Genomic DNA, 115,343 nt, shown 5'->3' on the forward strand with positions numbered 1-115,343 from the left:
AGGAATTAATCTACAGCAACGAACAGCAACAAATGGCAGATACCTATATACCGGTCTTACAAGATGATGAAAGCAAACCATATTTCGAGTCGGCTGAAAAGTATACAACCTATACTGTCGAACAAGAGGAAGAAATCGAGGGGAATGAACCGGATAGTCGAATCCCTCCCATGTACCCAATTGGACAAATGCATGGAACATATATTTTCGCCCAAAACGAAAAAGGTTTGTACATCATAGACCAACATGCTGCCCAGGAACGGATCAAATACGAATATTTTAAAGAAAAAGTCGGACGGGTCGAAAACGAACTACAAGATATGCTAGTCCCCATCACCCTTGAATTTTCGACCGACCAATGTATCCGGATAAATGAATATCGGCATGAGTTGGAAAAAGTCGGAGTCTATTTAGAAGAGTTTGGCTATAACGCCTATATTGTCCGATCGCATCCACAATGGTTCCCTAAAGGAATTGAACAGGAAATCCTTGAAGAAATGATAGAACAATTGCTATCGATGAAAAAGGTCGACATCAAAAAATTGCGCGAAGAAGCAGCTATCATGATGAGCTGTAAAGCCTCCATTAAGGCAAACCGCCATCTGCGCAATGATGAAATTCAAGCACTATTGGATGAACTAAGACGGACAACCGATCCCTTCACATGCCCTCATGGAAGACCGATCATCATCTCTTACTCCATTTATGAAATGGAGAAAATGTTTAAGAGAATCATGTAATTAAAAGCAATGGAGAACCCTTATGTAATGGGGTTCTCCATTGCTTTTTTAGTTCTAATAATTACAAACGGTGGGGGAATCTAAGTTGGGTATTTATTTTATTTACTTACGTCTCTTATCTTTCATTCGGTCATAAACTTTTTTTAGGTACCGAGTTTACTGTAACTCAGTATTAGGAGTTAGTCATTTGGAAAGTTTGGAACCTGAATAAGTTTCACTTGAAACAATTATGAGGAGGAAACAAATGAGTAAGATTATCGGTGCGGAAACAACCGAGAAAGTAGAAACCCAGCCCCGAGGAAAAATGATTGCTTATTGGTCAGTCACATTACTACTCGCAGCAGCTGTTATGTTAAGTGGTATAGGGCAACTTATGCAATATGGGGGAAACATCGAGTTAGTGACGAATCTTGGTTACCCATTATACGTCTTGACCATTCTCGGGATTTGGAAAGTGCTTGGAGCCATTGCTCTGGTTGTGCCAGGTGTTCCTCGGCTTAAAGAATGGGTTCACGCTGGTATCTTCTTTTTAATGACTGGTGCCGCTTTATCTCATGCGTTTGCTAACGATTATGGTGATTACGGGTTTTCTATTATCCTACCGCTGTCATATGCTGCATTAAATATCGCCTCGTGGGCGCTACGTCCGAATAGCCGCAAACTTTAGGAAGTGGTGAAATTAACGGGAGTCCCTTCGTACCATCAATTTTCCCGTTTATCTGTAAGCTAGATGACAAGAAAGAAGTCGGAGATATAAGCAAGCGGGAAAAAGCAAACCCGATGTTTTGTGAGCCCAGAAGCGAATATGCGGAAGGGCTTTTTTATATTGTTCATGAAGAATACGATTTTACCAACGATCCTTCTAACCGTGAAGAGTTCATGACCAAGCGGATGAATCTACCTGAAGTAGATTTAAATAGAGCTGTTGCTTCCTGGGAAGAAATACTTGAAACTCGGTGGAATATATAAATTGTTTAAGATAAATCCTAGTATTGAATAACCTTATCCAAGTGTGTGCTGGATTTTTAACCCATTAACCATATTGGGTGACCACCATAATATGAATGACCACCAAAATGACAACAAATTTTCTATTCGGAAATGAAATGTCATGAATTCAAGGGATGGATAAATTCAAATAAATAAGTAAACGCAACTAATGTGAGATGTTACGAGGTTAAATGAAATCGACTTTTTTAACCGATCATGTAATTAAAAGCAATGGAGAACCCTTATGTAATGGGGTTCTCCATTGCCTTTTTCGATTCCGATTTATTAGACGTCATCCATGAAGGGGGTATAGGAATTGAATAGGGTTAATCAAGTTCCCGACACTTATCTTCAATAATAATAATAATACTGGGGATTAGGTTGGAATTGATAGTTGGGTGCAGGGGCAGCATACATCTGGTTATCATAGTGATTAATATATTGCGGATATTGCTGAATGTCTTCTTCGGGCGCTCGATGGCAGTTTGCTGGCGGACCGATGAATGTTGATGGTTGGACCGGTGCAATTGCTTTTTTCCATTGGTTTTCATCCATGCAATACGTATGTGCCATAATATTTGCAGGTGTCAATTTCAAGATATCCGAACCGAGGATCACCTCAGGTGTTGATGCGTTAAAAATGGCCAGCAGATGAGTGTTATCGGTATTAGCCACTTCATAATGCCACCAACCTTGTGGAACATTAGCTACTTGACCGGGTTTAATGGGGTAATTTTGTATTTGCTTAGTAAATGGATTCAGTAATGAAACGGTTGCAGCTCCAGTAATGCAATACACTAGCTCTGCAGCATTTTGGTGATAATGCGGTTCTACGACATTGTTCTTACTAAGGTAAATATCTAATAGTGAAACATTTTCGAGTGTGTTCAATTGTTTGATACCTAATACATTTATATAGTTTTGATTGTCTTTTTTCATTAAATTGCTTTGATTAACATCGAAAAAATATTGTGTGGATGGTGAGGTATAGTCCATATAGGAGACCATGAATGTATCATTCCTTTTCTAATGAGTTCATTTTTCAGGATATGTTAGATTTCATTGTAATGTGCAAAAACCCAGGGTTATTTGCCTATGGTCCTAATGATCGTATATGATCCCTGTCTATCTTTTAGGAAAGGACACAGATTAAATTATTATATAATAGCCTGTTGAATTTAATGCAAATGAATCAAATTGACCATAAAACACAATTAGATGAAAAGGGTTTAGGAGTCCCTTGTGATCCCGTCATAGTATGAAAGAGATGCATTGATTTGGTGTAATATTAGATAAATATTATTTTTATATACTATAAAACCGAAACTACTAAACTGAATTTTTGATATAATCAAACTTTTAACAAGCAGTATTTTTCCATTGCGTGTCTTTAAATTACAGTGATATAATGTTCTCTGTGATTTTAAAGTTAAACATAGGAAGTGGCTAAAATTGTCGAACAATTCAAAAGAGAGTAAATTCGTTCCGTACGTCTCTGCATCTAAATCTCTACCGGAATTAACTGCAACTGCAATAATTCTAGGGATCATTCTTGCAATCGTATTTGGGGCGGCAAATGCATACTTAGGCCTACTTATTGGGTTGACTGTCTCTGCTTCAATACCCGCAGCGGTAATTTCAATGGCTATCTTAAGAGGGGTTTTTCGCAGGGATTCAATATTAGAAAACAATATTGTGCAAACGATGACCACGGCAGGTGAGGCTATTGGTGCCGGTGCTGTATTTACCATTCCAGCATTATTCATGTGGGACATGGACGTGAGTCAAGCATTCATCATTTTCGTTGTATTAACTGGGGGATTTTTAGGGGTCTTCATGATGGTTCCCCTTCGCCAGCTTTTGATTGTAAGGGAACATGAAACATTACCTTATCCTGAAGGTACGGCATGTGCCGAGGTCCTGAAGTCAGGAGAAAAGGGTGGTACAAGCGCGAAATTAATCGGAGCCGGTTTGGTTATCGGCGGTGTGGTTAAAGGGCTTGGTGATGGGTTCAAGCTCTTCAAGACAGAGGTTGAAACAGGAATCACGAATTTTAAAAATGCAGTGGTTGGTCTTGATGCCTTTCCTTCCCTTTTGGGTGTAGGTTATATTATTGGACCGCGTGTTGCAGGACAAATGCTAGGTGGGGGGTTATTAGCCTGGGTCGTTCTAATACCGGCCATCAGCTTTTTTGGCGGCAGCAATGGAACAGCCATTTTCCCTTCTGATGTACCGATCGGTGAATTGGATGCATGGGGAATTTGGGATAATTATATACGCTATATTGGTGCTGGTGCCGTTGCAACTGGCGGATTGATCACATTGATCAAAACATTACCTATACTTTTCAGTTCAGTTATTGATACTCTTAAAGGCGTAAAAGCCAATAAAGGGCAACTTAAATCAGGTTCAATCCGTACTGAAAAAGACATACCGGCTAAATATGTTTGGCTGGGAACGATCATTGTTATTTTAATCATTGCTTTCACACCAATAACTGATGTTGGTATCATTGGTGCGATTGCAATTGCGATTTTTGGATTTTTATTCGTGACGGTGGCTTCAAGGGTTGTTGGAATCGTCGGAAGTTCTTCTTCCCCGGTTTCTGGAATGACGATAGCCACACTATTGATTGTAGCAATTGTCTATAAAGCTACTGGTTTTACTGGTACGACAGGAATGGTAGCCGCTTTAACCGTTGCTGCGATCATTTGTACAGCACTTGCGGTTTCAGGTGATGTTTCTCAAGATTTAAAAACAGGATATATCGTGGGCGGTACACCATGGAAACAACAAGTTGCCATGATGATTGGTGTCGTTGCGTCTGCTTCTGTCATTGGTTTTATCCTGGTTCTAATGGATAACGCTTATACGATGGGATCTGCAGAACTACCTGCACCTAAAGCGGCACTAATGAAAATACTTGCTGAAGGTGTTCTTGGGGGAGATTTACCTTGGACCCTTATCTTTATCGGTGCGGCTATTGCCATAACATTAGAGTTTTTCGGTCTGAATTCACTTGTTGTTGCAGTCGGCATATACTTGCCGGTTCATACTAGTGCCCCAATCATGATCGGTGGATTTATCCGTTTCTTCGTTGAATTCTTCTCGAAAACAAAAGAAGCGCTTAAAGCACGTGTTGATAGAGGTGTATTATTTGCATCTGGTTTAATAGCAGGTGAATCATTGATTGGTGTACTTATTGCCATATTGATTGCAGCAGGTGTCCAAGTACCGGCTGCGGCTAAATTAGCCAGCAATTTGATACCTTTCTTACTATTCCTTGCTCTAGCTGGATTGCTTTGGTTCGTATCTAGCAAAGGGAAAAAAGAAGATGCTTCGTAAACGCCAATCAAAAAAGAGGAACCTGTTAACTATGGTTCCTCTTTTGGAAAGACGCGTCACTATGGAACAAGAATCCCCGGAAGCAACTTTTTTAGTCATTCAACGGACCAATTTCGTGGAACGAATTACGATTCGTTTCTTTAAACAACCATCAGTCCGGAAAATCAAGCTTGATAAGTTTGGGGCATTTGCCATTAAACAAATGGAGTTCCAAAGCAATGTCAATCAGATTTCTAAAGCGATGAGTGAACACTTTGGTGAGGAAGCGGAACCAGCCTTGCCGCGATTGATGAAATTTCTGGAAATCCTTGAGGTTCATGACTGGATCATATGGGATGAAGAAGAAAAATGAAAAAAAGCTGAAGCTCTTTTTGCTGCTTCAGCTTTTTTTAGTTTAATGATTATGTAACTAAAGCAAAATCCAATTAATTGTCTGGACATTCATATAACAAAACTTTACCCTGGATAAGATCACCTTTAATGAAAAAACATGAAGCAGGTGGACATAACAATGGAAGACACGAATTATGATGAAATGCTGAACATCAAAACGGAAGGTGAACAAAAAAAATTCAATGATTCTTTGCATTATCACCGATACGAGCCTACGCCATATAACGCATTAGAACATTTATTCAAAAAATATCCACTGAAACGAAATGATCGCATTGTGGATTTTGGATGCGGTAAAGGACGGTTGAATTTTTTTATCCATCACTTATATCAATCATCTGTGGTTGGCGTGGAGATGAATGAAAATTTCTACAAAGAAGCGATCGAGAATCTGAATGGCTACATGAAAAAAAGGAAAAACAACTATGGCAATATAGAATTCCAATGTTGTTTGGCTGAAGAATATCATATTGATACGAAAGATAATCGTTTTTATTTCTTTAATCCGTTCTCTGTACAGATTTTCATGAAAATCATCAATAACATATTGCTTTCCTTTGAAAAAGAACCGCGCCAAATCGAGCTGATTTTATTTTATCCTTCACAGGATTATATTTTTTTCCTCGAAAATCAAACCGCCTTCGAGATGAAAGACGAAGTGATGTTACCAGGCTTGACTGAATCTAATCCTTTTGAGAAATTCGTCATATACCAATTGTTAAATTGAATGGATTTTAGTTTCTTAATGATAATCAAGTAAATATAAAAAACACCCAAGCAATGTTTCATGGATGCTTGGGTGAAATGAATGAAAAAGCATAAGGGATGTTTAATGTACAGCATATTGTAAAATCTTTTGAGGCTGTGGCTCATATTGTTTTTCTATATAAATTTGATGCCAAATCATAAAGGTTAAAATGGTCCAGAGCTTCCGGCTGTTATCCGTTTTATTATTTACATGGTTTTCAAGTAATTTCATAATTTGCGGTTTGTTAAAAAGGTGGTCAGTTGGGCTTCCCTGGATTAATCTTACTGCCCAATCGTATAATTCATCCTTTAACCAATGGCGTATAGGAACTGGAAAGCCTAACTTCTTTCTGCTCCATACATGTTCCGGCACTATCCCGCGGGCAGCTTTTCGGAGCATGTATTTGGTCGTTCCATTTCTTACCTTTTGATCCATGCTAAGTTTTGAAGCCGTATCGAAAACGCACTTATCCAAAAATGGAACTCTTACCTCTAAAGAATTCGCCATGGACATTTTATCTGCCTTCAATAAAATATCCCCTTTTAGCCAAGTTTGAATATCAATGTTTTGCATTTGGGTAATAGGATCATATTCTAAAGCACTTTGATAGATGGGATTTGTCACTTTTTCATTTTCTAATCCGTTGCGATAATTCACTAATAAAAGTTTTTTCTCTTTCTCGCCGAATATGTTTGCGTTTCCAATATATCGTTCGTCTAAAGGTGTAACTCCGCGCTCTATAAAACTCTTTCCTTTAACCCCTTCTGGCAAAACAGAGGAAAGTGCCTTCAACATGCTGTTCAACTGAGCTGGTATATAGGAAAACATGCGCAGTGAATGGGGCTCCCGGTATATATTATATCCGCCGAATAACTCGTCTGCACCCTCCCCGGACAAGGCGACCTTGACATGCTTTTTAGCTTCCCGTGCGACAAAATATAGCGGAACGGCAGCTGGGTCAGCTAAAGGGTCATCCATATGCCAGATAATCTTTGGAAGTTCTGCCAAGAATTCTTCAGGACTTATGATATAACTTATATTTTCTACATTTAGAGCGGCTGCCGTTTCCTTTGCAACGTTTATTTCACTATATCCATCTCTTTCGAATCCTACAGAGAAAGTTTTGATCTTAGGGTTAATCTGTTTTGCGATGGAGCAGATAAATGATGAATCAATCCCTCCTGATAGAAAAGATCCAACCGGAACATCACTTCTCATATGTACGTTCACGGAGTCCATTAAAGTTTCTTGTATTTCTTTTATGACCTTTGAATCTTCTATATTGGAAGGGCGAAAAATAGGTTTCCAGAACTTTTTTATCTCCATTTTCTTTCCGGGCACTTTAGTGAAATAATGTCCAGGAGATAACTTGTTAATGTTTTTGGAAAGGGTGGAAGGTTCGGGAACATATTGAAAACTGAGAAAATGCTGTAATGAATTCACGTCCAACTCTTCATTCATTGCTGTCAAGATACTCTTTTTTTCTGATGCGAAATATGTGACATCATCTTGTTCACAGTAGAAAAAAGGCTTGATTCCAAAATGGTCCCTTGCACCAAATAGTTTTTGCTCGAGTTTATCCCAAATGATAAAAGCGAACATGCCGCGCAGTTTCTGGACGGTTTGCTCTTTTTGGCTACTATAGAGAGCCAATATTACCTCCGTATCAGAATCCGTAGTAAACTCGTATCCTTCATCAGTGAGTTCTTTCCTTAGTTCAATATAATTATAGATTTCGCCATTAAAAATGATCCAATATCTTTCATTTTCATATGAAAGAGGTTGGTTACCATTATCTATATCGATTATGCTTAATCTCCTAAATCCAAAATTCACAAATTCATCAAAAAAATATCCTTCATCATCCGGGCCCCTATGGGTGATGATCGTGTTCATTTTCTTGATCGTGTCTTTCATATTTGAATTTATGGCTTCCGGATATTTTTGAATACATCCAACAAAACCGCACATAAAATCCACCTGCCTAATTATTTAATAGTAAGAGATTCCCCAGTAACTTTTATCAAGAAATATAGGTATAAAGTTTGGATGTCAATCTAAGTAGTAAAATATCTCTAGTCTACTAGGTTAGATTATAATGCTATATTTGTCAATTTTACTCATTTGATGAATTAATTTGTAAGTCTGTTTTTATGTGGTCACAATGAATCCAAGCAAAAAAAGAGGCAATCGATATGATTGCCTCTAAACGCATATAAAAAAACACTTAACTTTAACTTGAGCATAAGGGACAATCCAACTGCAATAGATCGAAAATGCCGAAAAAAATGGGCTGCCTCACTGAAATAAGCATCTGACTCCTTGTATTTATTAATCAATAGTTCCGTTCGATGACAAAGTGTGCACGATCGCCTCTAAAGAGAGTTTTAGAGAATTCAATGACCGATCCATCATTCTCATATGTGTAAGTTTCTAATGAAAAACAAGGTGAACCGTTGGGTACATCCAATTTGTCAGAAATGGAATCGTCGGCTAGTGAAAACTCCAAGTGTTCGACCGTTTTTTTTACTTTTAAATTGAATTGTGTTTCAAGTACTTTAAAGAGTGAGTGTTCACAGGCTTCGATATTTAGCCCGGGAGTTTTATACCATGGGAGATAGGCAATTTCATATTGAAGGGGGACGTCGTTTACGTAACGTATCCGTTCCAGTTTGTTTACTGGGTCTCCAATATTTTGTTTAAAAAGCTTGGCAAGGGTAGCGTTTGCTTCAATCACCTTTAAGCTAATGACCTTTGTGGAAGGATTTTTTCCTTGCAACGTGACTTGCTCAGAGAACTTTTCAACCGTGCTTGAAAGGAATTGCTTCACTTTATTTTCCGAAACGAAAGTCCCTTTGCCTTGAACACGGTAGATATAGCCTTCGACGGTTAATTGCTGTAAGGCCGTGCGAACTGTTGTCCTGCTTACTCCGTATATTTTACAAAACTCAGCCTCAGTCGGTAATTTTGTATTTGTTTGATATTCGCCATTTTTTATGAGATCGATGATCGATTCCTTAACTATGGAATGCAATGCCGCTTCTTTATTCATGGTTTCCACAGATGATTCCTCCTATACTCATTCCAATATATACATATAGATTATCTCGGATAAGTTCAATAATCAACTTTAAATCATAAATTTGTAGTAACAAATTAAAAATTGTGTTGATATTTTTTTGATTTGTAACTACAATGTATGTATGGAGGTAATAATACCCATATTATAAATGCCTTTCAAGGGAAGTGATAAAGCAAGGGAACATCGTTCATTATAAAATTACGGTTTAATTTTGCTTGAAAATACTGAATAATCAATCATAAAAAAGGGGGGTACTTTCAATGAATATCTTATTATGTTGTTCGGCAGGGATGTCTACTAGTTTATTAGTTACCAAGATGGAGGAAAGCGCTAAAAAACAAGGGGTAGAGTGCAATATATGGGCTGTTGGTTCTACAGAAGTGAACAATGAAATGGATAAGGCTGATGTAATTTTATTAGGTCCGCAGGTTCGATATCTTCTTTCCAAGTTACAGGAAGCGGGAAAAGAAAAGGGAATTCCGGTCGCAACCATCCATCCAATGTTCTATGGACTATGTAATGGTGAAGAAGTACTTAAACAAGCCACTACTTTAATAAAAGGAGAATAAGGATATGATGACTTTTATTGATAAGTATATTATGCCCGGCGCTGTAAAAGTAGGAAATAACCGGCATCTGCTCGCGATTCGTGACGCATTGATTGGAATGATAGCGATTACAATGATTGGGTCATTCGCCGTCCTGTTCAATAATCTTGGGCAAGTCATCAAGCCTTACGGAAGAATGATGGAGGCCATTTTCGGTCCTGCATGGAATACGCTAGGCGGTGATATTTGGTTTGGAACTTTTGCATTCATGACGGTATTCGCTGTATTCGGCATTTCTTATAAACTAGCAAGGTCATACGGTGACGATGGTTTTGAAGCGATGCTGGTTTCCGCGGCCTGTTTCTTCCTATTATTGCCTCAAATCGGAAATGTCACTTTAACCATCGATGATAAGGATGTTACAGGAGGGGCATGGGGTTTCGTAAGCGTGAACTATTTTAATGCCACGGCCCTATTTACAGGAATAGTCGTAGCCTTAATAGCAACCGAAATATTTGTGAGACTTTCCCGAGTTAAATATTTAGTCATTAAATTGCCTGATGGAGTACCTCCAGCGGTAGCCCGTTCATTTGCAAAGTTAGTGCCGGGTATGGCAACGATCTTTGTCGCTGGTGTGTTCGGACTGCTATTCCGTAAAGCTACGGATGGTCAGGTACTGAATGACTGGCTTAGTAAAGTGATTGTATCCCCCTTACAAAGTGCTGTAGATTCATTGCCATTCGCTATTTTACTAGTCTTTCTTGTTCATTTATTATGGATGATCGGTTTGCACGGTCCAAATATCCTTGGAGGGATAACGACACCGCTTTTTGAAAGTTCGGGAGTGAAAAATATTGATTTATATGCACAAGGTGTCAAAGACATGGACCAATACGGGGTATTGGCAGGTTCTTTCCTGGATGCATTTGTTTATTTAGGCGGATCTGGTGCAACATTGGGCCTTATCATCGCAATGATCATTGCCGGTCGGAAACGTTATAAACAGATGATTGCACTCGGTGGGGCTCCAGGGGTGTTCCAGATTAATGAACCTATTTTATTCGGTTTGCCTATCGTGCTGAATCCAATGTGGTTCATCCCATTTGTTCTCGGTCCGGTAATTACAACGGTGATCTCTTATATAGCGGTAAGCAGCGGAATGGTTTTCCCGATCGTCGCTAAGATCCCATGGGTTACCCCACCGATTGTGGGTGGATTCCTGGCCACAGGCGGACATGTATCTGGAGCGGTCTTGGCTGCAATCAATCTAGTCATTTCAACAGCTATTTATTTACCATTCGTTTATGCTCAAGTGAAGATAGACACCAAAAATGAAACAAAGCTTACAAAAGATTCAGAAACGCTAAGCGTTTAAGAAAGTAGTGATGAAAAATGGAAAAAGAAGAATTATACCAGCTATCCTTTCAATTGATTTTATATAGTGGGAATGCGAGAAGCTTTGCAATGGAAGCGTTGCAGGAAGCAAAGAAAAAGAATTTTGATTCTGCCCGTTTGAAAATCGCCGAGGCCGAAACGGAATTACTGCAGGCCCATAGATACCAAACTCAATTAATCCATGCCGAGGCGGGCGGGGACCATTTTGATCTTCCCATCATCCTAGTGCATGCACAGGATCATTTAATGACGGCGATGACAGTAAAGGATCTTGCAATGGAAATGATCGATCTACGCGAAGAATTCTTACATGCAAATGTTGTGAAGGAGAGGACTGCCGAATGAGTAAGGGGCTGAAGATTGTCACGATTGGCGGAGGATCGAGCTATACGCCAGAACTGATCGAAGGTTTCATTAAATATCATGAAGAACTTCCCGTGAGTGAAATTTGGCTCGTGGACATCGAAGTGGGGAAGGAAAAGCTTGAAATTGTCGGGGATTTGGCAAGAAGGATGATTGAAAAGGCCGGTGTGAATATTGATGTCCATCTCACTCTAGATAGAAAGAAAGCGCTTAAAGGGGCGGATTATGTAACAACCCAACTGCGGGTTGGTCAGCTCGCAGCAAGGGCTCTTGATGAAAAGATACCATTGAAACACGGAGTGATTGGACAGGAGACGAATGGACCAGGCGGGCTTTTCAAGGCTTTTAGAACGATTCCCGTCATTCTGGATATTGCTCGTGAAATGGAGGAGTTATGTCCGGATGCATGGCTGATTAACTTCACGAACCCTGCTGGAATGGTAACGGAAGCAGTTCTGCGTCACAGTAATATTTCCAAGATCATCGGCCTTTGCAATGTTCCGATTGGCATGGAACGAGGTGTTGCGGATTTGATGGATGTCGAGCCATCAAGAGTCCGGATCGACTTTGCTGGTTTGAACCATATGGTTTACGGCTTGGATGTATTCGTTGATGGGGAGAGTGTCAAAGATCAAATCATCAATCTGATTACAGATCCAGCTAAAGCGGTCACGATGAAGAATATCCATGCAATGGGCTGGGAGCCGGAATTCCTTAGAGCGTTGGACCTGTTTCCGTGTCCATACCACAACTACTATTATAAAACGGGTGATGTACTAGCCCAAGAATTGAAGGATGCTGAAAAAGGGGAAACACGTGCTGAGGTCGTTCAAAGACTTGAAGCAGGATTATTCGAGCTTTACAAAGACGAGGATCTGGCTATCAAGCCGCCGCAGCTTGAAGAGCGCGGAGGTGCGTACTACAGTGATGCGGCTGTACGGTTGATTTGCTCGATGCATACGGATAAGCGAGATATTCAAGCGGTAAATACCATCAACCATGGTGCGATTGAAGGCATCCCGTATGGATCGGCTATTGAAACCAGTTGCGTGATAACTAAGGATGGTCCCAAGCCAATCAATGTAGGAGAGCTTCCTGTCGCCGTTCGCGGATTAATTCAACAAATCAAGTCCTTTGAAAGGGTAGCCATCGAAGCTGCGGTATCAGGTGACTATGATACTGCATTGCTAGCCATGACGATTAATCCACTCGTTCCAAGTGATAGGGTAGCGAAACTTATCTTAGACGAAATGCTTGAGGCACATAAAGATTATCTGCCTCAGTTTTTTGAAAAAAAGGAGTTGCAGGATAATTTATCATGATTGAGGTCCTTGTAAATGCAGATGATTTCGGGTTAACTAAAGCGGTGAATTATGGGATTTTGGATAGCCACAAATATGGAATTGTCAATTCGGCAACGATCATGATGAATGCGAAAGCAACGGAGCATGCGATTGAAATCGCAAAGAAGACACCGTCGTTGAAAGTAGGTATTCACTTAGTGCTGACATGGGGAAAACCTTTGCTGAGCGACGTGCCGAGCTTAGTTGACGAATCTGGTTTCTTTAAGAAGCAAGGTTTGGTATATGGTGACACTAACGGTATTTCCTTGAGCGAATTGGAGAGGGAGTGGTCAGCACAGATCGAAAGATTCTTGGAATTCGGTCTGTTACCGACTCATTTCGACAGCCATCATCATGTACACGGGATAACAGAGTTTCTGCCAGTTATTCAAAAGCTATCCGATAAATACGGATTGCCAGTGCGTAATGCCGGAAAGCACCTTGCTGGGATTCAAACCGTTACAGATGTGTTCCTGGATGACTTTTATGGAGAAATGGTGGTTGAAGACTACTTTCAAAACCTGAAGGGACGGGTAATGGATGGGGCAAGCGTAGAGATAATGACTCATCCTGCTTATATGGATGAAGAATTGATGAAAGTTTCCTCTTATAATGATAAACGCATAAAAGAACTCCGGATTTTGACAAATGCAAAATTACCAGAGGGATTTTTCCTTAGATTCAGCATCAACCAAGTTAAGATTTGATTTTAAATTGTAGCCCTTTAATTACAAAGAGGACCATTCATCAAATGATGAATGGTCCTTTATAATTCATGATTGCTTTATCTAAAATTAATAAGCCAAACTGAATAGGGCTTTGATGTGTGATAGATAGCGAACATTACTTGCTTCTTTCATCAATGTAGCCGGCAGACCTTTAAGGGAAGTGTTATTGGCCCCAACGGTTGCCACCGCATCCTTACGGCCAAGGCTCGCAAGTGTACCTGAGTTTACAGGTGAAAATTCTTCAAGTTTCTTGCCTTCAAAGGCTGCATATAGGTTGTATCCAACAAGCTCACCCATTTGCCAAGCATTTTGTGCAGTAGGAGCGTATGGACGGCCGCCTTCTGGAGGGAATGCAACGGCACTGTCCCCGACGACGAATACATCATTATGGGATTTGGATTGCAAATACTCATTAACGGTTGCTTTTCCGCGATCCACTTCAAGGCCTGATTCGCCAACGATAGGAAGGGCTGCGACTCCGCCTGTCCAAACAAGCGTATTGGCAGTTATGGTTTGTCCATCTTTCAATTCGATTTGGTTTCCTTTAACACCCGTAACAGGCAGACCTGTCAAGAATTCAACGCCGCGTGCTTCCAAGCTTGTCATGGCACGTTCGATTAAGTGATCAGGCAGGACCGGAAGGATTTTTGGACCAGCTTCCACAAGCTTGATTTTCAAGTCCTTGAAGTCCACTCCGAACTTTTTGGCGATTTTAGGGAAATGATCCACGATTTCACCGATTAACTCGACGCCCGTCAAGCCGCCGCCGCCGATCACGATTGTTGCGTCGGCTTCATTATTCGTTTGTGCATATTCGCGGATGCGATCTTCGATATGTTTGTAAATCTTGTTTGCATCATTTACGGATTTCAAGACCATGCTGTTTTCCTCAAGACCCGGAATGCCGAAGAATCCTGTTTGGCTTCCCAAAGCAACAACCAGGGCATCATAAGATAAAGTGGAGCCATTGGAAAGCTTCACTTCTTTTTTATCGACTGTGAAAGACTCCACTTTGGAAATGGCAAGGTCGATATCTTTTCCTTTGAAAAGTTTTTCCAAAGGAATGGAAACAGCTTGTTCAGAAATGGATCCGCCTGCAAGACGGTGCAATTCGGTGATGATTTGGTGTGTTGGAAATTGATTCACCACTGTAACCTGCACTTCATCCTTTTTGTAATATTCACGTACGGATAAGGCAGATAGTAAACCAGCGTAACCTGCACCTAAGATGACGATTTGTTTTGACATAGTTAATCCCCCGTTCTTACTGAAAGTTTATCAAATTATTTTTGGTTTTTACGTTCTGAAGAGACTTCAAGAAAAGCTTGGGCGAAACGGAAAAGCTTTTGTGCTTGCGGATCTTTCATCATTCTTAACAGACCAAAAAGACCAATCACATCAGTATTCACTTCAGCACGATCCTTAGCTTCGATGGCATTAGCCGCAAGCCCTTTCACTGAACCGACTACAGGTCCTGCGATCTCCGAAATGGCGCTGACCGTATCATTTTTCAAAACATCATCAGTCGCTACTGATTGAGCGAAATCATAAGACTTTGTTAAAATATTCACTAACTCAGTCAGCTTTGGTAACTGCTCAACTAAAGTGTTCAAGGATTCCTGAACCTCAGGCTTTAAAAGCTGATCTAGGATATCCAATTGTTCTTGGTTTGCAGAAATATTAAATGTTTCATGTTCAGGTTTTGAGACTACATCTACCATATCTAATTCCCCTTTAAACTTAATTATTTTGTTTTATGTGTTTTCCGCCGATACTACTAATCATACGACTCTAATCCCTTAATTTCAAATATATTTTTTGTGATAGGAATATAATTTAATAGTTATAATTAAGAGCTAGTAGGTGGATTTTGTGATTTATCTTAATATTCCAAAAAAATATTAAGGTTATTCTGGTTTTAATACCTTAAATATAGCTTTTTATTAGGGACATTTAACTTTTTTTATATAAGATAACGATTGTGATTCACTTTATTATTATGGTGTGGCTTGTTCTATAGCTTGTCCAAGTAATAAATGATGGCTACATTTAGCTCTTACACCGTGATTCCTAAATAGACATCTTTAGTTTCACATGGATGTTTGTTGTACTATAATGTCCATAATCTTTGAAGATGCCATGCAAGTATGGACCCCAAGAATATTTTATCTGATTTAGGGTAAATAATATTATCGGAATTGGAGATGATGCCCTTGGTAGAACGCAGGATGTTAAAGATACGTGGAGAAGTTATCGAAATATCCTCCAGGTATTGTGAGAAATATAGAAAATGGAACTGTACTGCTAAACTTCCCAATAGTTCCTTAATAGCTTATTGCCGTGATAAGAATAAGCTTCGTGCTGAGACAGTTTCTATGAGCAGGTTATTAATTACTTATGATGACTATAAAATTGTATGAGATGTAATGGAATTAATAAATAGATAGGGACAAGGCGCACAACCTCGAAGATGATGGTTGGGCGCCTTTTTTATTGAATAATATTTAATGCTATGTTTCATTTATCTGCGAAATCGGGAATATATCTTCGGAAATGGAGATATATCATCGAAAACTCCTAATTAATCTACAAATTATACAATTTATCGATTTTTCGACAAAAACTCTTTTTTAAAAAAAGCTATTTTATTAATAAAAAGCAACGAAATTGTCAAAAAAATATCAGAAAATACTGAAAAGGATAGTAAAATTATGTTAATATATTTAAAAAAGTGTTATTTTCTAACAAATAATGAATAATTTATTGTTAAGGATATCCAATAAGAAAAAGGAAAGTTTAGATACCAGAGTGCAATGCCATTTGGCTGTGTAGGGCCCGGTCCATTTTATAAGCAGGTGAAATGGCCTTAAAGTTTTTGCGACAATAAACTGAATAGGAGTTGGTAGAATGGTTAGTATTAAGGGATATGGAAAAGCGACACAAGAATCAGTGAATAATTTTCAGAAATATGTGGGATTTGAAATCCCTGGAGATTATAAACAGTTTCTCCTTACCCATAATGGCGGCACAACTGCAGTGCAAAACAGTAAGTTTTATGTAGATGCATTAGACACACTCGTTTGCTTAAATGTACTTTATGGGTTAGAGCTTCCGGATAAAGAACTGGATTTACAGAAATGGCATGAAGAAAACAGAGAAGACTTACATAAGAATTGCATTATTATAGGTAATGATACGTGTACAGGTAAAATCTTGCTGATAGATAACGAAGAGGAAAAGGGAGTTTACTTCTGGGATCAGGGGTGGTATTCCGATCCATCAAGCCAGGATGAAAATATTTATAAAGTTGCAGAGAGTTTTAATTCCTTCATCGAGGGATTGAAAATCCCGGAGGAAATCTAATTTTATTTGAATCCCCTTGATTGGCTCAGACCATTCAAGGTTTTTTATTGTAAATTCAATAACAAGATTGATGATATGTAAGAGTGATAGTAAGGATTGTTATGTTAAAGAGGTGAAGAAAATGTATAAAATCTTATTGATTGAAGATGATGTCAAAATAGCTGGAATCTTGGTCAATTATATAAAAAGGTATGGATATGAGGTTTTTGAAGTTAAGCAATTGGACAAAGTATTTGCGGAGTTCCAGGAGATAAGGCCAGATTTGGTTTTATTGGATATCAATCTGCCATATTATGATGGTTTCCATTGGTGCCGACTAATAAGGACGGTTTCAAAGGTTCCCATCATATTTATCTCTGCAAGGACAGATGAAATGAACCAAGTCATGGCCATTGAATATGGGGGAGATGATTATTTAACAAAACCGTTTCATTTGGAAGTGGTACTAGCGAAAATAAAGAGCGTCCTACGCAGGGTTTATGGTGAATATGCTGAAATATCTTCATTCCAACAACAAGTAAAGGAAATGGATGGATTAACGCTTTATACGGAAAAAGCGATGATCGAATATCAACACAATCAGGTAACGTTAACTCAAAATGAGTTGAAATTATTGAGTTGTTTACTACGACAGTATGACACCATTGTCTCGCGTGAAGATTTACTTGAAGCACTTTGGAATGATGATTCATTTGTTGATGACAATACTTTGACTGTCAATGTCACTAGAGTGAGGAGAAAACTTGAGGATATTGGCGTCACGCATGCCATAACAACCAGCAGGGGAAAAGGATATCGACTAAAAATAGTGCAAGGTGAAGAAAAGTGAAGCTAAAATCCTACATTAAAGACCGTCTTTATTTTATATTTTATACTGTTCTATTGGGAAGCCTGCTTATTATTGCTTATGCATTAGCCGTTTTAGAAGCGGGAAATCAGATATCGATTTCCAATATCATCTATTTATTTATTCTCGCGTTGTTTTTGATGTTACTATTTTTAGCGATAGATTACATAAGGCATTACCGTTTTCTTAATCAGTTAGTAAGGATGAAGCAAGAACCGAGCTTGACGTTTGAATATGTCGAAGCCTTTAGGGATCCCCTGTCAAATGAACAAAAATTGTGGATTGAGCTTTTTCAACAAATGAACCAGGCTACGATAGAACAATTACAAGAACAGATCAATCAGAAGGAGCAATATGAACTGTTGATTCACCAATGGGTACATCAAATGAAGACACCTGTTTCCGTCATTTCTTTACTGGTTCAAGAAGGGAAAAGGACATTTTCGAATGAGTCGATGAAGGATTATCTTAAAGAGATTGAAGAAGAAAATGATCGTTTTCGTAGAGGGCTGGAAATTATCTTGCATGGAGCAAGGCTGCAGCGTTTTTCAGAGGATGTAAAATCGGAGCGGGTTGACTTGATTAATCTAGTCAAGCAAGTGATTAACGAGGAAAAGAAACAGTTCATCAAACGGTTCATTTATCCTAGACTTGACACGGAGCATGAGAATTTATATGTGCATTCGGATCGTAAGTGGCTTCACTTTGCCATTAGTCAGGTGGTCTTTAATGCACTGAAGTATTCAAGGCAGGGAGAGCATGACAGCATAACATTCAACATTGTTGAAAAAAAGTCAGAGGTTTTACTTAGGATAACGGATCAGGGCATTGGAATTGTCCCACATGATGTAAAACGAGTGTTTGATCCATTTTTTACAGGAGAGAACGGGCGGGCCCAACAAGAGTCAACTGGAATGGGACTATATCTAGTGAAGGAAATCGTTAACAGACTTGGGCATGGGATTACCATACAATCGACTGTATCCGAAGGGACTACAGTGGAGTTTCTCTTTAATACAAATACCTTACATGAAAGGTGACAAAATTGTAAGGCTGTTAAGCGGTTATGTAATAAACTTCGATGGGAGCCTCCCACTATATTCATTATACTTGTGGTAAGAAAGGGAGGCATGTAGGATGTCGATTTTAAAAGCGGAGCAATTATCCAAAACTTATTTTCAAAAGCAGGGGAATTTATTTCATAAAGCGTTAGATAATTTCACCATGAATGTACAGAAAGGGGAATTTGTCGGAGTGATGGGTCCATCGGGCAGCGGGAAAACCACTCTGCTTAATTTAATGGCCACGATTGATAAGCCCACCACCGGGAAAGTCATTCTAAATGATCAAAATCCTAATGAATTAAAAAATCAGGACCTGGCTTTGTTTCGAAGGAGGGAGATTGGATTTGTTTTTCAAGACTTTAATCTTCTTGATACACTTACCGTTCGCGAAAATATCCTCCTTCCTTTAGCGTTAGATCATTATAAACTCGATGAAATGGAAAATAGGGTAAATCAGTTGGCACACCTTCTGGGGATTGAAGGGATTTTAGAAAAACGGACTTTTGAAATATCCGGAGGTCAGCAGCAACGAACGTCGTGTGCAAGAGCGATGATTCATGAACCATCCATTATTTTAGCAGATGAACCTACAGGTAATTTGGATTCCAAGTCTGCCAAGCAGGTAATGGATACCCTCACGACACTCCAGGAGAAAAAGGGAGCAACAATCCTCATGGTCACTCATGACCCGACTGCCGCCAGTTTCTGTGACCGGGTTTTATTCATAAAGGATGGCAAGTTCTTTTCGGAGGTTCATAATGGAGGGGAAATACAGAGCTTCTATCATAGGATTTTAGATACGTTAAGTGTTTTGGGAGGAGTCTATCATGAACATTCGACTTCTCGCTAAGAGAAACATCCAAGGAAATGCCCAACGTTATCTTGCTTATTTTTTCAGTATCGTACTTTCCGTCTCAATCTTTTTTATTTATGCATCATTTATCTTTCATCCTGATGTGGTCCATACTAATATCCCTGGGGGAAAGCTTATTAGTAAGGGGCTCATTGCTGCTGAAATTGTGATCATCATATTTTCGGTTTTCTTTATAGCTTATTCGAATGCCGCATTTTTACAGCCGCGAAAAAAAGAGTTTGGTTTGCTCACACTACTTGGAATGTCCAAATCCCAACTTAGAAAACTGATTTACCTGGAGCAAACGATCGTTTCCCTCATATCAATCATGATTGGGGTAGGATTGGGGTTTTTGTTCTCAAAGTTATTCTTAATGACAGTTTCTTGGTTATTGGCTGTAGAACAACCATTATCGTTTGTCTTTGTCCCTAAGGCCTTCATATATACGATTGTTGGTTTCATTTTATTATTTCAGCTATTATCGCTACTTTCATTGTTTTACATTGGAAATGCAGAAGTGGTCGATTTACTAAAAGATAAACAAAAACCAAAAAAGACGCCCATTGTTTCAAAGTGGTTAATTGCACTATCAGTTGTTTGCTTAAGCATTTCTTATTATTTGGCAGTCACGATGTCAATGAACAATTCGTATATTCGGGTATTGCCCATTTTAATATTCATACTGATCGGAACCTATTTTTTATTCAGTCAAAGTATTGTCGCTCTATGCAGAAGGCTTTATCAGAAGAAGAAAAGCTTGTACAATGGAACGAATTTAATTAACCAAACAAACCTGATATTTAATATTAAGGATTATTCCAGGTTATTCTTTTTAACCTCGATCATTACGGCCGTCATTTTGACAGCTGCAGGAACACTTTTCATGTTCAGTGCAGATTTAAAGAAGCAAGGGGTGGATAACATTCCACAATCAATTGGCTGGGTTGAAAATGACGCTTCCATCTATTCCGTCATTGAACCATCCGAAGTAGAGAAAACTTTAAAGGAAGATGGATTCAAGATCCTTTACAAAGTAAATATGACAGGTGTGCCCATCACTCACATGCTTCCCCATATGAGAACGGGAGAACCCAGTGAAAATAGGTCATTATTAATCTCGGAAAGTGATTATAACAAAGCGGCAACTTTGCGAAAATTAGATTCCGCAAAGTTATCTGGAAAAGAAGCGTTATACGTTTTTCCTTATGGAGGGGGACTGGATTATCAATTCGTCCAAAATGGCGAACAAAAGGAGCTTCACTATGGTAAACAAATCATACGGGTTACAATGGCGGGTCAGCGCAATCATTCCATAATCGCTCCCATCAAATCAGCAACCACCCTGATGGTGGTCGATGATCAGCTGTATAATGAAATAACTGCTGATATGCCTTTAAAAGAGATGGTAAGAGTACGCGGGTACGAAGTGAAAGATTGGGAAGAATCGATGGAAACCTCTGGGAAAATCGAAAAAATGTCTAACAATCCTGACCATCAATTGCAAACAAGAGCACCTATTTATCATAAAATGAAACAAGGTAGCATATTGATCTTATTTATCGGTTTGTTTGTCAGTTTATTATTCTTTATCGTCCAAGGAAGCATGATGTACCTGCGAGTTTTTACGAATTTAGAAGATAAGAAGATCCAAATTCATGCCCTTCATCGATTGGGTCTAACAAAAAAAGAAATACAGCAAATTTTAAGTGCGGAAATACGCATCCTCTTTTTCGCTCCTTTTGTGATAGGGATGATGCATGCCATAGTTGCCTACGTGGCATTAAGCAATTTATTGGGCTCCAATTTGTTTGGTTATTCGGCCATGGTCATCGCTACGTATTTTCTTCTTCAACTGCTATATTATCAAGTAACTAAAAAAATGTATGAGCGGGCAGTCATCAATGCGATAAAATAAAGCTATCAAAATGGAATCAGGGGATAATCTTCTGATTCCATTTTTCATTAAAAGGAAAACTTCTCTTTTGAATTGGCGTTTCCCTTAATGATAAATCAGTTAATATGTACTATTGAAAGAGAGTAATCCGTTTTTTTCTTGCACCTGAATATGAAAAATGTAAATTTTGGTGTGATTTTACTGATGGCACCTCTAGATTCTTGTAATATTTTCATATAAAGGGTAAAATTATTTATTTCATGAGGAAATATCGAGTTCGACGACTTTTGATTTTCCATATTCTCATATGAAATTATATTAATATAATAAACTATATAGGTAAAAAAATGTTTTATTAGAAATATTTAGTATTGGATTTAATGTAGATTAAAATTTAAAAAGTTATAGGATCAAAAAAGTGGCGAAACTATCAAAAAAGAAGTGGGTAATCTGTTAATTACTTGATTAATTATAGTATGATATGCCTGCAGTTATGGAGAATATTAGATTTTTCTCTATTTCTTTGTCCCTTTATATAGTAAACTCAAAATAGGTTCGTTAACTTTTAGCTGCTAGAGATGAGGTAAGTTTAATCCTATGAAAAATAAAAAGTTAAGGGCATTTCTTTATTTGAGTATTCTTTTATTAATTGTTTTCATTCTTCTAAATATGCTTTCTACATATTTAAGCATTAAAAATTCTGTGCAAAAATCCGTTGCTAATCAAAACTTGGTAGCTGCTAGATCTATTGCCGACTCAATGGATGTAGAGGCCTATCAGCGATTTCTTAATAACCAAGTAAAGAGCCGGGAATATAGGGATATAAAAGCTTACTTAGAGGATGCCCGTGAAAAAATAGGTGCATTATATGTTTATACAATCATGGTTGATAACCCGAAAGTATCCAAAGCCATGATTACTGGATTTTCTAAAGATCATAAAGGCGATTTTCCTATCGGCGGCGTATGTACTGTTCCTTCGGAGCAGGTCAAACAGGCGTATGAAGGCAAAAGCTTTATTACCGGGATTCTGGAAGATCCCGAATATGGGGAGTATTTGACTGTGGGTGTGCCAATGAAAAATCAAGATGGCACCATTATTGGTTTTTTGGGCATTGATGTGAGCGCAGAAGATATTAATGCCATTAACGGAAAGGTATTGAAAAGCAGCATTGCCATCCTTGTATATAATGGGGGATTTGTTATCATGTTGCTGGTTACCTTTTTTGTCCTTCAAAAATGGTATCAAAAAGAACTGACACGTGAAGTCGGGGATACGGAAGATACGTATCATTCGGAATTTCAATCGCTCATTGCTTCAGTCCGCTCATTAAGGCATGATTTTTCCAATCATATTCAGGTGATACATGGACTGCTTAAATTAGAGGAGAACTCAAAAGCGCTCGATTATTTAACTGGCCTTTCAAAAGAAGTGCATTCGATTGAATCGATGAAATTGGATGTGATACATCCGGGCTTATCTGTCCTGTTAGAGACGAAAAGGCTCTCGGCCCAGAATTATAACATCGATATTGAGATTGATGTTTCACACAAATCCTTCAATCGGGTCAAAACAATCGACTTGATTAAACTATTATCGAATGTCATCGATAATGCTATCGAGGCAACGATTGAATTGCCAGAGCATGAACGCCGAATGAATATTGCCTGCAAAGCTGATGATGAAAAGTATACGTTTATGGTCACTAATACCGGACCGATGATTTCCGAATTAGATCAGGAGAACATATTCGCCAGCGGATTTTCTACCAAAAAGGCACAAAAGGGAAAAATACGCGGACAAGGATTGTTCATCGTTAAAGACTTGGTTAACAGATATGATGGAGAGATTCATGTAAAATCCACTGAAAAAGAAACGACCGTTACGATGATGATACCTGTAAATGGAAGAATGGGCTGAACGGATAATCAAAGGGAAGCAGAATATTGATAAAAAAGGTATGATTCCTCAAAAAAAGAAGGAATCATACTTTTTTTGTAAACTTTTTTCCGTTCTCGGGATTATATTATGTATTTCATTTTTTCCTTAAGAGGTATCCATACAGAATTTATATTCTCAGCCGGTGTCCTATATCTTGCTAAATGCGTAAATGCAGCTGGGAACTTCATCTGTATTTTCGGTATGTCTATACTCTGGAAATCTAAGACAATAAAGCTGTACTATATGAAAAAAGAAGGCATTACAACCTTTTTAATGGATCAGTATTGAATGTGAATTAAGTGATTTCAAGATGAAGATTAATCCGATAAAAAGGTGAATAAAAGAACCTGAACTGGACATAATGGGTAGATGTTTAGCTGCTTCCATCGGGATTATGATAAGATAGGGAAAAAATCATATAAGGCAGTGAGAATGTGAAACAACAAAAAGGAAAACTTCTCGTTATCATTGGACCGACTGCTGTTGGCAAGACAAAGATGAGCATTGAGATGGCAAAGTTATTTAATGGTGAAATTATCAGCGGGGACTCCATGCAGGTTTATAAAGGGATGGATATTGGGACTGCAAAAATCAAGAGGGAAGAAACAGAAGGAATTCCTCATTATTTACTTGATATCAAGGACCCTGATGAACCATTTAGTGCGGCAGAGTTCCAGGAGCGTGCTAATGCTTGTATCGAGGATATCCAAAGTAGAGGTAAACTCCCTATTATCGTCGGTGGAACAGGATTATACATACAATCGGTCATTCATGATTATCAATTTTCGGAAGCACCATCCGACCCTGTTTATAGGGAAGGACTCGAAAAACAGGTAAGGGAGATAGGGATCGATCCTGTTTTTGAACAATTACGTAAGGTTGACCCAGAAAGCGCGAATCGGATTCATCCTAATAATGTAAGAAGGGTGATTAGGGCACTTGAGATTTTTCATTGTACAGGTAAAACCATGAGTGAGCAGCTGAATGAACAGCCTACAGAATTGAAATATGATACGTGCATCATTGGATTGACAATGGAACGAGAAAAGCTGTACAAACGCATCGATCAACGTGTTGATGGGATGGTAGAAGAAGGCCTGATTCAAGAGGTGGAGTCATTTCATGAAAAAGGTTTAAGGGATTGCCAATCAATTCAGGCTATAGGATATAAAGAAATCTATGATTTTTTTGATGGAAGAGCTTCATTGGATGAAGCGATTGAAACATTAAAGCAGAATTCCCGTCGATATGCCAAAAGGCAATTAACTTGGTTTCGAAATAAAATGGATGTCATTTGGTTTAATATGACCGATTTAGAGGATTTTTCAAAAAAAATACATGAAATATCTGGATTTATAGCAGGAAAGCTTTTCAGTGAAGGCGAATACATAAATTTAGAGAGAAAAGAGGAGGACTAATACATGAAACAGTCAGTAAATATTCAAGATCAGTTTCTTAATCAATTACGGAAAGATGGTACGTATGTGACGGTATTTTTATTAAACGGGTTCCAGATTAGGGGACAAGTTAAGGGGTTCGATAATTTTACCGTTTTATTTGAATCGGAGGGCAAACAGCAGTTAGTCTTTAAACATGCGATCTCTACATTTGCTCCACAACGTAATGTTCAGATTGATTACGAAGTGAAGGAATAATCATATATATGAATGTGAAAAACAGGTTTCGCTTATAGCGACCTGTTTTTTTTTGCTTGCATTTCTCGGTTCTTTTTCAAAGAATCGATAATTTTACGCACCTGTTTTGAATATATATTAAGGGACGGATTATTTTCCGGGAAACCGCAGGAAATGACATTCTTCCATATAAATTGATGATCGGGAATGAAACTTGTCGTAAAAAATCCTCCAAGGAAAGAATCCTGTCAGAATAAGTCGCCGTTTGGAAGGGAATATGGCTAATTATACTGAAATCTTGGGTATTTACGAAAAGATATAATGAAATTCTCCGATGGGATAGTTTTGGCTATGCTACATATGCCTATTACCATCATAAATTGAATGAAAATTGTGGAGTCAGGGGCCAAGAAGGAGAGGTGAATGCATTGGAACAACCGATCCGTATGAAAAATAACGGGCAAATCAATATTGTGTTTAATGCTGAAAACAGAAAAGCGCTACAAAAGGATCTGCCGATAAAAGAAATTTTGGTGCAAGAAATCCCCCACCAGCATGTGGCGTTGAAAGAGATTGAAGATGAACTGAAATCGCTGGTCGGAATGGAAGAAATGAAACGGATGATTAAAGAAATATATGCCTGGATTTACATCAATAAACAACGTGAGGCAAAGGGGCTGAAGACTGGCCGACAAGCACTGCATATGATGTTTAAAGGAAATCCCGGAACAGGGAAAACGACGGTTGCACGTTTAATCGGAAAGTTGTTTCAAAAAATGAATGTATTATCGAAAGGTCATTTAATTGAAGCGGAGAGAGCAGATTTGGTCGGGGAATACATTGGTCATACTGCCCAAAAAACAAGGGATTTAATTAAAAAGGCCATTGGAGGGATCTTATTTATTGATGAAGCCTATTCCTTGGGAAGAGGCGGCGAAAAGGATTTTGGTAAAGAAGCCATAGATACCCTTGTCAAGCATATGGAGGATCGTCAGCATGAATTCATATTGATCCTTGCTGGATATTCGAGGGAAATGGATTATTTCCTCAGTCTTAACCCTGGCCTTCATTCTAGATTCCCGCTTGTTGTTGATTTTCCGGATTATACGATCGATCAGTTAATGGAAATAGCCGATCGGATGTTGCAGGAAAGGGAATATCTAATGAATCAGGATGCCGAAAGGAAATTAAAAGAACATTTAATCATATTACGATCATTCCGGGGGCCTATTTCATTTTCTAACGGACGTTATATCCGCAATGTACTTGAAAAGACGATTAGGGCGCAGGCGATGCGGCTTTTACTGGAGGATTCGTTTGAAAAAACCGATTTACTGACGCTTACCAGCCAAGATTTGATTTTTGAGGATGATGAGAAAGAATGACATAGAAAAGCCCACCAAGATGGCGGGCTTTTCAATTTATGTTTTCGGCACCCATTTTTTATTAGGAAGATGCCAATTATTAGTGTAAGAAAGGATTCGCAATATCGTAATGACGGCAAAGAGCGAATAAAGCTGCCAAGACTGGGATAATACACCACTACCTAAAGCTAAGCCTGCAATGATGGCCCATACTACGTAGATTTCTTTCCTGAAGACCAGTGGCTTTCTTCCGGCAAGCACGTCACGGATTATCCCTCCGCCGCAACCGGTTAATGCAGCAGATACAATGACGGCACTTATTGGATGATTAAGTTCCACGGCATACATCGCGCCTTGGATGGCAAAGGCTGAAAGGCCAATGGCATCACTGAGGTTTCCCCATCTGTCCCAGTGCCTTGAAAGGTTTGTGGGAAAAACAAAAACGATGGTGATGGATACTAAAGCGATGGCAAAATAGAAACTCTGATCCCATAACGCTGAAACGGGGACACCTATAAGCAGATTACGGATTGCCCCTCCGCCAAAGGCGGTTATGATTCCTAAAATATATACTCCTAAAATATCATACTCTTCTTCCATGGCTATGATGGTCCCGCTAATAGCGAATGCAATCGTACCTATGAAGCTTAATACTTCCCATGTCATATGAATGTCCCTCGATGTCTTTTCGATTTTGATGGTAAAGCCAATATGATTTTAGCATGTTATCGGAATTTTTAAAACGGGTAAAAGCTTTGTTTTCAGGAAATTTTTATATATTCACTTTTTTTGTTATGATTAACAAAAATCTTCGAGAAGGTGGTGCATGTGATTTGGAACAAACAATGAAGGAAAAGGCCGTGTTGATTGGATGTCAAACAACAGAGGCTAACGAACGTTTTGAATATTCACTCGATGAGCTGGCTTCATTGGCGAAGACGGCCAATGGTGAGGTGTTAATGACCATTACCCAGAAAAGGGAAAGCGTCGATCCGGCTACATATATAGGAAAGGGAAAAGTGGAGGAGCTTCGGAATCTGGAAGAGGAGCTTGAGCCGGATTTATTTATCTTTAATGATGAACTTTCCCCGAGCCAGATTCGGAACCTCTCGAAACAATTGGAGGCAAGGATCATTGACCGGACACAGCTTATTTTGGATATATTTGCTCAGCGGGCGCGTTCCAGAGAAGGGAAGCTGCAGGTTGAACTTGCTCAGCTCCAATATTTATTACCGCGTTTGGTCGGACAGGGGACGGAGATGTCCAGGCTTGGAGGCGGAATCGGCACCAGGGGACCAGGAGAAACGAAGCTGGAAAGCGACCGTCGACACATTCGTGGGAAAATAGATGAAATCAAGCAACAATTAAGCGGCATAGTGAAGCATCGAGAACGCTATCGTGATAGAAGGAAACGTAATAAGACCTTTCAAATTGCCCTTGTGGGATACACGAATGCAGGTAAATCAACGCTGTTCAACCGTTTGACGGAGGCGGATTCATTCGAAGAGAACCAGTTATTCGCTACACTGGATCCCATGACGCGAAAAGCCATTCTTCCTAGCGGATTTACCGTGCTGCTGACGGATACGGTTGGATTCATTCAAGACTTGCCGACATCATTAATCGCCGCATTCCGCTCGACCCTGGAAGAAGTGAAAGAAGCGGATCTATTGCTCCATGTGGTGGATTCATCAAGCACGGATTACTTTAATCATCAGAAAACGGTGCATGATTTGCTAAATGACTTAGAAGTCCCTTCCATTCCACAGCTAACATTGTATAATAAGAAAGATAGGATTCACGCTGATTTCGTAAGGTCAGGCAGTCGTGCTTCATTAATGATCAGTGCCTATGAACAATCGGACCTGAATCAAATCATGGAAGAAATTGAAAAGTACGTGATTGAAGAAATGGTCCCGTATTATGTTTTCCTGCCGTCGAGTGAGGGTAAACTATTATCACAGCTGAAAAATGAAACCATATTGCGCACTCTCTCCTTTAATGAAGAATCGGAAAGATATGAATGCAAAGGTTTTTGTCTAGCTGATCATCCATTAACCGGACAGCTGGAGAAATATTCATTATAAAGGGGAATTTTGATGTATCAGCAGTTAACAAATGGAGAAGTGTTGAAAAACATTGCCCAGGAAGTGGAAGCAATGATTTCTCCGTTACATAAGCAAGTGGACGAACGTATTGAAGAAAATCAATTTCGTGTATTACAAAGTTATCAAGCACATAGAGTGAGTGATTCCCATTTCATCCCGACTACAGGGTATGGATACGATGATATGGGCCGCGATACGCTTGAATTGATATATGCAGATGTTTTTGGTGCAGAAGCTGGATTGGTGCGCCCGCAAATTATTTCAGGCACACACGCCATCTCCACTGCCCTGTTCGGGATATTGCGCCCAGGTGATGAATTGTTATACATAACAGGAAAGCCGTATGATACTTTGGAAGAGATTGTCGGTATAAGGGGATCGGGTATCGGATCTTTGCGCGATTTTCAAATCAGCTATCAGGCCGTTCCGTTAGCGGAAACTGGATCAGTTGATTTCGAAGCCGTCAAACAAGCCATTCAGCCAAATACGAAGATGATCGGCATACAACGTTCAAAAGGGTATGCTACACGTCCTTCCTTTACGATTGATGAAATTAAGGAAATGATTTCTTTTGTTAAAAACATTAACCCGGAAATCGTCGTGTTCGTGGACAATTGTTATGGAGAGTTTGTTGAGACGCAAGAACCATGTCATGTCGGAGCGGATTTGATGGCTGGTTCACTCATTAAAAACCCAGGTGGCGGGATAGTGAAAACAGGTGGATACATTGTTGGTAAAAAGGACCTGGTTGAAGCTTGCTCTTATCGATTAACATCACCCGGAATAGGTGCGGAAGCGGGTGCGTCGCTTTATAGCCTGCAGGAAATGTACCAAGGATTCTTCCTTGCACCACATGTCGTGGGCCAAGCTGTTAAAGGAGCCATGTTCACAGCAGCCTTTTTAGAAAAAATCGGTATGAATACCTATCCTAAATGGGATGCTAAGCGCACTGATTTGATTCAATCCGTCCAATTTGATGACCGGGATAAAATGGTTGCCTTCTGTCAGGCCATCCAATATGCATCACCGATCAATTCCCATGTGACACCATATCCAGCCTATATGCCAGGATATGAAGACGATGTAATCATGGCTGCGGGCACTTTTATACAGGGAGCCAGCATTGAACTGACGGCAGATGGTCCGACAAGGGCTCCATATGTAGCCTACGTTCAGGGTGGCTTGACTTACGCCCATGTTAAAATTGCTGTATTGACTGCCGTGAATGCGCTAATGGATAAAAAACTGATTCAATTATAAATGTTGCATAATGGGAATCCAAATCAATTGGGTTCCTGCAAAAAAACAATAGTCATAATATTTGAGTAGTTACAAATCGTTTAACTTTTCCGAAAAAAACACGTTATAAAATGTAACATCATATTGACAAGTTTAATAACATGATATATGATTATTTTAAGATAAACAAAAGGAGGATGCTAAGAATGAGCGGCAACAACATTCGGCGTTCGATGCCTCTTTTTTCCATCGGAATCGTCATGCAGCTAACTGAGTTGTCTGCACGCCAAATTCGGTATTACGAAGAGCATCAACTTATTACTCCTATGAGAACAGATGGAAATCGTCGGGTTTTTTCTTTAAACGATATCGATCGACTGCTTGAGATTAAAGATTTAATCGAACAAGGAGTCAATCTGGCCGGCATAAAAAAGATTTTCACTGTAAAGGAACAGAATTTACCTAAAACTCAAGATTTAGAACAAGCGGAAAAAATAAGACAGGACCTTAGTGACGAGGAGCTTCGCAAGCTTCTGCGTGCCGAGCTTTTACAAGGAAGCAAGCATCGAACATCTCTTCGACAAGGGGATATGTCTCGTTTTTTCCAATAAAAAATATGATTTATGAATGATTATTAGGGGGAATAGAAATTGGCAAAGTTCACACGTGAAGACATCACTCGTTTAGCGAAAGAAGAAAATGTTAAGTACATCCGTTTACAGTTTACTGACATTTTAGGGACGATAAAAAACGTTGAAATCCCAGTCAGTCAATTAGAAAAAGCACTTGATAATAAAATGATGTTTGACGGATCTTCCATTGAAGGATTCGTCCGTATCGAAGAGTCTGATATGTACCTATATCCTGATTTAAATACATGGGTTATCTTCCCTTGGACTTCGGAAAAAGGTAAAGTTGCACGTTTGATCTGTGATATCTACAATACGGATGGAACACCATTTGATGGGGATCCCCGTGCTAACCTAAAACGCGTTCTTGCAGAAGCAAGAGAAATGGGCTTCACAGATTTCAATCTTGGACCTGAGCCTGAATTCTTCTTATTCAAACTGGACGCAGCAGGCGAACCTACTCTAGAATTGAACGATAAAGGCGGATACTTTGACCTTGCACCTACTGACCTAGGAGAAAACTGCCGTCGTGATATCGTGCTTGAGCTTGAAGAAATGGGATTTGAAATCGAAGCTTCCCACCATGAAGTAGCTCCAGGACAACATGAAATTGACTTTAAATACGCAGATGCAATCTCAGCTTGTGATAACATCCAAACATTTAAATTGGTTGTTAAGACGATTGCCCGTAAACATGGTTTACACGCAACATTCATGCCAAAACCATTGTTCGGTGTTAATGGATCTGGTATGCACTGTAACGTTTCTCTATTCAAAGGAAACCAAAATGCATTTTATGATAAAGAAGGAAAATTGGAATTGAGTAAAACAGCTGAGCAATTCATCGCTGGTATCATTAAGCATGCTCCAAGCTTCACAGCGGTAACAAACCCAACTGTTAACTCATACAAACGTCTAGTTCCTGGTTACGAAGCTCCTTGTTATGTTGCATGGTCCGCTAAAAACCGCAGCCCATTAATTCGTATCCCAGCTTCACGTGGAGTGAGTACTCGCGTAGAGGTACGTAGTGTCGATCCAGCAGCAAACCCATACTTGGCTCTTGCTGTTCTGCTAAAAGCTGGTCTTGACGGAATCAAAAACGACTTGACTCCTCCAGCTCCAGTAGACCGCAACATCTATGTTATGAATAAAGAAGAACGTGAAGAAGTAGGCATCGTCGATCTACCAGCTACTTTATATGCTGCATTGGAAACATTAAAATCTGATGAAGTAATCAAAGAAGCGTTAGGCGAACACTTACTTGAACACTTCATCGAAGCAAAAGAAATCGAGTGGGATATGTTCCGTACACAAGTTCACCCATGGGAACGCGAACAATATATGTCAATGTATTAATATCTCAAACCCTTGGCACCTCTGGTGTCAGGGGTTTTTTATTTGTGAGGTAATAATTAATATGAATTAGAGATAGGAGGTTCACCCCTTTTTTACCCATCTGACTCAATTTAAATAATCCTCAAACTTACTTATGGTACTTTCTCGATTTTTTTAGAGATATGAGCATATACATCAGCTGTAATTTGAGCGCTTCCGTGGCCTAAACGTTCCTGAATATACTTCATTGTGGCTCCAGATTCAAGTAGTAAGACAGCGTGGGTATGACGTAAACAATGTATTGAATTTCCGGAATAACGGCGCGTTTTAGTATCCGAGAAAAGGCTTTGGCATTTGCCTAACTTAGAGTGAATAAACAAATAGGAATCCTTGCCTTTTAGTTGAATATAAATAGTGTGAAACTAAGGGGGAGAAAAGGTGGATATATTTGATGAACATGCGAAAGTGCTAAAAAAGATGTTTGATAATAAAAAAGCCCAAAAAGAAATTATAGAGAAAATGGGAAACGGCATAAATTCAGAGTTGGAGAATCAGTTGCAAACATTAAAAAAGGAATACTACGTTTTGAGCAAATTAGAAAGAACATTTGATAATCGCTATGAATTTAATTAAATTTGGGCACCCATACATTTGGGTGCTTTTTATATGCAGGAAAACGCCTCCTTTTGTCGTATTGGTTAAACGAAGGGGATGACAAAATGAATGATGATTATGAGAAAATCGGTATTTTATTGTCCAATATGACAAACGAATTAGTGTCGAGTAGAGTGAGGGTTAAAGCTATAGTAGAACTACTAACTGAAAAAGGTCAAATAACCTACGAAGAGTATGAAAAAAGGTTTGAAAAAGTTTTTGAAAGAGATGCAAAGTCATTTAGAGATGATTTAATAAAAGACTTCAAGAGTAGTGAATAAAAGGAGAAGGCATCCATTAATCCGGGTGCTTTTTATTTGCAGAAAAGTCCTTTTTGTCGAATTAGGTAGGCAAAGGGAGATGATATTATCAGTTGGAATCAAGAGGACTTTGCAAATTATCACAACGCACCTTCTGCTTTTTACAAAGTGGAAATGAATGGAAGAGTGGATATTAGCATAGAACAAGGCCGAGATAAAAAGATAAGTTTACAACCTCACGGAATGTTTAAATTAGTTAAGGAATGGTTAGAAAGTGGGCATTAACTTTCGGCAGAGAACAAACAAGAACTAATTGATTTATTAAACCAATAGGCTATGTTAAAGGTAAAGGTTGAAATGGGAATTTATGTTAGATTAAATAGGAAATATGAGGATTTCTACTACAACTAACTGTTCAGGATTGTTAAATAAGTTGTGTATAGCAAAAAAATACGGGGGGATGAAATGAAAGGCTTTTTTAGATTATTTATAGGAATGTTCTTAATATTTATATTAACAGGATGCATAGGAGAAGATTATGATGTTGGTGTTCCAACTGCTCATTTATATTCAGAAGACCTTGCTACAACTTTGCAATTAACTGAAGGAAATATCAGTTGGAGTTCATCAAGTGGAGATGTAGATCAAAAAATAGATGATATTCAAGAATTAGGATTATCACAAGAAAAAATGAAGGTTACTGCCAACGAAAAAGTTTCCTTGGATTTTCAAGAGAACGTAAGAAATGGTGGAGACATTTGGACTGACCAAAAAATAACAGTTGCCCTACTGAAAGATGAACAACGAATTGAACTCGAATTGCATGAAGATAGGGAATTTCAAATCCCCAATAACAAAGGGAGTTATGTTTTAGAAGTTGTATTCACAAGTTCAAGAGGTACTGCCCAATATGTAGGAAATATCTTAATTCAGTGATGTAGCCCTAAGGGGCAAAGAGAATTATAGGCGTAAAATCAACCAAGAACTTTAACATAGCCAACAAATAAAACGGCAAGTTCTTGTAGATAAAGAGAAGTAAAAAGAGATAGTTGGTCCTGAAGGATTGAAATTTGAAAAGGATAAGCTGCTAAATTCAAGTTCATTCGATCCATTAGCAAAAGTTAAAGAAACATTGAAAAAAAATCAACAAATTTTACAAGATAACATTAATAAGAGTAAAAAGTAGGCATACATTAATTTGGGTGCTTTTTTTTATTGGGGTGAGAATGATGAGCCGTGATGAGAAGAAGAAACCTGTTAAGAAGCCAGAGAAATTAACAAACTTAGTTGGAACAAACTGTAGGTAGGTTAGAACTTCTTCTTTTATTTAAATTTATTTTTCCTAATTTGATATTAGGATATAATAGAAATAAATGAATAAAAGGTGTGATTTTTCTGACGGAAGCACTAAAAAAGCAGCATAGAAAGTTATCTAGTTTGATAATTATCCAACGGACCATTCTTATTACAATTGGTGCTTTGCTAATGGCCACTGGATTGGAAATCTTTTTAATTCCCAATCATGTAATTGATGGAGGCATTACAGGTATTTCAATTATGCTTTCTCACATTACTGGGATAAAATTAGGAATCTTTCTTTTTCTATTGAATCTACCATTTGTATATCTGGGATATAAACAGTTTGGAAAAACCTTTGCTATATCTACTATATATGGGATTATAATGCTTTCCATTTTTGCAACATATTTTCATCCTATTCCACCCTTCACTGAAGATATCCTTCTTGCTACAATTTTTGGCGGCATTTTTTTAGGTGTAGGTGTAGGACTAGTAATTCGTAACGGTGGTGCACTTGATGGTACAGAAATACTTTCGATTGTAATAAGTAAAAAAGTGCCTTTTTCTGTTGGCGAAATTGTTATGTTCATCAATCTATTTATACTTGGTTCTGCCGGATTCGTTTACACTTGGGATAGAGCTATGTATTCAATTTTAGCTTATGTAATAGCTGCTAAAGCCATTGACATTGTTATTACTGGAATGGAAGAAACAAAGTCAGTATGGATAATTAGCGATGAAGCAAGAGAGATAGGTGATGCAATCAATAGTCGCTTAGGACGGGGTGTGACATACTTACATGGTGAAGGTGCCTTTTCTGGAGAGGACAAGAAGGTTATTTTCTGTATAATTACCAGACTTGAAGAATCTAAGTTAACTACTATTGTTGAAGATATTGACCCTTCATCTTTCTTAGCAATAGCAAATATTGCGGAAGTACGTGGAGGACGGTTCAAAAAGAGAGATATTCATTAATTTATAAAATAATACTTATTAACAGAGCCAACATTTTGATGTTGGCTTTTTGTTTATGTTTTTTAATCTGTAGTAAGACTATTCACATGGGGATCCTCTGTAGTTCCTAAACATATATTCACAGAACTTGGTCAAATGCATAATGTAAATTGATTTATTTTTAATGAGGAGAATGTTCCCAATGTATGATAATTACTACAATAATCAAACGCCTTTATAAGACAAATATTATCCATCCAACAGGCACAAGAAATCGCGCTTCAGAGAGTGCATGGCCAAGTACTACATGTCGATATGGAGCATGGTGTTCTAGTATGCGAATTCTTTATTTTGACCAACCAAAACAGAATTTATAAGGTTGAGATAAATGCAAAGACAGGAAGGATTATGAAAGTAGAAGAAGAAGATCTGGATTAAGGAAGTAATGCATTGAAAATTTGCTTATAAAATTTGCGATAAATTAACAAAATACAAGCCGCCTCTTAATGAGGAATGGCTTTTTATTATGTATAAATAACCTAGGCATACAGAGATAGAGAGAGAATCTTATGGTAAAGGGGGAGGTTAGTTGAAAAAGTATACTTGATGATAAGAGAATAAAACTAATGCCCTTATGTCAATAATAAAAATTGACATGACACCAATTGGTGTCTTATAATAAGGACACCAATTGGTGTCTGATTTATAAAGGGGGGGTGGTTTTGAGCGAGAAAAATCAAGAGCGTGATGTTTATGTAGCCATTGCTGATCCAACAAGACGTAAATTGCTACGTTTGTTGGCAGATGCAGGAGAGTTACCTCTTCACGAATTAACCGCACAATTTCAAATGGGGCGTACCGCTGTTTCTAAACATTTGGCTATCCTTAAAGAAGCTGGTCTAGTTGCTGACCGGAAAGTTGGTAGAGAAACAAGGTATCGGCTAATTGCAGCTCCCCTACAGGAAATTAAAGATTGGGTATCCTTTTACGAGGAATTTTGGATGGGAAAAGTGGCATTTTTAAAAAAAATATTATCGGAGGAATGAATAATGGCAGATTTATCATTAGATTTTCAGTTTACAAGTTCAATCAATACAGTGTGGAACGCATTAACAGATTCGGATACTCTTGCAAAATGGATAATGGAAAATAACTTTAAACCAATCGTAGGACATAAATGTCAATTCCGAAATGAGCAGTGGAATTTAATTGTAGATTGTGAAGTATTGGTAGTGGATGAGCCTCATAATTTATCTTACACTTGGGTAGGTGGTCCGATAAACACTACAGTCACATGGACATTGAAGCAAGAGGATGGAATAACCTCCTTACACCTTGAACAAACTGGATTCGAAAAAGAAGATCAAGCATTCAATGGTGCAAAATATGGTTGGGCGAATATGACTGAAGAACTTAAAAAAGTATTAGGGGAAATGTAAGAACCTCGGAACCTGTTTTTTTTAGTTTAGCTTAGCTACAAATAGGCAAAAGCAAACGGATCAGTATAGGACTGAGCCGTATTCTCAGGGCTGTCGACAAAGTCGGCAGCTATTTTATGTTTAATTAATTACACCATTCATCCTCAACAAAGTCTAACCAATTGGTTTCTCCTAGTATAAGTGCTAATTGTCCGAACCTAGTGTCTATTATCGGTTTATTCCTTCTATTAACTTTCTGTAATGATTATTTATTTTTTGTTACATACTTCAACCATAGCCCACCATCATCCAGTTTCTCGATTTCTTTCAAAAAGAAATTGACTGGAGGGTGTTTTTTTAGATGAGGACTTGTTTCAAACAATGTCAAAGAATTAGTAGAGCCATCTGCAATTGGGGCTATAATCAAGCTCAATTCATCAATTAAACCTTCATTCAAAAAGGTGCCATTTAAAACTCCGCCGCCTTCTAAGAGTAGTCGATCAATTGAGAATAAATGTTTAAGCTTTTCCACTACTACAGTAAAATCCAGTTGATCTTTTCCACCGAAAATGTAAGAGATACCTAGATTTTTCAGATAAGCAAGATAGCCATCTGATACTTGCTCTGTAAGTACTTCTACTATATGGTTCCCCAACCTATCATTATTCTCATCTAAAATGAAGTTTTTGGTCCATCCTAATTTTCAGAAGGATCTACTGCAACAGCAAAACTTTTAGCATCTTTATTTGCTACGTAATCCGTTCTAGGGATAGTTGGATTGTTTTCTTGATCTAAATCTAATTCATTTCTTAGTGTAAAGTGTTCCTCCATGGTAATCCTGCCACAAATCCACGCTTTGCAACCATATCGTTCATGAATTTTCTCGTACTTGTCAATAAGATAGGCTATTCGTTCATATTCAAAATAATCTCCAATGATTTTTCCATCTAATGATGTTAGCATGTGACAAATAATATAAGGTCTTTCCAATGTTATTACTCCTTTCCAATAATTTTGTTGAACACGTCATAATGCTTAGTTTTAATTAAAGGACAATTCTCTGAAAATAGTTCCGACCCAAGTGGTCAATATACGCATTTTTGTAACCTGATATTAGAGGATTAAATATAAAAAAGCCCTGTTTAACAGGGCAATTCTTAACCACAATCATCATTATGTTTGCTTTTTTATGCAACCTAATAATACGAAAAATAGCTGAATGACAAGTCACTATGCGATTCATTCAACTTTTTTCTCTGAAATTATTATAACTTGTTATATTCCTCATCTGTTACTGGTTCCATCCATTCAGCAGGACCTGCTGATACATCCCCTTCAATTGCAAGATGAACAAACCAACTGTCGGCTGCAGCACCATGCCAGTGTTTTACGTTTGGAGAAACTTCTACTACATCTCCTGGATGTAATTCTTGTGCAGGTTTTCCTTCTTCTTGATACCATCCTCTTCCGCCAGTAACCAAAAGAATTTGCCCTCCTGGATGTGAATGCCAGTTATTGCGGCATCCTGGTTCGAACGTTACATTTCCAATCAGTTGTTTTAGATTGTCGGACGGTACAACAAGCAAATTGAGATAACTAGTACCAATAAAATACTTTGCAAAAGCCTCTGGAGCTTTCTCACCTATTGGGAAAATAACACTTTTACTTAAATCTTTTTCGTTTGCCATAATTCCGCTCTCCTTTTCGGTATGAACTGACAAGGTAATATTAGCCCCTTGTTATGTCATTTGATGATTTAATTGTTTCTTTCTTTTTTAACCTACTTGAACAGTTGGACGAATAATCATCTCATTTATACCTACATCCGAAGGTTGCTCAATTGCAAATGAAATTGCACTAGCAATTCTTTCAGCATCAATTGCCACTTTGTAAAATTCATCTAAGCCGGCTTTCATCTCAGAATCTGAAGTAGTTTCTATTAATTCGCTGCTGACAGCCCCTGGAGAAACATTGGTTACACGAATATTAGTACCACTCATTGCTTCTTCTTGACGCAAACCTTCAGAGATTGCTCTTACCGCATGTTTTGTACCACAATATACTGTTCCGCCTGGATAAATGTTATGTCCGGCTACTGAAGAAATATTAATAATATGACCTGATTTACGTTCTCTCATGGATGGAAGAACAGCCGCGATTGCATACAATACACCTTTGATGTTTACATCAATCATCTGATCCCATTCATCAACTTTTTTCTTAAACATAAAAGCTTGAGGCATAATACCAGCATTATTGACTAAAACATCAATTTTTCCAAACTGTTCAAGAGCATACGCAGCTAAATCTTCCATTTGTTCACGTGAAGTAACATCAGCTACTCTATAAATAACTTGACCACCATTATTTTGAATTTCTTCCTGTAATTCTTTTAAACGGTCTTCACGACGAGCAGCTAAAACCAACTTTGCACCTTTAGAGGCTAGATCTTTCGCGGTAGCTCCTCCAATCCCACTAGAGGCACCTGTAATAATGACAACTTTATTTTGAATATTAGACATATAATACATCCTTTCGTTCTTTTTATTTTTCTTTTAAAAACAATTGTTTAGCCACCAAAATGGCTGACATCGCTTTTGGCCAACCAGCATAGAAAGCAAGGTGTGTAATAACTTCGACCAATTCTTCTTCAGTAAGGCCGTTTTCTTTGGATTTGTTTAAATGAAAACCTAGTTGTTCTGTATTTCCACCAGTGATTAATGAAGATACAGTGATTAAACTTCGTTCACGAGGAGATAACTCTTTACGCTCCCACACATCTGCAAATAGTACATCATCGTTTAATTGCACTAGTTTGGGTGCAAAATCTCCAATTAACTTCTGTGCAGGAGTAAGTTCTTTTTGATTTGACATATTTTATCCCTTCATTTTTTACTCTTCTATTTTGCCGAAGGTAGCTAAAATTGATGTGTTAGGAAAATACATATGGATGCGGTATTGCACATCTGTGTATAATTTATAATGAAAGTAGGTTGTCTGCAATAACCAATTTACTTCGGTTCGTGCGGTATTGCACAAATTGATTGAAAGTGTGCCTTATTGATCAAGAAAGATTGGTGACTCTAAAAATGTCTGTAGTGGATAGAAGAATACTCAAAACCCAAGAAGCAATAAAAAACGCTTTTATTGAGCTAATGTCTGAAAAAGGTTTCGATCAAATTACGATACAGGATATTTCCGACAGGGCCAATGTTGGTCGAAGAACCATTTATCATCATTACATGGATAAATTTGATTTACTGGATAAGCTCATTGAAGAACATATTGATGAACTTAGAAAACTCTGCGAATCATCAGCAGATTTGGACTTTGTTACCGCAAATCTAATCTGGTTCGAATACTTTGATAGCAATCATTCATTCTTTTCTACGATGTTAACAAGTAAGGGAGCACCACATTTTCGTAGTCGTTTCTTGGAGTTTGTTATCGAAGAGTTAAAGGGCGAAGTAAATATCATTGAAGGGAAAAACAAAGGATTAACCGAAGATGTTATTCTTAAATTCTTTGGGGCTGCAATTGTAGGGATAACGGAATCTTATTTTAGAAATGAGATTCGTGTCTCACCTCAAGCAGTGGCAGAACAAGTGGGGATTTTGCTAGAGAGAAACTTATAGTTGGGAAATAGAATGAGATTGTTAAGGATTGTACTTAAACTAAGAAGTGCTTTACTTCAATAAGGGAGTTGCTGGGCAGCGGTTTAGTGGAAATGATTGAGGAACTTGAGTTTAATTAAATAAAGTGTTCTTAAACTAACGGGTGCGTAAGCTTAAGATCGGAGCTGTCTTTTAAGGCAGCTTTTTCTTTATGCAACTATCCGGGCAGGATAGTTGAATAAGAAAATATTCACAAGTTGTAATGGTGTTATAAAATAGAGTGAATAAACGGTGAAAAATGTTTAAGTTATGGAGGCAATAAAATGCTTGGATTACCAAAAGGTGAGGTGTTTTTAGTTCCATGGACAAATAATTGGGAAAAGGAATTTTTATTAGAGAAAGAAAGGATTCAAGAGGTAATTGGTCAGAATATTTTAGCTGTTCACCATATTGGGAGTACAGCAATAAAACATTTAAGTGCAAAGCCAATTATTGATATTGCAATTGAAGTTAAGGAATTTCAAGATGGTGAAAAGTGTGTTAGGGCATTAGAAACACTTGGATACTCATATAAAGGGACAAATGTATTGCCAGATAGATACTACTTTAAAAAAGGTGAACCAAGAACACACCAAATCCATATGTATCAAAGTGGAAATAAATATTTACTTGAACAGTTGGATTTTAGAGATTATTTGAGAAATAACGAAACAGCAAGAATACAATATAAAAAGCTTAAACAGATATTATCAACGGTTAATAAAAATAATAAACATAAATATGCAGATGATAAAACCAATTTTGTTAAGTCCATCTTAGAAAGTATAAAAAAATAATAGTATTTTGGTAACTCAACTAACGGGTACGTTAGCTGAAGATTAGAGCTGTCTTTTAGGCAGCTCTTTTTCTTTATGCAACTATCGGGGCAGGTTAGTTTATGTTCATTTTCCAAACTATATTTTAAGCCCTGAATACCTCTGAGTAAAATACAAATGTTGATCCCTCTTATTGACTCTTTTTGGTTATTTAAAAGAAATTTTAACTGATCCGCTTTTTTTGTTCTTACATAAAAAGGAAATTTCGATTCCGATTTAGTTAGAAACATAAGAGGATTAGGCACTGATTTAAGAGAAATAGGACAGCGGTCGCTTTGTCATCTGTAGCATAATGAGGATACCTCTACATTTATACATTACTTTTTATTCGGTATGAATAATACAACTCCGTTTTTTCCCTCGTTAACAAAATAGTGTTTATGTGGCTAATGCCATATTTAATTCAAATTACAAGTTCACTGTAAGCTGGAGTTTTGGTAATTATTCTGATTCTGGCTATTCTCCCTCGAAGAAACAAGCATATATACAACAAAGTACTGGGGATTGAACTTGATAGGGATAGTCAGGGAGGACGATTCCGAGTTTTGTATAGTAATAATTTGGAACGAATCTAGGAGGAAAAAGATGAAAAAACGATTATTAATATCCCTGGCTTTGGTCATGACCATCACTCTTTCAGCTTGCAACGGCAATAATGACAGAAATGGTATTTCCCAACAGGAACAACAATCAGAATCCAATCGTGAACTGGTTGAATTCCCTGAGAACTACGATAAGGGTGTAAACTATACGACTGTGCATCGTGGAAATGTCAGAGAGGAACTCTACACGAGCCGGGAAGCGATAGAAGCGGTGCAGAATGGGCAGCCAATCCCTGACGGCACCATAATCACTCTCGAAATCTATAGGGATGAAGAGCTTGGTGAAATTTTCGTGATGGAAAAGCGAGCTGGCTGGGCTGATGTGAACCCAGCTGAGATGCGTAATGGAGATTGGCTGTACCAGGAATTCAATGGAGACAAGTCGGTGGATTACAAGGAAGAAATCGGTCGATGCTTTACTTGTCACGCGAACCAGGAACGGGATGACTTCGTGAACACGATGGATGAAATGAAAAGTTTTGACCTTGGGGAATTTACAGGATCAAAGGATGGCAGTACAGCATCACGGACTGCAGGTATTCCCACCGAATACTGGGAGGTAAAAGCGGTAGACGATAAATTGGAGGACTTTCAGGATATATTGCATGGAAACAGCTTAATGGAAGAAGAAAAAGCGGGAATCATCCAGAAGGTTCTTTTGATGGTTCATTTTAAATAATAACACATAGGGATTTAGCATCGACGGAAAACCGACCCAGGTATAAATAAATTAGAAAGAGGAGAACTTCTTGAATCCAAATATGTTAATCAGGCTGGTCATTGATCTTTCTATGACAGTTCTGATGTTAGTTGCAATGGCTTACCAGATTACCGGAAATACAATACATGAACTGGTAGGAGCATTATTGTGTTTATTGTTTATTACTCACAATATTTTAAATCGACGATGGTATAAGACGATTTTTAAGGGAAAGCACAATGTACGACGCATTTTAAGCATAGTGGTCAATCTACTTTTTCTTGTATCTATGGCTGTAGTAATGATAAGTGCTGTGCCCATATCTCCTGACATAATGCCTTTTATTCCTATAAACAATGACATGATTCTATTGCAGATACATGTTATGACTTCTTATTGGGGATTTATCTTCATGGCTGTGCATATTGGAATGTCCTGGGCAACAATTATCAATTCAGTACGTAAGATGACGGGAATTAAAAGCACCAGCCGTATCCGCGCCACTGCATTTCGTGTCATAGCGGTGTTGATTGTCGTTTATGGGGTTCAGGCTTCTTTCGAGAGAGATATGCTTTACAAGTTAACCATATATAATCCATTTGGTTGGAACCTTGATGATTCCTCCATGGGATTTTTAGTAGATCATCTAGCTATCATGGGAATATATATCAGCGGGACTCATTATGTTCTGAAATTTGTTCAGAAGCAGGATACAGGTTTAAAAGAGAGGAATATCAAATAGAATATTGGAAAAAGTTTAATAAAGGCAAATCTTCATAATAAAAAAGTGCAATAATCCATAAGCGGATTAATGCACTTTTTTATGCATATTTTCCCTTCAGGCGGTTAATATCTTCTTTTGGTGGTAATCCGAACAAGCGGGAATATTCACGGCTGAATTGGGATGGGCTTTCGTAGCCTACGCGGAATGCTGCTTCAGTGGCATCTGTTGACTCGGATAATAATAGGCGACGGGCTTCCTGTAGCCTCAGTTGTTTTTGGAACTGAATGGGACTCATCGCTGTTACCTCTTTAAAGTGTCTATGAAGCGATGAAACGCTCATATTTGCAATTTCCGCAAGGTCTTCAATCCGAAAAGACTGGTCATAGTTATTCATGATATGGTCGACAACGCCGCCGATTTGATAGGTGGAACTTCCTTCTAACGCAATTTGCCCCAGAGTAAAACCATGCTGCCCTTGTAAAACCCTATAGATGATTTCCTTCGTGATAAGAGGTGCGAGTACGGGTATATCATTAGGATTGTTTAGCAAATGAGATAATCTGGTTACCGCGTCCAACAGAGCTATTTCTATTTGACTTACATACATGCCTCTTTTAGCATGTTCTTTCTGGTACAGCAAGTTGAGAATCCTGTAAAACCTCCAAGATTTGATTTGGTGTGAATTCGAGTTTCAGTGCCAAATATGGATTTTCTGAAGAGGCTTCTGTGACTATTCCGGTAATTGGCAAGTTAACAGAGGCAACAAGGTAATCGGCTGGACCGTATACATAGCGCTCCTGTGCCAGTAATACCTCCTTCTTACCTTGAACGATAATGCATAAGGAAGGCTTGTAAACTCCGTAATTTGGACCGGTAACATTAGAGAAACGAGAGAAAAATAAAGAAGGAATAGCAGTCGGATGAGACCCGTCCTTGCCTGTGTGACTCTCAATGAGTTGGGTGAGATCAGCCCGCTGTTTATAGATTTGTTCAGACATATAAACCTCCTTGTTTCCTTATTCTTTCTAGCTCCATTCTAATACATATTCCTCTGGAGTGTAAGTGAAGTGAGAGGATTAGGCAATGATTTGGTAGGAATGCTATAAGGCTTTCTTATTTATTTATTGCATAATAAGGGAGTCAAAGTTCTTTTTAATATTTATATTTCCGCAATATAGATAAAGGAGTTGAAGCGCACCCTGAATACCTGAAAATATATATGTTAACTCTTTTCAGTTTTTAAGTTGGTACATCTCAATTTGCCATTTCAGGTATTTTAGACAAAGTAGCTGCTTCTGTGGGCGGCTCGTCAATACTACAAATCTGTTGGTGCTGCTGCGGTCGCAGCATGATTGATCTTTTCTAGCTTTATGGATAACCCAATGAGATTTTCTTAATGCCACCAATGTGAACTTAACTCCGCATCGGTTGCGGATAAAATATAACAGCAAAGTGACAATTATAAAAGAGGGGGAATATAAGTAATGCAAAAACGTAAATTAGGAAAAAGTGACTTAGAAGTTTCTACTATAGGACTTGGATGCATGGGCATGAGCCATGGTTACGGTCCTGCTTCGGACAAGAAAGATATGATTTACCTGATTCATGAGGCAGTTGACCGAGGTGTTACTTTTTTCGATACTGCCGAAGTATATGGTCCATATGTAAATGAGGAGTTGGTAGGAGAAGCGCTTGCTCCTTTCAAGGGAAGAGTGAATATCGCGACTAAATTTGGTATCCAAATGGTAAATGGCAAGCAGGTGCTTGACAGTAAGCCGGAGCGTATTAGGAAATCAATCGAAGGCTCGCTTAAACGGCTTAAGGTTGACACTATTGATCTTTACTATCAGCATCGGGTGGACCCAAGTGTTCCGATTGAGGAGGTAGCCGGAGTAATGCAAGACCTAATCAAGGAAGGTAAGATAAAGCATTGGGGGCTTTCTGAAGCAGGGGTTGAAACGATTCGTCGTGCACACTCGGTTTATCCACTCACTGCCATTCAAAGTGAATACTCAATGATGTGGAGAAGTCCTGAAGATGAACTACTGCCTACCCTTGAAGAGCTTGGAATCGGCTTTGTTCCTTTCAGTCCGTTGGGTAAGGGATTCCTTACTGGGAAAATTAATAAGGATGCAACGTTCGGTAGTTCCGATTTCCGCAGCATTGTTCCTCGCTTCAAACCTGAGAATATTGAAGCAAATCAGGTATTGGTCGAACTGATAAAGAAGATTGCTGTAGGAAAAGATGCAATGCCCGCTCAAATCGCATTAGCATGGGTACTTGCTCAGAAGCAATGGATTGTTCCGATTCCCGGTACGCGGAAATTGGAGCGTCTCGAAGAAAATCTTGGGGCAGCTGATGTTGAGCTGACCCATGAGGAATTGAATGATTTGAACAATGCGCTATCGAAGATCGAGATTTCGGGAGACCGCTATCCGGCAGAATACGCAAACAGAGTAGGTAAATAAAGATATTCAATATGAAAACAGGAGGATTTAATATGCAAAACGTAATTTTGAACAATGGTGTTGAGATGCCTATACTAGGTTTTGGGGTTTTTCAAATACAAGATGAAAAAGAATGTGAACAAAGCGTTTATGACGCTATTATGGCAGGCTATCGTCTTATCGATACTGCTGCCTCTTATCTGAATGAAGAAGCAGTCGGCAGAGCAATCAAGCGGAGTGGTGTGCCGCGAGAGGAATTGTTTATTACTACAAAACTATGGGTTCAGGATGCAGGTTATGAGAGTACAAAGAACGCATTCACAAAATCACTGAAAAGACTACAATTGGATTATTTGGATTTGTATTTAATCCATCAGCCATTTGGGGACGTTTTTGGTTCTTGGCGTGCAATGGAGGAATTGTACAGTGAAGGAAAAATTAGGGCAATTGGAGTTAGTAACTTCCAAATGGACCGTCTAGTGGATTTGATTGTCCACAATGAAGTAATTCCTGCCGTAAACCAGGTTGAAACTCATGTTTTTAATCAACAAATAGAAAGTGCGAAACATATGAAAGAGAACAATGTTCAGATAGAGTCGTGGGGTCCATTTGCTGAAGGGAAAAATAACATGTTCCAGAACGAAATATTAGTGTCCATAGCCGAAAAATATAATAAAACTGTTGCACAGGTGATTTTACGTTGGTTGACACAAAGAGGAGTCGTTGCGATTCCAAAGTCTGTTCGTAAGGAAAGAATCATCGAAAACTTCAAAATCTTTGACTTCGAATTAGGCCAAGAAGATGTGGAGAAGATTGCTAGGTTAGATACGAAAAAGAGCTTGTTCTTTTCTCATAACGATCCTGAAATCGTGAAATGGATTGGTACTCGTAAACTTGATATTTAACGCTCTCTTCCAAAGTGAAGTGAAGAAATAGTCGATTCCTTTTAGGAACTTCGGCATTTCTTCGTTAAAACATTAGGATAGGGGTTGTAGTTTGTAAATGACTGTACTTAAACTATCAGGTGCTTGGTTTATAGGGCATAAAGGAAGACCACAATAAGTGGTCTCTTTTGTTGGTTTAAAGTCAATAATGATTAACAAAACCTTGTTTTAAAAAATAATCTTAACCTTCTTAACTACTCTGTAATATCAATATCTTCGTTATAAATCAGATGATCAATACGAAAATCCTTACTAGCATAGTTACTTTTAATCTGCTTATTCCATTCGTAAGCTGCAACTGTCACATTTGGGTCTTTCTTAAAATCTGAACTTCCACTTTGCAAAAATTAGTTTCTTTGGCATGCAAGTACACCTTTATATTAATGTTCATTTTTTTTCCTCTTTTCCGTTTTCATTTAAATCAAAGTTATAATTTGTTCATTCGCACACCAGTAGTCCAATCGCGGCATTTACCCCATGATACTTTTTTTAATTATGCCGGATACCCCAATAACCCCATATTCATTAAGTGCAAATTACATTGAATGAGGGTAATAAAAGAAGATTCATACATATGTAACGAATGGAACTTTTCTTGGTAAAATTACTAGTGTGCCACTTTGTTAACGGCGAACTTGTAATATATTGTATATAATGGTAGATTAATGTAGTTGCTTCATAGGAAGGGAGCAAGTTAAAAAGATTTTACGTTTATTGTATGTTGTTTTACTTATATCTGTATTTGGTTTTGGTTCAGAAACGGAATAGCAGAGGAAGTAAACGTAAAACAGATGATGAAGGGTCTTCATTAAAAAGAATCCTTTCTATATAAAGGATCGTTTCAATCGTAGCATCAAGTAGAAAAATACTTACACCATCTATTAGTTTTTCAGGCGAGGGGAAAACAACTAAACTTTCAAAAGGTTCTGGAGGACAGGTTAAAACCAAATATAAGAAGTCCACTATCGTGGAACCATTTTTCTAAAAAAACTTTTGTAAAAAATGAGATGATAAGATGAAGAAACACATATTATTATTTATTGTTTTATTAATCGTTTCCTATTTCTTTTTAGACTTCACTATTAATAAATCTATTTTGTATTCAATTATTATGGTGATTATTGTTAGTTTGATTTATTTTTTTGATAAGCGTAAAAATAAGGAGTAGCTTTTAAAAAAATACTCTAAAAAGTTTAAATAAAGAAGTAGCTATTGGCTACTCTTTTCAGACTGTAGACAAACTCGATGAAATCGAGTTTGCCTACATTTTTTTTATGGGTGTACAATTTAGACGTTGATTTCCGCTCCAGGCACTAGCTTTCCACGGGCGGTCCGCCCTCGGGTGCCTTTTTGCGCCTGCGGTGTCTCCCCTGGACGCGCTTTTCCCGCAGGAGTCTCGCACACCCGCTCCAATCAACTTTGTTTTAACTTTTAGATAGAACCCTTTTGCCTAAAGTCTTTATTGTTTTAAAATAGAATTAAAACTTGAGGTGATGAGGATGCTTTCTAAACATGATTCTATTCAACGAGATCAACTTGAAATGATTACTTTAGATCAACTGGTGCCAGCGAACCATTTGGTTCGTAAAATTGAGGCTGCCATTGACTTCTCTTTCATTTATGATTTGGTGAAAGATATGAAATTATTATGACCATTATCAAAATAAAGAAGTAGATACTCAAGAGTTTGTAAGATTTTTAAAATACTATTTGAACTTAAAAGATGACGTCTATTTTAAAGATTGGATTTTATTAGATGAATAATAACGAGAAATTACATTAAAGTCATTTAATATATCTCATTTATTTCCTTATTCAACTAACAGGTCGTTAGCTGAGTAAGGATTATTTAAATAATCAAACTTTATTCCAAAGCTATAATAACAAAAAAACAGCATGACGATGCTTTTGAGAATACAAGGGCTAATTTCTTTAATTTTTGTTTAACTGAATACGATTATATGGACCTTTATTGACTGTTCCAAGAGTCCTTTTCCATAAGGACTCTTTCTGTATAATTTCAGAATCCGTTCCTTCTAAAAACTCAATCACGGAAAAGAGAATAGAATCATATCCATTTTCTAAAACATATAAATTAAGATGGTGAGCATTGCCAAGAAACTCCAAATGAGCCATCCATCTACCAATAATGCCACCTGTTCCATAAGCACTTCCAATGTATCGGCTTTTGCCATCTCCAGATCTTTGAATATAAACTCCATTTTGACCCAAAACTTGTTTTAATTTGTTTTCTTCTGAATTATCTTCCCAAATGGCTATGACCTCTTTCCAAGTGTAGGTTTGTCCTAGTACCTCTTCCAAGGCTGTATCTACATCCGGTAAATCTAATCCTTCAAACTTTGATGTACGAGCATGTCTACTGGTTGCTTTACTTTCTTTTATTATTTCTTCGGAGGCCAAAATTTCCGCAATTTTTGTTGTTAATTGAAGGTAATCATCTGTTATGTAATCAACAAATAAGGTTGTATTTTTCTTAAATCCCGGTAGTGATTTAAGCATTGTTTTTAGGCTTTCATTTATATCAGGTGCATGGTATATTCTAAAAAAATTATTGGCAGCGGTGTTCCATAACTCAAATGATCTAATTTTGTAGATGTTTGTCTTTACGCGGTATGCTACCCAGGGAGTAGGTTCAGAAGTATGGTCATCCCTTAGTTTTAATTCAAACATGCCTGCAAGCCCGCTCGTAACAAGAATTGGTTCTAATACGTCAAACATAACCTTCCACCTTTAATTTATGTAATGTCTTTCCGTTGATAAGTATAACAAACAATTAGAATGAACTTAAAATACCCCAACAAATTTGTTGGAGCTTAGTCATCTTCTTCAATGGAGAAAGAATGCATTATCTTTTTTTATAGGACCTTTCAGGATAGAGGTTTTTATTTCGAATTACTGTATAGCTACTTTAATTTTTCCTGATTGGCACACTACATTACATACCTAAGAGAATATTTAATATTAGTGCGCTAAAAGATTATATTGAGTTGATAACTTTGTTTATTTCTCCTTTGCAATTGCACAAAACAGAGCAACCCTTCGGGGATATTGATTTTATACCTGAGTTGAAGGTATCTCCATAATCGTTCATGTACATTATTTAAAAGTACATCCATATGCTTGTATACCTTGTGTTTTTGTCTACTTGATTGCGCGTACATAATTTTCTCTCTGTACATTAATAGCAGATGTTGACGGGATTTATTGTACAAATATTTCTCAATGATAATAAATATGGAATTAATGGACCCATGCGGCTAGGGACAAACGCCACCAAACTGCGAATAATAAAAATCCATTTAGGGAATATATGGTATATTAATTGCAAATTGTGAAGAATTGTACTTACACTAACGTGGCAGTTTTATGGAAGAAGGAGTTTGTGTATTATTTGTAGAAGTTTAAAAAGGGAATTTCTCTGAACGACATAATTTTTATTTTAGGAGGGAACACCATGGAAGTTTTTGCGGAATTTTTAGCGCATATTGATAACAAGCAACATCGGGACCGAACGGAAGAAGTTTTGGCTTGGGTATCTAAGAAATTTCCAAATTTAAAGCCGAAAATTGCGTGGAATCAGCCTATGTTTACCGATCATGACACATATATTATTGGCTTTAGCGTAGCCAAACATCATTTGGCTGTTGCCCCTGAAAAGACAGGGATTGATCATTTTTCTGATGAAATTGTGCAGGCTGGCTATGATCACACCAAACAGTTGGTACGTATCAAGTGAGATAGTCCGGTTGATTACTCATTACTTGAAAAAATGATTGAGTTTAATATTTTCGATAAGGCAGACTGTTCAACTTTTTGGCGGAAATAAATTATGAGCTTAAAAGCAACCACTTTTTTGATTGCTTTAATTTTAGGATTTGATTTTAAAACCGTTCCCAAAGCAAATGAAATGTATCGGGAGTCGGGTTATTAAGGGTGGGCGATCGCTACCCTATTTTATTTTCGTTCGGCAAAAGTCAAATGTGCTGCAGCAGAAAGAAAAACGTGGAATTTGTCAACGGTAAATGGCTGAACGAAGGGAATTTAAGGAGTGGATGAATTCGCTCATCCCGAACCCTAATACAAATTAGTTCCGAGGGATGGTAGTTATACAAACCGGATTGAACACCATTTATATGTGTGTGATAAGATAGTGACGAATTAGCTAAACATATAGCATTTCGAAATTATTGCGGGGCGATCTATTTTCTTATTCAACTATCGGGCAGATTAGCGACATTAGCTCTCTGTAACTTTCCAAGGCTGGTCCGCTTGATATGACATCAATTAATCTCCCGTTATAAAGGCATTGGAGAAATTGAGAATGATCATTCTTGTCTGACAACCGATCGAAAAATTGAAGTGGGGTGTTCCTTGATGACAAATAGTAGAATGAATCCTAAGGTTGATGAATATTTAAGTAAAGCTAAAAAGTGGCAGGAAGAATTTGAGAAATTGAGAAAGATCATTCTTGACTGTGAGCTGACCGAAGAATTTAAGTGGATGCATCCTTGTTACACGTTTGAGAAAAAAAACATTGTATTAATACATGGATTTAAAGAATATTGTGCGCTTCTGTTTCCCAAAGGATCTTTGTTACAGGATGCCCATGGGATTCTAATACAACAAACGGAGAATGTACAGGCGGCGCGCCAGATTCGGTTCACCAATGTTCAAGAAATAGTTGAAATGGAAACCATCTTGAAAGCGTATATTTATGAAGCCATTGAAGTTGAAAAATCTGGTTTGGAAGTTAATTTTAAAAAGAATGCAGAATTCATAATTCCTGAAGAATTTCAAATTAAATTCGATGAAATCCCTGCCTTGAAAACTGCTTTTGAAGCATTAACGCCGGGACGGCAAAGAGCATACATTCTTTATTTTTCTGCACCCAAACAATCCAAAACTCGAGTGTCAAGGGTTGAAAAATATATGCAGCAAATTCTCAATGGAAAGGGATTAAATGATTAATTTATTCGATGAGAAAATAAATTAATCAAACTTTAAGAAATTACCACAATTTGCGTTCATTCGAACTCCTTTTTGAATCGCAGGTAACACTCAATCATATAATTTGATCCGTAGAGTATAAGCAAAATACGTGTACCAGGCTTACGCATTACCAGCTAAGAAAAGAAAAATACTGCACACAAAAGTGTACCCTTTGGCTTTTTGCTGAACTAACGGGGGCTGGGCAATTAAATGTTACGTTCCGTAAAAAAAATCAGCTAACTTAAATTAACGGCATTTATTCCACTATCTAATGAGATGCTAAAAGTTGGTCCTGTGTGGGGTGAACGGTATGTCCGCACGATGATTAAAGAGGAAATGGTCAGTTGGTCTTGAACGCAGATACGTTACTGGTACTGGATCAGGTATGCCTATTGGTTTATTGAAGGATCTAAAATGTGGGACAAATGGGGATGGCGTACAAGAGGTACAGAGCCGGCATTATATATTAATTCCAGAAAGCTAAAAAGAAAACAGCCGATAAAAAGGCAGGTAAAGCTACTTTCACTATATTGTTTACAGCATGAAAAAAATCCCTCTCCAAATGGAGAGGGATTTTTTTTGTTATATCATACTTTTGTTGTATATCCTTATCGTTCTTGTAGTCCTATAATCTCGTTTAATTGAGTATAAAGAAACCTATTTAGTAGGTAAGTATGGGAAAATCTCATATTTCCATCAGTTTAAGTTTTTTGCACCAAAACCACTCATTCTGCAATAAAATTACGCTCTAATTTAATATAGATTATAAAATGAACGTTAATAGATGAATTTTTGTAAATAAATTATAAAATAATCATCAAACAATACATATATTATTAGAATTTTCAGTATACAATGAATGTTAAATAATGAGGAGGTCTATAAAATGAAAGCGAATACAAAAAATAAAATAGTTCTTGGATGAAGGCGTTACATGGGTATCAGTCCATCACGGCGGCGGAGTCGGGGTTACTCTTTTACATGCAGGAGTGGTTATTGTGGCAAACGGTACGAAAGAAGCAGAGTCACGCATTGAACCTTGTATTGACCACAGTTTCGTATGGGTTGTAGTGCGTCACGCTGATGCCGGATATGAGCTGGCAAATTAAAACAACGTGAAAAAGGAATTAACATTCCAATGCTTGATACATGAACTGATCAGGTATGATCGAAGAAACGGCAATCAACGTGGCTTTGCCCGTTTGAGCGTCAAGAATTTACCCAGCATGAATTATATAATAGGGGGAATAATTATGGGATCACCAAATGTGGCGACAAATACGAAACAAGAGAAGCCGCAAATTCAATCAACTACGAATATATTGAAGTTTATTATATATAGTTTAATAGGAAGTTTTATGTTTTTTATTCCTATTACCATAAATGATGTTTCAAGCATACCAATTGATCATATAGTAACATGGATCAAAGTAACCTTGCCGTCAGCCGTTCCTGTTTATGCTCTAATTGTCATTCTATTAGGAGCTGTTTATCCATTCATTTCAAAAAGCTGGAGAAAAGATAAGGTATCAATAGTTTTTTCTTTCTTAAAAGTAATAGGCGCTGTTGTTGCGATCTTAATATATTTCAAGATTGGACCTGAATGGTTAATGGTCCCAAGTATGGGTCCTTTCCTTTTCGAAAAACTTGTCATACCTGTTGGACTTGTCGTTCCCTTTGGTGCTATATTTTTGGCGCTACTCATTGGATACGGGCTTCTCGAATTTTTGGGTGTACTGATGCAGCCAATCATGAGGCCGATATTTAAAACGCCAGGGCGCTCAGCGGTTGATATGGTTGCTGATTTAGCTGGAAGCTACTCGATTGGTATGCTTATTACGAATCGACTATATAAAGAAGGTAAATACACCCTTAAAGAAGCTGCTATTATTGCAACCGGTTTTTCAACCGTTTCAGCAACGTTCATGATCGTTGTAGCAAAAACTCTTGGGCTTATGGACTTATGGTCCCTTTTCTTTTGGGTTTCTTTAGGGATAACGTATCTTGTCACTGCTATTACCGTACGTATTTGGCCATTAAATAAAATGAGCGACGATTATTATTCGGATAATGCGGATCCAGAAGAAGTAATCAAAGAAGGACTTTTCCGAAATGCCTGGAACAGTGCGATGATAGGAGCAAACAATTCCGTAAGTCTTGGCAGGAATTTATGGGAAAACTTAAAGGACGGTTTTCTTATGACAATGAGCATTCTACCGTCCATTTTATCCGTTGGTCTCATCAGCCTTGTATTAGCGGAGTATACTCCGCTATTTAATTTACTTGCCTATCTTTTTTACCCATTTACCTGGGCATTACAAATACCTGAACCATTTTTGGCTGCAAAAGCTTCAGCTATAGGAATTGCAGAAATGTTCCTGCCGGCGCTTCTTGTAGTTAAAGCACCCCTAGTAACTAAGTTCATTATTGCCGTGGTATCTGTATCATCCATATTGTTCTTTTCAGCGACGATACCTTGTATCCTATCAACTGAAATCCCAATCAGCATTACGAAGTTGGTTGTAATCTGGTTTGAACGGACGCTCATCACGCTAATTATTACTGCACCTATCGCAATATTGCTGCTTTAGTAAAAATCAACGAAATAAATATATGGGAACTTATTCGATCACAAGTCGAACATATGCAATTGTATTATAAGGTCGACCAGTAAAAGATAGTTTTTACTCGAAAGGGAAATCAACCTGTAGGATATACATGGCATCACCACGAAAAAAACTGCTCATACTGGCGGAAAGTCAAATGAATGAAGCACGCTTAAAAAGTGTGCTTTATTTACTAATCACATACATGAAGAAACCATTTCGGATCAGTACTATTTTCGCGCATCTTTTAAATTTCTGATCTAGTATTAATTCTTCACCCATATACGTCACATAATAAAACTGGAATGGCTTTTTCAAATATTCATGCATATGGAGAACGGGGAAACAAATTGAAAGGAGTTAGGAGAAAACGGCTAACTAAAAAACCCTCACAAAAACGGAATGTGAGGATTTAAAGGTTATCGAACTGTTAAAAAACATGAAACTAAAAGGAAAATCACCCTCACTGATAACTGAATTTTCTGATTTCTAACCCAATAACAACAGAGACTACTAGTAACTATTAAAATAAATCAATAGAATATGCATCTATTTTTCTGGGGTCTTTTTCTTTTAATAATCTCATTTCCTCTGTTTTCATTCCAAGTTCTTTACATGCTCTAGGGACCAATTCAAGAATTTCATCATTGGCGATTTCATAATTATAGGTTGATTTTAATGAATGTCCTAGTTCTATAGTGCTGATTTTGTTGAATTTTTCACCAACTATAATCATATCGTATTTTTTGGTGATCTTTTTCCAAGATTCTTTTGAATCTATTGTTAAAGCAGATTCTCTTACCTCAATTAATACTTCGGTAATTTTTTTAAGTTTAACCATGTTTTAACACCTCCTATAAAATATCATGGGTCTATTATACCGTAAATGTAGGTGAGTAAGTTGAAAAACACTTCTATTGTATGATGGTAACTTATCGTACGTAAGTAGGGGTCAAAGATATTCGAAGAGCGGTTGAAGCAGGTTAGTAAGCTTTGCGGATAAAAGTAAAAAGGATGCCATGTATTTGAAAAAGGATAATTACTGCGGTAGTTGTGGAAAGTCTCCCCTAATAGCCTTTCTCGTTGATTCGTGAACAACATCAATTAGTAAAGTAAACTTCTCATACCATCTTTGACGAAACAACCAGTAAATCAGGCAAAGCGTTTTTATTTAACTCCTTGACCTTCTTCTTGAAGTTCTACGTTAAGTGAAACTCGGTCGATTGCATTTGCAATGGTTGTATTAGTCCAAGGAAAGCATTTCCACAGACAATAAAGGTTTTTTTGTAATCGGAAAAATTAACTATATCCCTTGTTTCGTAAGCTCTTCGGATTGGTGTGGAATAATCAGAGGAGTTGGATTGTATTACCCCATAATAGATTGGCAATAACAAAGTATATGACAACCTCTCTTTGTCATACCATTTAGAAAAAGATAAGGGTGTGACAATGCTGAGTAGGGAAAAAAACAATCAAATCGTTATTTATATAATAAAAGGCTCAACAATTAAAAAATTTTTAATCCTAGATCTAATTATTGGATCAGGAATTTTTTATGTAGTCAAATATATTTCTTCAAGCGTATTAATAGCGAGTGTGAGCAGTTTTATTGGAACAGAAGGAATTAAAAAGGCACCGAAAGTTCTAAAAAATGCAATTGAATTAATAACAATGGACTAGATGTTAGGAATAAATATAGACCTTGCCTGTTGCAAAGTCCAAAAAATTTCGAGTAGAAGGTGAGATAGGGAAATTTCCAAATTCGATAAAAAGCAGAAATAAGGAATCTGAATTCATGTTTGATTTAAAATTAAACAAAGAAACCTCAAAGAAAATTCAATTTAAGTAATTGCCAATCAACAACATGTATCAATTGGATCGGATGCACGATCAGCCAATCTGAATTTATGTGCAATGTGGATATTGTACCGAATGATTCTGTAAAATAAACTGCTTCTCAAAAAAAAATTCCGACATCTCATGTATTGCCACATACACACAGCACATGTGGAGTAGCAGTATTCACTACTTGTAAGGAAAAATTAATGCGAAAGATGTATTTATGAAACAATAAAGTGGTAACTAGCTCAAAGCTTATATTTAATTACGTATGTGCCAAGTTTGAGTTATACTAGTAAAAAACATCCGTCTAGGATAGATGACAGTAAGCTTCTTGAGTGAAATACATAAAAAGGATTGGTGAATAAGAATGGCAATAGTTGATGTAACGGTTATTCCAGTTGGTACACAAACTCCAAGTGTTAGCAGCTATGTGGCAGATATTCAAAGAGTATTAAAGGAATATGAAAAAAAGGGAGAAATTCGTTTTCAACTGACACCAATGAATACAATCATTGAAGGCGACCTGCCTAAATTGTTTGAAGTGATCCAAGCGATGCACGAAGTACCTTTTGAAAAAGGTCTTGCTAGAGTTTGTACGAATATCCGAATCGATGACCGTCGTGATAAAGAACGCAAGATGGAAGACAAAGTAAATCGAGTGAAGGGCATGCTTGAGGAATAACAGCTTCTATAAGGGTCTCCAGTAAATGGTTAAAAAACAGGAGAACTGAGCATTAGATAGAATAATACTTCATAGGATAGTTAGTCCATTATGAGAGCTGATTTTTTGACTAGGGGGACTGTGGGAACCATGGGAATCCTTAAGAGACATGGAATTCGAGACTTGTGGACTTGACAGTCAATTGGGGGCTGATTATGCTATGAAGTATGTTCCGGACACAGGTTACCCATGGTAACGCGAACAATAAATGTCCATGTATTAATAGCTTTAAAGCCTTGGTATTACTGAGTGTCTCAGTTACCAAGGCTTTTTATATAATGAAAGGGAACCAACAGGCTGCCCACATGCATGCTATTTCGTATTTTTATTGGCATAACCCATGTATTTTGAATATCCATCCTCATTTTTTTTTCTTCGAGTTCCTTAGGCACCTGCTGTTGTTCGCATCCTGCCGTGCCCAAGCGTATATATTTCATGCTATGAGAATAGGTAGTGATAATGACAAATGAGGCTCAAAAAAAGATGAAAAAGAACAGTAGTGTAGATAAGAATCTATAAAGGACAATTGTTTGAAAAGTGGTTCCAGTATTTATTCTATATTCACTGAAAATTATAAACGTTCGCCATAAAGTTCTTTTTCTTCATTTGGATGAAAAAGAGTGAATCCTTTTGAGCAAATCACAAACCTTCTATCTATCTCGAATCCAGCCATATTCAAAATTTCAACTGTCCCATGTGAACCAGTTCCAGCATACCCGCAACTACAACCAGATAGGTGTAGCTCATTTCCTTTTTTGTCTATAAGGATGAGGTCGCTATCGACCAAAATATTGTCGTCATTAATTTCTTTAACAATTTTTGCAATTTTAAAACGGTCAAATTGGTCTTTAACTGCTTCGAATAACACAATACTTTTATTGGTAACACCACGGTCTTCACCGTAATCTTTTATGACCAATACTTCCCGCTCATATGATTTCTTATATAGATGGTACTTTTGGTAAGTGACGTCATTTATTTTACAAATAGTTGGAGTATTACTATTCAGATTTCTATTCGTAGATTTATTAAACATTGGACCCCTCCTAAATAGTTTTTTTATTAAGTTTATTAGGAGAAAAAGAGATTAGTACAAAGAACCTGCTAAGGAGCAAAAATATTTTTTATTTCTGATTCTCGTTTAAATATTTGAAAAGAATAATTAAAAGATAATGAAGAATTAATGGGATTGGATCTTGAGCTGTGAGGAGGATGTATGATTGAGTCAAAATTAAAAAGCACCAAAAAAGGTGCTTCCTAGTTATAAATCTTTTTAAAGTAATGAACAAACATTATGTTCATGACAATTTCGACTATCGCAAACATAATAATATCGATCAAATTAGTTTCATCCAGGGAATGATAAGGTGCGAAAAGTTCAATATATGTATAACCTATGATAAATAAAGGTATTGACCATAAAATGCTCCTTAAAAATAGTGGAATCGTTAAGCTAAAAAGGGGTAAGAAAAAATCTAAATCTTTTCTACTTCTATTTTTATAAATAATGATTAACAGATAGAGTGCAATCACATTGATAATTGTAGTCAAAATAAGATCAATAACATCATACGTATTCATAGATGAAGGATTATAAACTCCAGGCAGTGAAAACACTGTAAGAGCAACTAGTACCCAAAAAGTTATCCGGTACCTTTTCCTTTGTTGATCAGTTATTGTTCCTTCCTGTAAAGCCATGACGAGTTTATTAATATTCCAGATATACATTGTTGTCTCCTTATGTAGTAGATTATCAGACTAATTATAGGTTAGGGTTCAATGAAAAGCCATCTTTATCAAGATAGTAGGAGAAGGTCTTCAGATAATCGAAGCTCCCAATAAATAATTACGAATAAAGGAATTTTAATCAATTAACCTAATTGGACTCTACTGAACGTATACATCTATTATGATTCAATCTAATTAGGAGGGAATTATGACAAAACATCATAAAGTGAAACCCTATTTAACGACACGTAGTTTGCTACCGGAAAATCAGGAGACACCCATTCAATTCATCAATAATGATAGTATGGAAAATCAATTATTTTATAGAAGGAACCACTTTTCATATCCGACTCTTTCCTATTCAAACTATTGGCTCCCCATAACTGGGCAAGTTTCAGCTCCATTACTTCTGTCTATACAAGACATTCTTCAATACCCCTCAAAAACGGTGGAAGTTGTCCTTGAATGTTCGGGAGACAAGCGTAATCTCTTCGAACCTAAAATATTTGGAGAACAATGGGGAAAGGGAGCAATTAGCCAAGGCATATGGAGGGGTGTACCCTTACGGACCTTACTTGAACTATCTGGAATTGGAGAAGGGGCAAAAGAAGTTGTCGTGGAGGGTTATGATTATGGAAGCAGAACCGATCTAGATGAGGTTTACACCTACACTAGGAGTTTGCCTATCGAGAAAGCACTGCACCCGGATACCATTATTGCATATGAGTATAATAACCAGCCAATTCCTTTTAAACATGGTTATCCATTGAGGTTAATAGTTCCGCAGTGGTATGCAATGGCATCCGTTAAATGGATAAAACAAATAAGTGTTATTAATTCTAATTTCACTGGCCCTTTTCAAACAATTGATTACATGTATTATCCAAATAAAGACAATGACCTAGATGCATTTCCAGTCACTACGATAAATATAAATTCGACTATACAAAAACCGCTGGATATGGAAATTTTAAATACTGGTAAGCATTCAATAAAAGGGATTGCATGGACAGGAAAAGGAGTTATTACAAAGCTGGAAATAAGTATTGATGGTGGAAATACATGGAGAAACGCCGATATTTCACCTGGTAAGAATGTAGGTTATGGATGGGTTACTTGGTCATTTGAATGGAATATATTAGAAAAAGGTGAATATACGATAATATCTAGAGCAACAGATTTATTTGGTCAAATTCAACCTTTATTACCTTTTTGGAATGAAAAGGGTTATGGGTATAATGCGATTGATAAAATTCAGGTTAAGGTAGAATAAATAGAAATTCATTTTAAAGAAATCTGTCTAACCTTTTAACTAACGCCGTTCTTGAATCATGTGGGTTATTGTTATCTGATTGAAAAATGTTGGCAAACTATTAGCTGTTTAACTCAATAAGAGAATTAATCCATCTCCCGTAATTTTTAAGCAGTTTGTTTTGAGGTAAATACTTATTAAAATTTTGTTGGCAAAGTAAGAAAAATATCATTTTTCTCCTTTTGGGAAAAATAACCTCGTTGTTAAGTTATGGTTATTCCTTTATAATTTTCTAGAAACATAGAAATGTTATGAATAGGAGAAAAGTATGAAAAAACTGTTGACCATTTTACTTTCAATTACGATGTTAATTAGCTTATTCCCACAATTAACATTGGCAGCACAAAGCAAAAATTTTGAGCAAGAACTTACAAAGTATTTAAAAGAGGTAAGCCATGTAAGGGGCTTTGAAGTGACGAAGGATGATATTGAAAATTCTCTTTCTTATTACGATGAGGGTATTGAAAACTTTCAATCTATTGATGATCTTAAAGATGCTTTAGGCGAAGTTATTAAAGCGGATTTAAGTAATTTAGATGCCATTTATGAGGATAATAACCTAACCCATGAAGGCCTAATTAAACTATTACACGAAAATGGCGAAGAACTTGACGATTATATCTTTATCTGGAACCTTGATGAAGCTGTATATTTCTATGCAGAAGAGGGAGATTTTGAACGCGATCCAAACTTTGACCAGGAATTAGTCAAATATTTAGCCAGGGTTAGCAAGGAAAGAGGTTTCGAAGTAACAAAAGAAGACATTGAAGCGTCATTAGACTTATATGATTTTAGCACGGAAGAATTTGAGTCTGTCGAAGAGCTTAGCGAATTCTTAGGTGACGTCATAAAGGCAGACCTAAGCAACTTAGATTATTTTAATGAGGCTTATGGACTGGATAAACAATCCCTGCTTCAAATGTTAGAAGAAAATGGTGAAGATATTAACGATTATATTTACATAGATAATCTTGAAGAAACTGTTTGGACCCTTACTGGTGGGGAGTTGGAAGGTGAAGTTGTCGAGGATCTGCTTCCTATTTTCGAAGAAGAACTCGGTCTTACGGAAGAGGAACTATTGCGACTTGAAGACCATTTAATGTCTTTGGAAGAGCATCTTTCCGATCCGGCAACAGTCGAGCGACTTGAAGAATTGGGCAACCGCATGATGGCTTTTGAGGAATTTGAAGTAGCAACGGAGCTTACAGCTGAGCAGATAGCTGAAATGGCATCTATCTATGAAGAATTACTTTCTATCTTTAAGCTAAAAGTATCCTATTCCCTTGTGAAAAGTGGCACGGAATCACCTGTATCCCTTTTGGATTTAATGAAATTGGAAGAGTTGAAGGGTGCTAACCTGAAAATAGCGATATACACAACTGACGGGAAGTTCTTAGCCGATCTTTTAATTACGGGTGATATGGTCGATTCTAACACTGTTACTAATGCAGGCCAACAAATAAAGGAATCTGCTAAAGAAGTGACAAAGACGATTGAAAAGGCACCAGTTGCTAAACCAGTTAAACAAAAGATCATCAGCACTCATAAGAATTCGGAACATCAAACGGTAAAAGGGGCTAAACTTCCAAACACCGCTTCCGATTATATCCCTAATGCCCTTTTAGGACTGTTCATTGTCTTGTTCGGAAGTTTGATGTATCGAAAAATCAGGAAAGCTTAATATGAAACAATTTAAAAAAAAGCGGTTGCTTCTGCTTGCTTGTTCTATTGTTATCATTTTATTTGGGGTTTGGTTCTCCACAACTAATATGTATCAGTTTGCAAAAGGATACTTTCTTTACAAGACTCACGCTCCAAGTAGCCAAGTAAAAGAAGCAGAAACAGAAACAGAAACAGTGCAGAAACCACCAAGTAAGAAAGCAACAACGAAGGAGCTTTATCCTGTCCGGCCTAAAACAGGTGAAGAAATTGGGGAACTCTATATCCCAAAATTAAAAGCGAAACTACCTATTTTTCATGGAACAAATGAGGATGAATTGGAGAAAGGCGTTGGTCACTTTGCAGAAAGTGTGCTACCAGGTGAAAATGACAATTCCGTTCTTTCCGGTCATAGAGATACGGTATTCCGTAAACTCGGGCAAGTAGGCGAGGGAGATTTGTTGATTGTAAGAACATCTGCAGGAGAGTTCACATACAAAGTCAACAAAGTTCGAATTGTGGATGAGGATGATCGAACCGTAATCGTACCAAAACCACGAGCAACGCTTACCGTCAGTACCTGCTATCCCTTTGATTTTATCGGATCAGCACCTGAACGCTATATACTTGTCGCTTATTTATCTTCAAAAACAGGAAGTTAAGATTTTTAATAACACCTAATGGTCTGAAAGATAAGCAAGAGTCCCAATAATGTAAATCTTATTGGGACTCTTTTAGTATCCAATTCTCCTTAAATGTGTAGGAGGTTGCCAATTTATTATACTGTTACGCTATTCTTATTACTTAATGAAGCGGATTTTACTTTTTTGTGATGGAAAATATAAGAGCCGGCAATCAAAATATATCCAATAATGAATAGAAGCCATTCACTGGCAGGGTCGCCCACTGATATGCTTGAATACATAGCACCAGTCAAATCAAATACAAAACCGGCATAGGCCCATTCCTTAATTCTCGGAAAACCAGGAATAAGTATCGCCACGACACCTAATAATTTGGCAATACCAAGAAAGGGTAGAAGGTAGGTAGGATAACCTAAATGATTAAATAAAGCGACTGCATCGGGAACAGACATTATATCCGGAATGGAACCTAAAACCATTAATGCCGCCAAAAGCCCTGTGAAAATCCAGTATATAATATTTATTTTTTTCATTTATTATTCATTCCCTCCCTGAGATTGACATGTTAATCATATTCCACTTCCCTTTTATTAATGCAGTCTATAAAAAAATAATTGAACTTCAACAATCGTGACGCGATTCTTTAAGAATCGCTTGACTGTAGGCTAACTCGAAGAAAAACGAGTTTGCCTGAAGTTTTTTTTCATTAAAAACGTTTCAGTTGATTTCAGAAACGTGCGAAATCATGGGTGCAGCATGAATTCACGAGTAAATAGCTCAAACTCACGAGTAAAATAGCAAAACTCACGGGTAAAACAGCAAAATTCACGAGTAAACGCGCGAAATCACGAGTAAACGTGCGAAATCATGGGTACAGCACGAATACACGAGTAAATAGCCCAAACTTACGAGTAAAACAGCAAAAATCACGAGTAAACTGCACGAGATAACGAGTAAACGTGCGAAATCATGGGTACAGCACGAATTCACGAGTAAATAGCTCAAACTCACGAGTAAATAGCTCAAACTCACGAGTAAACGTGCGAAATCATGGGTGCAGCACGAATACACGAGTAAATAGCCCAAACTTACGAGTAAAACAGCAAAAGTCACGAGTTAACGTGCGCGAAATCATGGGTGCAGCACGAATTCACGAGTAAATAGCCCAAACTTACGAGTAAACCGCACGAAATCACGAGTAAACGTGCGAAATCACGGTTGCAGCACGAATACACGAGTAAATATGCTGAATTCACGAGTAAATAGCTCAAACTCACGAGTAAATAGCTCAAACTCACGAGTAAAACAGCAAAATTCACGAGTAAACGGCGCGAAATCACGAGTAAACGTGCGAAATCATGGGTACAGCACGAATACACGAGTAAATAGCTCAAACTCACGAGTAAAACAGCAAAATTCACGGGTAAACGGCGCGAAATCACGAGTAAACGTGCGAAATCATGGGTGCAGCACGAATACACGAGTAAATAGCCCAAACTTACGAGTAAACGGCACGAAATCACGAGTAAACGTGCGAAATCACGGTTGCAGCACGAATACACGAGTAAATATGCTGAATTCACGAGTAAAAGTGCGACTGTCTGCCCCAAGCCTCCTCGCAGCAAGGGTCTCCAGTTATTCGGTAATAGTGTCGCAAATTTCTTCAATCTAGTGAGGGTTGCATAAAACAGTAAACATGAAGTAAAGCAATTACACCGGTTTTTCTATGAAGGTATAAATTATTCATCTCTTTGGCAACCAATTATTATAGGTCTTTTACTTGCGATTGTCGGGGTTGGTATGGAATATTTCATATAAAAAAACGGAACTTTATGGATAAGTGTTGGAGCGGATTTTGTAGCTACCGTTTTGATTGTGTATTTTCTTTCTAATCTTTTATGGAATGCTTCCATCACTTTCATAGGAGCAATTATTGTAGGATTATTACTTGGTGTAATAGAATACTTTACTCACAGGTTTTTAATTACATCAGGGAAAGTCCAAAAGTCCACCGCTTGCAGGTAATTTTGGAGTTTTCTTTTTTGTAAAAGGCAGTGGATAATTTAACCACTGCCTTTTTGATGTGATTTTAAGAATGTTGCATGATTAGCTTTGCTGCTTTTATCCCTGAAGTGTTGGCAGAAATGAATAGTGTAACATTGCGAACACTGTATTTGACCTGTTGCAGCCCTGTAGGCATGGCTTTATCTTATAAAAAAATTTATTGACTTAAAAGAATTGATTAAAATGACGCATATCCCGACACAGGAAATCGTGAGGATGGAATACATTAACTTTAAGTCGTTCAATATAATAATTCCCGCAATTACTATTAGTGTATCAATAATGAAAATAACTATTCCAGGATTAGTTGCTGTGGATTTTGAGATTAATAGTGCTAGCAAATCCACTCCACCGGGGCTAATATGTTGTCTCAGCATAAAGCCAACACCAATCCCAATCGTCATTCCACCGATAATGGCACTCGTAATGATCGGTAGATGAACCAAACCGTTTAGTGGTGTTAGCAAATCAATAATGGTTGAAGTAAAAGCTAACCCCAATATGGCATTAAAGAAATAAGACTTATCGTATAGAAGAGATAGAAGGTATATGGGAATGTTGATCATGATCATGGTATGCCCAACCTGGATACCCCAAACATATTTGATTAACAAACTTATTCCAAATATCCCGCCATTTATTATATGAATGGGGATTATAAAAAGGTTAAGACCAATTCCAATGCAAAAACTTGAAAAAAGCAGAGTAACAAACTTTTTCATAAAAATATTCCCCTTGTCCGAATCATTATCTTAAAATATATGAGAGGAATTTAAATATATACTTAGCTGACTGGAAATTACGATTGCTATTTGTATATTGTTGGCTTTGTTTTTCAGATGATTTTCTGAAATTTTGCTGAGTTCAGCAGGATTAAAATAAAGGCCGTCTCCTTGAGACCATGTAATCAGGGCAAAAATAAGAGACACTCATAAAAAGGTGTCCCTTATTCAGTAATTATATGTCTTAATGGGGCAAGTCCGTAAATAAGAGGATGTATTTAACCTTGGAAACTAGGTTAGGTTTAACTTTGCTTATTCAAGCTGATTTTTTTTGATAGACGATTTGTGATGGTATCTTCTTGTGGTGAAGTTCGCCGTATGAAAAAGGCCAGTATGAACGCAACTATGGTTAACCATGTAGCTATCATGAATGCATCATCTACTCCCATTACGCTTCCTTGTTTAATGGCCATGGTCATTTGAGATGTATTTTCTGGTGATATGTTTCTTTGAGTTAAAATTTCCTGTACATGTTTCGTTCCCTGATTTGTCATGATAGACACAAAGAATGCCATGCCAACGGCACCTGCCACCATTCTCAACGTATTGACCATGGCTGTTCCATATTTATTCAGGCTAAGTGCCAATTCATTTAATCCAGCTGTGAAGATAGGCATCATCAGTATCGACATGCCGAACATTCTAATGGTATATACCCACACCACATAAGAATAAGACGTATCTGTTTCAAGCCGTGTTAAAAGATAGGTTGTAATAATAGTGATGGCAAGTCCGCTTACCGCAAGCCATCTCGCACCAAATCGATCAAACAGCTTACCTGTGATAGGAGACATGATTCCCATTAAAATACCGCCAGGCAATAGCATGAGACCGGATTCCATCGGGGTGAACCCACGGATATTCTGCATATAGATTGGCATGATGATCATTCCAGAGAACATACCCATAGTCGCGATGATGTTGATGATTGTCGTTAATGTGAACATTCGGTAACGAAAAATTCTAAATTCCAGAATAGGATGCTTTACAGTAAATTGCCTCCAGACAAATAAAGCTAAACTGATTCCTCCAACAAGGAACATGGTCAGGACTTCGAAACTGCCCCAGCCCTTGGTACCGCCTGTAGCAAATCCGTATAGAACTCCGCCAAATCCGATAGTGGATAGGATTACACCCGTTTTATCGAGTTTGGGTCTGCTAGTATTCCCTACTTTTTTAATGATGAAAATTGCAAATATAAAGTCAAGAAGGGCAAATGGGAAAATGATGAAAAACAGTACCCGCCAGGAATAGTTTTGTATGATCCATCCTGATAACGTCGGTCCCACGGCTGGTGCAAAATTCATGGCGATACCAAATATACCCATTGCAAAACCGCGTCTGTTAGGAGGGAATAAAGTGAAAATTACATTTGTAATCAAAGGGAATAAAATCCCTGCACCTGCAGCTTGAACCACACGTCCGATCAATAAGACAGAGAAGCTAGGGGCAACTCCACATAGAAAAGTTCCTAAAGCAAAGAGTCCCATCGAAGCAAGATATAATTGCCTTGTGTTGAATCGTTCCATTAAGAAAGCTGTAATCGGTATGACAATCCCATTGACCAGTAAAAAGATAGTTGTAAGCCAATTAGCTGTTGCAGCTGATATTTCAAAATGATTCATTAATTGTGGCAATGCGATATTGATTAGAGTCTGATTTAAGAAAGCGACCAGAGCACCAGCCAGCATCACTGCAAACATGGGGCCTGTACGAACTTTAGTGATTGCTGTTTTATCGTGATTCATTATTATGGCACGTCCTTTTGTTGAATTAGTACATATTGTATTTCCTGCTATATTTTCAAGTAAAACAACCTATCTTTTCCAATAATATACACCATCTTAAGGTGTATAACCTCTATTACGGCTTTTGAAGGTGTTTTTTCTTTTTTTTCACAACTCACAGGGACAATATTTAAAGGTGAATTCTTTTGGATGTTGTTAAGAAAATATCAGGAAATAAAGGTGATAAATCAGAGGAGTGATACGATTTTTATTTCGCTGCAGTAACGGTTCGAAAGCTCATTTAAAAGTCCGTTCAATTCGGCCAAAGTCATGGAAAACGAATCAAAAGAATTATTTCAATCAATCTAAACACATTCTAACATATTTAGTGAAAAATAATTAATTGGTATGAAGGCGTGATTAAAATCATGCCTTTTAACGCATTTTGAGAATCAATTTATTTTATTTAAATATTCAAAATATTAATTGCAATCTTTGTATTGATTAATTATAATACAAAGCATAACAAATAAAAATATATTTATTAAAGAGGAGGTGAAAGAATTGAATATTGCAGGGATGAATATCACTTTTAGGCATTTCCCTTTTCACTATTTTTTGGATTGTATGGACAGCCTTGAGATTAATAGTATTGAATTATGGGGTGGGGAGCCACATCTGTATGTTTATCGCAACATTCTGGGAAATATAAGAAGTTTGAGAAGGGAAATCAAATCAAGGAATATGAAAATCATCTGCTATACTCCAGAACAATGTATCTATCCTTATAACATTGCATCCTCAGATGCTCATTGGCGAAAAAAAAGCATTGAATATTTTATGGAAAATCTATACGCTGCCCTGGAGTTAGATACAAACATGATGCTCATTACTTCTGGAATAGGAGACTTTTCTGTCACTAAGGAGGAATCATGGAAGTATGCAAGTGACTCAATCTATCAATTATCCAAAGTAGCTGAGATGGAAGGCTTGATTCTTGCTTTAGAGCCATTAACTAGGTATGAAACCAATCTAGTTATCGACTCTATAGGGCAAAAGAAAATGTTAGAGGAAATCCAATCTTCTTCATTAACAGGAATGATCGATACAGTTGCAATGCAGCTTGCAGGTGAAACACCTGATGACTACTTTTCCATCCTTCCAGAATTAAGCCATTTTCACCTAATAGACGGAGACGGTCAATCAGATGCTCATTTGGCACTGGATGATGGGGTTTTAAATTGGAGAGAATACTTAACAAGCCTTCAGAGCCACAGTTACAAAGGGACATGTACTCTAGAGATCATGGGATCAAATTATTATCATAATCCAAATGATGCAATCATGAAATCTATTAAAAAAGTAAGGGAATTGGGAATTTAATCATCTGATTTGGAGGAACTCTTTATGAGTAATGGCTCACTTACACGAAAACTGGGTTTTTGGTCTGCTCTGGCGATCGCTGTTGGAACTACTATAGGATCAGGTATTTTTGTCTCATCTGGTGATGTTGCAAAAGCTGCGGGTACCCCTTCCATTTCCATTCTAGCTTGGATAATAGGCGGGGTAATTGCCATTCCGCAAGTAATGGTATTGGCAGAGTTATCGACAGCATACCCCCAAAATGGAAGCGGTTACGTTTACTTGAATAAAGCTGGGTGGAGACCTCTAGCCTTTCTATATGGATGGGCTACGTTCTGGGCGTTGGATCCTCCATCCATATCGATTATGGCTTTAGCGATTGTTTCATACTTAGCAACCTTTTTTCCATTCTTCTCTGGAATGGCCGGGAAATTATTGGGTATTGCGATCATCCTGATCATCACATCTATTCATTATCGAAGTGTGAAAGAAGGCGGCCTTTTCCAAGTCATTATCACGGCTATTAAAATCATTCCTTTCCTGATTGTCATTGTCCTAGGGTTAATGTATATGAACTTCGATAATTTTGCTTACACTCTCGGACCTGGTGCTGAAAAGACAAGTTTAATAGGTGGTGTATCCGCAACCACTTGGGCATATACGGGGATGGCAGCGATTTGTTTCATGGCTGGAGAGTTCAAAAACCCAGGGAAAATACTTCCACGAGCACTTATTAGTTCGGTTTTCATTGTGTTGGCTTTGTATACGTTGCTAGCGGTTTGTGTCATCGGCTTGATGCCATTTGATAAATTAATGAACTCAAATGCTGCTGTTTCTGAAGCTGTTAAGTACATTCCAGGACTATCTGATATTGCATCATCATTTGTGGCCGTTACGGCTATTATTGTTATCTTGGGTTCACTGAGCTCTTGCATAATGTTTCAGCCTCGCCTTGAGTATGCAATGGCAAAGGACGGACTATTCTTTCAACGCTTTGCAAAAGTCCATCCTAAATATGAAACTCCAAGTTTCTCCATCATCATTCAGATTACGTATGCATGCATTCTTGTATGCTTTAGTAATTTAACGGTATTACTTGGATATTTCACACTCATTCAATTGGTTATTAACATCATGGATTTTGCGGCAGTATATAAATGTCGAAAAAGGGAGGATTATAACCCAATCTATCGTATGCCAATGTGGAGATTAACGACGATTTTAGCCATTCTTGGAGCGTCATGGCTGGCCTGGGGAACATTTACTTGGGCACCTATCCAAGGAGTGATTGCAGCATTGATTGTTATCGCAACAGGGCTACCAGTTTACTATTATTGGGAAAGGAAATATGGAACAAAGAATAAAAACGACAGCGATATAGTGGCTTAGCAGAATGATTGAAAGAAGTTTGACCTATATGACAAACTTCCTTGAAATATCGATTAATAAAAATTGTACATTTTATTATGTTTGGATATAATACAAGACATAACAATTAAACGAGGGATAAAGGGAGGAAGATGTTGATGTTGAAATTTGATGAGGGATTATTTCTAAATCTGGTAGAAAAAGAGGGGCTTGCTTTTAGAGGCCAGATTGAGGAAATGGTAGATGGAATCACAAAAAGGGGATACAGTAATATTTTTTTGATCGGGGCTGGAGGAACCATAGCCATGATGTATCCTTATGAATACATTTTAAAATCTAATTCCACCATTGATGTCCATGCAGAAATTGCTGCTGAATTTATGGTTATGAATCATAAGCATTTTAGCAAAGATTCAGTCTGTATTTTTACATCCGTATCCGGGACTACTCAAGAAACAGTTGCAGCGGCAGAGTATTGCAAAGAAAGGGGAGCTACTACAATCGCATTAGTTGCAGAGCCAAATACTCCGTTAACACAAATTGCGGATTTCTGTATCACGACAGGTTCTGAAACGCACTCTTTTGATACTTTCTTTATGCTTCTATACATGGTCGTCTTCCGTTTCATGTATAACAAAGATGAATTCCCACAATATGAGCAATTCACGAAGGAAGTTTCGCTGCTTCCACGTGCAATTCTAAATGCTGTTAAATCTTTTGACAAAAGAGCAGAGGAATTTGCTATTACACATAAAGACACGGATTACCACATGATGGTGGGTTCGGGTAACCTATGGGGAAACACCTATTCTTATGCAATGTGTATTTTAGAGGAAATGCAATGGATTCAAGCGAAGTCCATCCACGCGGCAGAGTTTTTCCATGGAACGCTTGAACTTGTTGTAGAAGATACAAGTGTTATTTTACTAAAAGGAGAAGATGAAACAAGACCACTGATGGACCGTGTAGAGAGATTTGTAGAAAAAATCACAAAAAATGTAACGGTCATTGATACCAAATGCTTCGAAATGGAAGGCATTAGCGAAGAATTCAGAAAGCACTTTTCAGTTAGTATTAACTGGTCACTATTAAGTAGGATTAGCGTTTACCTAGAGCGTGAAAGAAATCATCCATTAACACTTAGAAGATACTATCGACAAATGGAATATTAAGATATGTGGAGCGCTACTTAGTAGTGCTCATTTCTTAAGTTCAAAGAAAGCGGGGGGAAATGATGAGAACGATTTCAGTCGGAGATAACTGTATGGATGTCTATCAAACAAGCGGGGAGGTCTATCCTGGTGGTAATCCTTTAAATGTAGCAGTCTATTTGAAAGGGTTAGGTGCGGAATCTGCTTATATTGGCTGGGTGGGTTCCGATCGATACAGTGACAAAATGGTTAAAGCGATTCAGGGAAAAGGGGTTGATATTTCTCATCTTTCGAGGAAAGAAGGAAAAACTGCTGTTACTTTCGTTGAAATGGTAGGAAATGATCGCAGGTTCGGAGAATACGACGAAGGTGTCATGAAACATTTCAGCTTAACGACAGAAGAGCTCCATTTCATTCAAACCTATCAGCTCATACATTCAGGGATTTGGGGACATGCGGATAAGTACTATCCCTTTTTTAAAGAAAAAGGAATGCTCACGTCTTTTGATTTCTCAGATCAGCTAGATCACGATCTTGTGAAAATTTTACCTCCGTTTGTTGATTATCCTTTCTTTTCTTATACGAAGGATGATGCTTTTATCCGCGAATTTTTAAAGGATGTAAAAAATCAAGGATCTAAAATTGCGGTAGCCACTTTAGGTGAAAATGGTTCACTTGCCTACGATGGCGTTCAATTTTATCAATCCGGTGTCGTTGAAGTGAATGTGGTGGATACGATGGGGGCAGGGGATTCCTTCATTTCCGGTTTTATCTATGGGATATTGAAAGGCCATTCTATCTGCAATTGTTTAGAATTGGGTACAGAGTCTGCTGCGAAAACAATTGGATATTTCGGTGCGTGGTGACTGGGGCTGGAAATAATGTATAATGGATATTATATAATAAATTTTGACGGATAAGGATGAAACTAATATGAATTTAAATCCTTCAACCCCCCAGCCATTATATATGCAAATAAGGCAAATGTTGAAGAATGATATTCAGAACGGGAAATATAAACCAGATGATCAGATTCCAACCGAAGCAGAGCTTTGTGAAGCTTATAACGTTAGTCGCATTACCATACGCAAAGCAATAGAGGAATTGGTGAAGGAAGGAACTCTGACACGAATTCCACGTAGAGGTACCTTTGTTGCATCAAATAAGTTCCATAATGAGTTGTTATCTATAAGTGGTTTCTCGGAGTTTAGTCATCAGCTCGGGATGATACCCAATTCGCGAATTTTAAGAAGTGAGGTGATGCCAGCACCAAAAGATGTGGCAGGTCATCTCCTCATTGAAGAAGGAACTCCCGTTTTGGAACTTGAGCGGCTCATGTATGTAAATGATCGTCCGCTTTTCTACGATACCGCTCATTATTCATTAATTCGTTTTCCGGATTTAGAAAAGAAAATTGCTAGGGATGAATCAACTTATAAAATCCTTTTGGAAGATTACCACACGGAAATAGTAAGTAACGATAAAATTATAGACGTGATTGGTGCTACAAAAAACTATGCTAAATTTTTAGAATGTGATATTGGCGCTAATCTATTTAGAATATTAAAGATTGCTTTCGATGCAAACGACCAACCAGTACATCTCTCAACCTTTATGTGTGAAACCAACAAGGTCAATCTGACCGTTCATCGGGCAAAATAGGTCATGCCAAATCATTGGCATGACCTATTTGTAGCCTTATAAAAAAGGTGGGATTCAACGCAAAACGGGTATCCAATAATCAACAATTTTAAACAATGCTCAATTATATAAAAGAATTTTCTCTGGTTTACTAAAAAGCGTGATTACACATTTTCCACATCCTATTCACTTAGTAAAACTTCTAATTTTATTTGGGTCCTGCAAATCCGAAAATGGATTATTCAAAGTTGCTCCCCTGACCCTTCTGCTTCAATGACTGGATTTAAAATTTCCTTACAATTAAAACATAAGATTTTCTTGTTATCTAACAGAATACCGTTCAGAAAACCAGCCGTGCAATATACATCGTGACCACAGTGCACACAAGAGCCAACTAGTTCATCCATCGATACATCCCCCTATAGGATAATGGTTTATAGTTTGGTGTGCTATTTTGAATAAAGATAAAGCCCAAAATCTTGCATTACGGAAGTGTGCCCCATTTGCCGCAACATGGTAGCAATATTGCCTCGATGATATGATCCGTGAGTGACAACGTGTAATACCGATTCGGAAATGGAAGTTTCAAGCAAACCAGCATACGGGTTATCCACCACAATTACCTTATCCATATCTTCTTGACTGTTCAGAAGTGCTTTATTTCTTTCAGATAAGTCTAGAAATATTTTTTTCATTTCCTCAATACTTTTCTTTTCCACCACTTCTCTTAATTGGTCAGAAGACGCCATTGCTTCATTCATACTATTACCTGAGATAATGTCAAACCAAGCGTAATCTGTGAGATAAATGTGAGACAACACTTTTGATACCGAAGAAAAACCACTCTGAATATCCTTGTGATAAATGTGCTGTGGAAGTTCTTTTAAACGATCAATGATAACGCCATTTGCCCACACGTGGTATTTGTACATTTTTAAAACTGGTTCGGGGTGTGTCATATAAAAAACCTCCACTTCTCTTTTTTTTCGTATTGAACAATTTATGCCTGAATAACAAAAAAAATTCAGGTGAAAGTATATTAATCTGGTTTTTCTATTTTATATACAACAACCCTTAGGTAAAGGATGAAGTTACTTCATACTTCCCCCCTGCTGAAATCGCGAATATTCTATGTTTAGACAAGAGATAATACGAGCTACGAGCATTCTGATCATAAATGAATAGTGTTTGCCATATATAGGTATTCTTTCTTGCAGGAAATTAGCTCCCTATATCGAAATGATAGTAAAGGAGATGGTAATATGAATCTGAGAATTAAATATAGGCTTTATATTCATGCTGACGGAAAACTTATTCCAGAGAAGTATGACCGATACGAGATACTGAACGTCAGAGAAGGTATAGATCCTAATGATACTAAGGATTACCAGGAGCTTATTAAAAAATTGGGAAAGTCGATTAATCGGCCTGAGAATGAATTTGAAATTAAAAACTATGAATCAATGTAAGGTTACCCTTTCGAGGATGTTTTAGTTTGTTGACAAAAAGGGGGGCGGAATGATTTCATCCGGAACCATGATTTTAAAACATGACTAGGCTATACTTTAAGGTTTTTTACTGACACTCCTGCAGAAAACTGGCTAGTCAAGACCCCGCAATACTGTAGGCAAACCCGTTTTTCGAATTTGTCTACAGTCTGGAGCATCCTTTCGAGGATGCTTTTCATTTTGGAAAATGAGAGGGATTCTGGAAATTTTGAACTTTCAGCGTTATTTAATTAAACAAGAAAACACCATTGTCAATTTAGAGGGAATATTTTATATTGTAGATTTACATTCAGTTTTTCTTTGAAAATTGGAATAAGAATTGGTCAATAATTACGTCCAGAATAAGATAAAGCCCTTCTCTTAATTGAGAGTGGCTAGTTTAAAGCTAAAATTTTATATGTGTCTTCTTGAAATACGTATCCGTTACTTCAAGAAGACATGCGACCTAAAGAATTGTTCCGTATCTTGAATTAAAGTATGGACTTATAATGTTTCGTCCTGCCTTGAATTTTTTTGTAAAAGGTCACGGATTTCCTTTAAATACTGCTCGGTTGCCGGTACCACTTCTATTACCTCTTCCTCTTTGGCTTGTTTTTTTCTAATAATAGAATTCGCTATCTTCATAAACATGAAAATCGCAAACGAAATAATCAAGAAATCAATCACAGCTTGAACAAATATACCGTATTTAAGAACTGCGTTTCCAACTTTAATGGTTAACGAAGAAACATTGATCCCCCCTAATATAATTCCAACTAGCGGTGTGATAATATTTTCGACTAGTGATGAAACGATTTTCCCAAACGCAGCACCCATCACTACAGCTATAGCAAGATCGAGAACGTTTCCTTTAGTTATAAACTCCCTGAATTCCTTTATCATCGTAACTACACCTTTCTTTTTTTAATTGATAAAAGCATATCAGAAACATGGTGAAAATTGAATAGAGTAAGAGGTATCTATTATTTCCAAAGATAGGAACAAGCATCCGTTTAATCTTTTGAATCCTTTAATATGTAGCAATGCAATGACAGCAGTCCAATCAAAGGGGATAGAACTCCAGTTATCATCAAAAAACGTAACAAGCCCTAATTAAAGCAGAGTACGGATGGATTTAATGGTCCTAGAAATCAGCACTAATTAAAGCTTTACAAATAGAACAAAAAGTGAATTCAATGAAAAATGTTATGGAAGGCAGATGGGGAAAGAGTAAGGCAGCAATCATCACAGTCTGGAATGCAGGTGGACCAACTTGCTCCTTTTGATTTTTATCGCATCTCAACAAAATATTTAACAAAGCCCAAAACAAAAAAAGCCCTCTCGATTAAGAGAAGGGCTTTTAACAATGGAGGAGTACCACTTAGGGGGTAGTACAATAATATAATTATCGCCAATTAAATCCATTTATATTCATCTTCTTTGTTTTGGGGTAGCCTTTTTGACTGCATTTAAATTGATTTGAATTTTTTATATTTCAGTCCAACCAAAAATATTAGAGGAGAACCTATTATGGTTGGAAGAAACCAAAAAATTAATGGATTCCATTCATTCAAGATAGTTATATTCGATACATTAACTACAAGAATTGCTGTACAAATAGCAATATAGGAACCGAGCATCCCGCTTATATGAGATGCAATCCAGTTTTTCCATTTCTTCTTGGCAGATACATAGCCTATAAATGCGAAAGAATATGAAAATATCCCAATGAAAAATAAATAGGCACTGCTTTCCCAATTCAAAATTGCCATTGTCAGGGATGTGACAAAAACAACAACGTACGCACTATGATAAATTTCACCAAAGGTTGTATGCTTACCTCTTTTTTTCTTTGAAGACATAGCACCTATTCCACTAATAAGACAGATTGCTCCAGCAAAAATATGAATGAACAGAATGATTTTAAAGATAAGCAACTTTCCCCTCGTGAATATTGATTATTAATTTATATGTTATCACAATTCAAATATTTACCATGAATTTAATTTGCAAAAATCAAACCACTCATACAGCGCCTAGACCCTTTGAAATTTCCGGAAAGAAGGATACTCGATTGTATAGAAACTTAACTTCTTCATTGTGACTGAAAGTCTCAGTAATCTGGTTTTTTATTTATAATCATTGAGAATAAAGAAGAGGGAGGCATCAGAATATCGTTCTTTTTATGGATAAAGGAGGAAATTACGGTACGTTTGAAGAATGTTTTTTACAAATGGGGGTGGAATAATTGCGACAAAATATTGAACAGGATTTATCTAAAGAGGATATTTTAAGAATGATTGTTAAACACCTTGAAGTATTCCCGTTGACTAGTCTAGAGGCTATCCGAGAAGTGATTGGAAGTTCATTAAAACAACGGGGTTTAATAGGAGGGATAACTCAAACAGGAGCCGCTACGATAACATATAACCGGAAAATATCAGACGAAGATATCCAGTTAATGAATGATTGTATTTATGACCTTTTATATAGCCGCGTTATCCAACCTGGTATTAATGATGATAATCTAGATTTACCATGGATTCATGTTTCTGATAAAGAGAAACTTAAAAAATACCTAAAATGAAAAGTATAGTCCGACATAACAGGGAATTATTACAACCGTGAGAAATTGCCCCCTATAATGTGGATTACAGAAATACCAAAAAGAGTGTGAATGGGTGGAGGCAGTTAGTGGCTGCCTAAGATGTTATCTGCTAAACATTGTAAAAGCCCTTCTCATATTCGAGAGGGGCCTAATTGGTTTGGAATATCTAAATTCGATAATTGCAATTTTATAAAAAACAATTCTCCATACTATATTAATTGTATGTTTCACCAGTAAGATGGGATTCAAACATATCGATAATTGCAAGAAAACGTTCGGCTTCACGGAAAACGTGATCTGCCAATAGTGGATGGATAATGCTCTTGATTTTGCATTCTTCGATTAAATCTCTGGCGGTTTTCTTAAAGTCTCGAAGTGATACTACTGAAACACGATTCTGATCTAGAAATTGATCCAAAAGAGGGACGGTTTGAGATTGCGGTTTCATGGACTCTAAGTCAACAGCCTGAAAGACTAATTGGTCAAAATCATTGCTGAAGTTTCGTGCCATATCTACAAGCTTTCTTTCCGATGGATCAAGGAGATGTCCGATAAATTTTGCATGATCAGCCATTATCCTTAAAAAGAATACATTTTCTTTGATGATAGCATCTTCAAGTGGTTTCAATTTACCCTCATTTAATTCTTTTAATCGCTTTCTAAAATAATTGGCTTCCCGGCTTGTATGGTCGACCAAAAGTGGGAAATTGTTTGCACCAGGCAATTTACAAGTAAGTATTAATCCCAATACCTTCCTTTTGAAAAAAAATATGCCTGTAGCAGCTTGTTGCACTTCCGCATTAAATCTTCTAATCTGTTCTGGGTCAGTTTGATTTGTAAATGAATGGGATTGCTGTTCTATCCGTTCAAATAAATGATAAAACTGATTGGCTTCCTCAATTAGCTGTGTATCTTCACATCTAAAACCAAGTCTTAGAAATAACGAGTGTTCCTTCATTATTCTTGACCAAAAACGAATCTCATCTAAGGAACGTTCTACAAACATCGCAGAGTTATTTCGCATATTAGCTTCCTGTGTGTTCTCACTCATAACTAAAGCCTCCTTTATTAAACCATCCTTAAAATCTTATTAACAAGTGGGCCATTGTATACTCGATTACATATAAAGTTACAAATAAATCTATTTTGTTTTATTAAATCATTACCTTATATTAGTTAAGTAAAAAAGAAAGAGCTCAATAAGTATCCTTAAAGGACTTGTAGCAGGTCTACCAGTTATTGAACTAGCAAGTGCAGTATATAGAATAGAAAATGAAAAAATTTCAGAGTATTGGATTCAAATTGATAGGTCAGGAATTCAGAAACAACTGGAGAGAAATAAATATATTTAAGATTTATCTTATTCGAAAAAAGCTTGATAAATAATTAGGTATGACAAGAGTTGAATAATTGAACAAGACCCAAAACCAAGACAGAGACGAGCTTCTTGGTTTTTTTCTTTGATTTGCTTGAATACAGGGTTTGTACTTTTTATAAACATTAGAAAGAAAGGGTAATTAAAAACACCAGGCAGTAAGGAGCGGAAATATGATTCTCTCTAAATTTATAGATGAACTCCCAATTCTCCCTATTTTAAAACCTCGATGGAAAGATCAAATTCATACTTATTATGAAGTGAATATGACTGAATTTAAGCAATCACTTCATAGTGAGTTAAATGATACAACTGTTTGGGGCTATGAAGGCAGCTATCCAGGACCTACAATTGAAGTGGAGAGCGGGGAGAAAGTATTTATTAAATGGATCAACAATCTTCCGGATAAACATCTTTTCCCGGTAGATCATACGGTTCATGGTGCCCAAGTGGATGTACCGGAAGTACGGACGGTGGTACATGTACATGGAGCTAGTGTTGAATCGGAAAGTGATGGTTACCCGGAGGCTTGGTTTACAAAAGGTTTCGAACGAGTGGGACCTTATTTTAAAAAGGAAGTATATCAATATGATAATAACCAGAATTCTGTTACTCAATGGTATCATGACCATGCACTTGGGATTACCAGACTCAATGTATATGCGGGATTGGCAGGTTTTTATCTCATAAGGGATAAACGGGAATGTTCATTGAATTTACCTTGCGGTGACTATGAGGTCCCTCTTATTATCCAAGATAGGTCTTTTCATATTAACGGTTCCCTTTATTATCCAAATCAGCCGGATAACCCAATCAAGGAATTAGGAACATCAATCGTTCCTGAATTTTTTGGGGACACCATCCTGGTTAATGGCAAAGTATGGCCCCATTTAAAAGTGGAACCACGAAAATACCGATTCCGGCTGTTAAATGGATCTAACACCCGATTTTATAGGATCAAGCTTGATTCAGGGCAACTCATTTATCAAATCGGGACGGATAGCGGATTAATGGAATATCCGATAGGGGTGAAAGAAATCATACTTGCTCCAGCAGAAAGAGCAGATGTCATCATTGACTTTACCAATCTTGGCGGAAAGAACATAATCGTGACAAATGATGCCCCTGCTCCTTTTCCAGAAGGGGATCCCGCAAATGCTGTAGATACTGTGATGGAATTCAGAATCTCTCTTCCTCTTACAAGTGTTGATACCAGTGTGATTCCCGCTTTTATGATGCCTCTTCCAAAGATTAATGAGCAGTTAGCATCTAAAGTCCGTTACCTTACATTAAATGATAATATGGATAAGTATGGTCGTGAATTCATGTTATTGGATAATAAACAGTGGGATGCCCCCATAACGGAAAATCCAAAATTGGGATCAACCGAAATATGGTATCTAATTAACTTAACTACGGATACACACCCAATTCACGTTCACTTAATTGATTTCCAAGTGATGGATCGAAGGCCTTTTGATGTAGATATATATAATAAGGAGGGAATCATCCATTATACTGGCCCGGCAATTCCAGCTGAACCACAAGAGCGAGGAATGAAAGATACTGTAAGAGCTAATCCGAAACAGGTAACGCGAATTATTATGAATTTTGGTCCATATTCAGGGCGGTATGTATGGCATTGTCACATCTTGGAGCATGAGGATTATGAAATGATGAGACCGTATATAGTTATTCCATAATGGTTGGTAACTGTTCCTTAATATAATGAAAAAACACTAATACCCCTGAAAATAAATTTTTCAGGGGTTTTTTATTTTAGTTCGGCTGTGGCCGATTTAAGGAAGATGCCACAGCCGAACTAAGTTACTGTTTGCACTAAAACGCAACTACGGAAAATAACTCGAGCACCGGCAGGGGGGACGTTAACATCGGTAGTCATTTGTCAAAAAGTTCATTTATTTGTTTCGTAAGCTCATTAAACTTCTTGTCGAGTTCTGTGTACGCTTTATCGTTTGAAGTCATAAAGCTGAGCTTTCCCAAAACTTCTTGTCTTTCTGTTTCAAGTTTTAATCGTAGTTCCTCCAGATCATCTCTTTTTGAGGATGATTCAAACAATTGCTTTTGTATACGATTATCCGAAATGACGAGTTTGCTGCTTGTCGATTTCTCGAGAAAATATCGATCATGCGAAACGACGATCAGTGTTCCAGTATACTGTGCTAAGGTACCTTCAAGTTGTTCCCGTGAAGCTAAGTCTAGGTGATTTGTCGGCTCATCCAAAATAAGCACATCTTTTTCTTTTAATATATATTCCATTAACTTACATTTCACGCGCTCACCCATACTCATATTCCTAATGGGTTCTGTCCAATGAGATGTCATGAATCCTAAATGCTTCATTAAAGTTTGAACTTTCCCTCTTGCCTCGAATGTTTCTTTATGAAATAGCTGTGATGGTGTTTGATCAAGAGGTAAATCAAACACTTCTTGCGTCAAATAGCCAATTTTTGAAGATGGTGAAATCCATACATCGCCCGAAAAAGTTTCATGTCCAAGAATTATTTTTAATAATGTCGTCTTTCCACTGCCATTGGGACCTATTACTGAAACCTTCTCACCATGCTGAATCGTGAAATTGACGCTTTTAAATAGTGTTCGCCCGTTAAAAGACTTAGTTAAATTCTTAACTTCCAAAAAACGTTTGCCGGATTTGTTGTTTGCTTTAATTGAAAAGCGGACAGTATAATCTGACTCAACAGGCTCAGCTTTTGCTTTTTCAAGCTCTTTTTCAAGACGCTTTTGTTTAGATTTTACTTGTGCATCCATTCGCTTTGCTTTTACGCGATAGTATTCTTTAACTCCTTCCTTCTTCGTCGATTGAGCATGGGCTTTTTTCGACCAAGAAGTGATTTCATTCATTTGTCCTTCGATCCGTTCAACCATTTTTTGCTGTTTTTCATATTCACGTTGTTGCGTAAGTCTTTTCTGTTTGCGAACCTCCATATAACTTGAATAATTCCCTCTGTGTTCAATTATCTTTTTGCCTTCGATCGACCAAATTTTCGTTGCAACAGCATCCAAAAAATGACGATCGTGCGAAACAAAAATAATGGTACCTCTATAATTTTTAATTTGTCCATTGAGGAATTCTAAACTTTCCGCATCAAGATGGTTTGTCGGTTCATCCAATAGTAAAAGGTCTGCATCTTTTGAAAGACCTTTTGCAAGTCGGGCTTTCAGTTTTTCTCCCCCGCTTAATTGCGCGAAGTCATGGCTTGGTACATGCATTTTATCTAGTAATTTGACTTCAAAAGGGGTCTTATCTTCGAAAGAATGCGATTCAGTTTCTTGTTCGACCATAAAAACTTTCAAGTCTTGCTGAAGCCATTGAATTTGTCCTTGTGTAGGCACTAAGTCATTATTAATCAATTGCAACAACGTAGATTTACCGGCACCATTTTTGCCAATGACACCGATGATATCCCCTTGTTGAACACTGGCGTTTACATCTTCAAAAATGGTAAGGTCCATTACTTCATAGCTAATATTGGCTAAATTTAATAGTTCTTTCATATAATCCATCCCTCTCCTTAAAGGGAGAATAAAAAAAATCCTCCCAGTTCATTTGGAAGGATTAGTCGTACCTGTGCATGATCAAATAAGAGCTATTTTCAATATAGCTCGACAATTTTAGAAAATGGGCAGACTAATCCTATTTCGTTTGATTTGAAATATGTGATTTCAAATTTTTAAAAATAAGATTAGTTAATCATCGGCCACCCATCATCCCTTCTAATATTAATAAAATCAGTATAGCATAAAATAATCTTTGAAAACAAAAGTAAGTAGAAATACTAACTTTACTTCAATCTAATTTTTTGTTTTTAATGATATGTGCAGGTTATCTTCTATAAGTAGTGGGGCCTTCTTTTATATCATTATCTACTAAAATTAAAACTTTTCCGGCTTTTATATCCGTTTCATAACTTTCTGCCTCTTTTTCCGAAATACCCAATCCAATCAGAGTACCAGCCAATCCCCCGGTTCCTGCACCAACAGCAACTCCTGCCAGCGCTGAAACGATAGGTCCAGCAGCGAGCAGCGGTCCTATTCCTGGAATAGCCAATGCACCCGCACCGGCAAGAAGGCCAGCCGTCCCGCCAATAACTCCACCTGTAGCAGCTCCGGTAGCTAATCCTTCTTCAGCTTTCGTACCAGTTTTTCTCTCGACCACTTTTGTTTCCTTGCGATCTTTTGCAACAACAGAAATTTCATCACGTTTATACCCTTGTATCAAAAGTTCTTCAACAACTTTTACCGCACCTTCACCGTTTTCATATATCCCTACCACTTGCTTACTCATTAAAGTCATCCTCCTTTAATTTCCACCTATTGTTCACCTCATCATATGAGTCATAAAAGGTTTATATTCGTTACGTTGAAATAACAATGATAATAAGGATTTTAGGCTGGGTGACTCGATAGATTCATCACTTTTTGCCTTAATAAAAGGTTCAAATGATGCAGTTATAATTTCTCCAGGTAGGGTAGGAAGGAAGACATAAATTTTACTAGTTAGATTGCTCTAATTTTTTAGGGAACGAAGCTCTTTCAGCAACATCATCGATGCTTGAGCTTAAAATGTAATTAGGGCTATGTCATTTTGTCTAGAATATTGGGGAATGGGGTATTGATATTGAAGAGAATAAAATAGACAACTTCTCGTTACAAGCCAGATCGAAGAATTTAAAAAAAGGTAAAGGATTGTTATGTTTTCATTTGTATCATAACCGCAATAATATTCTGCAGTAGCCTGTATGTTTCCCATGAGGTGTTTAAAAGAATTATTACATAATAAAATTAGAATAACGATTGAAATCATGCACAACCATTGGGTTATTCCCTTGAGGAGGATATTAATATGGAAGAAAATATAAAGGGAATCGATGTTTCACATTGGCAAGGTACTATAAATTGGGATGAAGTCGCAAAGGCCGGCGTGAAGTTTGTATTTATTAAAGCAACCGAGGGCACGAGTTATTCTAAACTCTCTTATTTTAAAGAAAATGCCCCTCAAGCTTTGACAGCGGGCTTGAAAGTCGGGGCCTATCATTATGCAAAGTTTGCTACTGTTGCAGAAGCAAAAGCTGAGGCTGCTTATTTTCTGGATTCGATAAGCTCTAATGCTCTAAACTATCCTGTTGTTCTTGACCTTGAAGAAAATAAAAAAGAGGCAAAGAAAAAAACGCTAACCGATGCAGCACTAGTTTTTTTAGAAGCAATTGAAGAAGCTGGATACTCTGCCATGCTTTATACCGGTAAATACTTTCTTGAAAATACGTTAGATGAATCAAGATTGGCGAACTACGCTTTGTGGATTGCCCGATACAACAGCACGTTGGGGCGTAGCGCAGATATTTGGCAGCATTCTGATTCAGGTAAGGTAAGCGGGATCAGCACAAAGGTGGATTTGAATATAGCCTATAGGGATTTTACCAATAACGTAAATTCTTTTAGGTCACCCAACTCCCGTGCATTGGAAACTTCATCAACAGCTTATACTGTAAAAAGAGGCGACACACTTAGCTTGATTGCAAAAAACAACAAAACAACCGTAAAATCTCTTGTTAGTCTTAACGGCATTAAAAACCCGGACAAAATTTATATCGGTCAAAAATTAAGGATGAAATAAATAAAGGCTCTTCTCTTTACGAGAGGAGCATATTTTTAATTGAACTTCATTATATTTCTTTAAGTTCTTCAATTTCCACTTCTGACCTTTCCTCTAATGGTCCTCTTAGATGTACTGTAGCAGTTCTGCCATCTTCATTTAAATTATCAATCCATACTGACGTGCCATTATATCTCACCTCAATGTCAGATGAAGAAGAAAGAATCTGTTTTACACGATTAACATCCACATAAATCCCTCCCTGTTTATTAGTCTACTTATTATTTGGGGAAAGACTGAATTTTATTCGTTTTTAAGGATAGTAAAAAATTAACCCTTCTAGCGTTTCATATACTTAATAAAAAGGTGACAATTCATAATCTTAAAATACTGGGTTAATCTGCTAGAATGGATATGATTGTAAAAATGAATTCGGGGGTGATTAATATGAAAAAACTTAAGGTCTTGGCAGTCCTTTTAATACTTATTGGTGCAGCCGTTCTGTTTACATGCTTGCAACAACCAAGTGGAGCCAATGCTGCCAAGGTTAACCTAAACATTAAGAAGCTTGACGTCGCTGAATTTTTTGCTGAACGCGACGGAACTTTCATAATACGTGAAATGAAAAAAGGCATGACTTTCATCCATAATAATGATCGAGCTGAACAAAGGTTTGCGCCGCAATCGACATTTAAGGTGCCTAATGCACTCATCGGATTACAGGTAGGGGCTGTTGAAGATGAATATGATATTAAATATTGGGACGGAGTGAAACGGGAAATTGAGGTTTGGAACCAGGATCATACGCTTGGGTCTGGTCTAAGGAACTCCGTTGTTTGGTACTATCAAGCCATGGCCCGTGACATTGGAAAGAGTCGAATGGAGGAGTGGGTTCATAAGATTTCATATGGCAACCAAGATATTAGTGGAGGAATCGATCAGTTTTGGCTAAGTAGTTCACTCGAAATTTCACCCATTGAACAAGCGGATTTTATGGAAAATTTATATACAGAGAAACTTCCTTTTGATAAGGATGTCATGAAAACCGTAAAACGGATGATGATCCAATCTGAAGGGGACAACTATACGCTTTACGGGAAAACAGGACAGGGGTCAAACATTGGCTGGTATGTTGGCTTTATTGAAACAAAGGATCGTGACTATGTCTTTGTAACGAATATCTCCGGTACTTCAGCAGACGCTAAAAACATCACAATGGACATTTTAAAGAAATATCATTTAATGGAAGAGTAGGTAAGAACTAATACCTCATTTGGTAATTCAACCGAGGTGATGCTTACCGAACTTAATGAAATATTTTGGATTAGTCAAATTGAAAATTTAAATCCCAATCTTTTTCAATGGGAACTAAGTGTAAGCTTAAAAGAATATAGTATAGAGTTAACGGATGCTTTACTTCAATAAGGGAGTTGCTTCGGCAGCTCTTTTTCTTATGGAGCTAACGGGACGGAAGTGTTGAATAAGGAAGTTGATACATGGGACAATATTGGAGAGAAAGTGTTGGAGGATTTGAAGGTAATTACACATACTTAAACACGCTTATAGGGGGGTATTATGGAACTATCGTTATTATTGGAATATGGCTGGGTTTTAATTATTTTAATTTTTTTAGAAGGTTTATTATCTGCTGATAATGCATTGGTTTTAGCCATTATGTCAAAGCATTTACCAAAAGAACAGCAAAAAAAAGCGATCAATATTGGATTGCTATTGGCATTTATTTTTAGGATTGGTGCCATCTTTATTATTTCGTACCTTTTCCATGTTTGGCAAGTTCAGGCAATCGGGGCTGCTTATTTAATTTTCATCTCATTGAAACATTTATTAAAAAGGGACCACGGGGAAAAAGATAAAAAAGTGACAAGCTACCGAATGACTGTTGCGCAAATTGCATTAGCTGATATTGCCTTTGCCATCGATTCCATTTTAGCTGCAGTCGCTCTTGTCATTGCCTTACCAGATACACCAATGGGTGATATAGGAGGTATGGATGGGGCTAAATTCATCGTTATTTTATTAGGAGCAATTGCAGGCTTAATCGTCATCCGGTTTGCAGCAGGATACTTCGTTAAGATATTGACAGAACGGCCTAGCCTCGAAACGGCAGCCATGTTAATCGTTGGTTGGGTAGGGGTTAAGTTATTAATGCATACTCTTGCGCATCCATCCGTGCACATTATTTCTCACGAGTTTGTTGAAGGACCCATTTGGAATATAATCTTTTGGACAGTCATGCTTCTTATTGCTGTAGGCGGATGGTTTTTATCTGGAAAAACAGAAAAAAAAGGTGAAGGTAAATAAAGATATTCAATAGTAATGAATGAAAATTTCAAAAGATTAAAGACCGATGTAAAAATTCGGTCTTTATTTTAATTTTTGAGCTAAAAAGTTTTGGCGGTAGATTGAACTTTTTTACATTATGAAGCAAAGAAAATTTGACCCTTTGCAATTACAAGGAAAATACAAACGATAGTTGTATTCAGTTTTTCAAGTCCAGTAACTGTATGTAACAGACCTATTTGATGAAGAACTAATAAAAAATGCCGATATTACTTTAATAGACCTAAGCGAAATCCATAAACGACTACTTGTGTACGGTTTTTTGCTTTGAACTTTGTCATTAAACTGCTTACATAATCTCTAACGGTATGCTCGCTTAATTGCAATAATTCGGCCATTTTTTTATTGTTATATCCCTCTGCCAGCAAATTCAGGATCATGGATTCCCTTTCCGTCAATTGTATGTCGGTACCAAATGAAACCTCATCATCCTTCCTTGATAAATATAAACCTAGCCGTTTTCCGACCTGATCAAGTAAAGTCAGTTCATCTATTGAATAATCGAATTCCTCTCCTAATTGATCAAAGGTCAGCCAACCGAACACTTGCTGTTCATGAACAATGGGTACAAAAATGACCGATGAAAGATTAAATAACTGTATATGTTCCTCTTTGATGTAATTATGGGGATCCTTTAAATATACCGGTTTTTTGGAATTGAACACCATGGATTGCTTCAAGCTGAGTTGGCCCCTCATGCTTTGAACCTTGGGCAATTCCGATCCAATGGTCCCGTACAATTGATTGGACCAAGGAATATAAGCATAAAAAACACATCTTTTATAGTTAAAGAATTCTTCACATTTTTTTAGGATAAAAGCAAAATCTTTAAATCCTGCTGAGTTAATCAGAAGTTCATCTAATTGGTCCAGTAGCTGCAGTCGTTTAAGTTCTGCATTTTCTTGAATGGTTTTAGAATGCTGCCCAGGTTCGTCATCCACCCATTTGTTATAGCTATGGATAAGATGAGAGAAAATGGATAATAAGAACATAAGAATGGATATGGTTTGGGCATGTTTCAGGTTTACCATTAAGGTAACGATGGCCTTTTCAAAGATTAATCGGAACATACTAAAATGATTCACATTTAAAATGGGTAAATGTGATTGCAGCCATGTGTCCAAATGCTTTTCGTAAGTGTCTCTTATGTCCGATAAAAATAGTAAAAATGAGTCCAGTAATGATTGTATCATCTTACGTTCAGGTTCTAATATGAAGGGTTCTAGATTTAAATAAATATTGATATTTTCTTCAATCTGTTTGTTATGACTTTTTATGAATAATATGAATTGCCGAAACGTTATTTCTTCATATGCATGTAAAGGTTGAGCCATGCGAATTCCTTCTCCTTAAAACAAAATGCCCCTATAAAAGGGGGAAGCTTACCCTATTATTATACAGCACTTTATAGGATAGTATTTCAAATTGTGAGGAGTAGAATAAAGGTATGAACATACAATGAAGCTTTTTATTGGCCTTTCCATTTCTTAAGGATTGCTTATTGTAGTCAGCTTTCATTGAATGGTATATGAATCATCGTCTAGGGAGAACCTCTAGGGATGAGGATTTCTGGTTCTCGAGGAATCTGTAGCATAGAAAAAAGTAAAGGAGATCTGGGTATATGATGAGACTTGAAAATAAAGTGGCGATCGTAACAGGGGGAGCAAGTGGGATTGGAGCCAGTACGGTTCAATTATTTGCAGAAGAAGGAGCAAAGGTGGTCATTGCAGATTTTGCAGATCATGGACAAGCTGTATCAGATGAATTAAATGGAAAAGGGTATGATACTCTTTTTGTTAAAACCGATGTGACGAATGAAAATGACATTAAGAATATGATCGAAGAAACGGTTAACAAATATGGAAAACTGGATATCATGTTTGCAAATGCAGGGATTGCAAGAGACGGAAACATACATGAGTTAAGCTATGAGCAATGGCAAAGAACAATTGATATTAATTTATCCGGTGTCTTCCTATCTGATAAATATGCGATAGAGCAAATGCGGAAACAATCCACTGGCGGTGCCATTGTCAATACAGGCTCCATCCATAGCCATGCTGGGAAGCCGGGGGTGACAGCTTATTCTGCAGCAAAAGGCGGGGTTAAGCTTTTAACACAAACGTTAGGATCGACTTATGCGAAAGATGGCATTCGTGTCAATGCAGTTTGCCCAGGATATATTGATACACCACTTATTGCGGAAGCGCAAGGTGAAATACGACAAGGATTGATCGATTTACATCCAATCGGCCGTTTAGGCAGAGCGGAAGAAGTGGCTAAGGCTGTTCTCTTCCTTGCAAGTGATGATGCATCATTTGTAACAGGCACAAGCCTTATTGTAGACGGCGGATATACGGCAGTATAAAGCTTTTACACCCAAGGATTAATCGGTGGTTCTCAATCGGTACATTTCGTTTGATGTACTAGTTACATTTATTTTAGAGCTTTTTCCGTAAGATGAGCATTCAAACGGAAGGGCTCTTTTTTACATTTAACTCCTTGAAATTCCTTCCACTACGTTACAGTCAGCCATTTACTGTTGACAGGCGTTTTTGTATTTCCTTTACGATAATAGGACTATATTATATTGATCCATAGAGTGTTTATGCCGCGAATGTTGTTTTACAATGAGGTACTTTTCAAGTAGTAGGAATAACTTAAAAAAAACGGTGAAAAATATCATAGTCGATAAAAATTATTGATAAAGGCGGATGATAAACATGACAACGGTACGTGACATTATGACCAAAGATGTGAAGGTATGTGCACCACATGATTCTGTAACAGCAGCAGCAAGAATTATGCGAGATATCAATTGTGGTTCCGTTCCAGTATGTGAAGGTAAGAAAGTCATAGGCATGATTACAGATCGTGATATTATTTTGAATTGTGTAGCAGACGGTAAAGATTGCAATACTTCTCATTGCCATGATTCTATGACTTCGAATGTAATCACATGTGATCCGGATACAGATGCACACGAATGTGCCCGTATGATGGCCGATCATCAAATCCGCCGTATTCCTATTGTAGAAAATGATGAAATTGTTGGTATTTGTGCTATTGGTGATCTTGTAACAGTGGATATTCATGTTAATGAAGCTGGTGAAGCGTTAAGTCACATTTCTGAATCTACTCATTTAGAACATTAAATCGATGCAAAAAATGAATGCATGAGCGGTCTAGGGTTTTACCCAATCTGATGCATGAGATAACCAATTAAAGTTGAGAAAGTTCATCTTTTATTCTTAACGGTCCGGATGATTTTCCTTTATTCGATTGAGAAACGGGTACAGTCATAAACATAGAGCTCTTAAAGTATATTTTCGGATTTGTTTCCTGGCTCCAATGATAAAAATAATGAAAGAATTGTAAATAAACATGATAAAAATTCCAAATCAAACGGAGGTCAATATAATGAACAAACAACGAGCAAAAGAGATTGCGGCTTCACCAGTTATGGCTAATGTAACCCACAATGAGGTTCCAATCTATATTCAAAATGTGGATGAAAATAATGAAACAGCTAGAATCTATCCTCTTGATGAACCAGAGAATGAACAAGAGGTCCCTTTATCCAATTTAAAAGAATAAGCCGTCAAGTGAGAGCGTGTTACTTGGGTCACTGGTTTGTCGTAATTGAATGTATAAAAACCCCTTGAGACCAAGGGGTTTTTATCATGGATGCAAAGGTCCTAAATATCGTAGGCTTCAACTTCTTAACCTAGCGCATGAATCCAACATGCTACTTTAAAGGGCATTCCTTCTTCACGTTCTATCCTAAAACTCTCGTAATCTCTTTTTGAGGTGAATGATTTAATCCGTCGTTTTCTTTTTTGCGACAATCCCGAATTGCTTATGTAACAGCCATATTCAATGACTATCGTAGCCTGCTTGCACCTCTTTTGATAATTCGATTTAAAGTCTTTTGAATGTACCAGAAACATCTAAATACTGAACTCTAAAGCACTCAGGAAATACCTTATCCAAAACTGTTTGGAATTTTAGTTTAGTTTGTACAAATATGCAAGCTGCTGCCTTATAATGTTACGTAGGTTTAAAGCTAGATCCATCGCCTTTTTCATCCATATAGTATTGCACCTTCGCTTGTTAAACGAGATCTAGTCACAACCAATTTCTACAAGTAGGGGCGAACTGATTAGTTGACGGGAATCATATCCCATAGGTGCGGACGCTACGTTAACCTACTAACCAAAGTCTTTTTAGGGAGGAAGCAAATGAAGGTAAAAAAAATACATCATGTAGCGATAATTTGTTCCGATTATGAAAAATCAAAAAACTTCTATGTGAACATTTTAGGGTGTGAAATCGTGCAGGAGACATATCGGGCAGAAAGGAAGTCGTATAAATTGGATCTAATGGTCGGAGGGGAATATCAGCTGGAATTGTTCTCATTTCCTGAAAGCCCCAATCGTCTAAGTTATCCAGAAGCAAAAGGGCTAAGACATCTTGCTTTTGAAGTGGAAGATATTAATCAAGCTGTTAAAGATTTGGAAAAAGAAAACATTCCGGTCGAACCTATCCGTGTTGATGAGTTAACAGGAAAAAGATTTACTTTTTTTTGTGATCCGGATGATTTGCCTCTTGAGATATATGAAAAGTAGGAATTACAAGCTTAGCTAGGATGATGAGTGAACTTTAAGGCATGAAGTCTGATAGGAGAGGTGATGGTTCGGGAATTGAGGTAAACTTTATTTTTTTTAGTTGATTTCAATAGATGAATACGATGATTTAAAGAAGTTAGTTATGCCAATTAAACTATGAAGGTTCCCTATGATATGTCGATGCTATTAAATTTATCTCCACTTGCATTCCATATTTCGATAATAGCTGAAATAATCACCAGCTATAATAGCTATAGATCGGTCATTTAAATATGTCAGGAGATAAAAAAATGAATGTTTTCAAATTTGCACTGTTGATACTTTTAACGACATTTTTAATGGGTTCTTCTTTTGCGGTAGTTAAAATTGGTCTACCGTATTCATCGCCATTATTATTAGCAGCATTACGCTTCACACTTGCTGGATTCATAATGGCGATGATCGTATTCTTTTTAAGAAGACCGCATCCAAACTCTAAAGGGGATTGGATAAAAATGCTTATTATCGGCACTTTTCAAACAGCCGGAGTAATGGGGTGCATTTTCCTGAGTTTACGCACTATTACAGCAAGTGAATCCTCAATTCTTACTTTCACGAACCCGTTACTCGTTGTTGTATTCGGTACAATTTTTTCACAAACACGCTATAAACTATATCAATGGATCGGAGTATTATTAGGATTAGTGGGAGTAATTATTACGATGGGAGCGCAACTTGAATTTAAGATTGGCATTCTTTTCGGCATTCTTTCTGCTATTTTCTGGGCCATTTCCACTTTATTGGCGAAAAAATGGGGAGCGATTTTCGATACATGGGTTTTATCTGCCTATCAGATGCTTTTTGGTGGTTTACTGCTTTTACTTGGCAGCTTTATTCTTGAAAAACCATTTTTCATACTGAATGGTAATTCGCTGTTCATTTTATTATGGTTAAGTATCATGTCATCGATCGTGCAATTTGCTGTTTGGTATTACCTTTTACAAAAGAGTGATCCAGGAAAAACAAGTGCCTTTTTATTTTTGGCACCTTTCTTCGGTGTTTTATCAGGGTGGGCACTATTAGGCGAACAGATATACACGTCACTCCTAATTGGCGGACTGTTTATTATCATTGGCATCTATCTTGTAAATAGCAATTTCCAAAAGGAAAATAAATTTGTTAAAAGAGCTTTATAGTAATCGTAAGGATTTAAGCCGCTACAGACAGAAAGTCCCTCATGGGGAAAAAGAAAAGAGTTTCACCATGAGGGATTATTAAATTATACCTCTATACAAAAAACTTCTTTAAATCCTTCTTTCCCTTTAGGTGTTACTATTACTGCGCGAATAGATGGAACACGGACTATCCAGCCTAAATCAAATAAATGTGTAAGAAGCCCATTCCCTAAAGCTCCACCAAGATGATGGTGACGTTCACTCCAATCTAAACATGAGTGGGAAAATGAACGGCGTTTTCTTCTTAAATCAAGTAAATCGATGCCGAATTCTGAAAAAAATTGATCTCCTTTGGGTGTAACTGTAAACTCTCTCTCTTCTTTTTTCAAATATCCGGCTTTCAACATCGATTCAGTTAATTGGACGCCTAGTTTTCCTGCCAAATGATCATAGCAAGTTCTGGCTTCCTGAAGCATTTTAACTTGTCTTGATTGTTTTAACGACCGAACTTCAGGTGGTGGGGAAATGGCAAGAAATGATTCTAAAATGCCCGCAATTTCTCCATTTGCTAGCTGATAGTAACGATGTCGTCCGTGTTTTTCAACATTAACAAGGTTACCTTCCACTAATTTTGAGAGGTGAAAGCTGGCGGTTTGCGGTGTTATTACAGCCATCAATGCTAATTCACCTGCCGTATGAAAACGACCATCCAGCAGACTTGCAAGTATTGTTGCACGTGACGTTTCCCCAAGGAGGGAGGCTATCTCCACCATATTTGGATTTATACTCAAGATAGTTACCAACCTTTCCGCCCGATATTTAGATATAGGTATAGCCCTATAAATATGTAAGCTTATTTTTCTATTATACAGTACCGCTGCCCTGGTGATATTCTGTATATTCACGATTCCCCTGAAAAAGGATATTGGACCCTGCAATAAAAGTGGATATCGTTTATTGCGTATTTTTTCGGTGTGTATACGCAGAAAGATGATGACAGATAAAAGGGTTCCAAATCGCAGTGCAGGGAGAAATCATAGATTTTAAAAGATTTGACCTTTCCGTGTAGCCTTAAAATCCGTGGGCACTCCAGTTTGAATTTCACTTCAACGAAAAGCTTGGACGGGTAATTATATAGATGCTATCAGTGCAGCTAACTCCTTAAAGATGTTTCAAATGAATTTCTGTAAAATCACCATCTCATTTAGGCACTACCGCTTTAACGTTCAGGTTGTGATTAAGTAATTTCTTTGAAAATGTTCAGATGTCCTTGAATGGATTGCTTTCCAATCCATTACCCTAATCAAATCATAATCCGGATGGGTTTTAGAATAGCCATTCAATGCGTTCCGCATTTTTACTTCAGCACCCAACAGGTCCACTTTATCAAAGTAGGACTTCTTTTAATTTTCAGAAACATAAAAAGGGCTGTTAGTGAATCTATTAAGTCCTGTACATATTTATAGAAAGCTTTATAAGATATTAAAAAGGAGGTACAAGCAATGAAATAAGAAATAATTAACGCGGAAAATAACCGTTTCCGCTTATTAACAGGTACATTACCTGATAAAGAAACGGCCGAAATAATGGCTGAAGCTCTGAAAGTTCTTTAAGGATGGATATGGTCATTTTAGAATCTACAGGGCATTACCATTCTCCCGTTATTCAATATCTGGAGGAACAAGGGATTCTATAACTTACTAAATCCGATTATTTCTTACCAGGCAAAGAAATCCAGTTTACGAAAGGTAAAAACAGACGCAATCGATGCGTACCAGTTGTGTGTACTGTATTACAAAGGTGAACCTCATAAAATTAGAGGAATTCAGCTTTTAGTCCTTCATAATTTGTTAAGACAACAGGAAATCATAACGAATATGCATGTGGAAGCTAAACAGAAGAAAGACTGTCTATCCTTTGGATAAGCGTTTTTTAATGAAGTATATTCTTTGTAAACTAGGCATACATTCTTACATGTTCACTAACAGTAAACGTTCCTTAATAGTCTTGTGAATAGATTAGATTGAATAAATACCGGTGAATAGTCCCTTTTTCGAATTTAGTAGTCAAATAGGAGGGAATGAAGAGTATGAAAATATCAGACGTAGGATTTAAAGGTCAAGTTTTTGGATTTATAAAGTTCACACCTTTTGTTGAAAGTTTCTTGTCTGGAGATTTATATATGAACAATTTCAAAAAGTATATTGATATGGAAAGTGCTTCGGGAGAAAAAGGTGTAGGAGACAAATTTGAAGCTTCACATGTTTTTACGGAATTAACAATGAATTTCTTTACTCAAGATACCGATGAATTAATAATGTCGGGGCGAACTAAAAAGATGAATTTTAGAAAAAATATAAATGAAAAAAGACCATTATATTGTATGTTTGCAATTGTCGGCGATATGTTAAAAGTGGTTATGGAGGATGAAAAGTATTACTATACCAAATTTGATTTACCTAAAGAACAAATCGATAAAATGATCAGCGAGTTCGGAGATAGATTAATTTTTGTTACCCCATCGCAATTTATTGACAGACTTACTAAAACACTCAATGAAAAAGGGTATGCTTACAGAGGTGGGTTGGTAAAATATGATGATTATAACATCAATTCCACAGCTAGGATGAGATCTTATAAAAATCAAGGGACAGATATTTATTTTTGGAAAGATAAATACTTTGAAAATCAATATGAATATCGCATAGTTCTCACAGATCAAGAAGTTGATGATGCTTTAATTGTGAACGTAGGTGATATTTCAGACATTAGTACTATATTTAATGCAAATGAATTTTTCAGTGATAAATTTGAAATAAGATTACGAAAGAAAGGAAATCTAAGCATCCATTAAATTGGGTGCTTTTTATTTGCAGGAGGGATAAAGAAAATATAGAGCTTTTTAAAGAATTAAAAAGAAGAGTTAAATTAACCGCAAAGTCTAGGATTATTGCATCCACATGGTTAAGGCAAAAAACATGAATTATAATAACTCATTTAAATTCACTAGTATTGTTATCGGTAATTTAAAACGAAAAAAAAGAAAAACTTACCTAATGGGTAAGTTTTTTGGATATAAAGTTATTTTTTATTCCTATACACATGCCTTTTTAATCTGAAAGTATCCGTATATCTAGTTTTAGAATATTAATTGTAAGTCCTCGCACACGAACCTTACGATGCATATGCTTAAAAAGAATAGGTTCATCAAAAGGTGAACTCTGCATAAAGTCAAAAACGATCGAGGTTACTTTTTTTCGTTACTTCGAGAGATAAACGCGCGCTTCATAAGGTTTTAATGTATTAGAAGAAATTTCATCACTGTTTTGGTCCGCGTAGTTATTGATTAGCAGTTGTCTAGCTTCACAGCTAATGTGTTCTGGTAATTCAAAGTAGGCTGCTTCCCCTGTAAAGTTGCAAATAACAAGTAATGTTTCGTTATCTAAAGTACGTATATACGCATAAATTTGCTCATTTTCTTTTAAAATAAGATCATATGCACCGTACACAATTACGTCATATTTTTTTCTTAACTTAATTAGTTTTTGATAGTAGTAAAAGATAGAATTCGAGTCTTCTAATGATTGTTTCACATTAATTTCTCTATAGTTTGGATTTACTTTTAACCAAGGAGTACTTGTTGTAAAACCAGCATTTTTACTATCGTCCCATTGCATAGGAGTTCTAGCGTTATCACGGCCTTTAATATAAATGGATTCCATTACTTTAGCTTTATCCTCTTGACCCTCTATAACTTTTTCACGGTACATATTCAGAATCTCAATATCCTTATAATCATCAAGACCAAATTTAACATTTGTCATACCTATTTCCTCACCTTGATAAATATAAGGCGTTCCCTGCATCATATGAAGGAATGTTCCAAGCATTTTTGCGGATTCTACTCGGTAAGATGTATCATTGCCAAAGCGAGAGACCATTCTTGGTTGATCATGGTTGTTTAAATAAAGGCTATTCCATCCTTTTCCTTCCAATCCTTTCTGCCATTTTGTCATGCATTCTTTAAGATCGTCCAGCTTTAAAGGCTTTACATCCCATTTTCCGCCTGGTCCTGAGTCTAAATCCATATGTTCGAATGTAAAAATCATATTTAGTTCAGTACCTTCACTATTCGCATACTTAGTGGCATCTTCAACGGATGCCCCAGGACATTCGCCGACTGTCATCATGTCATATTTCGAAAGTACCTCACGATTCATCTCTTGTAGATACTCATGCACACGAGGACCATTCATAAAGAAATCGCCACCCCAGTCGTATCGCTTTCCGCCTGGAGTGCTGGGCAATCCTTCCGCTTTGGAAATGAGGTTAATCACATCCATTCGAAAACCATCAATGCCCTTATCAAGCCACCATATCATCATGTCATGAATTTCTTTTCTTACTGTAGGGTTTGCCCAATTTAAATCAGGCTGTTTTTTGCTAAACAGATGAAGATAGTATTCATCTGTTTCTTTATCATATTGCCAAGCTGGACCACTAAAAACTGATGTCCAATTGTTTGGCTCTTTTCCATCTTTGCCGGGGCGCCAAATATAGTAGTCTCTGTACGGATCATCTTTTGATGATCGGGATTCAATGAACCATTTATGTTCATCTGATGAGTGATTAACAACTAGATCCATCATTAATTTCATATTGCGTGAATGTAATCCTTCCAAAAGTTCATCCCAGTCATTCAGGGTACCAAACTCATCCATAATGTCTTGATAGTCACTAATATCATAGCCATTATCATCGTTTGGAGATTTGAAAACAGGTGATAGCCAAACGACATTAACTCCTAATTCATTTAAATAATCAAGTTTTGAAATAATTCCACGTAAATCTCCAATTCCGTCCCCATTACTATCCATGAAACTCCGAGGATAAATTTGATAAACAACACTTTCTTTCCACCATTTTTTCTCCAATTTCATCTTCCTTTCACTTCTAATTTGTTTCTTAATCAGTCTCATATTCCCCTTATTTAACAGCACCTTTTGTCACACCACTAATAATCCATTTTTGAGCTATGATATAAACAAGGACCATAGGGGAGAGTGCCATTAAATAGGAGGCAAATGCTAAGTTATAATTTGTTGTAAACTGTGACTGGAATACATATTGAACAAGCGGCAATGTCATCGAATCACGATCACTTAAAATAACAAGTGGTAACATAAAATCATTCCATGCCCACAAACATGTTAAAATTCCGACTGTTGCGTTTATTGGGCTTAATAATGGAAAAATAACTTTCCAAAATACTGTCCAAATACTTGCTCCATCTACATAAGCTGCTTCTTCTAATGACTTGGGAATCGAACGTATATAGCCCACATAAATAAAAATATTAAAAGCCAAACCGTATACAATATACAGAAAGATAAGTCCTGTCATATTATTTAATCCGAATAGGCTAGTTTGCTTTACAACAGGCAACATAATGATCGGAAAAGGTACAAACATCGCACTAACAAAATAGTAATAAAGCAACTTAAAGAATCGTCTATGCATATTCCGTGCAATGGCATAAGCCACCATCGAATTTGTCAGTAATGTAAGAGCAACTGTAAAAACTGTAACGATAAAGCTATTTTTAATAGATTGAAAAAAATTCGTCATGCGAATGGCTTCAGCGAAGTTTTCCCATCTTAATGTATGAGGCAGAGACAAAAGGGATTTACTCATTTCATCTGGTGACTTGAATGCTGTCACGACTGTTAGGTAGAGGGGAAATAAGATAACCAGTGAGCAAAAAATTAGCAGTATGGTTATAGGCCAATTTACTTTTTTACTTTCCATTACATATCCACCTCACGTTTTTGAAGGAATTTAATTTGCAGGATTGATATAACAACAATTAAAATAAAGTAGATCACAGAATTTGCTGCCTGATAAGCGAACTCCCCCCCTGAGAAGCCCCCTTTATATATCAATACCGAAATGGCTTCCGTGGATTGACCTGGACCTCCATTTGTCATTGCAATAATATGGTCAAATACCATCAAAAAGTTTTTCATCGCAAGCACCATATTTATGGTGAAGAAAGATGCAATAAGTGGAAATGTAATGTGTTTAAAACTTTTCCATTTTCCCGCACCATCTAAACTAGCAGCTTCGTACAATTCAGTTGGAATCGTTTGTAATCCTGCTAAATAGAGAATGGTATTAAATGCAACGGCTTGCCATACAGCCACAATCACAATTCCAACCCATGCTAAATCTGGGTTACCAAGAATATTTTGTGTTAAAGATGTGATGCCCAACTTTTCAGCAATTTGAGGGATAAAAAATGCAAATAAATAATTAAAGATAAACCCAACGATTAATACGCCTAGAATATTCGGCACGAAAAACACAGCTCTAAGTGTATTTTGAAATTTAATCTTTGCATTAAGTCCTATGGCAATTGCCAAACTAATGATATTTACGAGTAAAGTGGAAACAATGGCAAATTTAAATGTAAAGCCATAGGAAGCCAAAATACGTTGGTCTTGGAATAAATTCACATAGTTTTTTAAGCCAACAAAATTAAAATCCCCATACCCTTTATAATTTGTAAAACTATAAATCATTCCTTGAAAAACTGGAACTGTATGAAATACAAAAAATATTAAAAATGCTGGAAGCACCATCCAGTAATAGGCTTTGGATTGTTTAACCACTCGTTTTTCCCCCTTGTTATTCTCTCGCTTTGACTTTATTCCACTCATCATCCAGTTTTGAAAGGAACGGTTTGACTTCTCCTTTAATTAGAAAATCCTGTACTAAATTGGCTGCTTGCATACTAGCAGGGAAATAGTGTTCCGGAAAACTAGTGATTTTTTGTTGTACAAAATAAGGGTTTAACTCTTTTAAAGCTTCATCATTTTGTAAAACATTTTTAACTGCAGAAAAACTGTTTTGTTCTTTAATGTAATACTGTGAATTTTCCTTTTCTAATAAAAAATGAATAAACATTAACGCTTCTTTTTTATGTGGTGTATCTTTTGACATCGTTAATGCAGTATCTACACCTGATACGAGTTTGTTTTGAGATGAATCATTGGATGCAGGTAAGGGAAAGGAACCGAGTTTTATATTTGGGTTAATTGCTTTAATTGATGAGATTGCCCAGCTTCCTTGGATATACATAACTGATTCACCATTTGCAAACGCCCGATTGCCTGCATTATAGTCACGGCCAAAATTATCCTTATGACCATAATCGAGCAATGTAAGCATTTTTACTAAAGTTTCCTTGTAATGCTCTGTAAAAGTTGCTTTATTGGAATTGCGATCCTGGATAAAGTTGTCACCTTGCAAGTTTCCTGCTAAGGCATTAAATGAGACCATTGCAGTCCAAGCATCTTTATACGTAAAATAAAAAGGTAATTCTCCTTGTTTTTGAATCCGTTTTGAAACGTTAATTAGCTCATCCCATGTTTTGGGAACTTGTAACCCTAACTCTTTAAATTTATCCTTGTTATATAAAAGCATATTTGCATTCGTCGCAAAGGGAATTCCATTATCCTCATTATTCGTTCTACCTAATAAATTAAGCATATTAACATAGTCTGGTATAACTTTATTGATGGCTGAATCCCTTGAAAAATCATAAAATAATCCTTCTTCTGCAATATCGCCATACGTAGCATTGCCTCCGATCGCTAAAAGGTCTGGTACATCTTCTTTCACCAATCTCGTCCGTAATACCGTCTCGGAATCAGGAACGTTATTCTGTTCAATATCAATATTGGGGTGCAATTTTTCAAACCTTTCAATTAAATGATCAAATGTCGCTACAGCTTCCGGCTTATTTTGAAAAAATTCAATATGGATTTTTTCATCAGCTGTTGTTTGATTAGTACATCCTGTAAGTAAACTGGCTATAAATGCTGTAGTACAGAGGTAACGCCACTTATTCTTCATATACGTATCTCCCGTCTGAAAATTTCGTCTATTTAATGCATAAGTAAACGTTTACTCTAATGGAATCATCAATGATAGTAAACGTTTACGTTAAGCCGTTTATAATTGGAGTGATAATAGTGTAATCACCCCAACTTGTAACTTAACCTTTATTCGCTATATGAATGGACTGTATCACGCTCAGCAATATGATGAGGATAAAGCTGGTTTATTTTTAAAGATGGATCTAATAAAAGTTGAATGGAATCTTTACCCATCTTATATAAGGGCTGCGCTACCGTCGTAAGTGGGGGAATGGCCTTCTCAGCTGTAGCTGTATTATCGTATCCTATAATGGATATACTTTCCGGTACTCTAATTCCTTTTTTATATAAAAGTGATAAGGCTCCTACAGCCATTTCATCGCTTGCACAAAATACAGCTCTTACTTTTGGGTAACTTTTCAATAAATCGTCCATCCCCTTAATACCACTCTTGAAAGAAAAATCTCCATACGTGATCATTTCATTGGTCACTGTTATTCCCACGTGATTTAATGCGTCTGTAAAGCCTTTTACACGTGGAGTTGTCGAAATGATATCGCTTTTTGTTCCTGCAATCATTCCAATATGTGAATGCCCTTTTTCTACTAAATAGGTCGTGGCATCGTAAGCAGCTTGATAATCATCTACTTTAATAAAGGGAAGGGGATAGTCTGATTGTGTTGCCACTAATACAACCGGTACATTGTTTGTTTCAATCGCTTTATAGTAATCTAGCGTGATAAATTCACTGACGATAATAATTCCATCCACCCGTTTTTCATACAATGCCTGCAAGTAGTTGATCGTTCGTTTACCATCATGATTGGTTTTACATATCATTACACTGTAACCAAACTCATGAGCTTGTTCCTCAATTCCGGCTAAAACCTCACTTGCAAATAAATCAGATACATTGGGAACGAGTACACCTATCGTTTTTGTTTTGCGATTAATTAAACCTCTTGCAACGGCATTAGGTTGATAACCAAGTTCTTTGATTACCTTTTTTACTCGTTGTTGTGTTTCATCCGAGTAGCCAGGCAAATTATTTAAAATACGAGAAACAGTCGCAACGGATACATTTGCTTGCTTTGCTACATCTTTAATGGTAATCGACATGTTTCACCAACTTTCTACGTAAACGTTTTCTAAAAAACCTTAACATATAAATAAAGCGTTTTCAATACAATTTATTTCAAAATTTGAATATTCTAACTTTCGTCAAACGACTTGTTTCATATGTAAACATTTAATCCGTTAATTTCACGATTATGTGAATGAAAAATATATGAAGCATATATTTTGAAAAAAGGGTTAATAGAGGTGGATGTAGATGTAAATGAAGGTTTTCGAAAACAAATGCCCTAGATAGAAAACGAAAACATAATATGATGTGATGTTACACACATACACAATGATAAATATACAGTTGCAAATAGTTGGAGTGAAGAGAGGTTAACATAAGCGAAATCAAAAAAACATTCACAGAAAACCGAAATTACCAACACAAAATAGGCGACTATTTCTGCCATCTTAGGGGAGAGAAACAGACTCGTTGGAGATGGGAAATGAAAGAAATCATAGGAAGCACAGCCTATAAAAAGAAGAGTCTCCAGGATAGAAGATGTGTCTTTAGAAAGCCGAAGTTCGTGGATAAAAGTAAGCGCAACTTCCGAAAGTTCACGTGAGATAGTTAAAAGATTGCTAATGCTAATTGTACAGGTAAAACAACATTCTTTCAGCTAACGGGCGCGGGTTTTATTCAAGAAGGAAGAAGCATAGTTTATCCGGACTGATCATCAATCGAATAAAAAATTTTCACCTTTGAATCTAAGCCCCAGATAAGTCATTCTATCCTTTGATTTGAAGTAGCTATTTGTGCAAGAATAGTTCCCTTTTTTATAGTAATTTTTCTGTCTGTACATGCTTTTCAAGCTTAGACACTCATTTTCCATAAACACTATACAAATATACCCATAAAGGGGTGATACCACTTTTTTTTGCAGTAACAGAATATCTTATAAAATTCAAAAATATCTGAAAAATCGTTGAAAAGGTTTTACACATGTGCTAGTGTGATTTTAGAAAACGTTTACGTAGAAAGTTGGTGGAAATTACAATTATTGATGCAGCAAAGAAAGCCAGTTTTATCTGTTTCTGGCATTCAGAAAAGTGATTGACGAGATTGGTTATCAGGCTAAGGCTGTTGTACTAGATATATTGCTTACTGGTTCTCAAATTATCGAAACAATTAACAAGTGAAGTTTTAACAGGAATTGATGTTGGGATGATTGCCGGAACAAAAGGAGATGTCATTTCGACAATTCCTCGTGTAAATGGATTTAAGGACGCTATAAATGATGTTGGTGTTACGGTAACCATTCAAATGAGTACATATGGGTATTATGGTCTTCAACGTGGAATAAAGGGTGGTTCAAGTTTGGACTATCCAACATTTACAGCCGTATTCTGTTCAAGTGATGTAATGGCTGTTCCACAACTCATGGGCATTGACAGCCGTTATCCGCTATGAGGAAGACTACAGTACCATTAACGTAAACGTTTACGTTGTTTTTAACGACTTAATTCAGTGCAGTCCATAGAGTGATAGGTTGGCAGGCAGACCTCTAAAGCAAATACTTTAGAAAGCGGTTGGGCAGTCAAATCGACAGCTTATGTATTGTGAAGTTGGAGATTTACGGATAATAATTTCAATACATCAAATCAAAATGAGAGGGAGTATTTATGATGGTAAAAGTAACTGTATGGAATGAAAATCGACATGAACAAAAAAATCCAGTTGTAAGAGAAGTCTACCCTGAAGGTATTCATGGTGCTATTGCAGCATTTTTAAAAGAAAGCGGATTTGATGCAAAAACAGCTACATTGGATGATCCCGAACACGGTTTAACAGATGCTGTATTAGAGGAAACAGATGTGCTGATTTGGTGGGGGCATTTAGCTCACGATGAAGTAGACGATGTAATTGTTAAAAAGGTAAAGCAGCGTGTATTAGATGGAATGGGCTTAATCGTATTGCATTCAGGCCATTTCTCCAAAATTTTCAAAACATTAATGGGTACAAGTTGTGATTTAAAATGGCGCGAAGCAGATGAAAAAGAGCGTCTTTGGGTAACAGATCCTAGTCATCCGATTACTGAAGGTATTTCAGAATATATCGAGCTAGAACGCGAAGAAATGTACGGGGAACATTTTGATATCCCGGCTCCAGACGAATTAGTCTTTACGAGTTGGTTCGAAGGTGGGGAAGTTTTCCGCAGTGGTTGCACATATAAACGAGGCAATGGAAAAGTCTTTTATTTTAGACCAGGCCATGAAACGTATCCAACATATCACAATAAAGATATTCAACGTGTCATTATAAATGGCGTGAAATGGGCACACCCAGTTGACAGAAAACGTCCTATATACGGAAATGCAACACCACTGGAACGAATTGCAGTGAAAAATTAAGGATATTAAAGGGGAAACTGATTATGAAAACAGTAAAAGTAGGGATTATAGGTTGTGGAAGTATCGCTCAACTTCGTCATTTACCAGAATATAAAATGAATAAAGAAGTAGAGATTGTAGCAGTTTGTGATATAAATGAACAGCGCGCCATTGAAGTTTCCAAGCAGTATGGTGCAAAAGTATATAAAAATTATGAAGAATTACTCGCAAGCAAAACGGTAGATGCAGTGAGTGTTTGTACACCAAATTATTTGCATGCGCCCATATCAATCGCAGCTTTAAACAAAGGCGTTCATGTATTGTGTGAAAAACCAATGGCTACGTCAAAAGAAGAAGCTCAGGCTATGATTCAAGCAGCAAAAGAAAGTGGCAAAAAACTTATGATCGGTCACAATCAACGCTTCGTTTCATCCCATCAAAAAGCACGTCAGCTTATTGAATGTGGTGAAATTGGAAGAATATATAGCTTCCGTACCGCATTTGGTCATGGAGGACCTGAGCAATGGAGTGTTGACGGTAAAGAGAGTTGGTTCTTTAAAAAGAATGAAGCGTTTATTGGAGCCATGGGAGATTTAGGTGTGCATAAAACAGATTTACTTCGTTACATTCTTGGTGAAGAAATCGTTGAAGTAGGTGCATTTGTGCAAACGAACGCTAAAGATTTTGCTAATGTCGATGACAACGCAGTATGTGTGTTAAAAACAGAAAGTGGAATTATTGGAACGCTCGCATCTAGTTGGGCGTACGTGGGTCAAGAAGATAACTCCACGATTATTTACGGTGAGAAAGGAATTCTTCGTTTAGAAGATCATCCAACGTATTCCTTAATCGTTCAATACGCAACAGGTGAGGTTGCAAATTATGAGCTTGGCAAAATTCAATCAAACGATGAGGGCGGCCAAGACAACTCACATGTGATTGAACAATTCGTAAATGCTATCGTAGAGGATAAAGAGCCAGCCGTTTCAGGAGAGGAAGGGGCAAAATCTCTATCTGTTATTCTAGCCGCTATTGAATCTCATGAAACCAAACAAATTGTAAGTACCTTTTTAGCGATAAAAGAGCCAGCAGTTTAAAATCTGCTTTATAAAAATATCTTACCATATTAAGAATTTGGGACCTATAGGAGGAAAACAACGTGAAATTGGGTGTATTTACTGTTCTATTTGCAAACTATTCATTTGAAGACATGCTAGATAAAGTGCAAACAGCTGGGTTACATACCGTGGAAATTGGGACAGGCTGCTATCCAGGAAACCATCATTGCCCGTTAGATGAATTATTAGAAGATGCGAATGCGAGAGAAAGCTATAAAAAGAAAGTAGCGGATCGTGGATTGACGATTAGTGCATTTAGTTGTCACGGAAATCCTATCTCACCAGAAGAAGGGTTTGCAAAAGAATCCAATGAAACCTTACGTAAAACGATTAAGCTGGCCTCTTTACTTGATGTACCTGTTGTCAACTGCTTTTCAGGAACAGCTGGTGATCACGAGGGGGCTAAATACCCAAACTGGCCGGTTACTCCATGGCCAAATGAATATGGTGAGATCTTAACTTGGCAATGGGAACAAAAGCTCATTCCTTATTGGAAAGAGGTAGGAGAGTATGCAAAAGAGAATAACGTGAAAATCGGATTAGAATTGCACGGAGGGTTTTTAGTTCATACACCTTATACCTTGTTAAAACTTCGAGAACAAACATGTGATGCAATTGGAGCGAATTTAGATCCAAGTCACTTATGGTGGCAAGGAATTGATCCAGTGGCAGCCATTAAGATTTTAGCCAAAGAAAATGCCATTCATCATTTTCATGCCAAAGATACTTATTTAGATCAAGAAAATATTAATATGTTTGGGTTAACCGATATGCAACCATATGGAGAAGTTCGCTCGCGGGCATGGACGTTCCGTTCAGTTGGTTGTGGACATAGTTTAAAAGAATGGTCAGATATGATGAGTGCATTACGCACATACGGGTATGATTATGTGGTAAGTATCGAGCATGAAGATGCGATCATGTCTATTGATGAGGGATTCGAACGTGCAGTGACAAACTTACAAACGGTTTTAATTGAGGAATCACCTTCACAGATGTGGTGGGCATAACAAGTTAATTTTATTGAAAGATCGTTGTGGTATGAATCTACTTGATCCATATCACAATATTTTTTCAAAATCAAATTATCATAAAATTCTAGTCTATTACAAATTAAAAAATCTGATTCAAGAAGGAGAAAACAATGGCCGAGTTAAGTTTAAATCATATTTATAAAATCTACGATAAAAACGTAACAGCAGTGAAAGATTTTAACCTTCAGATTGAAGATAAAGAATTTATTGTCTTTGTTGGTCCATCTGGTTGTGGTAAGTCAACTACTCTTCGCATGATTGCAGGACTTGAAGAGATTTCAAAAGGCGATTTTTTTATCGATGGTAAACGTGTCAACGACGTGGCACCAAAAGACCGAGATATTGCAATGGTCTTCCAAAACTATGCTTTATATCCCCATATGAGCGTCTATGACAATATGGCATTCGGTCTGAAATTACGTAAATTCGCGAAAGAGGAAATTGATCGTCGTGTACAAGAGGCTGCCCATATCCTTGGTCTAGAGCAATACTTACAGCGTAAACCAAAGGCCCTTTCGGGTGGGCAACGTCAACGTGTTGCTTTAGGTCGTGCAATCGTTCGTGATGCAAAAGTATTTTTAATGGATGAACCTTTGTCCAATTTGGATGCAAAACTGCGTGTCCAAATGCGTTCTGAAATTGCTAAACTACATCAACGCTTACAAACCACCACAATTTATGTAACGCATGATCAAACAGAAGCGATGACCATGGCAACTCGTCTTGTTGTTATGAAAGATGGAATTGTTCAACAAGTGGGTGCACCAAAAGAAGTATATGACGAACCTGCAAATGTATTTGTTGGCGGGTTCATTGGTTCTCCTGCGATGAACTTCTTTACTGGTACCTTAAAAGAGGGTATCTTCCATATCGGACCGGTACGTATTGAGGTGCCAGAGGGAAAAATGAAAGGATTACGTGAGCAAGGATATATAGGTGAACAAATAATTTTAGGTGTACGTCCAGAAGATTTTCATGATGAGCTGATTTTCGTTGATGCCTCACCGAATACAACAATAAATATTAAAGTGGAAGTGGCAGAATTAATGGGTGCTGAAATAATGGTTTATTCACAAATTAATGATCAGAACTTTGTTTCGCGCGTGGATGCTCGTACAGAAGTGAAAGCAGGTCAACAAATGAAATTAGCTATAGACATGAACAAGGTACACTTCTTTGATAGTAAAACGGAGACTCGTATTCCACTTCCTATGAAAACACATAAAAGAAGAGAAGCTGGTGTCTTATAACAGATGTATGAACTACGAGAAATAAGTTTTTTAATTTCAATTAAAAATATAGATAAATTAGTAAGGGTAGAGTGAGGATTAATGGTAGAAAAAAATTGACGTACTTCTTCGTCATGGACTCCAATCTCGATCTGGTGCTGAAATTTGTAGGAAAAGCATCATCTTTTAACAGTGACATTAATATTGTGAAAAAGGAAAAAAGGTAGTTGAGAAAAGTAATATCGGGGGAATGGCCCTGACAGTTAGACATAGCAAAGGAGTTTAAATTTACTGCAGATGGAGACGATGAACAAAGGGCTATCGTAGCTCTAGAAAAATTTCTATTGAACAAGGAAAGATAGGAGTTAAACTTCTTAATTACTATATAAAAAAGTAAAGCTGTATAGTCGATAGCTAGTACAAGATTAACGAATTTAATCTTAACTTGCCGTAAGGTTAAGGCATACAGTTCCTTGCCAACTTGAATGAAAAAGGGTGAGTATTGATGGATGAAAAATGGTTAGTGGGTGCAGATATAGGCGGTACAACTATTAAAATGGCATTTATCAATCAAAATGGTGAGATTATATATAAATGGGAAATTCCTACCAATATAAATGAAAAAGGGAAAAATATTCCTAAGGAGATGGCTAAATCAATAGATCAAACATTAAGTGAGTTGGGGCAAGAAAAACAGAAGTTAATTGGTATTGGGGTTGGAGCACCCGGTCCTGTTAACTTGGGGAATGGTTCTATTGATGTCGCAGTTAACTTAGGGTGGAATAACTTTCCTTTGAAGGATCTTCTTGAAATGGGAACATCTTTGCCAGTCATAGTTGATAATGACGCAAATGCAGCAGCCATTGGGGAGATGTGGAAGGGTGCTGGACAAGGGTCAAAAGATTTATTATGTATCACCTTGGGAACGGGCGTTGGTGGTGGAATTATTTCCAATGGGCAAATTGTACATGGAATAAATGGGGCAGGTGGCGAAATAGGGCATATTACCTCTCTCGTAGAGGATGGGGCACCTTGTAATTGTGGGAAAACGGGATGTATTGAAACCATAGCATCTGCCACAGGTATTGTTCGTTTAGCGATTGAAGAATTATCTTTTACCGAGACACCAAGTAGACTGAGGGATTTTTACAATGAACATCAAATATTATCATCTGAGCTAGTATTTGAAGTAGCGAATGAGGGTGATGAATTAGCTAATAGAGTGATTGGGAAAGTTACCCTTTATTTAGGATTAGTATTAGCTCATCTTGCGAATGGTTTAAATCCTGAGAAAATTATCATTGGTGGAGGAGTTTCCAAAGCAGGGGATGCACTGTTAGTACCTTTAAAAGAGCAATTTACTCGTTTTGCTTTTCCAAGAGTATTGCAAGGAGTGGAGTTAGCCAATGCCACGTTAGGAAATGATGCAGGAATTATGGGAGGCGCTTGGTTGGTGAAAAAAAGATTACTAAACAGGAATGGAAATACACCTTTATATTTGTGATAGCACAATGAAAAGGTATAAGAATCAGAAAATAATAAATAATAATTTTATTTTTTACTATTTAAAGAGCATCGGTATTTTCAAAGTGCTCTTTTTTAATTTCAGCACAAAACTTATATTCTACAAGGGGATACAATGTAAATGACGAAATGGGTAGGGAAGACTAAAGATAAGAACACTCTGGCCATTCATCAAGCCACTAACGAAACAAGGTAACCTACTCTATAAAATGACATTATCCTTAGTTGACAATATTTATACAAGAAGAAACCGAGACACGAAAAATTACTTGAAAGATGAGATCATATATAACCAAGGATAAAATAGTCTTGGTCCTACGAATGTATGACAGTAAGGAATACTCCATTAAAGGAATTATTTAACAGGTTTTTTTATACAGAGCTATTCAGAAACGGACCCTATAAACAACATAAGGAGCATACACTTTGCTCCTGTGTTCCCCATCATCTCTCTACTAATCTGCTACTTTGCGGTCTGTGACAGCAACCCTATGACTAGGCCAATAGAAAGTACATCAATTGCAGCTGGTTCTTCAAAGGAAATCCCCTTTTATTTGTAGGGAAAGTAATTATTTAATGCCGACTTTATTGCTTTCATTTTAACAGCAAATTACTGGAAATCTGATGTAAATTCGTGTAATCTACAAAAGTATGTTTTTTTCCAAATCGTAAAGGGGGACCATAATTGAGTTCAACAAATCGTAAACAGACAACAATTGTTGCTCTTTTGCTTGCGGGTACATTTATTGCGATCTTGAATCAAACATTAATGATTACCGCGATTCCTCCTGTAATGGAGGAAATGAATATTACGGCAAATAGTGCACAGTGGCTAACTACCGTTTTTATGCTGGTTAATGGGATCATGATCCCTGTGAGCGCGTTTTTACTGGAGCGCTTTACCACCAGACAGCTCTTCCTTTCAGCTATGGGGATTTTCGCTACTGGTACATTGGTTGCGGGGCTAGCTCCTAATTTTGAAATGCTGCTGCTAGGAAGGATGATTCAGTCGAGCGGAGCCGGAATTATGCTCCCGTTAATGCAAACAGTCTTCCTAATGATTTTCCCTGTTCAAAAACGGGGTGCAGCTATGGGACTGGTCGGGCTGGTCATTTCCTTCGCGCCGGCTATTGGGCCCGCTTTGTCGGGCTGGGTTACCGAGACCTACTCATGGAGGGTGTTATTCTTTATCATTCTTCCAATTGCTATTATTGATATCATAGTTGCGTTCTTCGCTTTAAAAAATGTAACAGAAGTTACACGGCCAAAAGTGGATGTGCTTTCGATTGTTTTATCTTCCGTGGGTTTCGGTGGATTATTGTATGGATTTACAGCCGCTGGTAATTATGGCTGGACAGACGAGAGTACTATCATATCCCTAGGCATTGGAACAATTTCACTTGTTTGGTTTATCAAAAGGCAATTGCGATTGAAGCACCCAATGCTGGAGTTCCGTGTGTTCACGTATTCATTATTCCCGCTTGCCATTATTATTGGAGCCATTACCTTTATGGGTCTGATAGGTGCCGAAACGCTTATCCCGCTATTTATGCAAAACATGCGCGGATTTACTGCGTTTGAAGCTGGATTAGCGATACTCCCTGGAGCACTTATTACCGGAATAATGTCCCCGTTCATTGGACGTATTTTTGACCGGATTGGGGCCAGGTGGTTGGTTATTGGCGGATTACTCCTCATAACCGCTTCCTCCTTTACTTATATAGATGTTGGTCCTTCGACAAGTTTTACATTTATTATGGTAATGTACAGTGTTAGGATGTTCGGATTAGCCATGGTTATGATGCCTGTTTCAACGGCCGCCTTAAACCAGCTGCCTAAACGGTTAATTGCCCATGGTGCAGCAATGGATAATACGATGAAAATGATTGCTGCATCTGTAGGTACAGCAATACTTGTCACTGTGATGACATCAGCTACCGAAAATGCTCAGCAGCGTCCCGAGATAGTACATCCTGATATGTATGGCGCGCAAATTTCATTTATTGTCATCGCTATACTTTCGTTAATTAGCTTCCTCATTTCTTTTAAAATAAAGGATCAAAAATCAGCAGGAAAAGAGTTCGGAGAGAAGAATTAAATATTTGAATCGCATTTTTTAAAAGCTAGAAAAGAATCACAATATAGATTCATCTACTTGTGATTCTTTTTAAACTAAATATCCTTTTTTTTGCCGCCAGGCTCCTCACTTTATTGAACTCCCTCAGTTTAATACGATTTTCTCGTAAAAACCCGCTTATTCGCAGGGTTTCATTTTGAATGTATGTTAACGGATAAATGAAGTAAGTTAGGGACATTAAGGTATCGTGAAATAACTCTATTTTTTACTATGTTATGAACATTTTCCAACGCCGCCCTTGGAGGCGTTCCCTCACATGTCCTATCATTCCTTCGTCATGCCTATCTAAGGGATTCTAAAAAAGAGGGGGAACAAGTCATCCCGATGATTTGTTCTCCCTCTTTTATCATTTTCTTTCTTTATAAAAAGAAGAAAACTTACATGAATTAAATGTAGGTGTTAAAATATCTTTTATTAAATCTGGACTATTTTTCAAATCCTTAATCTTTAAACCATTTTCGAAACTGGATCTTTTAAGAGCGCCAAAAATCACAAAAACCCCTCTGAATATGAAGATCTTCTTCTATATATACTCTCCAAAACAGAAATGAATCGCTTGGCGTCTTTTTCTAAAACTTTCTCCAAATATATCTCTGAAGTGGAAAGCTGCTCATGGCCCAGACTCTACATAATCTATCATTATGGAAAACAGAAGAAAATCATGAAAATTCAGGACCCCCATCGATTACATAAAGAGGCACGTTATGAAAAAGCGGAAGTGGATCGATTAGTGTATGCAAAGCAATCTTTACCTACAGGTATGAGTCCGAATGATGTTGCAAAGAAATTGGGGTTATCTGTACAAAGTGTTTATAAGTATATTCAAGATGGTTCGATAAAAGCTAAGGCTGTCCCGTATGGGGATGAAAGAATCACGTATGTAATTTCGGAAACAGCCTATCATGAAGCAGAGAAGTCACTCAAACCAACTGAAACACAGCGACCAAAAAAATATGAATATTATGACTCGAAAAATGACATTGCTTTGTATCAAAGATTTCATTCGTCTAAAATACCAGAGGCACGTGTGGTTCGTAATGAAGAAAATGTATTTGGTTTCTACCTACCCAATATCCAAAAGTGGTTGACGTATGAAGAAGGAATGAAAACTTATACCTTAAAGCCATCATACTCGATACACCAACCTCCTTTGGATTATAAAGGCTATGTAGAGCTTCAGGTACCGAAAAACGAAGTTGTATTTTATCCCTTCATTGACTATTTATATAAAAACTGGGGTGGTGAAAACGTAAGAATGAGAGAGCAAGATAGTTCAGTTTTACTCTTCATTCGGGCAGGGGAAAGACCGTTAATGCCAGAGATGATTAGTATTGCTGATATCTTACCGAATTTAATCAATGGTGAAATGCACCATGAAGAAGGTACTTTGATATTACGAAGCCCATATAGAAAAACTAGTTTTGAATTACCAAATGAATTGTTAGAAAAAATTTCAGATTTAGCTAAACAAGAAGGGATTAGTATTAGTAAATGGGTTGAGGACAAATTATCGTCGAAAATAAAATAACTATAAAAAAATATTATTTTTGGGATATATCAAAATATGGAAGCGGTATCCAACTTTATGAATATCCACAAGATATAAATTTTTTACAGGCTTCTTATATGGGTGAAATAGACTAGGTGAATATATCCGTTATTACAATCATCTATGAATCATGGTGAAATTAAAAGGCATGAGCCCTAAAGATTACCGAGTTCATGCCCTCAAGGCTGCCTAATTAAAGTGTCTAACTTTTTGGTTCACTTCATTAGCAAGAGGGGCCCTTTTTAAAATTGAATATTATAATTAAAACGTAAATGAGAGTTTAAGTTAAAAAAAATTAACATAATGAATGTTGGGTCACCAAGCCCAAAATCAGGTATGGGAATCCTCCCCATAAGACGTATTGGATTCCCATACCTGATAGGAATAATCCTCCTACGGCAAATTTAAAAGGCGTTTTATATGGAGTAGCCTCCGTTATTCCGGAATTTACCAAACAAAAGTCTGGTCAAATTATCACATCTTCAAGTGTTCCGGGCATTAAATCATTTCCAAATGCAGGAGTTTATGGTGCAATGAAGTTTGCTGTTCGCAACCTAATGGAAGTGATTCGCATGGTCAGTTTCACACCATTTTAGATCAAGTGTTCCCTGAATACCGGAAGGTTTTTTGGGATCTATATTCAAGGGTTTCTTTATTGATGTTAAAGGAATATCCTACTTCAGAGGTGGTATTAACAGCCGGAGAAAGTAGACTAGCAGAGAGTGTTATAGAGTTCTGTTCTAGCCAATCGGGTGAATGGGCATGGGAAAAAGCAAAAAAATAATGGATTCCGCATCTCGAAATCCATTTCAAAAAAGCGTGTATGAAAGTCAGGTAATCAATCTTCGTATATATTGATTTGAATAATCCTTTATCAAAACATGTTCTTTCTATTTAATCTTATATCAATTATTAGCATTAAAATTGATCAAACTTTATTTTAAAACAACATCAGCGAAAGTTAAACGGCCTGATACCGTTCAAAATTATGGTGCCCTTTTGTAGAATTCATGGCAGCTTGAAGTTAGGGCAGTACTTGTCCTTTTGTTACACGGATACATCCTCTCGCAAGGTTTTTCTTTAAGTATACCAGGCGATGTGAGTGCAGAATCCATTCATTCAACTTATATAGCTAATCAATAATAACATGCTCAAAGTCTGGCATTTTTTTATCTTTTCGAAAACTGTCAGCAGAGGTGCCAATCATTTTTTTGAAAACTTTACTAAAATAATTCGCATTGTCATAGCCCGTTTCCATTGCAACTTCCTGAATCGTCTTATTTGTTGTTGATAAAAGTTCCATTGCTTTCTGTATACGTCTCTTTGTCAAAAATTGAATGGGGGTTGTTTTCATGTACTTTTGGAATTTATTCGTAAAGTAGTATTTGGACAGTCCGGCGTGCTCCGCAATGGACTCCAATGACAGCGGTTCATGATAGCGTGTCGTCATGAATTGAATCGCCATGAGTATATCATCCGGTATCCCAGTTTGTTGGTTGTCCAGTCCTTTCGCAAAGCGATACAACCCCATGATAAATTCATATGCATATGCAGAAGAAGTAAAGGTATCTTCAATGCCTTCTTTTAAAGCAAATTGATAAATTTTTTGTAGTAAAAAAATTAACGGGGCATTTGCATCCACAGGGACTACCAGCTCAAATTGGCTAATCAGGTAGTCCCAGCACTCCTCGGCTTTCGTCCCCTCCAGTGTAATGAAAATAAATTCCCACTCAGGACTTTCTTCAGGAAGATAATAACAATGTTCACTTGGTACTTTGACGATAAACGCTTCGCCAGGTTTAACTGTATACGTTTTTTCACCTACCCGAACTTCTCCATATCCATTCAGTGTATATTGGAAAATACACGTTTTTAAATCATTTTGACGCATACGGCCATCCCAGTAATAATCAGTCGATGTTCGTTTTTCAAAACCGATGGAGGTTATCCGAGCTGCCTCAGTTAAAGGCTCCTTTGAAATATGATACACAAAGCTATGGTTATTGTCATTTGACCGAGATAGCAATATATTACCTCTTTTCCGATTTTATTTACCATTGCCTGGATAATGGAAGCGCTGTATTATTTATTTAACAATATGTTAATTAAAATTTACTAAATTTTCAACACTAACTTTTAATGGAGGAAGACAAATGAAAAAAATTACATTCATCGGCGCAGGAAGTACCATTTTTACCAAAAACGTATTGGGTGACTGCATGTTGTCTCCTGCTCTTCAGGATTTTGAATTTGCTTTGTTCGATATCGATTCCGACCGTCTTTCAGAATCAGGGGTATTACTCAATGCTTTGAAAAGAACATTAAATGCCGGTGTTACAATCAAGACATACACAGATCGAAAAGAAGCATTGCATGGTGCAAAATATGTGATCAACGCCATTCAAGTTGGAGGTTACAAGCCAAGTACAGTTATTGATTTTGACATTCCGAAAAAGTATGGCCTTCGTCAGACAATTGCTGACACAATTGGAATTGGGGGACTGTTCCGTGCGCTACGTACGATTCCGGTCATGTTGGAAGTTGCCAAAGATATAGAAGAAGTTTGCCCGGATGCATGGCTCTTAAATTACACAAATCCGATGGCCACACTAACAGGAGCTGTCTCACGGCATACAAATGTGAAAATGGTTGGCTTATGCCACAGCGTTCAAGTATGTACAAGCGATTTACTAAAAGATCTTGATATACCATATGAAAACATTGATGAACGAATTGCCGGTATTAATCATATGGCATGGCTGCTTGAAATCAAATCCAATGGCAAGGATTTATATCCTGAAATTAAGAAACGGGCGAAAGAAAAGCAAAAATCAAAGCATCATGACATGGTCCGATATGAGCTAATGGACAAATTCGGATACTATGTGACGGAATCTTCTGAACATAATTCGGAATATCATCCTTTCTTCATCAAAGGTAAATATCCTGAATTAATTGACCGATTCAATATCCCCCTTGATGAATATCCGCGTCGATGTGAAGAACAAATTACCAATTGGTTAAGAACGAAAGAAGAGCTGATGAATGACCAAAACTTGACGCATGAACGCTCCAAAGAATATGGATCGCGCATTATCGAAGCGATGGAAACGAACGAACCATTCGTATTTGGCGGCAACGTGTTAAATACCGGCGGCCTCATTTCCAATCTGCCGGAAAAAGCAGTTGTAGAAGTGCCTTGTATTGCGAATCGAAATGGCATTACACCAGCTTATGTGGGTGAACTTCCGGAACAGCTTGCGGCGTTGAACCGCTCTAATATTAATACACAGCTATTGACCATTGAAGCGGCTATGACAAAATTAACAGAAAAAATTTATCAGGCAGCAATGCTTGATCCGCATACAGCGGCCGAGCTTTCCATGGATGATATTATCAGCATGTGTGACGACTTAATTGAAGCGCATGGTGAGATGCTTCCGGAATATAAAACGAATATACAAGCTATCAGACAGTAAAACTGTCTGATGGCTAATAACTGAATATTCAGTAGATATTATTGTAAGCGCTAACTTTCCGTGCTACACTCATTTTATTCAGTAAATTTTACTAAAAATGAGGGAAGTCTTATGGCAACAATAAAAGATATTGCCAAGCTAACGAATTTATCCGCTGCCACTGTGTCGCGAGTCTTAAATCATGATGAAACACTTTCTGCTTCACCAGAAACTAAAAAAAAAGTTTTCCAGATGGCCAGAGAGTTAAATTACCAGACGGTCAAAAGCAGGCGCATGCAAAATCAGGTCCATCAAAAAGAAGCAGTTAAAACAGAAGATATAAAAATTGGAATGGTACTGCTTCAGTCACAAGAGGAAGAAGCAAGAGATCCTTACTGGCAGTCCATTAGGGAAGGCATTGAAAAAGAAAGTGCTGACAGGGGAATCACTTCGTTAAAGTTAATTCGCCTTCAGCATATGGTCAAAGCAAAAGAAGAACTTTCAGAACTGGACGGATTGGTTGTTGTTGGACGGATAGATGCTCATATTCTTGAATCAATTTACGAATATAACCGCAATATTGTTCTTATTAACCAAGA

At 37.2% G+C, this 115,343-nt stretch carries 109 protein-coding genes and 10 pseudogenes (2 of these 119 cut by a window edge); 80 read left to right on the forward strand and 39 right to left on the reverse strand.

Annotated features, from left to right (window positions below):
• The 3 genes and pseudogenes from mutL to ACDZ29_RS19395 form a co-directional block, all read left to right on the forward strand.
• Nucleotides 1-740 carry the end of a DNA mismatch repair endonuclease MutL gene (mutL, locus tag ACDZ29_RS19385; protein WP_375088372.1) on the forward strand. Its footprint begins 1,201 nt before the window's first position, so the window shows 740 of its 1,941 coding nt (coding positions 1,202-1,941); the start codon falls outside the window, past its left edge; its stop codon occupies nt 738-740.
• Nucleotides 741-984: 244 nt separating this feature from the next.
• A complete protein-coding gene (locus ACDZ29_RS19390) occupies nt 985-1,407 on the forward strand; it encodes a DoxX family protein (RefSeq protein WP_375088373.1) in 423 nt (140 codons plus the stop codon).
• 11 nt (nt 1,408-1,418) lie between these two features.
• A pseudogene (locus ACDZ29_RS19395) lies at nt 1,419-1,694 on the forward strand (terminase large subunit); the annotation flags it as partial.
• A 387-nt stretch (nt 1,695-2,081) separates the two neighbouring features.
• Here ACDZ29_RS19395 and ACDZ29_RS19400 read toward each other — a convergent pair.
• Nucleotides 2,082-2,738, reverse strand: a complete 657-nt coding sequence (locus ACDZ29_RS19400; protein ID WP_375088374.1) for a cupin domain-containing protein — start codon at nt 2,736-2,738, stop codon at nt 2,082-2,084.
• Between the two features lie 444 nt (nt 2,739-3,182).
• Here ACDZ29_RS19400 and ACDZ29_RS19405 point away from each other — a divergent pair, with 444 nt between their 5' ends.
• The 3 genes from ACDZ29_RS19405 to ACDZ29_RS19415 all read left to right on the forward strand — a co-directional run bounded on the left by ACDZ29_RS19405 (nt 3,183) and on the right by ACDZ29_RS19415 (nt 6,195).
• Nucleotides 3,183-5,075, forward strand: a complete 1,893-nt coding sequence (locus ACDZ29_RS19405) for an OPT family oligopeptide transporter (protein WP_289317084.1) — start codon at nt 3,183-3,185, stop codon at nt 5,073-5,075.
• Nucleotides 5,065-5,427, forward strand: coding sequence for a PqqD family protein (locus tag ACDZ29_RS19410; protein WP_375088375.1), 363 nt, complete (start codon nt 5,065-5,067; stop codon nt 5,425-5,427). The genes ACDZ29_RS19405 and ACDZ29_RS19410 overlap by 11 nt, the downstream gene beginning before the upstream one ends.
• A gap of 159 nt (nt 5,428-5,586) precedes the next feature.
• Entirely contained in the window at nt 5,587-6,195 is a 609-nt protein-coding gene (locus tag ACDZ29_RS19415) for a methyltransferase domain-containing protein (RefSeq protein WP_375088376.1), read from the forward strand.
• A 102-nt stretch (nt 6,196-6,297) separates the two neighbouring features.
• Here the strand turns inward: ACDZ29_RS19415 and asnB are convergent, their stop codons facing one another.
• The gene (gene asnB / locus ACDZ29_RS19420) at nt 6,298-8,187 is read right to left on the reverse strand and encodes an asparagine synthase (glutamine-hydrolyzing) (RefSeq protein ID WP_375088377.1); all 1,890 of its coding nucleotides are present in this window, start codon (nt 8,185-8,187) and stop codon (nt 6,298-6,300) included.
• Between the two features lie 364 nt (nt 8,188-8,551).
• On the reverse strand, nt 8,552-9,268 hold the full coding sequence (locus ACDZ29_RS19425) for a GntR family transcriptional regulator (RefSeq protein WP_375091172.1): 717 nt from the start codon (nt 9,266-9,268) through the stop codon (nt 8,552-8,554).
• 290 nt (nt 9,269-9,558) lie between these two features.
• On the opposite strand from ACDZ29_RS19425, the gene ACDZ29_RS19430 reads away from it, so the two are divergent.
• The 5 genes from ACDZ29_RS19430 to chbG are packed head-to-tail and all read left to right on the forward strand — an operon-like array spanning nt 9,559 to nt 13,654.
• Entirely contained in the window at nt 9,559-9,867 is a 309-nt protein-coding gene (locus tag ACDZ29_RS19430) for a PTS sugar transporter subunit IIB (RefSeq protein WP_289317080.1), read from the forward strand.
• A 4-nt stretch (nt 9,868-9,871) separates the two neighbouring features.
• Nucleotides 9,872-11,221 carry a PTS sugar transporter subunit IIC gene (locus ACDZ29_RS19435; RefSeq protein ID WP_289317079.1) on the forward strand — a complete coding sequence of 450 codons (1,350 nt, stop codon included), beginning with the start codon at nt 9,872-9,874 and terminating at the stop codon, nt 11,219-11,221.
• Nucleotides 11,222-11,238: 17 nt separating this feature from the next.
• Entirely contained in the window at nt 11,239-11,586 is a 348-nt protein-coding gene (locus tag ACDZ29_RS19440; RefSeq protein WP_375088378.1) for a PTS lactose/cellobiose transporter subunit IIA, read from the forward strand.
• A complete protein-coding gene (locus tag ACDZ29_RS19445; protein WP_375088379.1) occupies nt 11,583-12,926 on the forward strand; it encodes a 6-phospho-beta-glucosidase in 1,344 nt (447 codons plus the stop codon). Before ACDZ29_RS19440 ends, ACDZ29_RS19445 begins: the two co-directional genes overlap by 4 nt.
• Nucleotides 12,923-13,654 carry a chitin disaccharide deacetylase gene (chbG, locus tag ACDZ29_RS19450; RefSeq protein ID WP_375088380.1) on the forward strand — a complete coding sequence of 244 codons (732 nt, stop codon included), beginning with the start codon at nt 12,923-12,925 and terminating at the stop codon, nt 13,652-13,654. Before ACDZ29_RS19445 ends, chbG begins: the two co-directional genes overlap by 4 nt.
• Nucleotides 13,655-13,741: 87 nt before the next feature.
• On the opposite strand, the gene ACDZ29_RS19455 is transcribed toward chbG, so the two are convergent.
• Both ACDZ29_RS19455 and ACDZ29_RS19460 read right to left on the reverse strand, forming a co-directional pair.
• Nucleotides 13,742-14,923: an NAD(P)/FAD-dependent oxidoreductase gene (locus tag ACDZ29_RS19455; protein ID WP_375088381.1), complete on the reverse strand. Its 1,182-nt coding sequence runs from the start codon at nt 14,921-14,923 to the stop codon at nt 13,742-13,744.
• A 35-nt stretch (nt 14,924-14,958) separates the two neighbouring features.
• A complete protein-coding gene (locus ACDZ29_RS19460; RefSeq protein ID WP_289324453.1) occupies nt 14,959-15,396 on the reverse strand; it encodes a DUF1641 domain-containing protein in 438 nt (145 codons plus the stop codon).
• Nucleotides 15,397-16,582: 1,186 nt separating this feature from the next.
• Here ACDZ29_RS19460 and ACDZ29_RS19465 point away from each other — a divergent pair.
• The 9 genes from ACDZ29_RS19465 (at nt 16,583) to spoVK (ending at nt 26,656) form a co-directional block, all read left to right on the forward strand.
• Nucleotides 16,583-17,038, forward strand: a complete 456-nt coding sequence (locus ACDZ29_RS19465; RefSeq protein ID WP_370014444.1) for an SMI1/KNR4 family protein — start codon at nt 16,583-16,585, stop codon at nt 17,036-17,038.
• A gap of 121 nt (nt 17,039-17,159) precedes the next feature.
• Nucleotides 17,160-17,867: a response regulator transcription factor gene (locus ACDZ29_RS19470; protein WP_289324455.1), complete on the forward strand. Its 708-nt coding sequence runs from the start codon at nt 17,160-17,162 to the stop codon at nt 17,865-17,867.
• Nucleotides 17,864-18,925 (forward strand): sensor histidine kinase, encoded by a 1,062-nt coding sequence (locus tag ACDZ29_RS19475; protein WP_375088382.1) that lies wholly within the window; start codon nt 17,864-17,866, stop codon nt 18,923-18,925. The genes ACDZ29_RS19470 and ACDZ29_RS19475 overlap by 4 nt, the downstream gene beginning before the upstream one ends.
• Nucleotides 18,926-19,022: 97 nt before the next feature.
• Complete coding sequence (locus tag ACDZ29_RS19480) at nt 19,023-19,799, forward strand: ABC transporter ATP-binding protein (RefSeq protein ID WP_289324457.1); 777 nt, start codon at nt 19,023-19,025, stop codon at nt 19,797-19,799.
• The gene (locus tag ACDZ29_RS19485; RefSeq protein WP_375088383.1) at nt 19,777-21,717 is read left to right on the forward strand and encodes an FtsX-like permease family protein; all 1,941 of its coding nucleotides are present in this window, start codon (nt 19,777-19,779) and stop codon (nt 21,715-21,717) included. The genes ACDZ29_RS19480 and ACDZ29_RS19485 overlap by 23 nt, the downstream gene beginning before the upstream one ends.
• Before the next feature lie 576 nt (nt 21,718-22,293).
• Complete coding sequence (locus ACDZ29_RS19490) at nt 22,294-23,616, forward strand: sensor histidine kinase (protein ID WP_289324459.1); 1,323 nt, start codon at nt 22,294-22,296, stop codon at nt 23,614-23,616.
• A gap of 518 nt (nt 23,617-24,134) precedes the next feature.
• Entirely contained in the window at nt 24,135-25,055 is a 921-nt protein-coding gene (gene miaA / locus ACDZ29_RS19495; RefSeq protein WP_375091173.1) for a tRNA (adenosine(37)-N6)-dimethylallyltransferase MiaA, read from the forward strand.
• Between the two features lie 3 nt (nt 25,056-25,058).
• Entirely contained in the window at nt 25,059-25,292 is a 234-nt protein-coding gene (hfq, locus tag ACDZ29_RS19500; RefSeq protein WP_289317066.1) for an RNA chaperone Hfq, read from the forward strand.
• Nucleotides 25,293-25,699: 407 nt separating this feature from the next.
• The gene (spoVK, locus tag ACDZ29_RS19505; RefSeq protein ID WP_289327278.1) at nt 25,700-26,656 is read left to right on the forward strand and encodes a stage V sporulation protein K; all 957 of its coding nucleotides are present in this window, start codon (nt 25,700-25,702) and stop codon (nt 26,654-26,656) included.
• A 36-nt stretch (nt 26,657-26,692) separates the two neighbouring features.
• Here the strand turns inward: spoVK and ACDZ29_RS19510 are convergent, their stop codons facing one another.
• The gene (locus ACDZ29_RS19510; RefSeq protein WP_289324461.1) at nt 26,693-27,301 is read right to left on the reverse strand and encodes a trimeric intracellular cation channel family protein; all 609 of its coding nucleotides are present in this window, start codon (nt 27,299-27,301) and stop codon (nt 26,693-26,695) included.
• A 179-nt stretch (nt 27,302-27,480) separates the two neighbouring features.
• On the opposite strand from ACDZ29_RS19510, the gene hflX reads away from it, so the two are divergent.
• From hflX to glnA, 4 genes are all read left to right on the forward strand, one after another.
• Entirely contained in the window at nt 27,481-28,722 is a 1,242-nt protein-coding gene (gene hflX, locus ACDZ29_RS19515; protein WP_375091174.1) for a GTPase HflX, read from the forward strand.
• A 12-nt stretch (nt 28,723-28,734) separates the two neighbouring features.
• Entirely contained in the window at nt 28,735-30,003 is a 1,269-nt protein-coding gene (locus ACDZ29_RS19520; protein ID WP_370014450.1) for an aminotransferase class I/II-fold pyridoxal phosphate-dependent enzyme, read from the forward strand.
• Nucleotides 30,004-30,188: 185 nt separating this feature from the next.
• Entirely contained in the window at nt 30,189-30,593 is a 405-nt protein-coding gene (locus tag ACDZ29_RS19525; RefSeq protein WP_053345434.1) for a MerR family transcriptional regulator, read from the forward strand.
• Nucleotides 30,594-30,632: 39 nt separating this feature from the next.
• Nucleotides 30,633-31,967, forward strand: a complete 1,335-nt coding sequence (gene glnA / locus ACDZ29_RS19530) for a type I glutamate--ammonia ligase (RefSeq protein ID WP_289324464.1) — start codon at nt 30,633-30,635, stop codon at nt 31,965-31,967.
• A gap of 105 nt (nt 31,968-32,072) precedes the next feature.
• On the opposite strand, the pseudogene ACDZ29_RS19535 reads toward glnA, so the two are convergent.
• Nucleotides 32,073-32,292, reverse strand: a pseudogene (locus ACDZ29_RS19535) (tyrosine-type recombinase/integrase); the annotation flags it as partial.
• Nucleotides 32,293-32,384: 92 nt separating this feature from the next.
• Between ACDZ29_RS19535 and ACDZ29_RS19540 the strand changes: the two are divergent.
• From ACDZ29_RS19540 to ACDZ29_RS19570, 7 genes are all read left to right on the forward strand, one after another.
• Nucleotides 32,385-32,579, forward strand: a complete 195-nt coding sequence (locus tag ACDZ29_RS19540; RefSeq protein WP_289324470.1) for a hypothetical protein — start codon at nt 32,385-32,387, stop codon at nt 32,577-32,579.
• A gap of 86 nt (nt 32,580-32,665) precedes the next feature.
• Nucleotides 32,666-32,881 (forward strand): hypothetical protein, encoded by a 216-nt coding sequence (locus ACDZ29_RS19545; protein WP_370014457.1) that lies wholly within the window; start codon nt 32,666-32,668, stop codon nt 32,879-32,881.
• A 444-nt stretch (nt 32,882-33,325) separates the two neighbouring features.
• Nucleotides 33,326-33,796 (forward strand): hypothetical protein, encoded by a 471-nt coding sequence (locus ACDZ29_RS19550; protein WP_375088384.1) that lies wholly within the window; start codon nt 33,326-33,328, stop codon nt 33,794-33,796.
• A 459-nt stretch (nt 33,797-34,255) separates the two neighbouring features.
• Nucleotides 34,256-35,134 (forward strand): YitT family protein, encoded by an 879-nt coding sequence (locus tag ACDZ29_RS19555; RefSeq protein WP_375091175.1) that lies wholly within the window; start codon nt 34,256-34,258, stop codon nt 35,132-35,134.
• A 267-nt stretch (nt 35,135-35,401) separates the two neighbouring features.
• Nucleotides 35,402-35,551 (forward strand): PepSY domain-containing protein, encoded by a 150-nt coding sequence (locus ACDZ29_RS19560; protein WP_375088385.1) that lies wholly within the window; start codon nt 35,402-35,404, stop codon nt 35,549-35,551.
• A gap of 284 nt (nt 35,552-35,835) precedes the next feature.
• Nucleotides 35,836-36,159: an ArsR/SmtB family transcription factor gene (locus tag ACDZ29_RS19565; RefSeq protein WP_375088386.1), complete on the forward strand. Its 324-nt coding sequence runs from the start codon at nt 35,836-35,838 to the stop codon at nt 36,157-36,159.
• 3 nt (nt 36,160-36,162) lie between these two features.
• Nucleotides 36,163-36,552, forward strand: a complete 390-nt coding sequence (locus tag ACDZ29_RS19570; RefSeq protein WP_375088387.1) for an SRPBCC domain-containing protein — start codon at nt 36,163-36,165, stop codon at nt 36,550-36,552.
• A gap of 244 nt (nt 36,553-36,796) precedes the next feature.
• Here ACDZ29_RS19570 and ACDZ29_RS19575 read toward each other — a convergent pair whose 3' ends face one another.
• The 5 genes from ACDZ29_RS19575 to ACDZ29_RS19595 form a co-directional block, all read right to left on the reverse strand.
• Nucleotides 36,797-37,186, reverse strand: coding sequence for a dihydrofolate reductase family protein (locus tag ACDZ29_RS19575; RefSeq protein WP_375088388.1), 390 nt, complete (start codon nt 37,184-37,186; stop codon nt 36,797-36,799).
• A gap of 41 nt (nt 37,187-37,227) precedes the next feature.
• Entirely contained in the window at nt 37,228-37,521 is a 294-nt protein-coding gene (locus ACDZ29_RS19580; RefSeq protein WP_375088389.1) for a hypothetical protein, read from the reverse strand.
• Between the two features lie 275 nt (nt 37,522-37,796).
• Nucleotides 37,797-38,219 (reverse strand): cupin domain-containing protein, encoded by a 423-nt coding sequence (locus ACDZ29_RS19585; protein ID WP_375088390.1) that lies wholly within the window; start codon nt 38,217-38,219, stop codon nt 37,797-37,799.
• A gap of 87 nt (nt 38,220-38,306) precedes the next feature.
• Nucleotides 38,307-39,053 (reverse strand): SDR family oxidoreductase, encoded by a 747-nt coding sequence (locus ACDZ29_RS19590; protein ID WP_375088391.1) that lies wholly within the window; start codon nt 39,051-39,053, stop codon nt 38,307-38,309.
• 22 nt (nt 39,054-39,075) lie between these two features.
• Nucleotides 39,076-39,405, reverse strand: a complete 330-nt coding sequence (locus ACDZ29_RS19595; RefSeq protein ID WP_375088392.1) for a carboxymuconolactone decarboxylase family protein — start codon at nt 39,403-39,405, stop codon at nt 39,076-39,078.
• 215 nt (nt 39,406-39,620) lie between these two features.
• On the opposite strand from ACDZ29_RS19595, the gene ACDZ29_RS19600 reads away from it, so the two are divergent.
• From ACDZ29_RS19600 to ACDZ29_RS19615, 4 genes are all read left to right on the forward strand, one after another.
• Nucleotides 39,621-40,166: a TetR/AcrR family transcriptional regulator gene (locus ACDZ29_RS19600; protein ID WP_370014465.1), complete on the forward strand. Its 546-nt coding sequence runs from the start codon at nt 39,621-39,623 to the stop codon at nt 40,164-40,166.
• 302 nt (nt 40,167-40,468) lie between these two features.
• Complete coding sequence (locus ACDZ29_RS19605; RefSeq protein ID WP_375088393.1) at nt 40,469-40,981, forward strand: GrpB family protein; 513 nt, start codon at nt 40,469-40,471, stop codon at nt 40,979-40,981.
• Between the two features lie 624 nt (nt 40,982-41,605).
• The gene (locus ACDZ29_RS19610; RefSeq protein ID WP_375088394.1) at nt 41,606-42,301 is read left to right on the forward strand and encodes a cytochrome P460 family protein; all 696 of its coding nucleotides are present in this window, start codon (nt 41,606-41,608) and stop codon (nt 42,299-42,301) included.
• A 70-nt stretch (nt 42,302-42,371) separates the two neighbouring features.
• Nucleotides 42,372-43,064 (forward strand): DUF4405 domain-containing protein, encoded by a 693-nt coding sequence (locus ACDZ29_RS19615; protein ID WP_370014468.1) that lies wholly within the window; start codon nt 42,372-42,374, stop codon nt 43,062-43,064.
• Between the two features lie 79 nt (nt 43,065-43,143).
• On the opposite strand, the pseudogene ACDZ29_RS19620 reads toward ACDZ29_RS19615, so the two are convergent.
• Nucleotides 43,144-44,044, reverse strand: a pseudogene (locus ACDZ29_RS19620) (AraC family transcriptional regulator N-terminal domain-containing protein).
• Between the two features lie 486 nt (nt 44,045-44,530).
• Between ACDZ29_RS19620 and ACDZ29_RS19625 the strand changes: the two are divergent.
• From ACDZ29_RS19625 to ACDZ29_RS19635, 3 genes and pseudogenes are all read left to right on the forward strand, one after another.
• Nucleotides 44,531-45,514, forward strand: a complete 984-nt coding sequence (locus ACDZ29_RS19625) for an aldo/keto reductase (protein ID WP_375088395.1) — start codon at nt 44,531-44,533, stop codon at nt 45,512-45,514.
• A gap of 32 nt (nt 45,515-45,546) precedes the next feature.
• On the forward strand, nt 45,547-46,398 hold the full coding sequence (locus ACDZ29_RS19630; RefSeq protein WP_370014471.1) for an aldo/keto reductase: 852 nt from the start codon (nt 45,547-45,549) through the stop codon (nt 46,396-46,398).
• A gap of 1,538 nt (nt 46,399-47,936) precedes the next feature.
• Nucleotides 47,937-48,074: pseudogene (locus ACDZ29_RS19635) on the forward strand (IS5/IS1182 family transposase); the annotation flags it as partial.
• Between the two features lie 295 nt (nt 48,075-48,369).
• On the opposite strand, the gene ACDZ29_RS19640 reads toward ACDZ29_RS19635, so the two are convergent.
• On the reverse strand, nt 48,370-49,176 hold the full coding sequence (locus ACDZ29_RS19640; RefSeq protein WP_375088396.1) for a GIY-YIG nuclease family protein: 807 nt from the start codon (nt 49,174-49,176) through the stop codon (nt 48,370-48,372).
• 736 nt (nt 49,177-49,912) lie between these two features.
• On the opposite strand from ACDZ29_RS19640, the pseudogene ACDZ29_RS19645 reads away from it, so the two are divergent.
• From ACDZ29_RS19645 to ACDZ29_RS19670, 6 genes and pseudogenes are all read left to right on the forward strand, one after another.
• Nucleotides 49,913-50,284: pseudogene (locus ACDZ29_RS19645) on the forward strand (iron chaperone).
• A gap of 261 nt (nt 50,285-50,545) precedes the next feature.
• Nucleotides 50,546-50,646, forward strand: a pseudogene (locus ACDZ29_RS19650) (GrpB family protein); the annotation flags it as partial.
• A gap of 186 nt (nt 50,647-50,832) precedes the next feature.
• Nucleotides 50,833-51,426, forward strand: coding sequence for a YdeI family protein (locus tag ACDZ29_RS19655; RefSeq protein WP_375088397.1), 594 nt, complete (start codon nt 50,833-50,835; stop codon nt 51,424-51,426).
• A 221-nt stretch (nt 51,427-51,647) separates the two neighbouring features.
• Nucleotides 51,648-51,856: pseudogene (locus ACDZ29_RS19660) on the forward strand (phage major capsid protein); the annotation flags it as partial.
• A gap of 517 nt (nt 51,857-52,373) precedes the next feature.
• A pseudogene (locus ACDZ29_RS19665) lies at nt 52,374-52,600 on the forward strand (urocanate hydratase); the annotation flags it as partial.
• A gap of 100 nt (nt 52,601-52,700) precedes the next feature.
• Nucleotides 52,701-54,038 (forward strand): YjiH family protein, encoded by a 1,338-nt coding sequence (locus ACDZ29_RS19670; protein WP_375088399.1) that lies wholly within the window; start codon nt 52,701-52,703, stop codon nt 54,036-54,038.
• A gap of 538 nt (nt 54,039-54,576) precedes the next feature.
• Here the strand turns inward: ACDZ29_RS19670 and ACDZ29_RS19675 are convergent.
• Entirely contained in the window at nt 54,577-54,894 is a 318-nt protein-coding gene (locus ACDZ29_RS19675) for a hypothetical protein (protein WP_289324474.1), read from the reverse strand.
• A 608-nt stretch (nt 54,895-55,502) separates the two neighbouring features.
• On the opposite strand from ACDZ29_RS19675, the gene ACDZ29_RS19680 reads away from it, so the two are divergent.
• Both ACDZ29_RS19680 and ACDZ29_RS19685 read left to right on the forward strand, forming a co-directional pair.
• Nucleotides 55,503-55,733, forward strand: coding sequence for a hypothetical protein (locus tag ACDZ29_RS19680; protein WP_289324475.1), 231 nt, complete (start codon nt 55,503-55,505; stop codon nt 55,731-55,733).
• 529 nt (nt 55,734-56,262) lie between these two features.
• Nucleotides 56,263-56,577, forward strand: a complete 315-nt coding sequence (locus ACDZ29_RS19685) for an MTH1187 family thiamine-binding protein (protein ID WP_375088400.1) — start codon at nt 56,263-56,265, stop codon at nt 56,575-56,577.
• Between the two features lie 610 nt (nt 56,578-57,187).
• Here the strand turns inward: ACDZ29_RS19685 and ACDZ29_RS19690 are convergent.
• Nucleotides 57,188-57,652: a hypothetical protein gene (locus tag ACDZ29_RS19690; RefSeq protein WP_289324477.1), complete on the reverse strand. Its 465-nt coding sequence runs from the start codon at nt 57,650-57,652 to the stop codon at nt 57,188-57,190.
• Nucleotides 57,653-57,873: 221 nt separating this feature from the next.
• Nucleotides 57,874-58,344 (reverse strand): hypothetical protein, encoded by a 471-nt coding sequence (locus ACDZ29_RS19695; RefSeq protein WP_289324478.1) that lies wholly within the window; start codon nt 58,342-58,344, stop codon nt 57,874-57,876.
• A 304-nt stretch (nt 58,345-58,648) separates the two neighbouring features.
• On the opposite strand from ACDZ29_RS19695, the gene ACDZ29_RS19700 reads away from it, so the two are divergent.
• The 3 genes from ACDZ29_RS19700 to ACDZ29_RS19710 all read left to right on the forward strand — a co-directional run bounded on the left by ACDZ29_RS19700 (nt 58,649) and on the right by ACDZ29_RS19710 (nt 61,977).
• Nucleotides 58,649-59,617: a sulfite oxidase gene (locus tag ACDZ29_RS19700; protein WP_375088401.1), complete on the forward strand. Its 969-nt coding sequence runs from the start codon at nt 58,649-58,651 to the stop codon at nt 59,615-59,617.
• 307 nt (nt 59,618-59,924) lie between these two features.
• A complete protein-coding gene (locus ACDZ29_RS19705) occupies nt 59,925-61,337 on the forward strand; it encodes a processed acidic surface protein (RefSeq protein ID WP_289324480.1) in 1,413 nt (470 codons plus the stop codon).
• Between the two features lies 1 nt (nt 61,338).
• Nucleotides 61,339-61,977 carry a class D sortase gene (locus tag ACDZ29_RS19710; RefSeq protein WP_375088402.1) on the forward strand — a complete coding sequence of 213 codons (639 nt, stop codon included), beginning with the start codon at nt 61,339-61,341 and terminating at the stop codon, nt 61,975-61,977.
• A gap of 116 nt (nt 61,978-62,093) precedes the next feature.
• Here ACDZ29_RS19710 and ACDZ29_RS19715 read toward each other — a convergent pair whose 3' ends face one another.
• From ACDZ29_RS19715 to ACDZ29_RS19730, 4 genes are all read right to left on the reverse strand, one after another.
• Nucleotides 62,094-62,492, reverse strand: a complete 399-nt coding sequence (locus tag ACDZ29_RS19715) for a DoxX family protein (RefSeq protein WP_370014480.1) — start codon at nt 62,490-62,492, stop codon at nt 62,094-62,096.
• Nucleotides 62,493-62,784: 292 nt separating this feature from the next.
• Nucleotides 62,785-63,072, reverse strand: coding sequence for a hypothetical protein (locus ACDZ29_RS19720; RefSeq protein WP_375088403.1), 288 nt, complete (start codon nt 63,070-63,072; stop codon nt 62,785-62,787).
• Nucleotides 63,069-63,569 carry a hypothetical protein gene (locus ACDZ29_RS19725; RefSeq protein WP_375088404.1) on the reverse strand — a complete coding sequence of 167 codons (501 nt, stop codon included), beginning with the start codon at nt 63,567-63,569 and terminating at the stop codon, nt 63,069-63,071. The genes ACDZ29_RS19720 and ACDZ29_RS19725 overlap by 4 nt, the downstream gene beginning before the upstream one ends.
• Nucleotides 63,570-63,698: 129 nt before the next feature.
• Nucleotides 63,699-63,881: a hypothetical protein gene (locus ACDZ29_RS19730; protein ID WP_375091235.1), complete on the reverse strand. Its 183-nt coding sequence runs from the start codon at nt 63,879-63,881 to the stop codon at nt 63,699-63,701.
• On the opposite strand from ACDZ29_RS19730, the gene ACDZ29_RS19735 reads away from it, so the two are divergent.
• Nucleotides 63,835-63,984 carry a hypothetical protein gene (locus ACDZ29_RS19735; protein ID WP_375088405.1) on the forward strand — a complete coding sequence of 50 codons (150 nt, stop codon included), beginning with the start codon at nt 63,835-63,837 and terminating at the stop codon, nt 63,982-63,984. The genes ACDZ29_RS19730 and ACDZ29_RS19735 overlap by 47 nt on opposite strands.
• A gap of 179 nt (nt 63,985-64,163) precedes the next feature.
• On the opposite strand, the gene ACDZ29_RS19740 is transcribed toward ACDZ29_RS19735, so the two are convergent.
• Both ACDZ29_RS19740 and ACDZ29_RS19745 read right to left on the reverse strand, forming a co-directional pair.
• Nucleotides 64,164-64,745 (reverse strand): YitT family protein, encoded by a 582-nt coding sequence (locus tag ACDZ29_RS19740; protein ID WP_375088406.1) that lies wholly within the window; start codon nt 64,743-64,745, stop codon nt 64,164-64,166.
• Nucleotides 64,746-65,047: 302 nt separating this feature from the next.
• Nucleotides 65,048-66,553, reverse strand: coding sequence for a DHA2 family efflux MFS transporter permease subunit (locus tag ACDZ29_RS19745; protein WP_375088407.1), 1,506 nt, complete (start codon nt 66,551-66,553; stop codon nt 65,048-65,050).
• Nucleotides 66,554-67,096: 543 nt separating this feature from the next.
• Between ACDZ29_RS19745 and ACDZ29_RS19750 the strand changes: the two genes are divergently transcribed.
• From ACDZ29_RS19750 to ACDZ29_RS19770, 5 genes are all read left to right on the forward strand, one after another.
• The gene (locus tag ACDZ29_RS19750) at nt 67,097-67,915 is read left to right on the forward strand and encodes a TIM barrel protein (RefSeq protein WP_375088408.1); all 819 of its coding nucleotides are present in this window, start codon (nt 67,097-67,099) and stop codon (nt 67,913-67,915) included.
• 24 nt (nt 67,916-67,939) lie between these two features.
• Nucleotides 67,940-69,283, forward strand: a complete 1,344-nt coding sequence (locus tag ACDZ29_RS19755; RefSeq protein ID WP_375088409.1) for an amino acid permease — start codon at nt 67,940-67,942, stop codon at nt 69,281-69,283.
• 137 nt (nt 69,284-69,420) lie between these two features.
• The gene (locus ACDZ29_RS19760) at nt 69,421-70,434 is read left to right on the forward strand and encodes an SIS domain-containing protein (RefSeq protein ID WP_375088410.1); all 1,014 of its coding nucleotides are present in this window, start codon (nt 69,421-69,423) and stop codon (nt 70,432-70,434) included.
• A gap of 62 nt (nt 70,435-70,496) precedes the next feature.
• Nucleotides 70,497-71,279 (forward strand): fructoselysine 6-kinase, encoded by a 783-nt coding sequence (gene frlD / locus ACDZ29_RS19765; protein WP_375088411.1) that lies wholly within the window; start codon nt 70,497-70,499, stop codon nt 71,277-71,279.
• A gap of 67 nt (nt 71,280-71,346) precedes the next feature.
• Nucleotides 71,347-72,075, forward strand: coding sequence for a GntR family transcriptional regulator (locus ACDZ29_RS19770; RefSeq protein ID WP_370014489.1), 729 nt, complete (start codon nt 71,347-71,349; stop codon nt 72,073-72,075).
• 221 nt (nt 72,076-72,296) lie between these two features.
• Here ACDZ29_RS19770 and ACDZ29_RS19775 read toward each other — a convergent pair whose 3' ends face one another.
• Both ACDZ29_RS19775 and ACDZ29_RS19780 read right to left on the reverse strand, forming a co-directional pair.
• A complete protein-coding gene (locus ACDZ29_RS19775; RefSeq protein WP_289324491.1) occupies nt 72,297-72,461 on the reverse strand; it encodes a hypothetical protein in 165 nt (54 codons plus the stop codon).
• A 42-nt stretch (nt 72,462-72,503) separates the two neighbouring features.
• Nucleotides 72,504-73,013, reverse strand: a complete 510-nt coding sequence (locus tag ACDZ29_RS19780) for a DinB family protein (protein ID WP_375088412.1) — start codon at nt 73,011-73,013, stop codon at nt 72,504-72,506.
• A gap of 303 nt (nt 73,014-73,316) precedes the next feature.
• On the opposite strand from ACDZ29_RS19780, the gene ACDZ29_RS19785 reads away from it, so the two are divergent.
• A complete protein-coding gene (locus tag ACDZ29_RS19785; RefSeq protein ID WP_289316994.1) occupies nt 73,317-73,523 on the forward strand; it encodes a hypothetical protein in 207 nt (68 codons plus the stop codon).
• Between the two features lie 522 nt (nt 73,524-74,045).
• Here the strand turns inward: ACDZ29_RS19785 and mscL are convergent.
• Both mscL and ACDZ29_RS19795 read right to left on the reverse strand, forming a co-directional pair.
• Nucleotides 74,046-74,444: a large conductance mechanosensitive channel protein MscL gene (gene mscL, locus ACDZ29_RS19790; protein ID WP_289324493.1), complete on the reverse strand. Its 399-nt coding sequence runs from the start codon at nt 74,442-74,444 to the stop codon at nt 74,046-74,048.
• Nucleotides 74,445-75,010: 566 nt separating this feature from the next.
• Nucleotides 75,011-75,478: a DUF2306 domain-containing protein gene (locus ACDZ29_RS19795; RefSeq protein WP_370014492.1), complete on the reverse strand. Its 468-nt coding sequence runs from the start codon at nt 75,476-75,478 to the stop codon at nt 75,011-75,013.
• 311 nt (nt 75,479-75,789) lie between these two features.
• On the opposite strand from ACDZ29_RS19795, the gene ACDZ29_RS19800 reads away from it, so the two are divergent.
• Nucleotides 75,790-76,128: a hypothetical protein gene (locus ACDZ29_RS19800; protein ID WP_289324495.1), complete on the forward strand. Its 339-nt coding sequence runs from the start codon at nt 75,790-75,792 to the stop codon at nt 76,126-76,128.
• 235 nt (nt 76,129-76,363) lie between these two features.
• On the opposite strand, the gene ACDZ29_RS19805 is transcribed toward ACDZ29_RS19800, so the two are convergent.
• Nucleotides 76,364-77,200, reverse strand: coding sequence for a DUF2935 domain-containing protein (locus tag ACDZ29_RS19805; RefSeq protein WP_289316973.1), 837 nt, complete (start codon nt 77,198-77,200; stop codon nt 76,364-76,366).
• A gap of 175 nt (nt 77,201-77,375) precedes the next feature.
• On the opposite strand from ACDZ29_RS19805, the pseudogene ACDZ29_RS19810 reads away from it, so the two are divergent.
• Both ACDZ29_RS19810 and ACDZ29_RS19815 read left to right on the forward strand, forming a co-directional pair.
• Nucleotides 77,376-77,501: pseudogene (locus ACDZ29_RS19810) on the forward strand (ester cyclase); the annotation flags it as partial.
• 196 nt (nt 77,502-77,697) lie between these two features.
• Nucleotides 77,698-79,227 (forward strand): multicopper oxidase family protein, encoded by a 1,530-nt coding sequence (locus ACDZ29_RS19815; RefSeq protein WP_375088413.1) that lies wholly within the window; start codon nt 77,698-77,700, stop codon nt 79,225-79,227.
• 196 nt (nt 79,228-79,423) lie between these two features.
• Here the strand turns inward: ACDZ29_RS19815 and abc-f are convergent, their stop codons facing one another.
• Nucleotides 79,424-81,061, reverse strand: a complete 1,638-nt coding sequence (gene abc-f / locus ACDZ29_RS19820) for a ribosomal protection-like ABC-F family protein (RefSeq protein ID WP_375088414.1) — start codon at nt 81,059-81,061, stop codon at nt 79,424-79,426.
• 328 nt (nt 81,062-81,389) lie between these two features.
• Nucleotides 81,390-81,851 carry a general stress protein gene (locus tag ACDZ29_RS19825; RefSeq protein WP_289324497.1) on the reverse strand — a complete coding sequence of 154 codons (462 nt, stop codon included), beginning with the start codon at nt 81,849-81,851 and terminating at the stop codon, nt 81,390-81,392.
• 558 nt (nt 81,852-82,409) lie between these two features.
• On the opposite strand from ACDZ29_RS19825, the gene ACDZ29_RS19830 reads away from it, so the two are divergent.
• Entirely contained in the window at nt 82,410-83,180 is a 771-nt protein-coding gene (locus ACDZ29_RS19830) for a GH25 family lysozyme (RefSeq protein ID WP_375088415.1), read from the forward strand.
• Nucleotides 83,181-83,229: 49 nt separating this feature from the next.
• On the opposite strand, the gene ACDZ29_RS19835 is transcribed toward ACDZ29_RS19830, so the two are convergent.
• On the reverse strand, nt 83,230-83,409 hold the full coding sequence (locus ACDZ29_RS19835; RefSeq protein ID WP_370014497.1) for a small, acid-soluble spore protein, H family: 180 nt from the start codon (nt 83,407-83,409) through the stop codon (nt 83,230-83,232).
• Between the two features lie 197 nt (nt 83,410-83,606).
• Here ACDZ29_RS19835 and blaOXA point away from each other — a divergent pair, with 197 nt between their 5' ends.
• Both blaOXA and ACDZ29_RS19845 read left to right on the forward strand, forming a co-directional pair.
• A complete protein-coding gene (gene blaOXA, locus ACDZ29_RS19840) occupies nt 83,607-84,413 on the forward strand; it encodes a class D beta-lactamase (RefSeq protein WP_375088416.1) in 807 nt (268 codons plus the stop codon).
• A gap of 321 nt (nt 84,414-84,734) precedes the next feature.
• The gene (locus ACDZ29_RS19845) at nt 84,735-85,481 is read left to right on the forward strand and encodes a TerC family protein (protein ID WP_289324501.1); all 747 of its coding nucleotides are present in this window, start codon (nt 84,735-84,737) and stop codon (nt 85,479-85,481) included.
• A 248-nt stretch (nt 85,482-85,729) separates the two neighbouring features.
• Here ACDZ29_RS19845 and ACDZ29_RS19850 read toward each other — a convergent pair whose 3' ends face one another.
• Nucleotides 85,730-86,854, reverse strand: a complete 1,125-nt coding sequence (locus ACDZ29_RS19850) for a LuxR C-terminal-related transcriptional regulator (protein WP_375088417.1) — start codon at nt 86,852-86,854, stop codon at nt 85,730-85,732.
• A gap of 290 nt (nt 86,855-87,144) precedes the next feature.
• Here ACDZ29_RS19850 and ACDZ29_RS19855 point away from each other — a divergent pair, with 290 nt between their 5' ends.
• From ACDZ29_RS19855 to ACDZ29_RS19875, 5 genes are all read left to right on the forward strand, one after another.
• The gene (locus ACDZ29_RS19855; RefSeq protein ID WP_289318421.1) at nt 87,145-87,888 is read left to right on the forward strand and encodes an SDR family NAD(P)-dependent oxidoreductase; all 744 of its coding nucleotides are present in this window, start codon (nt 87,145-87,147) and stop codon (nt 87,886-87,888) included.
• A 355-nt stretch (nt 87,889-88,243) separates the two neighbouring features.
• Complete coding sequence (locus tag ACDZ29_RS19860) at nt 88,244-88,675, forward strand: CBS domain-containing protein (protein WP_289316965.1); 432 nt, start codon at nt 88,244-88,246, stop codon at nt 88,673-88,675.
• 265 nt (nt 88,676-88,940) lie between these two features.
• Entirely contained in the window at nt 88,941-89,117 is a 177-nt protein-coding gene (locus ACDZ29_RS19865) for a small acid-soluble spore protein H (protein ID WP_289316964.1), read from the forward strand.
• 644 nt (nt 89,118-89,761) lie between these two features.
• Complete coding sequence (locus tag ACDZ29_RS19870) at nt 89,762-90,148, forward strand: VOC family protein (protein WP_375088418.1); 387 nt, start codon at nt 89,762-89,764, stop codon at nt 90,146-90,148.
• A gap of 290 nt (nt 90,149-90,438) precedes the next feature.
• Nucleotides 90,439-91,323, forward strand: coding sequence for a DMT family transporter (locus tag ACDZ29_RS19875; RefSeq protein ID WP_375088420.1), 885 nt, complete (start codon nt 90,439-90,441; stop codon nt 91,321-91,323).
• Between the two features lie 83 nt (nt 91,324-91,406).
• Here ACDZ29_RS19875 and ACDZ29_RS19880 read toward each other — a convergent pair whose 3' ends face one another.
• Nucleotides 91,407-92,093 (reverse strand): ArsR/SmtB family transcription factor, encoded by a 687-nt coding sequence (locus tag ACDZ29_RS19880; RefSeq protein WP_375088422.1) that lies wholly within the window; start codon nt 92,091-92,093, stop codon nt 91,407-91,409.
• Between the two features lie 833 nt (nt 92,094-92,926).
• Between ACDZ29_RS19880 and ACDZ29_RS19885 the strand changes: the two are divergent.
• Both ACDZ29_RS19885 and ACDZ29_RS19890 read left to right on the forward strand, forming a co-directional pair.
• Nucleotides 92,927-93,197: pseudogene (locus tag ACDZ29_RS19885) on the forward strand (transposase); the annotation flags it as partial.
• A gap of 194 nt (nt 93,198-93,391) precedes the next feature.
• Entirely contained in the window at nt 93,392-94,156 is a 765-nt protein-coding gene (locus ACDZ29_RS19890; RefSeq protein ID WP_289324508.1) for a hypothetical protein, read from the forward strand.
• A 406-nt stretch (nt 94,157-94,562) separates the two neighbouring features.
• Here ACDZ29_RS19890 and ACDZ29_RS19895 read toward each other — a convergent pair whose 3' ends face one another.
• From ACDZ29_RS19895 to ACDZ29_RS19915, 5 genes are all read right to left on the reverse strand, one after another.
• A complete protein-coding gene (locus tag ACDZ29_RS19895; RefSeq protein ID WP_289316959.1) occupies nt 94,563-96,236 on the reverse strand; it encodes an alpha-glucosidase in 1,674 nt (557 codons plus the stop codon).
• A gap of 52 nt (nt 96,237-96,288) precedes the next feature.
• Nucleotides 96,289-97,110 (reverse strand): carbohydrate ABC transporter permease, encoded by an 822-nt coding sequence (locus ACDZ29_RS19900; protein ID WP_375088423.1) that lies wholly within the window; start codon nt 97,108-97,110, stop codon nt 96,289-96,291.
• Nucleotides 97,110-97,943, reverse strand: a complete 834-nt coding sequence (locus ACDZ29_RS19905) for a carbohydrate ABC transporter permease (RefSeq protein ID WP_375091176.1) — start codon at nt 97,941-97,943, stop codon at nt 97,110-97,112. Before ACDZ29_RS19905 ends, ACDZ29_RS19900 begins: the two co-directional genes overlap by 1 nt.
• 46 nt (nt 97,944-97,989) lie before the next feature.
• A complete protein-coding gene (locus ACDZ29_RS19910; protein WP_375088424.1) occupies nt 97,990-99,219 on the reverse strand; it encodes an ABC transporter substrate-binding protein in 1,230 nt (409 codons plus the stop codon).
• A gap of 149 nt (nt 99,220-99,368) precedes the next feature.
• Nucleotides 99,369-100,361: a LacI family DNA-binding transcriptional regulator gene (locus ACDZ29_RS19915; protein ID WP_289316957.1), complete on the reverse strand. Its 993-nt coding sequence runs from the start codon at nt 100,359-100,361 to the stop codon at nt 99,369-99,371.
• 1,168 nt (nt 100,362-101,529) lie between these two features.
• On the opposite strand from ACDZ29_RS19915, the gene ACDZ29_RS19920 reads away from it, so the two are divergent.
• From ACDZ29_RS19920 to ACDZ29_RS19960, 9 genes are all read left to right on the forward strand, one after another.
• Nucleotides 101,530-101,775, forward strand: a complete 246-nt coding sequence (locus ACDZ29_RS19920) for a hypothetical protein (protein WP_375088425.1) — start codon at nt 101,530-101,532, stop codon at nt 101,773-101,775.
• Nucleotides 101,776-101,990: 215 nt separating this feature from the next.
• Nucleotides 101,991-102,716, forward strand: a complete 726-nt coding sequence (locus ACDZ29_RS19925; protein WP_063234582.1) for a ThuA domain-containing protein — start codon at nt 101,991-101,993, stop codon at nt 102,714-102,716.
• Nucleotides 102,717-102,739: 23 nt separating this feature from the next.
• Complete coding sequence (locus tag ACDZ29_RS19930) at nt 102,740-103,792, forward strand: Gfo/Idh/MocA family protein (protein ID WP_375088426.1); 1,053 nt, start codon at nt 102,740-102,742, stop codon at nt 103,790-103,792.
• A gap of 62 nt (nt 103,793-103,854) precedes the next feature.
• Entirely contained in the window at nt 103,855-104,823 is a 969-nt protein-coding gene (locus ACDZ29_RS19935) for a sugar phosphate isomerase/epimerase (protein ID WP_063234584.1), read from the forward strand.
• A 134-nt stretch (nt 104,824-104,957) separates the two neighbouring features.
• Nucleotides 104,958-106,097 carry an ABC transporter ATP-binding protein gene (locus tag ACDZ29_RS19940; protein WP_098372824.1) on the forward strand — a complete coding sequence of 380 codons (1,140 nt, stop codon included), beginning with the start codon at nt 104,958-104,960 and terminating at the stop codon, nt 106,095-106,097.
• Nucleotides 106,098-106,581: 484 nt separating this feature from the next.
• Nucleotides 106,582-107,580, forward strand: coding sequence for an ROK family glucokinase (locus ACDZ29_RS19945; protein WP_375088427.1), 999 nt, complete (start codon nt 106,582-106,584; stop codon nt 107,578-107,580).
• A gap of 705 nt (nt 107,581-108,285) precedes the next feature.
• Nucleotides 108,286-109,698: a DHA2 family efflux MFS transporter permease subunit gene (locus tag ACDZ29_RS19950; protein ID WP_375088428.1), complete on the forward strand. Its 1,413-nt coding sequence runs from the start codon at nt 108,286-108,288 to the stop codon at nt 109,696-109,698.
• Between the two features lie 757 nt (nt 109,699-110,455).
• The gene (locus ACDZ29_RS19955) at nt 110,456-111,265 is read left to right on the forward strand and encodes a helix-turn-helix domain-containing protein (RefSeq protein ID WP_375088429.1); all 810 of its coding nucleotides are present in this window, start codon (nt 110,456-110,458) and stop codon (nt 111,263-111,265) included.
• A 458-nt stretch (nt 111,266-111,723) separates the two neighbouring features.
• Complete coding sequence (locus tag ACDZ29_RS19960; protein ID WP_375091177.1) at nt 111,724-111,882, forward strand: SDR family NAD(P)-dependent oxidoreductase; 159 nt, start codon at nt 111,724-111,726, stop codon at nt 111,880-111,882.
• Between the two features lie 536 nt (nt 111,883-112,418).
• Here the strand turns inward: ACDZ29_RS19960 and ACDZ29_RS19965 are convergent.
• Complete coding sequence (locus ACDZ29_RS19965) at nt 112,419-113,312, reverse strand: AraC family transcriptional regulator (RefSeq protein ID WP_289324517.1); 894 nt, start codon at nt 113,310-113,312, stop codon at nt 112,419-112,421.
• 127 nt (nt 113,313-113,439) lie between these two features.
• Here ACDZ29_RS19965 and ACDZ29_RS19970 point away from each other — a divergent pair, with 127 nt between their 5' ends.
• Both ACDZ29_RS19970 and ACDZ29_RS19975 read left to right on the forward strand, forming a co-directional pair.
• The gene (locus tag ACDZ29_RS19970) at nt 113,440-114,765 is read left to right on the forward strand and encodes an alpha-glucosidase/alpha-galactosidase (protein WP_375088430.1); all 1,326 of its coding nucleotides are present in this window, start codon (nt 113,440-113,442) and stop codon (nt 114,763-114,765) included.
• Between the two features lie 111 nt (nt 114,766-114,876).
• Nucleotides 114,877-115,343, forward strand: partial view of a LacI family DNA-binding transcriptional regulator gene (locus tag ACDZ29_RS19975; protein ID WP_375088431.1) — the beginning only. The gene runs 649 nt beyond the window's last position; the window shows 467 of its 1,116 coding nt (coding positions 1-467); the start codon lies at nt 114,877-114,879; its stop codon lies off the right edge, out of view.

Source organism: Peribacillus sp. RS7 (assembly GCF_041956845.1).
GTDB lineage: Bacteria > Bacillota > Bacilli > Bacillales > DSM-1321 > Peribacillus.

What these genes read in the sequence shown, in the direction of transcription:
- ACDZ29_RS19390 (WP_375088373.1), top strand. Translation starts at nt 985, where the DNA reads ATGAGTAAGATTATCGGTGCGGAAACAACCGAGAAAGTAGAAACCCAG.
- ACDZ29_RS19400 (WP_375088374.1), bottom strand. Translation starts at nt 2,738, where the DNA reads ATGGTCTCCTATATGGACTATACCTCACCATCCACACAATATTTTTTC.
- ACDZ29_RS19410 (WP_375088375.1), top strand. Translation starts at nt 5,065, where the DNA reads ATGCTTCGTAAACGCCAATCAAAAAAGAGGAACCTGTTAACTATGGTT.
- ACDZ29_RS19415 (WP_375088376.1), top strand. Translation starts at nt 5,587, where the DNA reads ATGGAAGACACGAATTATGATGAAATGCTGAACATCAAAACGGAAGGT.
- asnB (WP_375088377.1), bottom strand. Translation starts at nt 8,187, where the DNA reads ATGTGCGGTTTTGTTGGATGTATTCAAAAATATCCGGAAGCCATAAAT.
- ACDZ29_RS19425 (WP_375091172.1), bottom strand. Translation starts at nt 9,268, where the DNA reads ATGAATAAAGAAGCGGCATTGCATTCCATAGTTAAGGAATCGATCATC.
- ACDZ29_RS19430 (WP_289317080.1), top strand. Translation starts at nt 9,559, where the DNA reads ATGAATATCTTATTATGTTGTTCGGCAGGGATGTCTACTAGTTTATTA.
- ACDZ29_RS19435 (WP_289317079.1), top strand. Translation starts at nt 9,872, where the DNA reads ATGATGACTTTTATTGATAAGTATATTATGCCCGGCGCTGTAAAAGTA.
- ACDZ29_RS19440 (WP_375088378.1), top strand. Translation starts at nt 11,239, where the DNA reads ATGGAAAAAGAAGAATTATACCAGCTATCCTTTCAATTGATTTTATAT.
- ACDZ29_RS19445 (WP_375088379.1), top strand. Translation starts at nt 11,583, where the DNA reads ATGAGTAAGGGGCTGAAGATTGTCACGATTGGCGGAGGATCGAGCTAT.
- chbG (WP_375088380.1), top strand. Translation starts at nt 12,923, where the DNA reads ATGATTGAGGTCCTTGTAAATGCAGATGATTTCGGGTTAACTAAAGCG.
- ACDZ29_RS19455 (WP_375088381.1), bottom strand. Translation starts at nt 14,923, where the DNA reads ATGTCAAAACAAATCGTCATCTTAGGTGCAGGTTACGCTGGTTTACTA.
- ACDZ29_RS19460 (WP_289324453.1), bottom strand. Translation starts at nt 15,396, where the DNA reads ATGGTAGATGTAGTCTCAAAACCTGAACATGAAACATTTAATATTTCT.
- ACDZ29_RS19465 (WP_370014444.1), top strand. Translation starts at nt 16,583, where the DNA reads ATGGTTAGTATTAAGGGATATGGAAAAGCGACACAAGAATCAGTGAAT.
- ACDZ29_RS19470 (WP_289324455.1), top strand. Translation starts at nt 17,160, where the DNA reads ATGTATAAAATCTTATTGATTGAAGATGATGTCAAAATAGCTGGAATC.
- ACDZ29_RS19480 (WP_289324457.1), top strand. Translation starts at nt 19,023, where the DNA reads ATGTCGATTTTAAAAGCGGAGCAATTATCCAAAACTTATTTTCAAAAG.
- ACDZ29_RS19485 (WP_375088383.1), top strand. Translation starts at nt 19,777, where the DNA reads ATGAACATTCGACTTCTCGCTAAGAGAAACATCCAAGGAAATGCCCAA.
- ACDZ29_RS19490 (WP_289324459.1), top strand. Translation starts at nt 22,294, where the DNA reads ATGAAAAATAAAAAGTTAAGGGCATTTCTTTATTTGAGTATTCTTTTA.
- miaA (WP_375091173.1), top strand. Translation starts at nt 24,135, where the DNA reads ATGAGCATTGAGATGGCAAAGTTATTTAATGGTGAAATTATCAGCGGG.
- hfq (WP_289317066.1), top strand. Translation starts at nt 25,059, where the DNA reads ATGAAACAGTCAGTAAATATTCAAGATCAGTTTCTTAATCAATTACGG.
- ACDZ29_RS19510 (WP_289324461.1), bottom strand. Translation starts at nt 27,301, where the DNA reads ATGACATGGGAAGTATTAAGCTTCATAGGTACGATTGCATTCGCTATT.
- hflX (WP_375091174.1), top strand. Translation starts at nt 27,481, where the DNA reads ATGAAGGAAAAGGCCGTGTTGATTGGATGTCAAACAACAGAGGCTAAC.
- ACDZ29_RS19520 (WP_370014450.1), top strand. Translation starts at nt 28,735, where the DNA reads ATGTATCAGCAGTTAACAAATGGAGAAGTGTTGAAAAACATTGCCCAG.
- ACDZ29_RS19525 (WP_053345434.1), top strand. Translation starts at nt 30,189, where the DNA reads ATGAGCGGCAACAACATTCGGCGTTCGATGCCTCTTTTTTCCATCGGA.
- ACDZ29_RS19545 (WP_370014457.1), top strand. Translation starts at nt 32,666, where the DNA reads ATGAATGATGATTATGAGAAAATCGGTATTTTATTGTCCAATATGACA.
- ACDZ29_RS19550 (WP_375088384.1), top strand. Translation starts at nt 33,326, where the DNA reads ATGAAAGGCTTTTTTAGATTATTTATAGGAATGTTCTTAATATTTATA.
- ACDZ29_RS19570 (WP_375088387.1), top strand. Translation starts at nt 36,163, where the DNA reads ATGGCAGATTTATCATTAGATTTTCAGTTTACAAGTTCAATCAATACA.
- ACDZ29_RS19585 (WP_375088390.1), bottom strand. Translation starts at nt 38,219, where the DNA reads ATGGCAAACGAAAAAGATTTAAGTAAAAGTGTTATTTTCCCAATAGGT.
- ACDZ29_RS19590 (WP_375088391.1), bottom strand. Translation starts at nt 39,053, where the DNA reads ATGTCTAATATTCAAAATAAAGTTGTCATTATTACAGGTGCCTCTAGT.
- ACDZ29_RS19595 (WP_375088392.1), bottom strand. Translation starts at nt 39,405, where the DNA reads ATGTCAAATCAAAAAGAACTTACTCCTGCACAGAAGTTAATTGGAGAT.
- ACDZ29_RS19600 (WP_370014465.1), top strand. Translation starts at nt 39,621, where the DNA reads ATGTCTGTAGTGGATAGAAGAATACTCAAAACCCAAGAAGCAATAAAA.
- ACDZ29_RS19605 (WP_375088393.1), top strand. Translation starts at nt 40,469, where the DNA reads ATGCTTGGATTACCAAAAGGTGAGGTGTTTTTAGTTCCATGGACAAAT.
- ACDZ29_RS19610 (WP_375088394.1), top strand. Translation starts at nt 41,606, where the DNA reads ATGAAAAAACGATTATTAATATCCCTGGCTTTGGTCATGACCATCACT.
- ACDZ29_RS19625 (WP_375088395.1), top strand. Translation starts at nt 44,531, where the DNA reads ATGCAAAAACGTAAATTAGGAAAAAGTGACTTAGAAGTTTCTACTATA.
- ACDZ29_RS19630 (WP_370014471.1), top strand. Translation starts at nt 45,547, where the DNA reads ATGCAAAACGTAATTTTGAACAATGGTGTTGAGATGCCTATACTAGGT.
- ACDZ29_RS19640 (WP_375088396.1), bottom strand. Translation starts at nt 49,176, where the DNA reads ATGTTTGACGTATTAGAACCAATTCTTGTTACGAGCGGGCTTGCAGGC.
- ACDZ29_RS19655 (WP_375088397.1), top strand. Translation starts at nt 50,833, where the DNA reads ATGACAAATAGTAGAATGAATCCTAAGGTTGATGAATATTTAAGTAAA.
- ACDZ29_RS19670 (WP_375088399.1), top strand. Translation starts at nt 52,701, where the DNA reads ATGGGATCACCAAATGTGGCGACAAATACGAAACAAGAGAAGCCGCAA.
- ACDZ29_RS19675 (WP_289324474.1), bottom strand. Translation starts at nt 54,894, where the DNA reads ATGGTTAAACTTAAAAAAATTACCGAAGTATTAATTGAGGTAAGAGAA.
- ACDZ29_RS19680 (WP_289324475.1), top strand. Translation starts at nt 55,503, where the DNA reads ATGCTGAGTAGGGAAAAAAACAATCAAATCGTTATTTATATAATAAAA.
- ACDZ29_RS19685 (WP_375088400.1), top strand. Translation starts at nt 56,263, where the DNA reads ATGGCAATAGTTGATGTAACGGTTATTCCAGTTGGTACACAAACTCCA.
- ACDZ29_RS19690 (WP_289324477.1), bottom strand. Translation starts at nt 57,652, where the DNA reads ATGTTTAATAAATCTACGAATAGAAATCTGAATAGTAATACTCCAACT.
- ACDZ29_RS19695 (WP_289324478.1), bottom strand. Translation starts at nt 58,344, where the DNA reads ATGTATATCTGGAATATTAATAAACTCGTCATGGCTTTACAGGAAGGA.
- ACDZ29_RS19700 (WP_375088401.1), top strand. Translation starts at nt 58,649, where the DNA reads ATGGAAAATCAATTATTTTATAGAAGGAACCACTTTTCATATCCGACT.
- ACDZ29_RS19705 (WP_289324480.1), top strand. Translation starts at nt 59,925, where the DNA reads ATGAAAAAACTGTTGACCATTTTACTTTCAATTACGATGTTAATTAGC.
- ACDZ29_RS19710 (WP_375088402.1), top strand. Translation starts at nt 61,339, where the DNA reads ATGAAACAATTTAAAAAAAAGCGGTTGCTTCTGCTTGCTTGTTCTATT.
- ACDZ29_RS19715 (WP_370014480.1), bottom strand. Translation starts at nt 62,492, where the DNA reads ATGAAAAAAATAAATATTATATACTGGATTTTCACAGGGCTTTTGGCG.
- ACDZ29_RS19730 (WP_375091235.1), bottom strand. Translation starts at nt 63,881, where the DNA reads ATGAAAGTGATGGAAGCATTCCATAAAAGATTAGAAAGAAAATACACA.
- ACDZ29_RS19740 (WP_375088406.1), bottom strand. Translation starts at nt 64,745, where the DNA reads ATGAAAAAGTTTGTTACTCTGCTTTTTTCAAGTTTTTGCATTGGAATT.
- ACDZ29_RS19745 (WP_375088407.1), bottom strand. Translation starts at nt 66,553, where the DNA reads ATGAATCACGATAAAACAGCAATCACTAAAGTTCGTACAGGCCCCATG.
- ACDZ29_RS19755 (WP_375088409.1), top strand. Translation starts at nt 67,940, where the DNA reads ATGAGTAATGGCTCACTTACACGAAAACTGGGTTTTTGGTCTGCTCTG.
- ACDZ29_RS19760 (WP_375088410.1), top strand. Translation starts at nt 69,421, where the DNA reads ATGTTGAAATTTGATGAGGGATTATTTCTAAATCTGGTAGAAAAAGAG.
- frlD (WP_375088411.1), top strand. Translation starts at nt 70,497, where the DNA reads ATGAGAACGATTTCAGTCGGAGATAACTGTATGGATGTCTATCAAACA.
- ACDZ29_RS19770 (WP_370014489.1), top strand. Translation starts at nt 71,347, where the DNA reads ATGAATTTAAATCCTTCAACCCCCCAGCCATTATATATGCAAATAAGG.
- ACDZ29_RS19775 (WP_289324491.1), bottom strand. Translation starts at nt 72,461, where the DNA reads ATGGATGAACTAGTTGGCTCTTGTGTGCACTGTGGTCACGATGTATAT.
- ACDZ29_RS19780 (WP_375088412.1), bottom strand. Translation starts at nt 73,013, where the DNA reads ATGACACACCCCGAACCAGTTTTAAAAATGTACAAATACCACGTGTGG.
- ACDZ29_RS19785 (WP_289316994.1), top strand. Translation starts at nt 73,317, where the DNA reads ATGAATCTGAGAATTAAATATAGGCTTTATATTCATGCTGACGGAAAA.
- mscL (WP_289324493.1), bottom strand. Translation starts at nt 74,444, where the DNA reads ATGATAAAGGAATTCAGGGAGTTTATAACTAAAGGAAACGTTCTCGAT.
- ACDZ29_RS19805 (WP_289316973.1), bottom strand. Translation starts at nt 77,200, where the DNA reads ATGAGTGAGAACACACAGGAAGCTAATATGCGAAATAACTCTGCGATG.
- ACDZ29_RS19815 (WP_375088413.1), top strand. Translation starts at nt 77,698, where the DNA reads ATGATTCTCTCTAAATTTATAGATGAACTCCCAATTCTCCCTATTTTA.
- abc-f (WP_375088414.1), bottom strand. Translation starts at nt 81,061, where the DNA reads ATGAAAGAACTATTAAATTTAGCCAATATTAGCTATGAAGTAATGGAC.
- ACDZ29_RS19825 (WP_289324497.1), bottom strand. Translation starts at nt 81,851, where the DNA reads ATGAGTAAGCAAGTGGTAGGGATATATGAAAACGGTGAAGGTGCGGTA.
- ACDZ29_RS19830 (WP_375088415.1), top strand. Translation starts at nt 82,410, where the DNA reads ATGGAAGAAAATATAAAGGGAATCGATGTTTCACATTGGCAAGGTACT.
- blaOXA (WP_375088416.1), top strand. Translation starts at nt 83,607, where the DNA reads ATGAAAAAACTTAAGGTCTTGGCAGTCCTTTTAATACTTATTGGTGCA.
- ACDZ29_RS19845 (WP_289324501.1), top strand. Translation starts at nt 84,735, where the DNA reads ATGGAACTATCGTTATTATTGGAATATGGCTGGGTTTTAATTATTTTA.
- ACDZ29_RS19850 (WP_375088417.1), bottom strand. Translation starts at nt 86,854, where the DNA reads ATGGCTCAACCTTTACATGCATATGAAGAAATAACGTTTCGGCAATTC.
- ACDZ29_RS19855 (WP_289318421.1), top strand. Translation starts at nt 87,145, where the DNA reads ATGAGACTTGAAAATAAAGTGGCGATCGTAACAGGGGGAGCAAGTGGG.
- ACDZ29_RS19860 (WP_289316965.1), top strand. Translation starts at nt 88,244, where the DNA reads ATGACAACGGTACGTGACATTATGACCAAAGATGTGAAGGTATGTGCA.
- ACDZ29_RS19865 (WP_289316964.1), top strand. Translation starts at nt 88,941, where the DNA reads ATGAACAAACAACGAGCAAAAGAGATTGCGGCTTCACCAGTTATGGCT.
- ACDZ29_RS19870 (WP_375088418.1), top strand. Translation starts at nt 89,762, where the DNA reads ATGAAGGTAAAAAAAATACATCATGTAGCGATAATTTGTTCCGATTAT.
- ACDZ29_RS19875 (WP_375088420.1), top strand. Translation starts at nt 90,439, where the DNA reads ATGAATGTTTTCAAATTTGCACTGTTGATACTTTTAACGACATTTTTA.
- ACDZ29_RS19890 (WP_289324508.1), top strand. Translation starts at nt 93,392, where the DNA reads ATGAAAATATCAGACGTAGGATTTAAAGGTCAAGTTTTTGGATTTATA.
- ACDZ29_RS19900 (WP_375088423.1), bottom strand. Translation starts at nt 97,110, where the DNA reads ATGGAAAGTAAAAAAGTAAATTGGCCTATAACCATACTGCTAATTTTT.
- ACDZ29_RS19905 (WP_375091176.1), bottom strand. Translation starts at nt 97,943, where the DNA reads ATGGTGCTTCCAGCATTTTTAATATTTTTTGTATTTCATACAGTTCCA.
- ACDZ29_RS19910 (WP_375088424.1), bottom strand. Translation starts at nt 99,219, where the DNA reads ATGAAGAATAAGTGGCGTTACCTCTGTACTACAGCATTTATAGCCAGT.
- ACDZ29_RS19915 (WP_289316957.1), bottom strand. Translation starts at nt 100,361, where the DNA reads ATGTCGATTACCATTAAAGATGTAGCAAAGCAAGCAAATGTATCCGTT.
- ACDZ29_RS19920 (WP_375088425.1), top strand. Translation starts at nt 101,530, where the DNA reads ATGATTGCCGGAACAAAAGGAGATGTCATTTCGACAATTCCTCGTGTA.
- ACDZ29_RS19925 (WP_063234582.1), top strand. Translation starts at nt 101,991, where the DNA reads ATGGTAAAAGTAACTGTATGGAATGAAAATCGACATGAACAAAAAAAT.
- ACDZ29_RS19930 (WP_375088426.1), top strand. Translation starts at nt 102,740, where the DNA reads ATGAAAACAGTAAAAGTAGGGATTATAGGTTGTGGAAGTATCGCTCAA.
- ACDZ29_RS19940 (WP_098372824.1), top strand. Translation starts at nt 104,958, where the DNA reads ATGGCCGAGTTAAGTTTAAATCATATTTATAAAATCTACGATAAAAAC.
- ACDZ29_RS19945 (WP_375088427.1), top strand. Translation starts at nt 106,582, where the DNA reads ATGGATGAAAAATGGTTAGTGGGTGCAGATATAGGCGGTACAACTATT.
- ACDZ29_RS19970 (WP_375088430.1), top strand. Translation starts at nt 113,440, where the DNA reads ATGAAAAAAATTACATTCATCGGCGCAGGAAGTACCATTTTTACCAAA.